Annotated in this window: 93 protein-coding genes, 2 pseudogenes and 1 riboswitch (2 of these 96 only partly in view); of the genes and pseudogenes, 43 read left to right on the top strand and 52 right to left on the bottom strand. The window is 64.1% G+C overall.

What is annotated here, in order from left to right:
- Together J2X57_RS13895 and J2X57_RS13890 are read right to left on the bottom strand one after the other, a co-directional pair.
- A protein-coding gene (locus J2X57_RS13895; RefSeq protein WP_309868024.1) for a hypothetical protein crosses the window boundary here: on the bottom strand, positions 1 to 255 show its beginning. It extends 363 nt beyond the left edge of the window; the window shows 255 of its 618 coding nt (coding positions 1-255); it begins with the start codon at positions 253 to 255; its stop codon lies beyond the left edge, outside the window.
- 59 nt (positions 256 to 314) lie between these two features.
- Complete coding sequence (locus tag J2X57_RS13890; protein WP_309868021.1) at positions 315 to 962, bottom strand: hypothetical protein; 648 nt, start codon at positions 960 to 962, stop codon at positions 315 to 317.
- Positions 963 to 1,443: 481 nt separating this feature from the next.
- Between J2X57_RS13890 and J2X57_RS13885 the strand changes: the two genes are divergently transcribed.
- The gene (locus tag J2X57_RS13885) at positions 1,444 to 3,153 is read left to right on the top strand and encodes a hypothetical protein (RefSeq protein ID WP_309868017.1); all 1,710 of its coding nucleotides are present in this window, start codon (positions 1,444 to 1,446) and stop codon (positions 3,151 to 3,153) included.
- On the opposite strand, the gene J2X57_RS13880 is transcribed toward J2X57_RS13885, so the two are convergent.
- Both J2X57_RS13880 and J2X57_RS13875 read right to left on the bottom strand, forming a co-directional pair.
- Entirely contained in the window at positions 3,101 to 5,362 is a 2,262-nt protein-coding gene (locus tag J2X57_RS13880) for an AAA family ATPase (RefSeq protein WP_309868014.1), read from the bottom strand. The genes J2X57_RS13885 and J2X57_RS13880 overlap by 53 nt on opposite strands.
- Before the next feature lie 89 nt (positions 5,363 to 5,451).
- Entirely contained in the window at positions 5,452 to 6,600 is a 1,149-nt protein-coding gene (locus tag J2X57_RS13875) for a PAS domain-containing protein (RefSeq protein WP_309868011.1), read from the bottom strand.
- A gap of 95 nt (positions 6,601 to 6,695) precedes the next feature.
- Between J2X57_RS13875 and J2X57_RS13870 the strand changes: the two genes are divergently transcribed.
- Positions 6,696 to 7,046, top strand: a complete 351-nt coding sequence (locus J2X57_RS13870) for a hypothetical protein (protein WP_309868008.1) — start codon at positions 6,696 to 6,698, stop codon at positions 7,044 to 7,046.
- A 19-nt stretch (positions 7,047 to 7,065) separates the two neighbouring features.
- Here J2X57_RS13870 and J2X57_RS13865 read toward each other — a convergent pair whose 3' ends face one another.
- The gene (locus J2X57_RS13865) at positions 7,066 to 7,293 is read right to left on the bottom strand and encodes a helix-turn-helix transcriptional regulator (protein ID WP_309868006.1); all 228 of its coding nucleotides are present in this window, start codon (positions 7,291 to 7,293) and stop codon (positions 7,066 to 7,068) included.
- A 221-nt stretch (positions 7,294 to 7,514) separates the two neighbouring features.
- Here J2X57_RS13865 and J2X57_RS13860 point away from each other — a divergent pair, with 221 nt between their 5' ends.
- The gene (locus J2X57_RS13860) at positions 7,515 to 8,480 is read left to right on the top strand and encodes a hypothetical protein (RefSeq protein WP_309868003.1); all 966 of its coding nucleotides are present in this window, start codon (positions 7,515 to 7,517) and stop codon (positions 8,478 to 8,480) included.
- Positions 8,481 to 8,607: 127 nt separating this feature from the next.
- On the opposite strand, the gene J2X57_RS13855 is transcribed toward J2X57_RS13860, so the two are convergent.
- From J2X57_RS13855 to J2X57_RS13835, 5 genes and pseudogenes are all read right to left on the bottom strand, one after another.
- Positions 8,608 to 10,332 carry a MobA/MobL family protein gene (locus J2X57_RS13855; protein WP_309868000.1) on the bottom strand — a complete coding sequence of 575 codons (1,725 nt, stop codon included), beginning with the start codon at positions 10,330 to 10,332 and terminating at the stop codon, positions 8,608 to 8,610.
- Positions 10,333 to 10,645: 313 nt separating this feature from the next.
- Positions 10,646 to 12,406, bottom strand: coding sequence for a reverse transcriptase family protein (locus J2X57_RS13850; protein ID WP_309867997.1), 1,761 nt, complete (start codon positions 12,404 to 12,406; stop codon positions 10,646 to 10,648).
- A gap of 1,047 nt (positions 12,407 to 13,453) precedes the next feature.
- Entirely contained in the window at positions 13,454 to 14,284 is an 831-nt protein-coding gene (locus J2X57_RS13845) for a hypothetical protein (protein ID WP_309867994.1), read from the bottom strand.
- Positions 14,285 to 14,729: 445 nt separating this feature from the next.
- Positions 14,730 to 15,425 carry a hypothetical protein gene (locus tag J2X57_RS13840; protein WP_309867993.1) on the bottom strand — a complete coding sequence of 232 codons (696 nt, stop codon included), beginning with the start codon at positions 15,423 to 15,425 and terminating at the stop codon, positions 14,730 to 14,732.
- Positions 15,426 to 15,636: 211 nt separating this feature from the next.
- A pseudogene (locus J2X57_RS13835) lies at positions 15,637 to 16,794 on the bottom strand (IS3 family transposase).
- Positions 16,795 to 16,886: 92 nt separating this feature from the next.
- Between J2X57_RS13835 and J2X57_RS13830 the strand changes: the two are divergent.
- Entirely contained in the window at positions 16,887 to 17,024 is a 138-nt protein-coding gene (locus tag J2X57_RS13830) for a hypothetical protein (protein ID WP_156128537.1), read from the top strand.
- Positions 17,025 to 17,342: 318 nt separating this feature from the next.
- Here the strand turns inward: J2X57_RS13830 and J2X57_RS13825 are convergent, their stop codons facing one another.
- From J2X57_RS13825 to J2X57_RS13805, 5 genes and pseudogenes are all read right to left on the bottom strand, one after another.
- Positions 17,343 to 17,933: a hypothetical protein gene (locus tag J2X57_RS13825; protein WP_156128538.1), complete on the bottom strand. Its 591-nt coding sequence runs from the start codon at positions 17,931 to 17,933 to the stop codon at positions 17,343 to 17,345.
- Positions 17,934 to 17,936: 3 nt separating this feature from the next.
- Positions 17,937 to 22,523 carry an RHS repeat-associated core domain-containing protein gene (locus tag J2X57_RS13820; RefSeq protein WP_309867989.1) on the bottom strand — a complete coding sequence of 1,529 codons (4,587 nt, stop codon included), beginning with the start codon at positions 22,521 to 22,523 and terminating at the stop codon, positions 17,937 to 17,939.
- Between the two features lie 1,086 nt (positions 22,524 to 23,609).
- Positions 23,610 to 23,959 (bottom strand): annotated as a pseudogene (locus tag J2X57_RS13815) (transposase); the annotation flags it as partial.
- An 86-nt stretch (positions 23,960 to 24,045) separates the two neighbouring features.
- Positions 24,046 to 24,504: a hypothetical protein gene (locus J2X57_RS13810; protein ID WP_309867986.1), complete on the bottom strand. Its 459-nt coding sequence runs from the start codon at positions 24,502 to 24,504 to the stop codon at positions 24,046 to 24,048.
- Between the two features lie 162 nt (positions 24,505 to 24,666).
- Complete coding sequence (locus J2X57_RS13805) at positions 24,667 to 25,503, bottom strand: alpha/beta hydrolase (protein WP_309867983.1); 837 nt, start codon at positions 25,501 to 25,503, stop codon at positions 24,667 to 24,669.
- Positions 25,504 to 25,682: 179 nt separating this feature from the next.
- Here J2X57_RS13805 and J2X57_RS13800 point away from each other — a divergent pair, with 179 nt between their 5' ends.
- The gene (locus J2X57_RS13800; protein ID WP_309867981.1) at positions 25,683 to 25,850 is read left to right on the top strand and encodes a DUF2256 domain-containing protein; all 168 of its coding nucleotides are present in this window, start codon (positions 25,683 to 25,685) and stop codon (positions 25,848 to 25,850) included.
- An 86-nt stretch (positions 25,851 to 25,936) separates the two neighbouring features.
- Positions 25,937 to 26,341 (top strand): response regulator, encoded by a 405-nt coding sequence (locus J2X57_RS13795; RefSeq protein WP_309867978.1) that lies wholly within the window; start codon positions 25,937 to 25,939, stop codon positions 26,339 to 26,341.
- 27 nt (positions 26,342 to 26,368) lie between these two features.
- Here the strand turns inward: J2X57_RS13795 and J2X57_RS13790 are convergent, their stop codons facing one another.
- The 8 genes from J2X57_RS13790 to J2X57_RS13755 form a co-directional block, all read right to left on the bottom strand.
- Positions 26,369 to 26,581: a hypothetical protein gene (locus J2X57_RS13790; protein ID WP_036112458.1), complete on the bottom strand. Its 213-nt coding sequence runs from the start codon at positions 26,579 to 26,581 to the stop codon at positions 26,369 to 26,371.
- Between the two features lie 417 nt (positions 26,582 to 26,998).
- Positions 26,999 to 28,657 carry a methyl-accepting chemotaxis protein gene (locus J2X57_RS13785; protein ID WP_309867973.1) on the bottom strand — a complete coding sequence of 553 codons (1,659 nt, stop codon included), beginning with the start codon at positions 28,655 to 28,657 and terminating at the stop codon, positions 26,999 to 27,001.
- Positions 28,658 to 28,931: 274 nt separating this feature from the next.
- Positions 28,932 to 29,405 carry an Hsp20 family protein gene (locus tag J2X57_RS13780; RefSeq protein WP_309867971.1) on the bottom strand — a complete coding sequence of 158 codons (474 nt, stop codon included), beginning with the start codon at positions 29,403 to 29,405 and terminating at the stop codon, positions 28,932 to 28,934.
- 164 nt (positions 29,406 to 29,569) lie between these two features.
- Positions 29,570 to 30,769, bottom strand: a complete 1,200-nt coding sequence (locus tag J2X57_RS13775; protein ID WP_309867969.1) for an MFS transporter — start codon at positions 30,767 to 30,769, stop codon at positions 29,570 to 29,572.
- Positions 30,770 to 30,808: 39 nt separating this feature from the next.
- Complete coding sequence (locus J2X57_RS13770; RefSeq protein WP_043694553.1) at positions 30,809 to 31,378, bottom strand: hypothetical protein; 570 nt, start codon at positions 31,376 to 31,378, stop codon at positions 30,809 to 30,811.
- 74 nt (positions 31,379 to 31,452) lie between these two features.
- The gene (locus J2X57_RS13765) at positions 31,453 to 32,214 is read right to left on the bottom strand and encodes a hypothetical protein (protein WP_156128541.1); all 762 of its coding nucleotides are present in this window, start codon (positions 32,212 to 32,214) and stop codon (positions 31,453 to 31,455) included.
- A gap of 151 nt (positions 32,215 to 32,365) precedes the next feature.
- Positions 32,366 to 33,706: a sigma-54 dependent transcriptional regulator gene (locus tag J2X57_RS13760; RefSeq protein WP_309867961.1), complete on the bottom strand. Its 1,341-nt coding sequence runs from the start codon at positions 33,704 to 33,706 to the stop codon at positions 32,366 to 32,368.
- On the bottom strand, positions 33,691 to 35,121 hold the full coding sequence (locus J2X57_RS13755; RefSeq protein ID WP_309867958.1) for a HAMP domain-containing sensor histidine kinase: 1,431 nt from the start codon (positions 35,119 to 35,121) through the stop codon (positions 33,691 to 33,693). The genes J2X57_RS13760 and J2X57_RS13755 overlap by 16 nt, the downstream gene beginning before the upstream one ends.
- A 145-nt stretch (positions 35,122 to 35,266) precedes the next feature.
- On the opposite strand from J2X57_RS13755, the gene kdsA reads away from it, so the two are divergent.
- A complete protein-coding gene (kdsA, locus tag J2X57_RS13750) occupies positions 35,267 to 36,112 on the top strand; it encodes a 3-deoxy-8-phosphooctulonate synthase (RefSeq protein WP_036112440.1) in 846 nt (281 codons plus the stop codon).
- 99 nt (positions 36,113 to 36,211) lie between these two features.
- Here the strand turns inward: kdsA and J2X57_RS13745 are convergent, their stop codons facing one another.
- On the bottom strand, positions 36,212 to 36,748 hold the full coding sequence (locus J2X57_RS13745; RefSeq protein WP_309867955.1) for a DNA-binding protein: 537 nt from the start codon (positions 36,746 to 36,748) through the stop codon (positions 36,212 to 36,214).
- Positions 36,749 to 37,433: 685 nt separating this feature from the next.
- Between J2X57_RS13745 and J2X57_RS13740 the strand changes: the two genes are divergently transcribed.
- Entirely contained in the window at positions 37,434 to 38,378 is a 945-nt protein-coding gene (locus tag J2X57_RS13740; protein ID WP_309867953.1) for an MASE1 domain-containing protein, read from the top strand.
- 8 nt (positions 38,379 to 38,386) lie between these two features.
- Here J2X57_RS13740 and J2X57_RS13735 read toward each other — a convergent pair whose 3' ends face one another.
- Positions 38,387 to 38,830: a hypothetical protein gene (locus J2X57_RS13735; protein WP_309867951.1), complete on the bottom strand. Its 444-nt coding sequence runs from the start codon at positions 38,828 to 38,830 to the stop codon at positions 38,387 to 38,389.
- Between the two features lie 266 nt (positions 38,831 to 39,096).
- Positions 39,097 to 41,058 (bottom strand): hypothetical protein, encoded by a 1,962-nt coding sequence (locus J2X57_RS13730; RefSeq protein ID WP_309867948.1) that lies wholly within the window; start codon positions 41,056 to 41,058, stop codon positions 39,097 to 39,099.
- Between the two features lie 244 nt (positions 41,059 to 41,302).
- Between J2X57_RS13730 and J2X57_RS13725 the strand changes: the two genes are divergently transcribed.
- Entirely contained in the window at positions 41,303 to 44,236 is a 2,934-nt protein-coding gene (locus J2X57_RS13725; protein ID WP_309867945.1) for a beta-galactosidase, read from the top strand.
- A gap of 298 nt (positions 44,237 to 44,534) precedes the next feature.
- Entirely contained in the window at positions 44,535 to 46,181 is a 1,647-nt protein-coding gene (locus J2X57_RS13720; protein WP_197056473.1) for a S53 family peptidase, read from the top strand.
- A 40-nt stretch (positions 46,182 to 46,221) separates the two neighbouring features.
- Here the strand turns inward: J2X57_RS13720 and J2X57_RS13715 are convergent, their stop codons facing one another.
- The 7 genes from J2X57_RS13715 to J2X57_RS13685 all read right to left on the bottom strand — a co-directional run bounded on the left by J2X57_RS13715 (position 46,222) and on the right by J2X57_RS13685 (position 53,629).
- Positions 46,222 to 47,508, bottom strand: a complete 1,287-nt coding sequence (locus tag J2X57_RS13715) for a voltage-gated chloride channel family protein (protein ID WP_308846741.1) — start codon at positions 47,506 to 47,508, stop codon at positions 46,222 to 46,224.
- Between the two features lie 75 nt (positions 47,509 to 47,583).
- Positions 47,584 to 47,648, bottom strand: a riboswitch (Fluoride riboswitch).
- Between the two features lie 36 nt (positions 47,649 to 47,684).
- Positions 47,685 to 49,634, bottom strand: coding sequence for a CocE/NonD family hydrolase (locus J2X57_RS13710; protein WP_309867940.1), 1,950 nt, complete (start codon positions 49,632 to 49,634; stop codon positions 47,685 to 47,687).
- Positions 49,635 to 49,658: 24 nt separating this feature from the next.
- On the bottom strand, positions 49,659 to 50,432 hold the full coding sequence (locus J2X57_RS13705) for a hypothetical protein (protein WP_156108707.1): 774 nt from the start codon (positions 50,430 to 50,432) through the stop codon (positions 49,659 to 49,661).
- Positions 50,429 to 51,154: a DUF3299 domain-containing protein gene (locus J2X57_RS13700; RefSeq protein ID WP_197056474.1), complete on the bottom strand. Its 726-nt coding sequence runs from the start codon at positions 51,152 to 51,154 to the stop codon at positions 50,429 to 50,431. Before J2X57_RS13700 ends, J2X57_RS13705 begins: the two co-directional genes overlap by 4 nt.
- Entirely contained in the window at positions 51,151 to 52,407 is a 1,257-nt protein-coding gene (locus tag J2X57_RS13695) for an ABC transporter permease (RefSeq protein WP_309867936.1), read from the bottom strand. The genes J2X57_RS13700 and J2X57_RS13695 overlap by 4 nt, the downstream gene beginning before the upstream one ends.
- Positions 52,407 to 53,111, bottom strand: coding sequence for an ABC transporter ATP-binding protein (locus J2X57_RS13690; RefSeq protein WP_043694574.1), 705 nt, complete (start codon positions 53,109 to 53,111; stop codon positions 52,407 to 52,409). Before J2X57_RS13690 ends, J2X57_RS13695 begins: the two co-directional genes overlap by 1 nt.
- Positions 53,108 to 53,629, bottom strand: a complete 522-nt coding sequence (locus J2X57_RS13685) for a DUF2796 domain-containing protein (RefSeq protein ID WP_308846738.1) — start codon at positions 53,627 to 53,629, stop codon at positions 53,108 to 53,110. The genes J2X57_RS13690 and J2X57_RS13685 overlap by 4 nt, the downstream gene beginning before the upstream one ends.
- 38 nt (positions 53,630 to 53,667) lie before the next feature.
- Here J2X57_RS13685 and J2X57_RS13680 point away from each other — a divergent pair, with 38 nt between their 5' ends.
- Entirely contained in the window at positions 53,668 to 54,117 is a 450-nt protein-coding gene (locus tag J2X57_RS13680) for a MerC domain-containing protein (protein WP_309867930.1), read from the top strand.
- Between the two features lie 30 nt (positions 54,118 to 54,147).
- Positions 54,148 to 55,119 (top strand): MASE1 domain-containing protein, encoded by a 972-nt coding sequence (locus tag J2X57_RS13675; RefSeq protein ID WP_309867927.1) that lies wholly within the window; start codon positions 54,148 to 54,150, stop codon positions 55,117 to 55,119.
- Here the strand turns inward: J2X57_RS13675 and J2X57_RS13670 are convergent.
- The gene (locus J2X57_RS13670) at positions 55,100 to 56,029 is read right to left on the bottom strand and encodes a LysR family transcriptional regulator (RefSeq protein WP_036112408.1); all 930 of its coding nucleotides are present in this window, start codon (positions 56,027 to 56,029) and stop codon (positions 55,100 to 55,102) included. The two genes, J2X57_RS13675 and J2X57_RS13670, sit on opposite strands and share 20 nt — an antisense overlap.
- A gap of 97 nt (positions 56,030 to 56,126) precedes the next feature.
- On the opposite strand from J2X57_RS13670, the gene J2X57_RS13665 reads away from it, so the two are divergent.
- A complete protein-coding gene (locus tag J2X57_RS13665; RefSeq protein WP_309867922.1) occupies positions 56,127 to 57,131 on the top strand; it encodes an NAD(P)-dependent alcohol dehydrogenase in 1,005 nt (334 codons plus the stop codon).
- A 20-nt stretch (positions 57,132 to 57,151) separates the two neighbouring features.
- Here J2X57_RS13665 and J2X57_RS13660 read toward each other — a convergent pair whose 3' ends face one another.
- From J2X57_RS13660 to J2X57_RS13650, 3 genes are all read right to left on the bottom strand, one after another.
- The gene (locus J2X57_RS13660) at positions 57,152 to 60,262 is read right to left on the bottom strand and encodes an efflux RND transporter permease subunit (RefSeq protein WP_309867920.1); all 3,111 of its coding nucleotides are present in this window, start codon (positions 60,260 to 60,262) and stop codon (positions 57,152 to 57,154) included.
- Positions 60,259 to 61,353 carry an efflux RND transporter periplasmic adaptor subunit gene (locus tag J2X57_RS13655; protein WP_309867917.1) on the bottom strand — a complete coding sequence of 365 codons (1,095 nt, stop codon included), beginning with the start codon at positions 61,351 to 61,353 and terminating at the stop codon, positions 60,259 to 60,261. The genes J2X57_RS13660 and J2X57_RS13655 overlap by 4 nt, the downstream gene beginning before the upstream one ends.
- Positions 61,354 to 61,465: 112 nt before the next feature.
- Complete coding sequence (locus tag J2X57_RS13650; protein WP_309867915.1) at positions 61,466 to 62,317, bottom strand: 2-dehydropantoate 2-reductase N-terminal domain-containing protein; 852 nt, start codon at positions 62,315 to 62,317, stop codon at positions 61,466 to 61,468.
- 65 nt (positions 62,318 to 62,382) lie between these two features.
- Between J2X57_RS13650 and J2X57_RS13645 the strand changes: the two genes are divergently transcribed.
- A complete protein-coding gene (locus tag J2X57_RS13645) occupies positions 62,383 to 63,249 on the top strand; it encodes a LysR family transcriptional regulator (RefSeq protein ID WP_036112393.1) in 867 nt (288 codons plus the stop codon).
- A 9-nt stretch (positions 63,250 to 63,258) separates the two neighbouring features.
- Here the strand turns inward: J2X57_RS13645 and J2X57_RS13640 are convergent, their stop codons facing one another.
- From J2X57_RS13640 to J2X57_RS13630, 3 genes are all read right to left on the bottom strand, one after another.
- Positions 63,259 to 63,879 (bottom strand): TetR/AcrR family transcriptional regulator, encoded by a 621-nt coding sequence (locus J2X57_RS13640; protein WP_052191318.1) that lies wholly within the window; start codon positions 63,877 to 63,879, stop codon positions 63,259 to 63,261.
- Positions 63,880 to 63,959: 80 nt separating this feature from the next.
- Positions 63,960 to 65,615, bottom strand: coding sequence for a glycoside hydrolase family 13 protein (locus J2X57_RS13635; RefSeq protein WP_309867910.1), 1,656 nt, complete (start codon positions 65,613 to 65,615; stop codon positions 63,960 to 63,962).
- Positions 65,616 to 65,676: 61 nt separating this feature from the next.
- On the bottom strand, positions 65,677 to 67,104 hold the full coding sequence (locus tag J2X57_RS13630) for a sugar porter family MFS transporter (RefSeq protein WP_309867907.1): 1,428 nt from the start codon (positions 67,102 to 67,104) through the stop codon (positions 65,677 to 65,679).
- A gap of 347 nt (positions 67,105 to 67,451) precedes the next feature.
- On the opposite strand from J2X57_RS13630, the gene J2X57_RS13625 reads away from it, so the two are divergent.
- The 7 genes from J2X57_RS13625 (at position 67,452) to J2X57_RS13595 (ending at position 73,903) form a co-directional block, all read left to right on the top strand.
- Positions 67,452 to 67,619 carry a hypothetical protein gene (locus J2X57_RS13625; protein ID WP_156108705.1) on the top strand — a complete coding sequence of 56 codons (168 nt, stop codon included), beginning with the start codon at positions 67,452 to 67,454 and terminating at the stop codon, positions 67,617 to 67,619.
- Positions 67,620 to 67,668: 49 nt separating this feature from the next.
- Positions 67,669 to 68,133, top strand: a complete 465-nt coding sequence (locus J2X57_RS13620) for a heme-degrading domain-containing protein (RefSeq protein ID WP_036112386.1) — start codon at positions 67,669 to 67,671, stop codon at positions 68,131 to 68,133.
- Between the two features lie 317 nt (positions 68,134 to 68,450).
- Positions 68,451 to 68,885, top strand: a complete 435-nt coding sequence (locus J2X57_RS13615; protein WP_036112383.1) for a hypothetical protein — start codon at positions 68,451 to 68,453, stop codon at positions 68,883 to 68,885.
- 125 nt (positions 68,886 to 69,010) lie between these two features.
- Positions 69,011 to 70,045: a LacI family DNA-binding transcriptional regulator gene (locus tag J2X57_RS13610; RefSeq protein WP_036112380.1), complete on the top strand. Its 1,035-nt coding sequence runs from the start codon at positions 69,011 to 69,013 to the stop codon at positions 70,043 to 70,045.
- 205 nt (positions 70,046 to 70,250) lie between these two features.
- Positions 70,251 to 70,829 (top strand): sugar dehydrogenase complex small subunit, encoded by a 579-nt coding sequence (locus tag J2X57_RS13605; RefSeq protein ID WP_051943487.1) that lies wholly within the window; start codon positions 70,251 to 70,253, stop codon positions 70,827 to 70,829.
- Between the two features lie 60 nt (positions 70,830 to 70,889).
- On the top strand, positions 70,890 to 72,476 hold the full coding sequence (locus tag J2X57_RS13600) for a GMC family oxidoreductase (RefSeq protein WP_036112378.1): 1,587 nt from the start codon (positions 70,890 to 70,892) through the stop codon (positions 72,474 to 72,476).
- Entirely contained in the window at positions 72,476 to 73,903 is a 1,428-nt protein-coding gene (locus tag J2X57_RS13595) for a c-type cytochrome (protein WP_309867897.1), read from the top strand. The genes J2X57_RS13600 and J2X57_RS13595 overlap by 1 nt, the downstream gene beginning before the upstream one ends.
- A gap of 132 nt (positions 73,904 to 74,035) precedes the next feature.
- Here J2X57_RS13595 and J2X57_RS13590 read toward each other — a convergent pair whose 3' ends face one another.
- Positions 74,036 to 75,631: a Na+/H+ antiporter gene (locus J2X57_RS13590; RefSeq protein WP_036112374.1), complete on the bottom strand. Its 1,596-nt coding sequence runs from the start codon at positions 75,629 to 75,631 to the stop codon at positions 74,036 to 74,038.
- Positions 75,598 to 76,389, bottom strand: a complete 792-nt coding sequence (locus J2X57_RS13585; RefSeq protein WP_309867894.1) for a hypothetical protein — start codon at positions 76,387 to 76,389, stop codon at positions 75,598 to 75,600. The genes J2X57_RS13590 and J2X57_RS13585 overlap by 34 nt, the downstream gene beginning before the upstream one ends.
- Positions 76,390 to 76,497: 108 nt before the next feature.
- Between J2X57_RS13585 and J2X57_RS13580 the strand changes: the two genes are divergently transcribed.
- Positions 76,498 to 76,716, top strand: a complete 219-nt coding sequence (locus tag J2X57_RS13580) for a hypothetical protein (RefSeq protein WP_090351312.1) — start codon at positions 76,498 to 76,500, stop codon at positions 76,714 to 76,716.
- 3 nt (positions 76,717 to 76,719) lie between these two features.
- On the opposite strand, the gene J2X57_RS13575 is transcribed toward J2X57_RS13580, so the two are convergent.
- Positions 76,720 to 77,598, bottom strand: a complete 879-nt coding sequence (locus J2X57_RS13575; protein ID WP_239709069.1) for a LysR family transcriptional regulator — start codon at positions 77,596 to 77,598, stop codon at positions 76,720 to 76,722.
- 144 nt (positions 77,599 to 77,742) lie between these two features.
- Here J2X57_RS13575 and J2X57_RS13570 point away from each other — a divergent pair, with 144 nt between their 5' ends.
- Together J2X57_RS13570 and J2X57_RS13565 are read left to right on the top strand one after the other, a co-directional pair.
- Entirely contained in the window at positions 77,743 to 78,525 is a 783-nt protein-coding gene (locus tag J2X57_RS13570) for a class III extradiol ring-cleavage dioxygenase (protein WP_309867891.1), read from the top strand.
- Positions 78,526 to 78,679: 154 nt separating this feature from the next.
- Entirely contained in the window at positions 78,680 to 80,665 is a 1,986-nt protein-coding gene (locus J2X57_RS13565; RefSeq protein WP_090351303.1) for a CocE/NonD family hydrolase, read from the top strand.
- Positions 80,666 to 80,689: 24 nt separating this feature from the next.
- On the opposite strand, the gene J2X57_RS13560 is transcribed toward J2X57_RS13565, so the two are convergent.
- From J2X57_RS13560 to J2X57_RS13550, 3 genes are read right to left on the bottom strand one after another with little or no spacing between them, the layout of a single operon-like run.
- On the bottom strand, positions 80,690 to 81,019 hold the full coding sequence (locus tag J2X57_RS13560) for a hypothetical protein (protein WP_051943485.1): 330 nt from the start codon (positions 81,017 to 81,019) through the stop codon (positions 80,690 to 80,692).
- A gap of 14 nt (positions 81,020 to 81,033) precedes the next feature.
- Positions 81,034 to 81,801: a LytTR family DNA-binding domain-containing protein gene (locus J2X57_RS13555; protein ID WP_043694614.1), complete on the bottom strand. Its 768-nt coding sequence runs from the start codon at positions 81,799 to 81,801 to the stop codon at positions 81,034 to 81,036.
- Positions 81,794 to 83,047 (bottom strand): histidine kinase, encoded by a 1,254-nt coding sequence (locus J2X57_RS13550; protein ID WP_036112359.1) that lies wholly within the window; start codon positions 83,045 to 83,047, stop codon positions 81,794 to 81,796. The genes J2X57_RS13555 and J2X57_RS13550 overlap by 8 nt, the downstream gene beginning before the upstream one ends.
- Positions 83,048 to 83,249: 202 nt before the next feature.
- Between J2X57_RS13550 and J2X57_RS13545 the strand changes: the two genes are divergently transcribed.
- Positions 83,250 to 83,591, top strand: coding sequence for a hypothetical protein (locus tag J2X57_RS13545; protein ID WP_036112357.1), 342 nt, complete (start codon positions 83,250 to 83,252; stop codon positions 83,589 to 83,591).
- On the opposite strand, the gene J2X57_RS13540 is transcribed toward J2X57_RS13545, so the two are convergent.
- The 3 genes from J2X57_RS13540 to J2X57_RS13530 all read right to left on the bottom strand — a co-directional run bounded on the left by J2X57_RS13540 (position 83,592) and on the right by J2X57_RS13530 (position 87,196).
- Complete coding sequence (locus J2X57_RS13540; RefSeq protein WP_239739776.1) at positions 83,592 to 84,563, bottom strand: LD-carboxypeptidase; 972 nt, start codon at positions 84,561 to 84,563, stop codon at positions 83,592 to 83,594.
- Between the two features lie 74 nt (positions 84,564 to 84,637).
- The gene (locus tag J2X57_RS13535) at positions 84,638 to 85,618 is read right to left on the bottom strand and encodes a helix-turn-helix domain-containing protein (protein WP_036112354.1); all 981 of its coding nucleotides are present in this window, start codon (positions 85,616 to 85,618) and stop codon (positions 84,638 to 84,640) included.
- Between the two features lie 201 nt (positions 85,619 to 85,819).
- On the bottom strand, positions 85,820 to 87,196 hold the full coding sequence (locus tag J2X57_RS13530; protein ID WP_309867882.1) for an Hsp70 family protein: 1,377 nt from the start codon (positions 87,194 to 87,196) through the stop codon (positions 85,820 to 85,822).
- A 115-nt stretch (positions 87,197 to 87,311) separates the two neighbouring features.
- On the opposite strand from J2X57_RS13530, the gene J2X57_RS13525 reads away from it, so the two are divergent.
- Positions 87,312 to 89,054: a M28 family metallopeptidase gene (locus tag J2X57_RS13525; RefSeq protein ID WP_309867879.1), complete on the top strand. Its 1,743-nt coding sequence runs from the start codon at positions 87,312 to 87,314 to the stop codon at positions 89,052 to 89,054.
- A gap of 39 nt (positions 89,055 to 89,093) precedes the next feature.
- Here J2X57_RS13525 and J2X57_RS13520 read toward each other — a convergent pair whose 3' ends face one another.
- Positions 89,094 to 90,485 carry a porin gene (locus tag J2X57_RS13520; RefSeq protein WP_309868083.1) on the bottom strand — a complete coding sequence of 464 codons (1,392 nt, stop codon included), beginning with the start codon at positions 90,483 to 90,485 and terminating at the stop codon, positions 89,094 to 89,096.
- Between the two features lie 347 nt (positions 90,486 to 90,832).
- Here J2X57_RS13520 and J2X57_RS13515 point away from each other — a divergent pair, with 347 nt between their 5' ends.
- The 7 genes from J2X57_RS13515 to J2X57_RS13485 all read left to right on the top strand — a co-directional run bounded on the left by J2X57_RS13515 (position 90,833) and on the right by J2X57_RS13485 (position 99,804).
- Entirely contained in the window at positions 90,833 to 93,100 is a 2,268-nt protein-coding gene (locus J2X57_RS13515) for a TonB-dependent receptor (protein WP_239709072.1), read from the top strand.
- 275 nt (positions 93,101 to 93,375) lie between these two features.
- Positions 93,376 to 93,558 (top strand): hypothetical protein, encoded by a 183-nt coding sequence (locus J2X57_RS13510; protein WP_036112346.1) that lies wholly within the window; start codon positions 93,376 to 93,378, stop codon positions 93,556 to 93,558.
- A gap of 49 nt (positions 93,559 to 93,607) precedes the next feature.
- Positions 93,608 to 93,943, top strand: coding sequence for a hypothetical protein (locus J2X57_RS13505; RefSeq protein ID WP_036112344.1), 336 nt, complete (start codon positions 93,608 to 93,610; stop codon positions 93,941 to 93,943).
- A gap of 5 nt (positions 93,944 to 93,948) precedes the next feature.
- Positions 93,949 to 94,323: a GntR family transcriptional regulator gene (locus J2X57_RS13500; protein ID WP_036112341.1), complete on the top strand. Its 375-nt coding sequence runs from the start codon at positions 93,949 to 93,951 to the stop codon at positions 94,321 to 94,323.
- Entirely contained in the window at positions 94,320 to 95,177 is an 858-nt protein-coding gene (locus J2X57_RS13495; protein WP_036112339.1) for an ABC transporter ATP-binding protein, read from the top strand. Before J2X57_RS13500 ends, J2X57_RS13495 begins: the two co-directional genes overlap by 4 nt.
- The gene (locus tag J2X57_RS13490) at positions 95,174 to 96,136 is read left to right on the top strand and encodes a hypothetical protein (RefSeq protein WP_036112336.1); all 963 of its coding nucleotides are present in this window, start codon (positions 95,174 to 95,176) and stop codon (positions 96,134 to 96,136) included. Before J2X57_RS13495 ends, J2X57_RS13490 begins: the two co-directional genes overlap by 4 nt.
- A 218-nt stretch (positions 96,137 to 96,354) precedes the next feature.
- Complete coding sequence (locus J2X57_RS13485) at positions 96,355 to 99,804, top strand: patatin-like phospholipase family protein (RefSeq protein WP_309867872.1); 3,450 nt, start codon at positions 96,355 to 96,357, stop codon at positions 99,802 to 99,804.
- 37 nt (positions 99,805 to 99,841) lie between these two features.
- Here J2X57_RS13485 and J2X57_RS13480 read toward each other — a convergent pair whose 3' ends face one another.
- Both J2X57_RS13480 and J2X57_RS13475 read right to left on the bottom strand, forming a co-directional pair.
- Positions 99,842 to 101,956, bottom strand: coding sequence for a TonB-dependent siderophore receptor (locus J2X57_RS13480; protein WP_309867870.1), 2,115 nt, complete (start codon positions 101,954 to 101,956; stop codon positions 99,842 to 99,844).
- A 404-nt stretch (positions 101,957 to 102,360) separates the two neighbouring features.
- A complete protein-coding gene (locus J2X57_RS13475) occupies positions 102,361 to 103,770 on the bottom strand; it encodes a class II fumarate hydratase (RefSeq protein WP_309867868.1) in 1,410 nt (469 codons plus the stop codon).
- 202 nt (positions 103,771 to 103,972) lie between these two features.
- On the opposite strand from J2X57_RS13475, the gene purB reads away from it, so the two are divergent.
- The 10 genes from purB to pilH all read left to right on the top strand — a co-directional run.
- Complete coding sequence (purB, locus tag J2X57_RS13470) at positions 103,973 to 105,340, top strand: adenylosuccinate lyase (RefSeq protein ID WP_309867865.1); 1,368 nt, start codon at positions 103,973 to 103,975, stop codon at positions 105,338 to 105,340.
- 91 nt (positions 105,341 to 105,431) lie between these two features.
- Complete coding sequence (locus tag J2X57_RS13465; protein WP_309867862.1) at positions 105,432 to 105,752, top strand: hypothetical protein; 321 nt, start codon at positions 105,432 to 105,434, stop codon at positions 105,750 to 105,752.
- A 39-nt stretch (positions 105,753 to 105,791) separates the two neighbouring features.
- Positions 105,792 to 106,994: a cupin domain-containing protein gene (locus tag J2X57_RS13460; protein ID WP_309867859.1), complete on the top strand. Its 1,203-nt coding sequence runs from the start codon at positions 105,792 to 105,794 to the stop codon at positions 106,992 to 106,994.
- The gene (locus tag J2X57_RS13455; RefSeq protein ID WP_051943483.1) at positions 106,991 to 107,485 is read left to right on the top strand and encodes a hypothetical protein; all 495 of its coding nucleotides are present in this window, start codon (positions 106,991 to 106,993) and stop codon (positions 107,483 to 107,485) included. Before J2X57_RS13460 ends, J2X57_RS13455 begins: the two co-directional genes overlap by 4 nt.
- A gap of 132 nt (positions 107,486 to 107,617) precedes the next feature.
- Entirely contained in the window at positions 107,618 to 110,470 is a 2,853-nt protein-coding gene (locus tag J2X57_RS13450; RefSeq protein ID WP_036112319.1) for a 2-oxoglutarate dehydrogenase E1 component, read from the top strand.
- Between the two features lie 7 nt (positions 110,471 to 110,477).
- Complete coding sequence (gene odhB / locus J2X57_RS13445) at positions 110,478 to 111,692, top strand: 2-oxoglutarate dehydrogenase complex dihydrolipoyllysine-residue succinyltransferase (RefSeq protein ID WP_309867853.1); 1,215 nt, start codon at positions 110,478 to 110,480, stop codon at positions 111,690 to 111,692.
- A 112-nt stretch (positions 111,693 to 111,804) separates the two neighbouring features.
- A complete protein-coding gene (lpdA, locus tag J2X57_RS13440) occupies positions 111,805 to 113,232 on the top strand; it encodes a dihydrolipoyl dehydrogenase (RefSeq protein ID WP_309867850.1) in 1,428 nt (475 codons plus the stop codon).
- A 159-nt stretch (positions 113,233 to 113,391) separates the two neighbouring features.
- Positions 113,392 to 113,982 carry a TIGR00730 family Rossman fold protein gene (locus tag J2X57_RS13435; RefSeq protein WP_043694642.1) on the top strand — a complete coding sequence of 197 codons (591 nt, stop codon included), beginning with the start codon at positions 113,392 to 113,394 and terminating at the stop codon, positions 113,980 to 113,982.
- A gap of 56 nt (positions 113,983 to 114,038) precedes the next feature.
- Entirely contained in the window at positions 114,039 to 115,031 is a 993-nt protein-coding gene (locus J2X57_RS13430; RefSeq protein WP_309867846.1) for an acryloyl-CoA reductase, read from the top strand.
- 183 nt (positions 115,032 to 115,214) lie between these two features.
- On the top strand, positions 115,215 to 115,343 hold the 5' end (the start) of the coding sequence (pilH, locus tag J2X57_RS13425; protein WP_036112304.1) for a twitching motility response regulator PilH. It continues 237 nt past the right edge of the window; only the first 129 of its 366 coding nucleotides appear in the window; the start codon lies at positions 115,215 to 115,217; its stop codon lies beyond the right edge, outside the window.

Genomic DNA, 115,343 nt, shown 5'->3' with positions numbered 1-115,343 from the left:
TGCGTAAAGTTGCTGCACGCGTTTCTCGGCCCATTCGATGAAGGCTTCAATGGACGGGGTGTATGAGGTGGGCGTCATCTCGGCCTGCGCGCTATGACCTCCATGGAGGTCTAAGAGGCACACTGAAATAGATCCCACCGTGAACCCATGAACCCTTCCCACAATGTAATGTCCAGCCTCGTGTCGGGCAACCTCAACTGCCAAGTGTCGGTTGTGAGAATCGATAGGCAATGCGATTTTTGGCATAGCGAACATATGGCAATTCCATTGAGTGACTATCCGGCATCGTTGCCCATCTTCGGCCCGCGTTCAAATCAGATTCGTCGCGTTGGATGTCGATGACGCAACCCGGTCTTCCGCATCTTCCGGTCGAACATCCTCCGGCGTTCCGTTTCGACGAGCGCACGGATGGCGGCGGTGTATCGGGTTGCAGACTGCCGGTCAAAATCCGCGACCTTCAGCGCCCGCTTGGCCCATCCGTTTCCATCGGACCTGCGCATGCAGCGGCTGATGACTGCCGGTGTCGGGGCGTCCGACCAGGGCCAGCCGGGGGTGCTCAACCTGTCCCGTCGGTCCAGGGAGGCCGTCGCCGAGGACCAGGGCCAACACTGGGTATCGACCTCGTCGAAGGCCGCATGCCGGGCAACGGCCCGGTAGTCGAGCCAGGCGTTGAAAGGCTGGTGGTGGTCAAGCTCGTGGCGGAGGTAGTAGCGGACCAGCCGGAGGGCTTGAGCGTGCTGGAGGTGCAGTGAGAGCTGGTGGGCCTTCCAGGCTGCCCAGAGGTCCCGGGTGGTGACGAAGATCTTGGTTTCCCCAAGCCAGTAGGGCTTGCCGGTCGTGAGGTGGGTCAGGGTCCAGCTTAGATGCTGGCGACCGGCCGAGTCGAAATGGGAGGTTGTGTTGAGGGTCAGGCGGATTTTCGAAAAATAGCGAGCGAGGGCTGGGGTGGTGGGAACGTTCAATGGAAATCCTTTTATTAGCTTTCTGGTTATATTCCGTGTAACCAGGGGACATTGGAGGGGGTTATAGAATCAGGGGTTATTGGACAAGGACCTTTTATTCATTACAATGTTTCTATTGCCCCTCGACCGGAAATGCGTCAAAAATCGAGATTTTCATGGGGGACAACTCCCTCTGGGACAATCTGGCCCCATCCTGCCAACAATCCAAGTCCTGTCAACCCCTCCCCTGGCCGGCAGCCCGCTTCAGCCGTCGCCCGTATCCCCCAGCGTACAGGCCAATTTCGTAATTTCTTTCTTCGCGCGCCCTGTCAAAAAACAGGCGATCAAAATAGCCGCCAATCATTTGGCGAAATGGCGGCGCTAAGCCGATTTCTCTGTCGATTTAATGTTAAGCGATCAAGGTTTTTTGTTATTTGACATGCGGATTTTAATGGGCCAAGTTACCCGCCCCATCCGATTTTTCATAATAAAAGGACCGCTCATGTTTCCCCCTTCCCTCCAATCCGTATTACAGGCGGCAAGTCGCGGCCGGCATTGGACGTTGCAAGTGGGCGATATGTGGCTCCAGTCAAATGGACCGTCCGACACGGATGACATGCTGAGAGCTTTCCCGGACCTTGCCGAACAAGTGCGCCACCGCGTCATGGCCCCGGGCAACGCCCGCCCGGCTCCGATGCCCCGTGCAGCCTCGCCGGCACCCCGGCCCGCTGCCACTCCGGCCACCCCCGTCACTGCTGCCCTCCCGGTCGTCCCGGAGAGGGGTGCGGACCCGGCGCCCCTGGAGCGCTCCGGTTTGGGGGCGGCCGCCCAAGCCACCGACCCGTCGCCCGTCGCCGAGGACGACTCCACACACATCCCTCCGGTCGCCGCCCTCAAGCCTCCAGTTGCCTTCGTCCCGGCGGGTGAGGTCCCGGAGAACGCACCCGAGGGCTCGGACCTCAAAACGCTCGCCGCCTGGCACATGGAGAAGTACGGCCGCCGCAAGACCGGCGCGGACACCAGGAGCGCCATCCGGCGCACCCTCGACCTGTTCCTTGCAGTCACCGGCAACAAGGAGTCCAAGGACGTCGATTACCGGGACCTCCAGCGCTTTGCCACCGCGCTGTCGAAGTGGCCCAAATTCGTCAACACCATCCAGGACTTCAAGGGCAAGTCCATCATGGAAATCCTCATTGAGAACCAGGACGAGAAATATCCGCCCCTCAAGCGCAACAGCCAGGAGACGCATCTCCAGCATCTGAGTGCTTTCTTCAACGAGGTCATCCGCTGGAAGCGGAACGGCGGCAACCCGAACCCGGTCCTGACCATCAACCGGGCAAAGGAATACGGGAGCAAAGACAGCCATCCAAAACATGCGCCGGATGAAGTCGACTGGGCGGCGCCAATGGCGAAAGAGGTCATGGACAATGTCGACGCCCCCCACAAGTTCTTCGGCACTCTCCTTGTGTCGTTTACAGGCTCGCGCACCAACGAGGTATGCCAGCTCAAACGCCGGGATGTCACCTACGTGACCGTCCGGGACCGAAAGAAGGTTCAGCACAAGGTGTTGTGCATGAAAATGACCACCGACGCAGATGGCCAGCATCTCAAAGGCGCCAATGCCTTCCGCTTTGTGCCCATTCCAACGCAAGTGCTCAACCTCGGTTTCGAGGATTACCTCAAAGACCTCGACCAACTCGGTGCAGATGAAATCTTCCCGGGCTTGCAGACGGGCTCAGACCGCCCAGGACAGTCTTTGAGCAGGTACTACAACGGGAAACTGAGGACCGACTGGGGTGTGACCGACAAGGCCGTGACCCTTCATTGCTGCCGTCACTTCATCAGCACGATGGCGGCGTATGACCAACACATCTCCCCTCTCCTGCTCAATGCCCTGTTTGGGCACAGCAATCGGCCTGTCGAGGGCGCCACCGGGGGTGAGGTGTTGAGAGGAAAGAGGTACGTCAACAAGGCGTCTCCCCTCGACGTGCGCAACATGCTCGACGAGTTGCCCTTCCCGGCACTCAACGTGACCCCTTACCAGCGGGGCCGGTTCGACCACTACCTGTGCCATGAGGTCGGACGCCTGAAGGCCGGAATGAAGAGGAAGGGGCGGGTGCCGAAGGCCAAGGCGACGGCCGTAAGCACCCCCTCGGCAATCATGCCTCCGCTGTCGTCGGCGCCGGCGCAACCTCAGCCGGCCGCTCCTTGAAATCCGTGCCCATCATCAACTTGTAGTGGCCGGAGTGGTTGAGGTTGTCGAAGATGCGACGGAACACGTCGAGGTAAAACACATCTTCGGTGTCGCTCGGTGCCATGTAGATGTCGTCGTGGACCGCATGGGACCCTTCATTTGCCCAGGACAGCAGTGAGTGTGCCGCCAGTTGTTCATCCCCGTCGAAACCCTTGGCGGCCTGAGCCACGTCAACACCTCCGAGGAGGCTCGAAAAACTCTCGAAGATTCGGCGCATGGTGTTGGGGAGGGTCGTTGAGTGGCCGTCCGGGTTTCGGATGTCGTGCCAGAGAAGCTGGTATGTGCTCTTGACCGGATTCTTTTCGGCATGGGGAACGAATTGGGTGAAACCTCCCTTCTTCCGGCATACCCAATAGGCTGTTGCGGCGAGGCTCCCGCCAGCCTTGGCAAACGTCACCTCCTTGTGGAAGTAAACGTTGTGGGTGAGAACGATGAGCTGCTTGATTGGACCGTTGCCGACCCGGGCCATGTCCGCCATCTGCCGAACCAGGGTCGACACCACGAAAAGCACGTCGCTATCGAGACTGGAAATCGGGTCGTCGAGGACGACGACCCGGTCTTCCTCAACACCTGTCGCAGAATCCCCCGCGTGGGCCAGATGGTAGAAATACAGGAAGGTAATGAAGGTCTTCTCACCCTCACTCAGGCTGTGGTGGGCCTCATCACCGTTGGCACGGACCAGGCGGTACGTGTGGGATTCTTCGCCGGGGACCAGCTCGAAATTGGTGAAGTTGAAGGACTTCAGCGTCTTGTTGATTTTCTCGACCGTGGGTACGGTGCTGGTTGACTGTTCTTCGAGCTCGTCGAGCTCTTTTTTCATGGCTGCCTGGGCTTCCCTGGACTTTCGGATTTGGGCTTCCAGGGATTCGATGGCTTTGCCAGCCGAGTTGTTTACCTTGTCGTAGTCGGCAGCATCGGTCTTGAGCTCAACGTCGATGAGGTACCGCCAGAAATCGGCGATGAGCTTTGCTTTTTCCCTGGCAAAATTGTCGACCCGTGCGTTGTGTCTGGCAACTTCTTCATTGACCGTTGCAAGGTAGGCGCCGATCTCGTCGACAGCGGAAGCGACTCCGGAAATGTCGACAACCGCACTTGGGGAATCGGTCTTTCGGAGCATCGTTGCCCGGGCCGAGGCCAGGCGGGCATCGACCACATCACTCAACCGGGCGATTTCCTGAGGGTCCTGATAGGTCACCGGTTCGTTGGCAAGTGCGTCAAGCGCCGTTTCCAAGGCGGAGGCCGCTTCCGTGTATTCGACTGTCTTGCGGTCGAGATACGCCTTGTCGGCGGTAAAGGATTCATCGAAGAAAGCAGCGAGTTCGCCTTCGAGGGTGTCCGGAATCTTCTGCTGGCAAAACGGACATTCCGGCCGGCTCATCTGCAGGAATTCCGCGCCCTTTGCCACCCAGTCCGAATTCTTCAGGTGGTTGATGAGCCCAGCAATGTTGACGTCTCCCTTGCCGACGATGGGCCTGCCGAAAATGGCATCGTCTTCGAGCAGCTTGATTTTGGAGCTGTCGGGAATTCTTAGTGGCGTAACCCTCACCGGTGCGCCTGAAAACAGCGATTTTGCCCGCGCCTGGAGGTCCTTGAAGTCACAAAGGATGGCCGTGTTGGTCCGGCGTTGCTCCAGGAAACGGTCCATGAAGACATTGCCGCTGCCGCGTGCGCCCGTCATCGCCGGTTCGAATTCACCTTCGTGCTTTCGGGTTTGTTTCAGACATGCCTTCTTCAACGCCTCGGCCGCCTTTGCAAGCTCAGCCCGCTTGCCGCCAGTACCGCTCTCACCGCCGAGTGTGTTGTTGAGGGTTTCCTCTTTCTTCTTCTCGTCGGCAATCTGGTCGGCCAGCTCGTCGATGCGTGCCTTGAGTGCGCCGTCATCACTGCCAAGGGTAAACACACCTTTGACGCGGCCACGGTCCCGGCTTCCGAAGGTGGCCTCCTGGAAATCCCGGTTGTAGACGGTCAGGCGAAGCGGGCGACCCGCATTCCACACCTTGGTGCACGAGAGAAACTCGTTGGCGTCTGTGGATGCCAGGTACCGTGAGAGCGTTGTCTTGCCCGACCCGTTTGGCCCGTAGACAAAGTTGCAGGCCGTCATGTCCTCCATCGAGGCACCGGCAGCAGGATACGTGGCGACGGACGCCACCTTGATTGATTTGAGCATCACTTTCCCCTTCCCTGTCCCTGTCCCTGTCCCTGTCCTTGACTATCGGCCTGACGCCATCCGGCCTCAACCGGTTTGGCGCCCGGTCGCTATGTGTTTCCGGCAACCGCCCCAACAAGGGCCCGGAGATTCGGATGCCCCGACTTCTCCAGCACTGCCCTGACCTGGCTCCGGACAGTGCTGATTTTCACTCCTCGCCCTTCGGCATGGTCGGCCGGGCTTGTGCCGGCGGCCACGGCTCGCAACAGAGCTTCCTCGGCCGGAGTAAGGCCCCACTGCCGAGCAAGGTCAGCCAATGACTCCCGGGAGGTGCCAACCGGCGCCGTTACCGTCAGCACCACGCTGGCACGGTGATGCAGACCCGCCCCGCCCCCGAGGCTGCCGACGAGCTTGCCGAGGCCGTGCGTGCCGCTCCTGGGCGCGCGGGGCAACGGGGACAGCGTGAGGGTGAGAGCCTGACCCCGACGGCGAATGGTCAGGCTATGGGGGCGGCGGCTTAGTGCGACGGCCCGGGCGTGCGCATTCACTACCGACCCGCCTAGGGGGCCGGAGAGGCCGAGGTTCACGCGGCCCATTTGGTCACCCAACAGGCGGATGGCAGACGGGTTGGCATGAAGCACCTGGCCTTGGTCGTCGAGGAAGACCACGCCCTGGGCGAGGGCATCGACGGCCGCTTGTGACCCGGCTGCGGCCTCGCGCAAACCGTCCGCGCGGACCATGAGCTTCATCCAACGGGCGAGGTGGGCCATGAAGCCACCGAGGGCCTCGCGCTTTTCCCCCTCGAACCTGTTTCTGCCGACGAGGTGGTTGAAAGCCACGTGCACGTTTTGACCCCGCTCGCGGAAAATGTTGCCGCCGGCCACATAGCGCGGCCCATGGGGAATCAGGAAGTCCTGATAGAACTCCGACCCCGAGACATAGCGGTCGTCGAGCTGGTCATGACAGGCAACGACAATCCCTGTTGGGGATTGCAGCCCCATCTCTCGCCTCGGGTCAATGAACTGGTAATGGGTGAGGTACGCGGTCTCCGCCCCCTGGATGTGATTGCCGGTGACAAGGCTCATCAACACCTCGTTCTTCGACTCATCCCAGCCGACCATGTGGACGCCATCGCAGTCGAGATAGCGGTTGATGCGTGCAATGACACCGGGCACATCGGCTGGGGAAAACACCGACTCGTACAAGTCCGCAATCAGCCCATCCCGCACCCCTGCCCGCTCCCGCCATCCCTGCTGCATACGACGTCCTTTGTCATCCACAAGATTGTGGATGAGGACCGTAATGCCGAGCCGTAGCCTTTGGCAAGAACAATCCAAAGCGTCAGGGAGCTTTCATGCGGCATATTGCGCGTCTCTTTTTTCCAGTCTTGTTGTTTTCGAGTGCACCTGTTCTCGCGGCCACGCCGACGCTGACGCTCATCAACGCTGGCGACAGCCGGATGACAGATGTTGCCTATGCACCGAGTGGCACCGACCGCTGGTTTGCCATGGCTGGGGACGACATCGAGAAAGGCGAAAAGGCATCGATTGCCCTGCCGGCGCCGGCTTGTGTGTATGACTTCCACTTCCGTTTCAAAGACCAAGTCATGGTCACGGTCAAGGCATGGAACGCTTGCAAGAACCCGGTGATGGAAATTGGATGGCAGGAGAGCCCGCCGGGACAGGCGTCACACCCGGACACCTGACCCGATGCGGGGTCTTCGCTCAGCCCTGACGCTTGCGCCGCTCGGCTTTTGCAGCACGGTCCATCCGCGTATAGAGCTCGGCGTGCCAGTCGAGGGGGTCCACTTTGAGCGCTTGGAGCCAGCGGTAGAGCTGTACCGGGTCGACCCGCACATCGCCGTTTTCCACATGGGAGATATACGGCTGGGAGAACCCCAGCGCCTTGGCAAGGGCAACTTGTGTGACGCCCTGGGCAAGCCTCGTTTCCACAAGCCACCCGCACAATGCCGAGTGTTCCGCACTGCTCGTGGACTTGGGCGTTGGGGCGCGTGGGGGCATGGGTTCACCTGTGGGTGAAGGGACCCTAAATGCCTGCCTCAGTTATTCCGACTTCGAATATTCTTACTTTTTATAGACTCCGCCAGAACCGCCCGGGTGAAGGCCGCCTGCCGTGCCGCCTGGCAGTTCAATCACAGGAACAGGGAAAGCTCATGTCTGTCTTTTGGCTTATCGTCGCCATCGCCCTCCTCGTCACGTCCCGCACCATCACCCACAAGATTCGCCCGGACGGTCTCGGCAACCTGGTCTTTGGCCTTTGCAACCTTGGCATGCTTGCGTGCCTCGGGCTGGCATTCTTCGCCTTGATGGAGCCGTCCCGGTCGACCTCCGGCTACCCGGGCCAGGGAGCGGACACGCTCATCTTCATTGGCAAGTGCCTCGGCGGGCTCTTGGTGGTCATTGGCATCGGCTGGGCCATGGTGACCGTGCAGCGGGGCCGTCGCCTGCAACAGGACACTTTTGACGGTCCCGACGTCTCCCTCTCCCTGGACCATTCGGCCGGGGTCGTCGTCATCAGCCAGAGGGGCAACCTCACCGCCCACCGTGTGCCCCTCGGCCATCTGGTGGTGGAGATGAAGCCCTACGACGACGGCGACCACAAGCGCGCCCGGCTGGTGTTCAAGATGTGGCCCAAGGGCAAGGAAGGCGCCCTGCTCTCCCCCGAAAAAGCCGCAGCGACCATGACGACCCTCGCCGAGGTCCACACCTGGCTCAACAATGCCAGGGACGCCCTGGCCTGGGTGCGCAGGCATCCCGGGGTCGAGCTCGATGCCGGGGCCATCCGCCAGTCGTGGGATGAGGCCAGCCAGGACTTGCTCCGGTACTGCCGGCAACAGCGGTCGGCCACCGGCAACCCGGCCGTTGAGCTCCATCAGTTCGGGGACGGCCCGGCCCTGTCGTATGTCGCCATTGAAAAGGACGGGCAGGTCCTGGCCGGCATGGGGGAGCATCCGTCGCTTGAACCCGTGACCCTGCCCCTCGTGCCCCATGGCAGCCGGCGGGTGTCGGTGACGATCGCGGGCACGGCCGTCTTCTTTGACCTCACCGACGACCAGGTCCGCATTCTCCAGCGCCTCCAGACCATGGGCCAGCTCCGGGTGGCCGAGACGAACCGCTGAACCAAGAAAGCTCCCTGCTGATGGACAGGGGGCTTGTTGCCGGGCGCTGGGGGGATGGAGTGGCGCCCGGCGGCCCACAAAATGAGACAGGCACTGTGGTATCTGGTGAATGCCCTGTCGCGCTGGTTCAGGGGGCGGCCACCCGTGGCTTGAGCCCCGGACCTGGCACCACGCCCAGGCCGCCTTGCACCATGGGTTCCCCCTCGCCCTCAGCAGCCACCAGGGCCGCCCTCATGGCCTCCCGCACCAGGTCCGCCGCCTCGTCCGGCAGAAAGCCCAGGACCTGGTGCAGGGCGGGGAGATTCTCGACGGCAAGGCCGGCAACCGCCTGTTGCAATGCCGTCTTTCGGAGGTCGAGTTCGGCCCGGGCCAATTTGACCGCCTCCCACGCCACCCCTTCGGCGGCTTTCAGAGAGCGATGGGCACGCTTGTCTTCCTGCACGTGCCTGTCGTGGAGGGCCACCGGCGCCATCTTGCCTTGCCGGGGGTCCTTGAGGCGGAGGCCTGCTTTCGACAGACGGATACAGACGGGGTGCAATGCCGTCAGGTCCCGCACATCCCGCCGGGCACGTTCTCGCCGCCGCCGACTGTCTTCAATGCGGTTCGACAGGTCGAGCGCATGCTGTTGCGCCCGCCGGGCCTGCTCGACCAGGTTGGCATGCTCTTTCATCTGGGCCGATGCCGTTTGCAGGAAGCCCTCCAGAATGCCCACAAGCTCCACGGAGCGTTCGAGGGCCATCTGTTCTGCATCGTTTGTGGGTTTCGGTCCCGCCGCAGCCACCTGCTGGGCAAGCGTGACCTTGATGCCAGGAGCTCCGGTCCGGACCATGCGCTGGGCGCGGGGGAGGACAGTTCGCGGGGTAATGACGATGGGGGCGGCCGTCGCCGTCGACCTGGACGGTTGCAGGGTCGCCGCTGCCCCCAAGACGTCATTGGACGAGTGGGCCATCGATGGAACCGGTTCGGCCGCCGTGTGTGGACGCTTCATTTGGACGGCCAAAGTTGTTGCCACCCTGACTTTCTTCTGGACCTCGGCCATTACGAGGGCTTCCCGCAACACGTCGCCCCGAGCCGTGGCCATCCCTTTCCGCTCCATCGCTGTGGCGGCCGTCCCCATCTTGGGCTGGGGCACGGCATCGACGCCCTGACGGACATAGCTGCGGTGGTCAAAAACCGGGGGCAGGTCAGCCGCCGCCAGGTACTCGTTGGAGAGCTCCGCCCATTTCTCGTTGAACGCTTCGACCCATTCGGCAGACTGCCGTTTGTTCGACAGCATGGCGAGCTTCGGCCCGAACCCGTGCCCGGTGTCCCCACCACCCTCCCCGGCCCCTGTCCCGGCCGCCAAGACAAGGGGGCGGGTGGGGAAATACAGATGGGCGTGGAAGCCCTGCTGATGGTCCGGTTTGACGTTGCCGAGGGCGTCGCGGTCGGCATCGCGGTGCAACCCCACCGAGACCGGGACACCGAGAGCGTCCCGGATGAACTCGGCGAGATCCACGGCAAGGTCTCCGGCCTGCTCGTCGGTCAGGCCAAGGGGGATGGGCACGCGGTAGTCGCGGGCGACCTGGGCATCCTTCCGGTTCTCGGAGGCTTCCACGCGGTTCCACAGGGCTTGAGGGTCACTCGCCCATCCAGGAGCTCCCGAGGGCGCTACCGTGACCGCGCGGACGATTTCTTCCCCAGCCTTCCGCTTTTTGAAATCGTGGGTCTCGCCCGTCCGCTCATCGGTGAGTTTCAACCCGAGGCGGTAGGCGGCACCCGCCACCGAGGAATGGCCCTGGGCCCGGTTGTGGGTGGTCAGGTGTGGGCGGGCATGTTTGGCGGGAGTGACAGGGGTGGGAGTGCTGGTCATGGCCTTCCTTGGCTGGTGGGCGCCCCTCCTCGGGCTGGACATTTTGTCGCGCGGCCTGGTGCCGGCTCGACCCCATCAAAGCAGAGAATCAGGTTTCGTCAAGCATTTGGACGTCCAAATGAATCGAGACCTCCAGCGCGGAGCGGCCTGCCCCGTGCCCAAAAGAAAAGGGCGCCGGTTTCACGGCGCCCCTGCTTCGAAGGCTTTTCTGCTCTTGGCGGGCCAAGGGAGCGGGACCCGACGGGTCTGCCGATGCCTTTAGTGTCGTGTTGGGCAAAGCCGAACGCTAAGACGCGCTCTAGGCAACAGGTTCCTAGGCAACAGGCCGAGATTTGGTCTGCTCCGGCTCTGGCGTCATCGAAAATGGCATCAGGGATGCTCTTCCACGCCAAACCCGCTTCCTAACACCGTCGAAAATGAGCTGGTAAGACATCGACAGTCGCTTGAATCGCACAAAGTGTCCGTCAGGTTGATTTCCCGAAAAAGCAAGGTACCGCCCCATAATGCCGAGCAAACTGTCGGCGTATGCGAGGAGGTCGGCCTCTTTCTTGGATTGCACAACGACGGACGGACTGGAAGGGGGGCGCCGCTTTCCAAAGTAGAACTGGTTTAGAAACACTTTCTCGACCATATCCCGCATTTCATCTTGTGTAATTCGGGGATTGTTCTCGACGTACACGGTTACGTCAGCGTCGTCGGCCGAGTGCATCTTCTGCTCGATAAGCCGAGAAAAAAGTTGTCTGTAGGTCTCTTTATAGTCCCCGTTGAGGGGGGCGAATGCAGCAAGACACCTGACCACCTGGCCTTCCATGACTTCGACGAAAGAAGACCTTTGGCTCTCATCAAGGTCCGCCCAGTGAACTCCAAACTCACGGATTTGCTTTGCCTTCGATGCAGACAAAAAGGCGTCCTCGCTCTGCGCACGGACAAAACCCGCCAGCGCCTGTTTAGACCGCGAGACGTCGAAGGGCTCAGCACACAGCACAGCCAGACATTTCTCTCCGTATGCCTCGAACTCTGCTTCATCGACAAGCCAGACGGCCTCCCGAAGGACGTCATATGGTCGGGGTTTGAAGCTTTTTCTGAGCGTCGATGCTTCACAAATTGACGTCCATCTCTTCCAAAGGTCCGGAGCCAGTTGCTTCTCGATGCTGGCGACATAGCTGATGGTCCCTTCAATTCGGTTCACCAAGTGCTGAATGGATGGCGCTCCCTTTAACCTAGAGCGGTGCCCCTCAATCCCAAACTTTTCGATGAAGTGCAGTTCCTGAAATAGCCGCTTTTTCATCTTCCGGGGAATGCGGGGCTGATTTCCGTCGGTCACTGCCAGACCAGTGACATAGTGTTTCTGCCCACGTTTTGAGGCCCGGAACTTGGACTGGTTTAGCTCAAAACCGTGCCGCTGGAGGACCTTTTCAATCTCCGCTCGGCTGGGAAGATTGTCAGCTCCGGAGAAAGTGAGGTCATCGGCATAACGGGTGTAAACCAGCGAACGCTCTGCGGCGAATTTTTCAAATTCAGCGTCCAGAGGCATTAGGACGAGATTGCACAGGATTGGGCTCGAATGGAATCCAGGCTTCATCGACCCACACGGCGCCAAGAACTTGGCGAGAATTCTGGAAGCCTCTTTAGATAGGCCGGCCTGCTTCAACGCGCCTTCCACCATTCCTGTGCTGACCGATGGAAAAAAATCTGCGATGTCGGCGCTGACAAGGCGCAATGCGCCCTTATGGGCATCCGCATTGGCTCGGGTACTTCTGCCTGCAACAAAGCCGTAGGCAGCCGGGTGAGGAAAGCCAGCCACCCTGCTGGTGAGATAAGCCCCAAGCCTCCGGGCGATAGCCTTGTGAACGAAGTTGATGACACCCCACTGGGGCTCCCAGACTTCTCGAACTTTCACTCGTCCCCTCTCCCCCTTCACCCGCTTCGGGATGAAATGAACCTTGTAGAGCGACTGGGGGTCAGGGACTTCAACCAGTTCTTTGAGAACTTCCCCGTTGAGAGCCAGAGCCTTCGCCAAGGTCTCCAGCGAAGTGGGCCGGGAGAGGTCAGGAATGAAATTCTGAAGACTCATGCGAGGACGGGGCCAACCAAGGGTGATGAGCTAGTGGTACTGCGATAGCTCGCGCAACGAGCGCGACAAACAACATGACAGGCCCCGTCCTCGCGAGAAAATGTACCTCACCGGCCAGGGGCCTTCAATCAAGAACCTCAGAATAACTCCCGGTATGGGATGAATGGCCTTCCAGTTTCCACCGCGCGTCGGTCCTTCCGGGCGATAACCTCGGCGAGGTTCTGGTTCCTCAGGGACATACAGGTCAAGCCCGTCCATGCACAGGATGGGCTGGACCCTGCCGAAGACTTCCACCTTGGTGAAGCCACCGGTGCTGATGAAGAGTCTCCGGGCCCAGGCGGCCTTGTCCTGCACCTTGCCGGTGAAGCTTTGCAGGTCGTTGGCCCCCGTCCTCTCGGCTATCCGCCGCACCGGAGTTTCTCGCTTTCCCTCTCCGTTAACCTTCCGGGCAGTCCAATGAACTCAGTGCGGCCGAATGCCCCCTTGACGTCTGCCCCGGATACCGTAGATCGGATGGATGAATGCCAATGCAGTCTTCCACTCACAGCACACGGCCCTTATGCCAGAGGTCTTCCCTCGGCGCGCCACTAGACCTATTCCCGCACCGTGCGTTCTCGCCAAAGCGGCCCTCGGCGCACAACTGTTGACCGACTTCGTCCACGGCGCCCCCTGGACCGGCATTTCCCGACGTCATCGACTACGGACGAGACAGGCAATGGGCCTAGCCCGGATGGCGCTTGCATACGGGCCACTCATGGTGAGGGGTCCAGTACCGTGGACCGTGCGACCGACAATGTCCTGGAATTTCACAGAGGCGGCGATCACGGGCGACGGGCTTTGCCTCGGCGTCCTGACCCTCTACCCCACTTCGTCCCAAACGGTTCTCGCGCCGGTGGGTTTTTCTGGTGATTCGCCGCTGGACCCAGCGCTGGTCGGCCAGCCATGGCACTCACATCGGCAAAGCATGGGCGATGAAGAGTCGATACGCATGCTCGAGACCATCCTGTGGTCCGGCCTGTATGCGGTCGGCTACTGGGAAACAGCCCCTCAATCCCCCTTGGCCACCGCGTCTGCCGCGCGCTCGAGCGTTTCGCTGACAAATTTGGAATAGTCCTCTAGCGTCTTGCTCGGGTAGCGCTCCTTTACCACGCCATTGACGTAGAGCTCCCCATTGAACAGGTAGTACGACACCCGGAGGGTGGTTGTCCCATTGCCATCGGCCGGCACCACATTGTTGTACTTCGACCAGTTATAACGGGCATCGCGCTTGGATGGTTTCTGCCGAGCGGTCGGAATAAAATAAAACACAATGAGGTGCGCGATGGATGAGAGCGCGAGCAACGCCAACAGTGTGGCAGGCTCAGGCGTATGAGTCCGGACGACCTCAACGATTAGGGCTGGGCCCGCAGGACGGACCGCAAACCGGCTCGCGTATCGTGCAGCAAGGTCCGGCTGGATGTAGCCGTTGTCAGCCACGCCAATACGCGCACTCGCCTCCTCGTACCACTGGTACCGATTCAATCCACTACCATCCAGAAGCACCGGCTGCGTGTTGGGCTGTCCGGCATCGTCAGTGGCGCTCTGTCCCGGGCTGAAGCAATAGGTGACCACCCTGAAGCCGCTTGGGCCTGACAGCGCTTCCTTGAGGTAGGCGCGACAATCATTATGGGAGTCAACATCCCTTGTTTCCCCGCCCCCGATGCGGGTACCTGGGTTGGAGTCCGCAACTCGCCGGAAATGCGGCGTCGTTGCATGGGCAACCGGAATGACGAACTGTCCGTCTCCGTCCACCAGCAGACGCGTGCGCAGATACGCCAACCGATTCGTCAGGTCGGTGTCCGAGTATTCCTGTCCGGTAATGACGTCCTTGACTATCACTGGTGATCCTTCATCGAGGGGTGGTTCATTGTGCACCATCGCAGGCACACCGGATGCCGCATGGCGCACGGAGCAGACCATCCACGCGCCGACTCGATGGCCGGCATCGACCTGCCGTGACGCAAACGTTGACCAACCGGAGAACCACGACCTTGACACACGGTGTTCTTGCGCCGCGTCCGGATACGATCAACCATAAGGGACCAGCCGAGGTATCACGGCGTGGGTGTTACGGACCGAATTGGCTCAGCGGAGCCCAGGGAAATCAGGCACTTGCCTGAATCCGCCGGATTTGTCCCGCCACCTCCACCAGTTCAGGCCGGTAAGTGATTGATTCGCTTACTGGACTTTTTATTTTAGTTCGTCTGGATTGGTCCCCAATGGGCTCCGTTTGGTCAACATTTGGTCACCATTTCGAGTCGGGTGCGCACATACTGGGCGCCCCTCACGTGCGCGTCAGAGACCGGCGGACCGGCCGACGGCACTCCCTTCCCTTCAATTCCATGTGCCACGCGTGATCCAAGACTCCGTCGTAATGAATCGGGAAGACGTATCGCTCCGAGGCGGCGCGCTGCGCTACCTCGTGGGCCCAGTCGAGTGTTTCGTGGCGCCTCTGTCCGTATAGGTAGGTCTGCAGAAGACTGAGCAACAGCACCAGGGCGATGAGAATCCCCTCGATCCGCTCGGCGCTGGCCAATCCGTAGATCAGGAGCCACGACAGCAAAAGGTAGGGGTAAAAGAAGTACCGCGGGCCATCGGTAAAGGCTGACACCCACTGCAGCGGGGCGCGGGCCATTGAAGCGGCGACTGCGGCAAAAAGAATATATCCGAGAACCAAAAGGCCGAAATCCGGTGAACGTCGAATACCGAATAAGGCGACGACGATAATCGCTGCGCCCAGCCACGCACCAATGGCCACCCCTTCGATTCCGGGGAAGAACATGTACCAGCCTACGAACTTTGCCAGCACGTCTGGGATGGAGATGGCAGCGAGCGCGGCCGCTGGGATCGGAACCGGAGTGGTCAGGTACACCAGCGCCACCTGCACGACCGCCCAGAGGACCGCGATGATGCAGATAAGGGTCTCGCGCCGGTCTCTGAGACGCAGCGCACGGACGATGAATATGGGTGCAAGAATCACGTCATCGGTGAAGACAAACCACCGACCACCGTAAAAAGTGCCCGCAACGGCACCTGATCAATCGCATCGTCGCGCCAAAGCGCTGATAGGAAAATGGGCAGCGACCCGAACCAAAACGCGTATTCCGATACTGCGTATACCTCGGAGTTTATCGGCAAGAGCAACAGGGCGCTTGATGGAACAGACTCTGACCGATTGATCGCCGAACATATCAAGGGCTCGAAGCACGGGTGGTACTGAGGGAGGGACCGACGCCCCCCCGCCTTGAGTAGCGGTGCGATCTTGAGTTCAGGATTAATGTAACTGTTTCGCGTAAGCGGCGGGAGTCAACCCGCCGAGTGCCTTCTTGGGTCGCTCTTCGTTGTATTCCCGTCGCCATTTTTCGATCTCGGTTCGGGCATGCAGCAGGCTGGGAAAGCAGTGTTCGTTGAGGCATTCATCGCGAAGCCTTCCGTTGAATGATTTGATGTAGGCGTTCTGATTCGGCTTGCCGGGCTCGAGCAGGCGCAGCTGTACGCCGCGTTCGTGCGCCCACGCGACCACGGCCTTGCCACAGAACTCCTTTCCGTTATCGCTGCGAATGATCTTCGGCAGGCCTCGTGTAACGGCCAGGCGGTCCATGACGCGCGTTACGCCGACGCTTGAGATCGCCCGCTCAATCTCGATGGCGACTGCCTCATGCGTGGCGTCATCGACGATCGTCAGGCACTTCAAGACACGCCCTTCGGCGGTGCGGTCGAAGACGAAATCGATGGACCAAAACTCGTTCGCGGCTGCCAGCGGAGCAGTGGCTGCCTGTCGGCCGGAGGCACCTTTTTCCGTTTGCGCCGGCGCACCTGCAGGTTCGCCTCCTGGTAAAGGCGCTCGACTCGCTTGTGATTGACCATCTGTCCGGCCTGGCGGAGTTTCAGGTAGATCATGCCGACGCCGTAGCGTTTATGGCGATTCGCCAGTGCGCAGATCATCTCGCGCAGCTCGACATTGGAGTCGGGTCGCGGTTCGTATCGGTAAGCGCTTGCGCTCATGCCAGCGATCGCCAGCGACCGGCGCTCACTCAGCTCCTGGCCGATCAGATAGCGCACCAGCTCTCGCCGGTCCGGTGCGCTCGCCATTTTTTTCGCAGCGCTTCCTTGATGGCCTCATTTTCCAGAAGCTGTTCGGCCAGCAGTTTTTTGAGGCGGCCGTTCTCCGACTCCAGGTCCTTCAGCCGCTTGGCCTCGGGCACGCTCATGAGGCCGAACTTGCTTCGCCACAGTTAGTACGAGGCTTCGCTGAAGCCGTGCTTACGGCATAAGTCCTTGACCGACTTGCCGGCCTCGGCCTCACGCAGGAAACCGATGATCTGTTCTTCGGAAAAACGCTTCTTCACGTCCAATCTCCTTCTCGTGGGGGATTGAACTCGAAACCGGGGCGCTACTCAAATCTGGGGGGACGTCGGCCGACTACGATCTCGCGAAAAATATGACGCGCTCCGAAGCCAAAACGCTGGTCGACCTCGCGGTGGACGCGTTTACCAGCCGGCAGCGCGTGCGCAATACGGCAGAGGGCAGGGTCTTTTTGACCATGCTGTATCTGTGGAAGCCGCTCCAGGGTCGCTAACCCAGCGCCGCCTCCACGCTGTTCGGGCATGGCCGAACTGATCAGCAGAGGCCTCTCCTGCACGACCGTTCTGATTTTCCCCTTGGCCTTAAACAGGGTGACCACCGTGATGAATCAAGACGGCGTTGGGTGAGCTGGAACGCCTATTCCAGAATGGTTCCGGTGTAGATATGACCGAAGGTCAGGCCGGACGGCAAGATTTTCTAACCGGGCGACCTGGAACGTCGTCGATGAGTCTTCCATGCTCCTTTGACGACTCCCCCCAAGAAGCTCGAGACCCTGCCAGGGACGCTCGCTTGGGCTCTTTGCAAGGAGTCATCAGCGGATGCCAAAGGCCTGACGATTTTTCTGGATTACCGTTTCCAAGAGCGCGGCCGCGGACTCACCACTTTGTCCAAGCCTCATCAGGAGGCTGGCTCCGTGTTCTGCATCACGCTTGCTCAGCCGGTTCGCCATCGTCGCGAACATCGATTCGAGCACAGCATTCGCACGCGCGTATTCCTGATCGAGTACCAATCCCGATGCAAAGACAAGGCGCGCATGCGGATTCAACATCGCTTCTGCCCCCTCCAGATACTCAAGAAAATCACATGTCCGAGCCGGTGGCCCGGGGCGCAACACGTCGACAAGCTCTGGATGATTCACGACGTGCTCGACGATGGCTTCGTCAGACAGCTTGCCCTTGGCGATGACCCCGCCCTCCTGCAAACGATTGCTGTAAAGCAAATTCTCGCCAAAGTCATCGAACAGCGGGAAGCGAAAGTGCCAAAGGTGGACCTCTTGAGGCCGATATTCCAAAAGCACCCCATCCAGCACCAACTCCACGTTCTGACGAAAGAAGTATCCGCCAAGCTGGCTGAGCCCCTCCACGCGCTGATGCATCAGGCGAGCAATCGCACGTTTATTCATGTGTCAACGACCTACGGGGTAAATGGGTGCAACGACGGTGCCCACCGGCAGATTAGCACCGTAAGCATTTGCCTGTGCCCTGCTGATGTAGCCCCATCCGGTCTTGAGGTCATAGACGGCAATGGGCGCCGCCTTGGGACCCAGGACCACATCCGCCCTCGACGAGTCGGGATACCCATATCGGACCTCGATGTGATCGTAGTAGCTGACCTCGGTGTGATACAGCGACTGCGGGCACTGCGCATCGACGAGCCGCTTGAACTCGCTGTGAATAAGCGTACCGCGAATCCATGGCAGGCGGCACAGACCCGTGCATGACTTGTCGACCGTGTTAGCGGCTTGCGTGGCCAGCTTCGTCAAGAGTTCCTCTGCCGCCAGCATTTGAGGCGTGGGAGCTACACGTTGATACTCGTATTTTTCGCCGGCGAGCCCGAGCGAGTCCACTGCGCCCAACGGATTGGAGTCAGTGTAAGCATAGGTGCTGATTCCGCCCATTAGCCCGATGGGGTCGCTCTGCAGATACCGGCCCGTCAACGCGTCGAAGTACCGATACCCGTTATAAACGTTGCCCGACTCGCGGTCGAAATACTGGCCCGCGAACCGCAGATTCAGCACATAACCGCTGGTCGAGGTCGGCCCCTGCTCACCAAACGGATTGCCCTGGTAGGCCCACGACCACACCAAGGCGCCGGTGGCGTTGGTGACCGCGCGGGGCGTGTTCAGGCCATCGGCATGCACGAAGGCCACGGTGGTGCCGTCGACCACCGCCACCGGAGTGTCATCCATCCACACATAGTCGCGCGAGGCCGCACCGTATTCGCCCAGCAACCCACTGGGACCATACGCAAAGCGGGTGGTGGCGGAACCGACCGTTTTGGCAACCCGATGCGCCGAGGCGTCGTAGGCATAGGTCGCCACCGTCGTGCCGCCCTGCTGCAAGACGGTCAACTGCCCGCGTCCGTTGTATCCATACCCCCAGGAGGTGCCGGCACTGGCGTTGCTGGTCGTAGAGCCGTTGGCATCATAGGTGCGCGAGCCGGTGCCGATGCTGGTCAACCAATGGGTGCCAGCCTGGTAGCCATAGGCACCCGTGGCCAAGCCCGGTGCGGTTTTGGTCAGGCGATCACCGGTCTTTGAGTAGGTGTAAGCCTCCACCACCGCACCGCTGGCGTTCTTGAAGCCCGTCAGGCGATACAGCGCATCGTAGCTGTAGGTCTCAACGGCCGGAGTCGCCCCCGGCGTGCCACCCAAGGCCACAATGTTACCCACCGCATCCCGTGCCACATGGAGATTGAGCGCGGGGCTGGTGATGTCAATGGAGCGATAATTGGCATCGTACGTGCGAGTGACGGTCTGGCCATTGCCCAGGGTGTAGCTGGCGATGGGTCCGAAGGGCAAATAGGTTGCCGCGCGGACCACGGTGCTTGCCGCACCCCTGGCCGGCGTGATGGTGACCGTGGTGATCTGCCCGGCCGCGTCGCGCGCGTATTCCGTCACCAAGCCGCTGGGTGACGCAGCCGCCGCCAGACGGCCGGCCTTGGTGTAGACATAGTCGGTGCTGTCAGTGACCGTGCCTTGCGTCTGGCGCTGCTCGGTGACGCGCCCTTGGTTGTCATAGCAGTACACGGTCGTCACAACGCTTTCCACCACGCGGGTCAACCGACCGGCTGGGAAGGAACTGGCGCACCCGGTGACGCTGTTGGCCTCGTCGTAATGGAACGCCGCATTGAGCTTGGTGTCGGTATAGCTGACGGCGGTGCGGCGGCCCAGCGCATCGAAGGCTTGTGTCGCGACTGTGGCCTTGGCGTCGGTCTGCGTCAGCGGATTGCCCGCCGCGTCGAAGGTGGACGCCTGCGTGCCCGTGTCGGGGCTGACCTGGCCGGTGGCATTGCTCAGGCCGTCGAGGCTGTAGCTCGTCACCAAGCCGTCGGGGTCGGTAACGGACTTCAGTTGATCCAGCGCGTCCAAGGTGAACACGCTGGTGGTGGCTTTGGTCGCCGCATTGGTGCCGTTGGCATCGGCGATGCTGGTGACCAGGCGGTCCAGGACATCGAAGGTATTGTTCTGCACCGTGCCGAGCGCATCCTTGGCTGACACCAAGTTGCCGTTCGCGTCGTAGCTGCCGCTCGCGGTGGCGTCGAAGACCACATGGCCGAGCCCATCGGTCACGCTGACCAGTTGGCCGCGCGTGTTGTATTTGCGAGATACGCTGCGCCGAGATACGCCTTTGGCGTCGAAGGTCTCTTCTTTGATGCGATTGCCCGAAGCGTCGAGCGTGTAATGAATGTGCTCGCCCAGTCCATTGGCCATATCGACCAAACGGTGCGCGTCGTCGTAGCTGTAGGTGACCGCCACCCCATCGGGGTCCGTTACCGACTTGAGCGCACCCACGGCGTCATAGGTCAGGGTGGTTGTGGCGTCCCCGGCTGCGGGCACCCCGGTTGCATTGGCGCGCACCGTGCGGCTGGCCAACCACCCACGGGTGGTGTAGGTCACATCGGTGATGACGCCATTGGCATCCTTTTGACGCACCGGCCACCCGTGGCGATCGTAGGCCAGCGTGGCGGTGACGTGCCCCGCTGCATCCGTGATCTGCGAAAGATCACCGGCGCGGTGGCAGGCGCCACCCACGGTGCCACAGCCGCTTTCATCGGTTGTGGGGAAATAGCCGTACTGGGTCAGATCGGTGACATCGGTGCGCGGGCCATCCACGCTGAGCAACAGACCGACCTGGGGGCACTGCGTGCCGTCCACCGCATCGCAGTAGCTATACCGGGTCTGGCGGATGCCCTTGGGCGCGTGCGCTTGGCTGCCGCACGCGTAGGTCACCGTCACGGCGGGGTCCACCGCGCATTCGGCAGTCACTTGTCCGCGGGCGTTGTAGGCCCATGTGCTTTTGGCAACCACAATGCCCTTGGCGTTGGCCGTCGCGCGGGTCAACGGCACGCGGTGCACCGCATCCCACGTGGAGCTGGTGGTCCGCTGCGCATCCGTGCCGGACGCCTCAACCTGGCGGGTCAGCAATCCATTCGCGTCATAGGTGGTGGTGGTAACGGTGCCCTTGTAATCCGTGGTCGTGGCCGGGTAGCCATTGGCGTCGTAAGTGATCGCCTTATCGGGCTGGTTGCACTGATTGCCGCAATAAGTGCTCGTGCCGCTGGATTTGAGCGTCTGGGCACCATCATCGGCAAATCCCAGCGTGACCACCAGGCCGAGCGGCGTGGTGAGGTCGGCCGGCGTGCCGCCGTTCTGATAGTAATTGGCGTAGCTCAGCGTGATTTTGTCGGCGCCGCCGGCAAACTGATTGCTGATGGCACGGTTGTACTCATTGAAAGTCGTCGTCTCGTAACGCACTCCCTTCTCGTCGATGATGCCGGTCAGCTCGCTGGGATAACTGGTCGGAGAGGCGGCGTAGGCGCCTTCGGCGTACAGATACTGACGACTGTTGCCGTCGGCGAAGGTCACCTTAGCGAGGTTGCCGCTGTCGGCGTAGGCATACACGACGGTCTGGCCAGCCGGGTCGATGACTTGATTCAGCCGGCTCTTGGCGTCGTAGCGCAGGTTGAGCACGCGCCCTTGCGGGTCGGTTACGGCAATCAACAGGCCCGCCGCCGGCGCAATCGCCGGTGCGGTGGTGGCATCGCTGTAGGTCATCCCGGTGACCCAGCCATTGTCATCGCTGATGGTCAGCAGGCGACCGGTCGCGTCATAACGCTCGGTCTCGTTGGTGGCCGCCAGGCGCAAGGTGTAACCGGTGCGCACGCCTGTCGTCGCATCCTTGATGTCGGTCAGTGTCTCGGCCGCGTCGGTGTCGGCCTTCCACAGGCCGTTGGTGCTGGCAAAGCGGACCATGGACCCGTCGGGGCGGCGGGCATACAGCTGGCCGCCATCCGGACCGCTGTTCGGCATCAGGTCAAGTCGACGGTCGAACGAGTGCCGCCACTTCGGGCCCATGGTGCTGGACGGGACGAAGCTGGACGAGTTGTAGAAACGGCGGAAGGTCAGCCAAGGCGACGAACTGACATCCGTGTCCTGGCGATATTCGTTGCCATTAGCCGCGCTGATGGGGTCACCAATCAGCGGCGTGCGGTGGTCGGTTCCCTCGTGCTTGACCGTGCCGTTGCCGAAGCTACCCCGCGGGCCCAGGGAGTCTTGTTTGCCACCGTTGCCTGCTGTGCACATCGTGCGGCACCCACCGGCATTCTTCGGCTGAAAGCCGCTGCCTGTGACATCTGCCGCCCAGATGTAGGCGAAAAACTCGCTGGTGCTCGTCCCGGTGCTGCTCACATGGCTGATGGTGATGGTCGCAGCCGTGCCGCTGCTGCTGCCGTTGTAGGCCACCGAAAACGTGTGGGGCGCACAGGTCAACGTGCCGTCGGTGCAGTCGGTCTCATAGTGGCCAATGAGCGAGTTGACCGCGCCGTCCACCGACAAAAACCCGTTCTCCGAGCCCCAGGGCGTGTTGTAGTTGTAGGGCGGCCCGTAGACATACGCGGCGTGGGCTGACCAACTGCCCAACGTCATCAGTGCCAATGCCCCAAGCCGTCGCCAGAGCGACCGACTGCCATTACGCCTTGCGGAGGATTCCATGACCGCACCCCTTTGAGAAAATTCGCAGAAGCTTACGTGGCACCGTTTGTAGGGGTGGGCTGATTTCCATGTAGGGGTATTCCTACATGGCCTGACCAGCGCCTTGTCACGCGAACGCTAATCGTCAACCCGCGGCCCGCACGAACGTGTTGCGCCCAAACCTACGGGTTCGCACGAGAGGGCTCTTCCATGCATATGTCAGCGACGTGACACGCTGCCTGTGATACACGTCACACTAGGCGATGGTGCTTTCCGCGCAGGTCGACGTTGCGCTACCGCGCGCTTCTGCGGTGGTGCAGCGGCGACCCGCCGAAGGCAAGGTGGTCGTAGTGCCGCGTCTGCCCTGGCTCCAGCTCACACGGCCGGTCCGGTTCTGCGTGACGGCTCCGGTATGAGCACCAACGCCGGCTTCGGCGTGCGGAGCGTGACGCTCACCTCGTCCTAAGAGGACAGTGTTTTCGGAACGGACATCCAGGCGGCCGCAAGCAGTGCCATTCTTGGCCGCCGCGTCAAGCGACTACAAACGGGAAGAGATCAGGCGAAGTGTCTCGACGCTCGCTGGAGATACGCAGGCCCGACGAAGGGGCACTTCTGGCGTGCCTGTATGGGTCCGGCACCACTTCCGCGAGAGGAAAGAATCAGTCTGTCATGCTGCCGCAGGCATGGCGCGGTTGAGGGGTCTATTTGAGGCGGCTCGTCCTGACTGCTCGTAACGGGTCGGTCATCTTCGCCGCCCGTGCGATGCCTTCCACCGACGATTCGTCTTGCGTCGATGCGCTAAGCGATCAATGATCGGTACGGACTGAGGTACGGTTATCGTCGCCCTACCCCATGGCGAACACGTTGCTGATCAGAGGTCTGTAGCGTTTCCCGACAGGGTCCCGCCACCTCCACCAACACCTGCGGCGAGACCGCGATAAATCGTTGTTTCGCCGTTTCTTTTTGCCGCAACGCCACGCCCGAAACGCCGTTCCCTCAGGTGTCGCTTTAGCTGCCGTTTGTGCCCAGACCCTTGTTTGTTCAACGTCCGTCCGGCCTCTACGTTCGCTTTCTCATGCCTGTCCACGCCGGACAGGTCTGGGGCTAACCGCTCCGGTGCACGCGAAGAGCCCGACACATGGCGACCAGCCGGAACTCACGGAGATGATCGCAAATGAACGCGTACCTGGCCCTTACCCGTTGGCAAAGCACGCGGCGGCTTTTTTGGCGATGTCACTCTCCTCTGCGACACGCTGCAGCTCAGGCTGTAGGCGTCGAACCTCGGCGCTCTGATCCAGCTCCGCACGCTTGCCGATCGTGGGCTTGGAGAAGGCCTTCTTCTAGCCATACAGGCTGTGGCTCGTAATGCCTAGCCGCTGGGCAACGTCGAGCACCGGCCGCCCGTGCTCTCGAACTGCCTTGATCTTGAACTGATCCGTATAACGCTTGCCACTCATAGAGACCTCCTCAACTGCCATAAATTATGGCTTCAAGTGGTCTACGAAAGTCTGGGCGGTCCAGCTCGCCGAAATCGGGGCTCGCTTTAGCGCGCAGCATTGTTCGTTAAAGCCACTCCTGACCTAGCCGTTTTAGCTACCAGCATGTCGGTTTTGAGTGGAATTTCACGAGAGTCGTCGAATGTTTTTGTGACTGTGATGGTCCCCGTCAACGCCGCCGGTTCGTTCACTGCGCCCGCAGCGTCGCGAAACAACCACGCCTGTTCGACGTCCGCTGGGGAAAGCGCCGCGGCACCGACGATGACCGCGCCCGAGAGGTCCATGTTGCCCGCTGGGTCGGTGTCAACTTTGAAGCTCCATCCGTTTGGCACGTGCACGACGCTGGCCAAGGTCAGATGTTTTCCATGCATCTCCAGGCCAACGATCCGTTCGCCCGGACGCACATCAACGCCTTTGAGTGACAGGACATATTCCCTGGCTGATGCCGCAGGCGACGCGCACACCAGCGCCATGACCAACACTACTGCGCTGACACGCTGTTTCATGACTTAAATCCTTCAGGAACGGTGACCGTACCATTGTGCAAACGGCCCTGTCACAGTTCACCTCCCGGCGGTTTGAACGCGGCCGGCGTCAATCGATGACGTCGATGGCATCCTACTGCAAAAATAGGCACGAAGGGACAATCGCCCCCGTGCCCGCATCCGTCAGATGCTGCCTTGCAAGAACGACACGAGGTCGCGATTGAAGTCGTCCTTGTGCGTGATGACGAGGGCGTGTGGCGCGCCATCATATTCTTTCAGCACCGAGCCTGGAATCTCCCTGGCCAGGCGGCGCGCGCTGGCGTCAATCGGGATGACCTTGTCATCATCGCCGTGGATGATGAGCGTCGGGACACGGATAGATGAGATGTCCTGACGGAAGTCGGTTTTGCTGAACGCATCCACACAGTCGAGCGTGCCTTTCTTCGATGCCTGCATGGCCACCACTAGACTCGAATCAAGCGTCGCCTGGCTTACCGGATGGGACAACATTCCCTGGCCAAAAAACTGCTTGCCAAATGTTTCAAGGAACGCGGGACGTTCATCGCGGAGTTTTTCTTTCATCTCCGTGAAGACATCGCCGTCGACGCCATCGCGATTGTTGTCGCCCTTGAGCAAGTACGGTGTCACTGCTGACGCAAACACGACGCTGGCAATCCGATCGGCACCATGGCGCGACATGAAGCGCGCCACTTCACCGCCGCCCATCGAAAATCCGACGAGGGTGACGTCTCTCAAGTCGAGTGTTTCCAGCACGGCGTTCAAGTCATCGGCAAACGTGTCGTAGTCGTAGCCGGCTGCCGGATGGTCGGACCGCCCGAATCCCCGACGGTCATACGCGATGGCACGAAAGCCGGCGTCGGCCACCGCACCCATCTGGTACTCCCACATAGCCGAGCTCAGCGGCCATCCGTGAATGAACACAACCGGGCGGCCTTCGCCCACCTCTTCATAAAAAAGCGTGGTCGGTTGAGCTGTGGATTTGACGGTCACGAATGGCATGGGCAACTCCTCTGGTTGGATGCCAACGTTGGCAAGCACCACATCAACAGCGAGAGAAAGACCTGCATGCGCTTGAACGACGTCCGTGAGTCACAATGCGACGTATCGATGTCTCATGTCATGGTAGCGTTTCGGTATCAGCGAACAGCACCCTGCCGCGGAACGCCAGCATGCCTCGCATGAAAAAGAAGGCCGACCTGCCTCACAAAACCTGCGCCGCCTGTGGGCTCCCCTTCAGCTGGCGCCGAAAGTGGGCGAAAGATTGGGAACAGGTCAGGTATTGCTCCGAGCGGTGCCGACGCTCGAAACCCGATATCAAACGGTCCGTCATTCCAAGCGTTCGGTAGTCACCCGACCTTGATCCGAAATCACCTGGCCGGTTGTGTTACATCCAAACACACAGGCAAACCGTTACGTTGACGGAAACACAGCGATGGTGCATCAACAGACATTGGATGCGCCCACTGTGCAAACCTCAGAAAAAACGACCTGCCTGCTCGTCGAAGACAACGCCTTCGTATCCGATGCGTATCAAATCGTGCTTGAAGGTGGCGGCTTTCGAGTCTGCCAGGTCGCCGCATCCGAACCCGACGCCATCGATGCCATCCTTACACGCAGGCCTGACGTCGCTCTGGTCGACATCGACATCGAAGGTGGTGATTCGCTCGGCGTCGCCACGGCGCTCATCGCCAAGGACGTTCCGGTGGCGTTCGTCACGGGACACCCGAGGTCCGTCTTGCCAGCGCCCTTCTCCACTTTGCCGTACCTGCAAAAACCGGTCTCGCGCGCCGCGTTGCTTGCGCTCGTCCAACGCCTGGAAGAGATGCGGGACAAATGAGCCGCCCGGGGCGGTCGGCCGGCGGCTTTATTCGCGAATGATTTGCCAGGTTCCGTCTGCACCTTCCTGACGGACCTGCACGTCGAAACCCATTTCCTCGAGCGCGCGGGCGCGATCGCACGCGGCATGCATGGCTACCAGCCCATCCTGGTACGACTCGCCGTCCCTCCCCTGCTCCGACACGTGCCAGTGGCCGCCGGGTTGCGAGGGATGCAGGATGAATATCCGAACGAGTGACATGAGCGCTTTTCCGGCAAAAAAACTTCCGGAAGAATACTGATTGCTCCGCGCCCTCTCAACGGCAAAATTCATTCAACCGCGCAGTGGAAAGACATTGCGGGTTACTCGGGCACGGAGCGCGTTGCGAATCCTCATCTCAGGCGCGAAACGGCCATCTGACCAAGGCTCCAGATGCTCGCCCAAGCCAGCTGAAGCGTGGCATGAGCACTCCCGTCGGCACCGTTTTCGACCACCACGCCACGGTGGTCGAACACTTGAAACGAGCCCCGAAACCCTTCGCCTTGTAAGGCATGAACGGAGTACCCGCATGTCAATTGGCAAGCCATCGTACAAATGTACAACATCCGCCTGAATTTGTCGTCACGTGCCCGGTGGATCGAATCCCCGCGCCCCCTGAGGAGGATGCATCCAGCACCCTCAGAAGTCTCGCCAAACCGACGCGGCCATGGCGACCGTGGCCGGTGAGGAGCTCGACTGCAGGACCGGTGGGGTCGGAGTGAGGCCGGCTGGCGCAGGACGTTCGGCGTAGGGAGCGGTGTCCTCCCCCGCAAAGCGGAAGACAGCGACCTGGAGCATCAGGCCTTCAGCTAGCTCGCTGGCTTGCTGACTGGCCGCACTGGCTTCTTCGACGAGGGCCGCATTTTGCTGGGTGACCGAATCGAGCTCGGTCACCGCCATGTTGACCTGGTCGATTCCGGCCGCCTGCTGGGCATTGGCCGTGGCAATGTCGGTGACGAAGCTTGCCACCTTGACCGCACCCGCTTGCATATCGGCCAGAGCGTCCGTGGTACGCGTCAGGAGCGCAGCGCCAGCTTCCACGCGCTCGCCGCTGGATGCGATCAGCACCTTCACGTCCTTGGCAGCCACAGCACTTTGCTGGGCGAGACGACGGACCTCTCCGGCCACGACCGCGAAGCCCCGCCCATGTTCTCCGGCCCGTGCGGCTTCGACGGCGGCATTCAAGGCCAGCAGGTTGGTCTGAAACGCGATCTCGTCCATCGTCGTGACAATGCCGCTGATTTCGCGACTGGCATCGCTGACCCTGATCATCGCATCCGACGTTTCCCCCGCGAGCCCGCGCGTCGTCGCGGCCTGGGACGTCAACAATTCAGCCAGCGCCCGGGCCGCCGCAGCGGAGTCGGCATTCTGACGGACCGAGGCGGTCATCTCTTCCATGGAGGCTGCCGTCTCTTCCAGACTCGATGCCTGCTCCTGGGTGCGCGAAGACAACTCATCGTTGCCGGCAGCGATGTCCCTGGCCGCGGCGTTCACCTGGCTGGCGTTGTCGCGCACTTTCCGGACGATGCCGGCCAGCGTCGTGTCCATCGCGACGAGCGATCGCAGGGTGTCGCTGACCTCGTCCTTTCCCTTGACGTCGATGGCGTGACCGAGTTCGCCGTCGCTGATCGAGGCAGCCAGTTCGCGCGCCTGAATCAGGGGTCGCATGATGGAACGCGCCAGGAAGACGCCGCACGCAACGAGGGCCGCCGCGCCCACCACGAGCCCGATGACGACCAGGACGAACGCGTGGCGCTCGATGTTCTCCGACTGGGCAAACGCCTGCGCGGCTTCGTTGACGTTTTCCTGCACGATGGCGTCGATCGCACTCGATTCGGCGGAAAAAGCGGGGCCCACAGCGGTAAGCATGTACTGCACCGCTTCGTCCCGTTTCCCGCTCGCCATCAGCGGATCGAGACGGGCGTTGAGCTCACGGGCGTGCGCCTGCGCCGCGATGAACCGGTCAGCTTCCGCTTTTTCCTCAGGCGAGGAGACCATGTTCGGGTAGTAGCTTGCCCAGAGGGCGTCTATTTTTTTCGCCGCCGCGGCGTTGTCCGCCTGCTCCGCTTTCGCCGCGTCCACCGTGCCCACCAACAACGCCCGGTTGAGCCCGGTGCGCGTGTCATTGAAAAGCGCACGAACCCCGGTGACTTCCACGATTGGCTCGAGTGACGTGCGGTAGATGGCTTCCGTCTGCGCGCCGGTCTGGCGAAGAGCCATCAGGCCCCCGACGCCGACCGAGAGGGCGATAACCACGGAAATGGCAATGAGAAGCGCGATGCGCTGGCGAACAGTCATGGAAACACTCCAGGCGGGGACATTCCGCTATCGGCGGGTGCCCACGCTGCTGAAGTAAATTTGACAAAATTGATGAAAATCGTTCATGCGCGATTAAATCGACCGAAAGGCTGGCGAAAGGAGGTCGTATTCAGTGCCGCGAGGCCCGGTTTTTTTGTTTCTGCCGCCGACCGCACCCGCTACGAGTACCTTGTCTGGCGACACGGAGTACCGTACCGACCCGTCGCCACGAGCTCCATAAAAAAGGCCCCGCTTCATGCGGGGCCCTGGTGCATCATGCGGCGGCGTTATCGAGAAGTTGCCGGACGCTGTGCTCGGCCTGGGAGCCCGATGCGATGTCGATACGTCGCGGCTTCATCGCTTCGGGAACCTCGCGCTTGAGGTCGATCGTGAGCAGTCCGTTGACCAGGCGGGCGCCGGTCACCTGCACATGCTCGGCCAGTTCGAAACGACGCTGGAAGGGACGCGTGGCGATGCCGCGGTGCAGGTACTCGCCTTCCGGTTCTTCCTTGCGTTCACCCGACACGGTCAGCCAGTTGGCCTGAGCGGTGACCTCGATATCCGCTTCGCCGAAACCGGCGACCGCCATGGCGATGCGGTACTGATCATCCGCAAGCTTGATCGAGTCGAAAGGCGGGTAATTGTCGGATGTCTGGCCCTTGGCCGCCGCGGCCTCGAGCAGATCGAACACGCGATCGAAGCCGACGCTGGAACGATGTAGCGGTGCAATATTCAGAAGAGTTCGCATGACCATATCCTCTTGAGCAACATGGGATGGGTTCTCTCTGCCACCCCCCTTGGGCGAGTGGCGAGGCCGGCCCCGAAGCGGTCGGCGGGCACTAATTTATGCAGCGCCTGAAAAATTTCAAGACCCGGAATTCAGCCTTTATTTAAGCGGTTTCTACGCCAATGCTAACCGCCTGTACGCACCTCATGGAGGCGCGCGCGGCCGCCCCACCACAGCCCAAGCGATCCCATCGAAACGGCGCCGAGACACAGGAACGCGCCGTGGAATCCGATCGTCTCGGCAAGCCATCCGCCCAGTGCGGGACTGAGTGCCGCGCCGACGCCCTGCATCGTCATCACCGCGCCCTGCGCGACGTTGACGCGCCCGGTGCCCTGCATCAGACGCGCTACCAGCGCAGGCACGGCCACGCTCTGCAAACCCGCGCCGATACCATCGAGCACCTGTACCGGAAAGACGCCCCAGCGGTTGATGAAGAACGCGGCAAGTGCTCCGCGCAGCGGCAACGCAAGGAAGGTCACGAGGATGACCTGCCAGTAGCCCCGCGTGCGGATCAACCGCATCGCCAGCAGTGAGGTTCCCACCATCACCAGTTGCGCCACGACGATGGTCAGCGCCGTGAACGAGCTGGGCTCGGCCTGGTGCGCGGCGACCACCGCCATACCGTAGAGCGGCAACATCGCCGCGTTGCCGAGGTGAAACAGCGCGAGCGCGGCGGCCAGGATCAGCAGCGGCCGGCAGGTCACCAGGATCGATACGCCCGAAGGCGCGTCGTCGTTATCCCCGTCGTCCGATTCGAGGCCACGCGCGGCACGGTGATCGATCGCATCGGCCGGAATCAGCAGCGTCGACACCACCGCCAGCACGCCGAATACGCCGGCAACCAGGAATACACCACCGAAACCGAAACGCCAGCCGATGAACCCGGAAACACCGGCACCGACGACGTTGCCAGCGTGGTTGGCCACCTGGTTGCGGCCGAACTGCCGGTCGAAGCCCCGCGCGCGGGCCATGCCGAGGGTGACGCCTGCGATCGCCGGCCCGAGCAGCGCGCCGGCGATCGCCGTGGCCACCTGCGAGAGCACCACCATCGGAAACGAATGCGCGTACCAGACGATGCACGACGCGATCACCGTGCAGATCGACGAGACGACGATCGCCAGCCGCTTGTACCGCGTCGCATCGACCACGGCACCCGCCGGCGCCGTGACCAACAGGCCCGCGACGCCACCGATCGTCATCACGGTGCCGATGGCTCCGGTCCGCCAGCCGGCGGACTGCAAAAAAACGCCCAGGAACGGACCGATGCCGGCCTGCACGTCGGCCACGAAGAAGTTGAGTGCTTCGAGCGGTCGTCGGCCGCGCATGGTTCGTTCCTGAGCGAGTGCCACGTGCGTCTCCCGGCGTCAGTGCTTCGGCTTCTTCGGCATCGGCTTCAGCGAGTCCGCACTCGTACCGATCGCTTCCGCATGAATGACCGCGCCATGGGCGGTATCGGTCCAGCGACCTTCCACCGCGATGGACTTGCCCGGCGCGAGCATCCGTCCGAGTTCGGTCGCCGCGTGCGGCGGAAAGCGCACGATCACCCCGTCATCGAGCAGCACGCCATGCGCATTGCCCTTGGGACCATGCAGCAGACGCGCGATCTCGCCCTCGTACGACCAGCGGGAACCATCGTCATGCGGTTTGGGCTTTTCTTCGCCGGGTTTCGGACCCTCATCGACAATGCGCTTGCCTTTCGCGGGATCGATCGCCACCGCGACGATCACGTCGGCGCCGCGCACGGCCACGCCGCGTACTTCGAGCCGGCTACGTGGTTTGAGAGCTCGCGCCAGCGCCCGTGACAGATGGGGCGGCGTGTGGATTTCGGTGCCGTCGGTCAACAGCAGTCCATCGATATCGCCGTTCGGGTTGAGCAGGAAGCGGTCGAGCGTGCCGCGGGTAACGGGAAGGTAATCGGGATCGAGCCAATGCATGTGCTACTCCAGGGATAAAAAAATCGGCAGGAAACGCCACCGCCCATGGACGGGCGGCGGCGCCTGGATCGGGGTCAGGGCGTGGGAACGGGCGGCGTGAGCGCCGGTGCTCCGCCCAATGCGACACCCGGCTGCGGCGGTACCGGCGTCCGGGGCGCCATCGGGCCAGGCTGCGGCGGTGCGGCGACCGGCTGTTCGTTACCGGGCGTCGTGCCGAGAGCGGTCACCTGGATGGAACGGCCGTAAGGCGTGTTCACGCCGAATCCTTTGACGGCGATTCGTGCATGCGGCTGCATCAGCGCGCCGGCACGCACCGCCGCCGGAGGCGGCACGCGCAGGATCGAGCCCTCATCCAGCAGCACACCGGCCACGTCACCGCGCGGGCCGTACAGCGGCTGCTGCACCAGGCCGTGCGCCTCCATCGGCTGCAGCGCCGGTGCCGCTGGCGGAGCCGGTGGTGCGGCCGGCGGCGTGTCGGTCAGCTCCATGCCGCCCGCCGTGATCGAGTCAGCCTGAAGCAACGGCAAATCACCCACGCGGAAGCCCCGGGCGGTGAGACGATCGCCCCGATGGAGCTTGCCCGCCAGCGCGGCACCCATCGTCGGCGGCATGCCGACCTGCGTGTGATCGTCGAGCAACACGCCGTCCACGTCGCCATTGGGATTGACGAGAAAACGGGCGACGGTGCCGGTCAACTGGGTGCGATGCGCATCGGCAAGCGGTGCCGGCGGCGCGGGCGGCGGCGGCGGGATCGCAGAGGGGGACGGTCGATCCTGGGCGACGGCGCTGCCGATGGCCAGGGCGAGCGCGCAACCGAGCAAGGGAAAACGATTCATGATGAACTCCTGCATCGCGGTGGGGAGGCCGCGATGAAAACCGTTGCATCGTTCGTGCCAGCCGCGAAAGCGCTGAAAAACAGGCCTGTCGACACATCCGCGTCGATGGAAGTGTCCCCTTCGGGGACACCCGGTGTCCTCGCCACGGACACTAGTCGAGACCATAGTCCAGCAGCTTGCGGTAAAGCAGCTGACGACGGATGCCAAGTCGACGTGCGGCCTCCGCGCGATTGCCCTGGGCAGCCGCCAGCGCCTGTACGATCATCGCGCGCTCCAGCCGCGCCAGCGCGACAGGCAGCGACTCGCCCTCGCCGCCCTCACCGCTCCCGCCTTCCGCCGCCGGCAGCGCGCCGTCGGCAAGCATGCCGTCGAGGTCGGCCGCGTCGACCACCGGTCCGGGCACCAGCACCCGGCAGCGCTCCATGACATTGCGCAACTCACGCACGTTGCCGGGCCAGCGATGTCGCTCCAGCCGCGCTACCGCGGCGGTCGACAGCCGCTTTGGCCGCGACTGGCCCGCATCGAGGAACGCCGTCGCCAGCACCGCGATGTCTTCGACGCGCTCGCGCAGCGGCAACAGTTCGATCGGCAGCACGTTGAGACGGTAGTAGAGGTCCATCCGGAACTCACCGGCCGTCACGCGTTCGTCGATGTGCCGGTGCGTCGCCGCGATCACGCGCACGTCGATCGGCACCGGCTGGCTGCTTCCCAACGGGGTGACCTCGTTTTCCTGAAGCACGCGCAGCAGCTTCGCCTGCATCGCCAGAGGCATGTCGCCGATTTCGTCCAGCAGCAGCGTGCCGCCATCGGCCTCGCGGAAGTACCCCTTGCGATCCGCCGTCGCACCCGAGAACGCCCCTTTGCGATGCCCGAACAATTCGCTCTCGAGCAGGTCCGGCGGTATAGCCGCGCAGTTGACGGCGACGAACGGCCGCTCGGCACGCGCGCCGGCGCGATGCAAGGCGCGCGCGACCATCTCCTTGCCGGTTCCGGTTTCGCCCGTGATCAGCACCGGAATATCGCTGGCGGCGGCGAGGCCGATGCGCTTGTGGACCTGATGCATCGCCTGGCTGCGGCCCAGCATGTCGCCGTCGTCCGCCACGGAGGCGCCCGCCGGTTCGACCGGGCCCGCCGCCATGGCGCGTGCCACGGCGTCGGCGAGATCCTGCCTGCCGATGGGTTTGACCAGATGGTCGAACGCGCCCAGCCGCATCGCCTCGATGGTGTTCTGAGCTGACGCGAACGCGGTGAGCATGATGATCGGGACGGGTGACGCGGGCGCGTCGGCGTGACGTGAGCGCAAAAGCGCGAGGCCATCCATCCCCGGCATCCGGTAGTCGACGAACGCCATATGGACATCCCCGGCGCGTAGCCTGGCCAGGCCTTCCTCCGCATTGCGCGCCATGGCGACGCCGTGGCCGAGCGACGTCAACGTCGCGGCCATGGTCGCGCGGAAATCGTCGTCGTCGTCGATGATCAGGATCTGCGCCATGGGATCTCCAGGCTGAAGGCGTGGACGCCGCCGTCGCGCTCGTAACGCGCGTGGCCACCATGACCTTCCGCGATCTCGCGCACCAGGGCCAGGCCCAGGCCGTTACCGTCGACCCGGCCGCTTGCGAACGGTTCGAACAGGCGCTCCTCGATCTCCGGATCGAGCGACGGACCCGCATTGGTTACCGTGATGCGCAAGGTATGGCCATCGTGGACGACCGCCATCCCGACGTCGGCCGCGTGCTGAAACGCGTTGCGTAAGAGGTTTTCCACGGCGCGGCTGAGCTGCTCGCGGTCGATCGCCCAGTGAAGGTCAGGAGCGTAGCGGCGCTCGACGGTGACCGGGCCGACCTCCTTCCAGGTCGCCCGCTCGATCGATGCGACCCATGCCTCGATCACGGTATCTTCCAGACGCAGGCGGATCGGCTGCACCATGCCGAGCAGGCTTTCGACCAGGTCGTCCAGTTTCCTTACCTGCGCCAACACCATGGTCAATGGAGCGCGTTGCTCGTCGGACACGACGGGTGCGGCCAGCGCGTTCTCCGCCGCCAGACGCATGGTCGCGATGGGGTTGCGAATCTCGTGAGCCACGGTGGCCGTCATTCGTCCGAGACCGACCAGGCGCTCGTGTCGGCGCAGCTCCGTCGACAAGGCCTCTGCCTCGCGATGGCTGGCGTCGAGCCGGGACGCATAGGCGACCACGGCATCCGCCAGACGATCCACCTCCGGCGAACCGGTCCGCGGCAACGCGGGCACACCGGAGGACCGCGTCAGCGCATCCTCCACGGCGTCCAGCTTGCGCCGCCAGCGTCGCATGATCGCCACCAGGCCGATGGCCGAGGCCAGCGCCAGGGCGAACGGGAGACCGATCCCGGCGGCCAGCAGGCTCGACGACCGCCCTGGCGCACGGGCCAGACGGGTCATCGTCCATACCGCACGCGTCGTGTCCAACGGGCACGCGGTGATGAGCACGGTCTCGCGCTCGCCCTGACGCACGTAGGACTGCTCCCGCCGCGAGCTCACGGCCGCGCTGGCGGTGGTCACGATGTTGCCGCTCTCGGCCTCGGGCACGTCGGTCTTGTCGCCCGAGCCTTCATACGTGGGATAGGCGTACGCGGTAAATCCCCGATCCGATTGCCATGCCCCGCCCTCGACGCCGCTGGCGTCCTGCAAGACCAGCTGCAGGACGACATCAAGCAGGCCGTTGGACGGCGACGAGGCACGCGCGGCGGGACTGGCGCCGCGGTAACGACTGACCACCGCTGCGCAGTCCGCGGACAACGCCTGCCGGGCATGCGCGACCTGCACCGATCCGGTCTGCCGCCAGGCCACCAGCAGCAGCACGCCCATGCCGACGCAGGCCAGCGCGACGAGGGCCCAGATGACGAAGAGCTGGCGGGAAAGCGCGTTGAACACCGGTGTCGGCCTGAACGGGGTGCGGCATCGTAGTCACGACATGAGCACGACGCCGTGAACGGAGCGGATGCCGCGGGTCCGTGCGAAACATGGGTGGGCTGACAGCGCTACCATAGGCGTCTTGTCCCTGCCGCTCGGAGTCCCCGTGAACGTATCCATTGCCCCCGGCGTCGAAGTCGGCAACTCGCTTCCCTTCGTGCTTTTCGGCGGCATCAACGTCCTCGAAGACCTCGATTCCACCCTGCATGCCGCCGGTCACTACGTCGACGTGACCCGCAAGCTCGGCATCCCCTACGTTTTCAAGGCCAGCTTCGACAAGGCGAACCGCTCGTCGATCCATTCGTATCGTGGCGTCGGACTGGAAGAAGGCCTGCGGATCTTCGAACGGGTAAAGAGCGAGTTCGGCGTACCGGTGATCACCGATGTGCACGAAGTGGCCCAGGCGTCCGTTGTCGCCGAAGTGGTCGATGTGTTGCAGATCCCCGCGTTCCTCGCCCGCCAGACCGATCTGGTCGTGGCCATCGCGAAGACCGGTCGGGCGGTGAACATCAAGAAGCCGCAGTTCATGAGCCCCACGCAGATGAAACACGTGACCGGCAAGATCGTGGAGGCGGGTAACGAACGCATCATCCTCTGCGAGCGCGGCGCGCAATTCGGTTACGACAACCTCGTGGTGGACATGCTCGGTTTCCGCGAGATGATCGAATCGACCGGAGGCTACCCGGCCATCTTCGACGTCACCCATAGTCTGCAGCGCCGTGACGCCGGCAGCGAAGCCAGTGGCGGACGTCGCCGTCAGGTGGTGGAGCTGGCCCGGGCGGGCATGGCCGTTGGCATCGGTGGCCTGTTCCTGGAAGCACACGCCGATCCGGACCATGCGCGTTGCGACGGTCCCAGCGCCCTGCCGCTCACGGCGCTGGAGCCCTTCCTGGCGCAGATCAAGGCGATCGACGATCTGGTGAAGGGTTTCGCACCACTCGATATCCGCTGAAGCGCGACTCTACGCGCTGACGTCCTCACGAAGCGCTCAAGACAACGGTGGCCGCCACGATCGTCTGGTGGCCACCGACAGCGACCTTTTGCATTCCGCCTAGCGCGCGATGGCTTCCAGCCACGAACCTTGAGCCAGAGCAGCCTGATGTGGCGACAGCGCTCCGATGTCGCGCGCGGTATTCAGCGTCTGGCTGGCGAGTGCGACGGCTCGGCTTTCTGTATCGACCCGCTTTCCCCTTTCATCCATCCATCGATAGACGTCTGCAAGATGGAAGAGCGCTGAAGTCCCTTCGTGCACAGCACGCGGGAACGCTTCGTCCGTCTGCAGAATGCGCCTCGCGTTCTGTCGCGTCTGGCCCAACAGCGCGGCGATCTCCGTCAGACCAACGAGATCCGGCGCCGCCTCTACCAGATGAATTCCCGGAATGGCGCGGCGTACATCTGCGACAGCGCTATAAAGCGCCTCCTCCGCCGTTTCCGCTTCTCGCCCGAAGTCGAGTGCGATGCGTCCGAGCTTACCAATGCCTACGACTGCGTCGTCGCAGCCACTTTCTTCCAGCACCTGCACGTAGTCCGCTGGGTCGGTGTCCGGATGATCGAAAGCGAATTTCAGTACGAAGTTGAACTCAGGCATGTCTGCTCTGTCCTCAATGCAGTCCATCGCTAGAAGGCGCCGCGCTCATGGCGAGCCGCTTGCGCCGCCAGGCAGCGATCTACGATACGTCGCAGCTTTCTTGCGTGCGTCTCGGGATTTTGGGGAGTACCCGCGATGCTCGTCATGCAGAATTCGCCACAGGCGCACAACCGATTGTTGGCTGGGCAGTACATCACCCCCAGTGAGATCGCTGACCCTCGACTCGCCAACCGTTGCTCTCGGCATATCGCAAGGCGTCTTCGACTTGCCGCTTGCTGTGCGTATTCCGTGGCACTCCGCGCTCCCATGTAAATTAGGCTCCCGATCCCTGATTGTCAACTGACAATAAGAGGTCGCCAAGGCGCACGCCGACGATTTTTGCCGCGTGGCGCACCTGGAAAATTTGCCTCAACACACTGCGGGCGTCTGTCAGATTCGCCTGCGCGATGGCAGTGACTAACCCTTACGCGAACGCTGCCGCGCGAGCGCACGTATGGACGTCTGCGCCGGTCACGTGACGTTGCGATGACCCGTTTACTTCTTAAGTAATTGCCACGAAACAGCAACACGCAATTTCGGCAAGAGTGGCCCATACGCCAATTCCGTCAAGCTTCCTGTCCCCTTCCCGCTTTTCGATCGTGTCATCCTCGCCGAAATTCTCATAACTCGGACAAGGAGCAGGGGCGTGAACGGAAGCACGGCACTAAGTCACAGGACCAGCGAGGTCTGGTACAGATGGGGTCAATACGTTGCGGTGGCCGCAGCGTACGAAGCGGTTTACGAGATCGCCTATTACCTTTCGTTTCAGCAGTTCCTGCTCACCACGGGGCTGCGGCTGGCCTGCATGCTGTTGTTACCTTCCCGCTTCTGGCCGGCGCTGGCCATAGGCGAGGCCGTTCCGCTCGTCGAGACCGCTGCATTCTGTGCAAATCAGTTCGGGATGCTGTGGGCGATCCTCGTTTCCGTTCCGACGGTTGTTCTGTGGTGGCCTCTACTCAAACCTCTCCGTAAGCGCTGGGCTCTGCACGATGCCAGTGGTCGCATAAGCATGCCGGTCATCATCGGCGCGACCGTCAGCGCGGCGCTGATCACGGCCACCATCACGACACTCGCACTGGTCGCCGCCCTGGCACATACGCCGGAAAAGTGGTCTGTCACGTCGCCCACGCCGTTCTTCTTCGGCTACCTTCTGGGCGCCTATCTGGGCGCGCTCACATTGACCCCCGTCATTCTTGCGCTGCAGGAACGCTACCGGGCACTCCGGCAACCCCTCCGGGTCAAGCTGATCTGGCGAAGCACCCTTGTTCGCGACATGCTCGCCTGGGTAGTTCCCGCTCTCGCGGCGCTGACCTGTCTTGCGATCGTGACCGACAATGAATGCATCCGGCAGATAAGCCGTCTCGCCCTGCTCTGGCCGATGGTCGGGCTGGCATCCCGACATGGATGGCATGGAACCGCTCTGGGAGGCATGGCGGCCAGCATGGCCCTGGCGCTTACGGCGACGGGACAGCTTGATGAGGGCGCACTCGTCATACAGGCGTTACTGGCGTCATCGCTGACCGCCATGTTGTTGTGGAAAGCCCGGACGCCCGCTTTGGAACAGCAAGGCGTCCGGGTAAAACGTTTCTGACGCGTGGCTCAGGGGCCGCGGATAGAGCACTTCGTCGGATCGTTGCACTCCGTGACGAGAAGCAATGAAGCGGCACCATCAGGCTGCGGAGCCACGACCACCCTCATCGCATCATCGCTGTACACGGACGTACTTTCAGCGGGGATCGCCGCCGTCTCGCTCACCCTCCTCCAGCGTGACGCATCCACACCGATGGGCAGATCGAGCGTTTCGCCGTCCACAACGGCAATCGCCCCGCGCACCGTGCCGGCCGCGTCGTTGACCTGGACATAACGAACCCCCGCACGGTCAAAGAGGTAAACGTGATAGTGCGAACTTGCACTGACGTCCGTCGTATTCGGCCAGGACTGACCGAGGCCGACCGCCGTGGAAGACGGCGTGCTCGCAGCGGCCGTACCGCAGCCGATGACCAGGGCGACAGACAGGAGGGTACGGTTGTATATCGAGCGCATATGAATTCCTTGTCGAGCGTTGATGGGAGTGCCAAGACTAGCCGAATATCGTGACCGGCCGCGTGTGCTGTAGTGCAAAAAAACCGATGCACACCCAGCCGTCAGCCATGACGGCGCCGCGCGCTCACTGCAACGCTGCAAGCCACTTCGACAGCGCATGCTACAGCTCTTCACGTCGGTCCGAATATGCATGATCGGTAGAAAAGTGAAGCGTGCTCACCTTCGTATCGCCGGCCTCATGCGTCGTGGTGACGCCCTTGCGGAGATCACTCGCGCGAGGGAGGTACCGCTTCCACCGGAAACGCCGCGGCCACGCGCGCGCACCACGCCGCATAAGCTTCGTCACCTGTGGGCTTGGCGGAAGCCAGCAGGTCGCCCAGCTCGGCGTTGTTCGGGTACACCGCGGCCAGCAGTGGAAGCAGCCGGATCGAGAAGCGCCCCGCCTGAACCAGCTCGCGCATACGTTGCACGGCCGGCTTTTCAAACTCGTCGACCAGCGGGGAGCCCATCCGGCGGCCCTTGCCCAGTGCGGTGAAATACATGAACTGCGCTGGCTCGCTGTCAGGCACTGAAACCGCCAGCGTTTGCAGCCAGCCGTAGATGTTGCGCTCGCCAAACAGCGTCTCGCGCGCTTTCGCCACACTGGCGAGGGTCAGTGCGAGGTACTGCGCCAGACCGCTGACGTATTCGTTGACGTCGGTACCGGGCAGCGCATACATCGGGACCCGGGGCTCGATGATCGCGCCTGTCGCTTCGGCCAGGGAGGCGAGCAACTCACCCGACAAGACGACCAGCGCGTTGCCCGCCTCGCGTTCATTGAACCGCCGTTCCACCCGTTTCAACGTGACGCGGTCGCTCAGACGACGCAGGCGGCAGACGACATGGAAACCGTCCTGCCCTGCGCTGACCTCACCCTCGACCGCAAGGTCGAAGTCCTGGCCGAGATAGTCGAGCTCATCGTCCGACAAAGGTTGCCCGAACAGGACGAAATTGTGCTGATCGGCCACCGGAAGATTCATGGCAACCCTCAGATCGCTGCAATAGACCAACTGCTCGAGCAGCAGGAGCGGCAGTGCGCGCGACAGCCGCCCCCGGTCGTCCTCGCGCCCGCTGCGAGCCACACCGCCTGCCGCATCGTCCACGGCCGCCAGGGGTAGCAAGACGATGCGCGGACCATCGCCGGAGCGCGGCGGCGCGGCCCACTCCATGCCGTGCATGTCGAGCAGCCAGGGCGGCTGCACCATCTGGAGGAGCGAAATCTCCGGGGTGTGATCGAGTGGCTTCGACGGTTCCACCGTCATCTCGTCGAATGCCTGCGCGAAGTGCTGGAGGTTCTGGGCATACGCCGGCTGACCCAGCGCGAAAAGCTTGCCGAGCAGGAGCTGACCCCGTTCCGCGTCGCCGAGTTCGACATAGGCTTGCAACAAGTTGAAACCCACCCGGACGTCATCGCGCTGTGGATCGAACAAGGGTGCCACGCGCGTCACGAGATCGTTGAGCAGACCGTGCTGGCCCAGCGTACCGGTGACGGCGAGCATCACGTCCGTCCCGTGCGGAGCCTTCGCCAGCGCCCGGTCGAACCATGCAAGCCCATCGTCGCGCAGGCCGGCCTGGATCGCTGTCTGACCCAGCAGCAACTGCGGCCGGAACGCATCGTCGCGCTCGGCCAGCGCCCACAGGAAAGCTTCCGCTGCCTCAGCGCCCGCGGCTTCGGTCCGCTCAGCGACGCGCCAGCCAAGGCCGTTGTCCTGATTGGGATCGAGCTGCAGCGAGCGATCGAGGATCGCCATGGCCTCGGTGTCCTTACCTTCCGCGCTGGCCACCTTCGCGAGGTTGGTCAGCAGCGTCGGCGTCTCGCCGACCTTGTCGATCGCCTTGCGCAGCGTACCTTTCGCATCCCGTGTGCGCCCCAGCTTCAACTGGACGATCGCCCGCGTAACGAAGCCGCGCTCGATCATTGGATCGATCTCGAGCAGATGCGCACTGGCTGCGTCGACGTCGGATGCGAGATCGTCGCCAAGAGCCGAGATGACGAGCGAGTAAAGAGCGTCCGGCTCGTCCCACTTGGACTGGAGGTTCGGCTGCAGTACCTCCCGACGCCACTGCTCGAACGGAATCTGATAGGAGCGGCCGTATGTGTCGACGAAGGAAACCATGCGCCCGTCATTGGCCGGCGCCGCAGCGGGCGCCTCAGCGGCCTTCTTGCGCTTCCTGAAAAATCCAAACATCCCTACTGCTTCCTGTCGAAATGAATTTATTGGCCGGGCGGCACGCGCCGGATGGTCTGCACGTAAATATGCAAGGTCGCGCTTCCGCCGTCGAGCGCCAGTTGGTCATGGCGGTGCACTCCCCTGCGCGCGCGATGCAGCGCCGATCGACTGGAGCCAAACCGCCCAAACTTGCATAACTACCCAGTTTGCCCCAGGCTCTGCCCGATGCCGCATCGGGCGCCGTGGTCGACTGGAGGTGGGGATGAGTACTGTCCGTGGCCGTTACGGCCGCCGTGTATCGCGGATGCTCAGCCTCGCGGCGCTTACCCTCGGCACGCTGAATCCGCTGCCCGGCCTCGGGGTCGACGCGCCGCCCGGGCACACGGTCACCTACGACCGCTACTCCCTCATCATCGACGGCAAGCCTACCTATCTATGGTCGGGCTCCTTTCACTACTGGCGCCTGCCCTCGCCCGATCTCTGGCTCGATGTCCTGCAGAAGATGAAGGCCGCGGGCTTCAACGCGGTCGAAATCTACTTCCACTGGGGCTACCACTCGCCTGAGCGTGGGGTTTATGACTTCAGCGGCATCCGCGACGTCGACCGCCTGCTCGACATGGCCCGCGACGTCGGTATCTACGTCATCGCGCGCCCGGGCCCGTACATCAACGCCGAAACCGACGCCGGTGGATTCCCCGCCTGGCTCGTGACCACCGCCGGCAAACCGCGCACCACATCGCCGGAATACACCGCGGCGTACCGCGAGTGGATGACGCAGATCGATCGCATCGTCGCGCGGCATCAGATGACCGACGGCCGCGGGACGGTGCTGCTCTACCAGGTCGAGAACGAGCTGTATGACGAGAACCCCGATACCCGCCGTTATATGCAAAACCTCGAAGACGAGGCGCGCGCCGATGGCATCACCGTGCCGCTCACCGGCAACCACAACGGCAATTTCGTCGAGGGTCTGGGCGCCACGGACATCCCCGGCCAGGATTCGTACCCGCTCGATTTCGACTGCACACGTCCCGACCGCTGGAACGGCATCTACGACTTCAGCGAGGAACGCCGTGAGCTGACGCATGCGCCGCTGTTCTTCCCCGAGTATCAGGGCGGCGCGTTCGATACCTGGGGCGGACCGGGCTACGAAGCCTGCCGGAAGTTCACTGGCCCCGCCTTCGAGCGCGTGTTCTACGAGTCGATGATGGCCGCCGGCTCGACGATGCAGAACTTCTACATGACCTATGGCGGGACCAACTGGGGCTGGTTGTCGTCACCGGGCGTGTATACGTCGTACGACTACGGCGCGGCGATCACGGCAAGTCGCCAGCTGACGAGTAAGTACGACCAGCAGAAGCTCCTTGGCTTCATGACGCGTGCCGTCGCACCGCTGGCACGGACCGATGCCACCGGCACCCATGTGCCGACCAATCCGCGACTGAAGGTCGTGGCGCGGATCAATCCCGACGACGGCACACGCTTTTATATCCTGCGACACGCCGAGCCGCAGGACACCACGAACGACGCCACTCACCTGACGATCGCCACCGATCCATCGGGCGCCCACGAGACAACGATTCCCCAGCAAGCGGGAACGGCCATCCATATCGATGGCCGGGATTCGAAGATCTTGCTGGCCAACTATCGGTTCGGTCGCCAGGATCTGGCCTACTCCACCTCCGAACTGATGACCGACCTGACCATCGGCGATCGTGACATCGCGCTGCTCTACGGTCGCTACGGTGAAGACGGCGAAACCGTCCTGCGCTACGGCTCGGAGCCGAACAGCGAGGTCATAGCGGGCAAGGTCGCCACGCACTGGGACCCTGCAACGCACACGCTCCGGCTCAACTATCGGCATGACGATCTTGCCCGCGTGCTCATACACGATGGCGACAGACCGCTGCTGCTCCTGATCGGCGACAACGATGCGGCGAAACGCTTCTGGCAGGCAGATACGAAGGATGGCCCCGTTCTCGTGCGTGGCTCCTATCTGGTTCGCCATGCCAGGGCCGAAGGCGACCGTGTTTACCTCAACGGTGATACGGAAGAGGCGGGCGACGTCGAATTGTTTGCGCCGGCGACCACTCGCGGCCTGTCGTGGAACGGCAAAACGGTTCCGGTAACCACGACACCATCGGGCAGCCTGCTCGGCCACCTCGATGGCCCGGTACCCGTGACGCTGCCGGCACTGACCACGTGGCATGTCTCGAACGGTTCGCCGGAGATCGATCCCGGGTTCGACGATGCCGACTGGCTCCCCACCGATCGCACCAGCTCGCCCAATCCTTACTGGGCGCACACGCTGCCGATCCTCGACAGCGACGCGTACGGTTTCCATCACGGCAACGTGTGGTACCGCGGCCGTTTCCGCGCGACCGGGAAGGAAACCGCCATCCGCTTGTCCGCCAGCATGGGTGTTCACCTGGGTAACCGCGGCATCTTCACCGCCTGGCTCAATGGGCATTTCCTTGGCAACAACCCCAGTGGCGCACAGCAGTTTGCCATCGATCCCGACTGGCTCAGGAAGGACGGAGACAACGTGCTTGCCGTGCTGGTCGACAACCAGGGGCATCTTCAGGAAGAACGCAGCGGCACGTTCCGCGAGCCGCGCGGCCTGATCTCGGCGACCTTCGCCGGGCCTGCGGACGACATCCACTGGAAGATTCAGGGCAACGTCGGTGGCGAAACCCTGCCCGACCCCGTGCGCGGTCCATTCAACGCGGGGGGCCTTTACGGCGAACGGATGGGCTGGCAGTTGCCCGGATTCCCGGATGGGCAATGGGCGAGGACGACACTGCCAGTGAGCACCGATAAGCCTGGCGTCGACTGGTACCGGACCTCGTTCCGGCTCGATCTCCCCGCCGATCAGGACGTACCGATCGCCCTGCGCATCCACGATATCGCGCCGCATCACTACCGTGCGGTCGTCTTCATCAACGGCTGGCAGATCGGGCGCTACATCAGCGACGTAGGTCCACAGACGGAATTCGAGCTGCCTTCCGGCCTGCTCAACCAGCGCGGCGAAAACACCATCGCCATCGCGTCATGGAGCACGGCGCACGATGGCGGCCTCGGCGAAGTGTCGCTCGTAATGCAGGGAAACTACCGTACATCGCTCGATTCGAAGACGGTCAAGGCGCCGGATTATCGGGACGTCATGCGGGCACAGAAGTCCGGCAAGGCGCGCTGACACCGGCGAGGTGTGATGCCGTCGGCTGAAGACGATCTACAAAAACGCAAGATCTTTCGAACAAAGTACCCCGAAAGTGGGACGTCGTACGCAATTCCGCTCGGACGACGCATGTGACGATCCGAAGACAGAGTTCATACACAGGAGGAAACGCCAGCGGACGATACTGCGGCGCGTCCGATGGCTACAGGGGGATTCAGCCGCCCAGTCATCCAGAGGGACCAACATGCAGAACCACGGGCAGCGTGCAAAGCATCATGGCGAGCGTCGTTTGCTTGCCACTTCACTGATACTGGCTTTGAGTGTTCCATTCGCGGCAAGCGCGACGGATTCGTCGACGCAGGCATGGGCATCCACCCGCACCGAGGCGTTCCACTCCGGTGCCGCACAGTTCCAGGGTTACGCCGAAGACGGCCAGACCGTATCGATCGCGGTGTCGCTCAAGGTGCGCGATCCCGACGCCTTGAACAACTACACGCGTGAACTGTTCCGACCCAACAGCCTCGTTTACCACCGCTTCCTGACGAAGGAGCAGAGTGAGGCCACCTTCTCCCCCACCGCCGAGCAGGCTGAAGCGGTCGCGGCGTACCTCAAAAAACAGGGTTTCACCAACGTCGAAATCGCACCGAACCGCCTGATCGTCACCGCCGATGGTGACGTGGGCAAGGCACGTTCCGCCTTCCGTACGACGATCGCTCGCTTCAACGTGCAAGGCGTGAACGGCATCGCCAACGACAGCGCCGTGCAGGTACCGGCGGAACTGAGCCAGATCGACCAGGTGGTCGGCCTCGACACCACCCGGAAGATGCAGACCTATTCCCTGCCGGCCGCGCAGCTGAAACCGGCGTACGTGACCACATCCAGTGGCGGCCATGGGTACTACCCGCAGGAATTCGCGACGGTCTATCACGCGGGCACCGTGGCCCGCGCCAGCAAAACCGCTGCCGCCGTCATCGGCTGGGGCAGCATGACCAACGCGCAGGCCGACCTCGCCCACTTCATCTCGGACAAGGGCCTTCCCGCCGTCCCCAGTTCCATCGTCGCCACCGCGTCGAGCAGCGACGATTCGGGCCAGGTGGAGTGGGCCATGGACGCTCAGGCGATCACCGGTGTTAGCGGCGGCGTCAAAAGCCTGACCTTCTACACGTCGGGCACCAACTCCAACTCGGCGATCCTCAAGGCGCTCAACCGCGCGGTCAGCGACAACACCGCCAAGGTGCTCAACATGTCGTGGGGTGCGGCGGAATGCGGCAGCACCACCAAGGGCTTCGCGGATTCCGTCTTCCAGCTCGGTGTCTCGCAGGGTCAGACGTTCGTCGCGTCGTCGGGCGATAACGGCTCGTATCCCTGCAACGCCAGCGAAAACGGTGCCTACGGCAGCAAGACCATCCTGAGCGTGTCTTACCCTGCGAGCTCACCGTACGTTGCCGCGATCGGTGGCACGACGCTCAACACCGACACCTCCGACAACTACGTGTCGGAAACCAGCTGGCCGTACAGCGGCGGCGGAACCAGCACCGCGGAAGCGACGCCATCCTGGCAGACGGGTGCGCACCGCCAGGTGCCTGACCTTGCGTTCGATGCGGACTGGGACAACTCGCCCATCATCTTCTACCTGACCAAGAGTTCGACCTCGGGTGTGGGCACGTCCGGCTATTACGCCAACGGTGGCACGAGTCTGGCCGCGCCGCTGTTCAGCGGATCGTGGGCACGCCTCGAAAGCGCGAACGCAAACGCCATCGGCTTTGCGCCGCCGGCGATCTACGCCTATGCCAGGTCGACCACCACCCCGCTGCCGTTGCACGACGTCGCCAGCGGCACCAACGGAGGCTATTCCGCCACCAAGGGCTACGACCTGGCGACCGGCTGGGGAAGCTTCGACATCCAGGCGGTGGCTAACTTCATCGCCGCCAATCCCGGCTTCATCAACGCGAGCAATCCCTAACGTGACGGGGCGGCCTCGGCCGCCCCGTTTCCGAGCGCGCTCAGCGGTTGCGTCGACGCCACTCGGCCACGTCACCCAGGCGCAGATCTTCCGGCAACCGGCGTGGGTGTTTGGAACGGCCCAGCCGCTGCGCATGATAAATCCCGGTATGGCCTGAAAACAGATACGCCGCCACGCACGCCAGCGCGGCGAACGGAGCGATCTGCGGACCGAAGAGCTCGATCGCCATGACGGTGGTCGCCAGCGGCGTATTGGCCGCGCCGGCGAATACGGCGACGAAACCCAGTCCCGCCAGCATGGCGAACGGGAGGTGCAGCAAAGGTGCCAGGCTGTTGCCAAGCGTGGCGCCGATGAAGAACAGCGGCGTGACCTCGCCACCCTTGAAGCCGGTGCCTAACGAGAACACGGTGTAGCCGAACTTGCTGACACTGTCCCACCAGGGCAGCGGGTGATCGAACGCGGCCACGATGGTCGGAATGCCGAGCCCTATGTAGGCCTCGGTGTGCAGCAGGTACACGGATACCGCAATGACGATGCCGCCAAAGAAAGGGCGCAAGGGCGGATACGCGATCAACGACTTCACCAGCGCACCGAAGCGATGTGTCGCGGTGGCGAACAGCATGCCAACGACGCCGAAGACGAGCCCCGCCACGAGGACGGAGAGCACGGTCCAGACGTTCAATGGCGCCACGGTGCCGACCACGTACGCCGTATGATGCACTCCCCACGCGACGCACACGCGATCGGCGACGATGCCCGCGATCATGCAGGGCAACAGCGCGTCATAGCGCAGCTTGCCGATCGCCAGAACCTCCAGGCCGAACAACGCACCCGCCAGCGGCGTACCGAAGACCGCCGCGAATCCCGCACTCATGCCGGCCATCAGCAAGACACGCCGATCCTCGTGCCGCAGGCGGAGCACGCCAGTCAACTGATCGGCGAGCGCACCGCCCATCTGCACCGCCGTGCCTTCACGCCCGACCGATGCACCGAACAGATGCGAGGCGATGGTGCCGGCAAAGACCAGAGGCACCATGCGCAAAGGCACGACCTTTCGCGGGTCGTGGATCTCGTCGATAAGCAGGTTATTGCCTGCTTCCACCGGCTTGCCCAGCCGAAAGTACACCCAGCCAATCACGAAGCCCGCGACCGGCAGCAATGCCGGCAGCCACGGCGTGATCTCACGCGTCCGCGTCGCCCACGCCAGCGCGATCAGGAACCAGGCGGACGCGGTTCCCGCGAGAGCCGCGACGAACGAAGCGATCAGCAACCATTTGCCGATGTAGGGAAGCAGTTCCCACTGCTCGAGGGACCGAAAACCGCGCATGCGCTCATCCAGACGAATGAAAATCACCTGGGACGCAAGGGCGTAAGGCACATGCCTACAGCCCCGGGCAACCCAGGACATGTAGGCATCATCAGCCCCGATGGGGCGGTTCGCGGAGGCATGCCATCTCCGTAAGGCATCGAGATTAGGGGCGTCCCTCCCCCGGGTCAACCGCCTCAGGAACCCGTGACAGGCAACTCGATATACGTGCCGTCCGCTCCACCCAGCGACACCTTCTGCGTCGCCGGCTGGAAGTCCGCCGGCTGCGCGAACAGAATGTTGGGTACGAAGGTCTGCGGATTGCGGTCGTACAGGGGGAACCAGCTGGACTGTACCTGGATCATGATCCGGTGGCCGGGCTCGAACACGTGGTTGGCGTTCGGCAGACGGAAGTCATACGCCAGCGGCACGTTGGGAGTGATCGGCTTGCCGACGGTGAAGCCTTCCCGATAACGGCCACGGAAGATATCCATCGCGATGCCGAGTTCGTAGCCGCCCATCTCCGGCTGCTCGGCGACCTGATCGGGATAGACATCGATCAGCTTCACCACCCAGTCGCTGTCCGTACCGCTGGTGCTGGCCACGAGGTGAACGTTCGGCTCGCCGCTGATGCGGACCGGCGCGGTGAGCACCGGGGTCGTGAAGGTGAGCACATCGGGGCGCGATGCCGCCTCGCGCTGGTCGCTGGTCAGCCAGTGCTGCCAGCCCGTACCCGACATCGGACCGACCGGACGCGGACGGTACGGCACCGGATGTGCCGGATCGGAAACGTACTGCGCCGTAGCGGACGGCTCTCCCGTCCCTGCGCCCAGCGCCAGGGTGCCATCCGGACCAGGCACGAGCCGCGTCGGCCGTGCACCGCCCGTCGCGTCCATCGGCCATGCCGGACCGGTCTCCCAACGGTTCTCGCCGGTGACATACGCGTTGACCGGCGCTGTCGTGGCCGGCGCGTCTTTCAGGTAGTGCGCGAGGAACGGACGGAGGATCTTCTGGCGGAAGTAGAGCCCGGTGTCCGTGCCGAAGCGGACTGCGCCAAGACTGCTGCCGTCGCGTACTTCCTGGCCGTGGAACCATGGGCCCGCCACGAGGAAGAGCTTGCGCGCGTCGTCGTGCGGTTTCATCGCCTTGTAAACGGCAAAGGCACCGTAGATGTCTTCCTGATCCCACAGGCTCGCCACCAGCATCGTCGGCACCTTGACGGGTTCGCGGGCCAGCGCCTTGTCCACCGCCTGATCGGACCAGAACGCATCGTAGGCCGGATGCTGCGCCACCTTGTTCCAGAAGCCCAGCTGTTCCATCCCGTAGCGCTTCGCGATCGCGCCGGCCGACACGCCTTCCAGGAAGAACTGGTAGTCGTCCGCGTAGTTGTTCCACCACTTGTGCGTGTTCTTGCGCGAGGCGGTCTGCTCATAGATGTATTCGAGGTTCTGCTGACGGAACGCGCCGTGATGGAACCAGTCGTCGCCCATCCAGCCATCGACCATCGGGTTCATCGGCACGGCCGCCTTCAGGGCGGGATGCGGATGCACGAGCGCCATCAGCGGTTCGAAGCCGTCGTATGAAATGCCGAGAATCGCCACACGGCCGTTGCTCTCCGGCACGTGTTTCACCAGCCAGTCGATGGTGTCGTAGGCATCGGTGGAATCGTCGACCGGAGTCGGGTTCTGCGGCCCGCGCAGCGGACGATTCATCACGTAATCGCCTTCCGAACCGTACTTGCCGCGAATGTCCTGCGCGACGCGGATGTAACCGTCCTGCACGAGCACATCGCTGGCGTCGTCGTCGTGACTGACCGCGACGCCGAGGTGACCGCTCTCGACCGCGCTGGTCATTTCGGACGCGTCGTAGGGCGTGCGTGTGAACAGGATACCCGCGTTCTTCGCGCCCTTGGGCACCAGGATCACCGTGTGCAACTTGACCCCGTCACGCATGGGGATCATCACGTCGCGCGTCTCGTAGTCGAAACCGTCGTACGTCGGCTTGAAGTCGGCCGGCGTTTCGCTGGGCAATGCCGGATACGTGCCCCTGGAGGGCGGCGGAGCATCGCCGGCGAAGGTCGAGGTGGCGATCACGGTGGACAAGGCGGTGACCAGCAGGGAGTAACGGAGCGTCGTGATGGCTTTCAAGGCGATTCCTGGTTGGGCATGGACTTACTGGCACGTGGGGGGCATGCGTCCGACAGCCTCCCGGATCTGTACGGCGGCGGTGTCGGCCTCGCCGATCTGCTGGCAAAGGGCCCTCACCCGCGTTCGTCCCTGGGCCCGAAGCCCCGCGCATTGCCATGCACGGGGCGCATCGAGCGGCAGCACCGCGTAAGCCACCTTGCCACATTCGTCGTGTGCGCGGTCAGCGAGAGACCGCCCCGCGAATTCTTGCGGCGTCGCGGTCATCGCGGGATCGAAGTAACTGTCCGGAAAAGCCGCCGCGTAGCGGACCACGTCGACCCGCTGCACAAAGTCACCGACGCTCATATCGAAGGGTCCTGAGCAGGGTGCGCGCTGTGCGACGTCGCGCACGGCGGCCAGCAGATAATCACGCATATCGGTCTGCTCGCCGATCGCCTCGGTCACTCCCGCCAGCATCGGCAGCCGGGCTTGCGCCGCCATGGCGGCGAGGTCATGCGCGTGGGCAGGATCGCAGCGGGCGCGCACGGAGGCGGCTACGAGGAAGACCGTGTCCTGAGCGAACGCCTCGTTCGCCCGCAGGAGTGGACCGAGCCGGTCCGTGCCGCTGCCCTGGGCACTTACAGCGACCACCCGTGCCGTCGCGTTCGTGGTCGCGGAGGCGGTCTTCCCAACCGCCTGCCGCCTTGCCGGCGGCATGTCGGGCGGTCCCGCGATCGAAAGCAACGCCACCAGCGCCGCCGTCACGATACCCGCGACAAGCATCCACACCCGCGGTCGTCCCGCCCATGGCACCTTCATTCGAACGCACGCCTCAGGCGCTCTTCGTCATCGTTGCGATACGGCTCGATGGTGGCGCCGTCCATCGCGTACGCGGAAGCGGCCATCGCGTTCTCGGTCACCTGGGTGTGCATCACGCCCTTCAGCGTCACCGGGTCGTACAGGCTCGGCGTATCGATGCCCTTCGCCAGGCGCACGTGCACCAGCATGTTCGGTGGCGGCGGAGGGACGTGGATACACGCGCCGTAAAACGGCACGAAGAAGAACTCGGTCATCCTGCCGTCGTCGTCCGTCTCCAGTGGCACGACATAGCCGGGCAAGCGGATCTTCCTGCCGTCGAGCGCGGCCACGGTATGCAAGGTACCGACCTGCTTCATGCGCTGATTGCCGACGTGCAGCACCGGAGGTGCGTCCTCCAGCGCCTTGAAATCCTCCGGCGGGACCATCCGGCTCCAGTCGAGATCGGCGAACCCGTTTTCGTCCGGCAGGCCGAGCAGGGGTGCGGCGGGTGCTGCGGCCACGGCCGCGTTGCCACGCGACGCCGCGAAAGCATTCGCCGCAGCGATACCGTCAGCACCCGCTCTGGCTCGTCGCGCGCGACCTTCATCGGCGGCCGCCTGCGCACGCGCGAGCTCGGATGTCGCCGCCGTCGCCGGGCCCTGCGCCGCGGTGTCGTCAGTACCGTCGCGAGCACACCCCGCAACGCACACGGCAAAGGCGAGACAGCACAGGCGCGCGATCACAGGCGCACCTGCAGGCCATCGGCCAGAGAACGTCGATACGCGATCCATCCCGGAATGCATCCCGACAACGAACCGAGCACCAGCACGCTCAGCAGCAACCACCCTTCCTGCGCCGAGGGCGTGGCATTGAGCACGATGCCCGCGTTCGCCAGCAGATAATCGTGCGCCAGCAGTGTCACCGCAAACAGCAGGACCCCGCCCGCGACCATGCCGATAAGAGTCAGCAAGGTGCTCTCCGCGACCAGCAACGCGAAGACCGTGCGTGTGGATGCCCCCACCGCGCGCAGTACCGCCATTTCACGACGTCGTTCGTTGAGCATCGCCAGCAACGCCGTCAACATGCCCGAGATGCCGACCAGCACCACCATCGCGCTGACGACGCGCAGGGCATTCTCAGCGGTACCCAGCAAGTGCCACAGCTCGCCCAGCGCGACGCCCGGCAGCACCGCGAGCAGCGCCTCGTCGGGATATTCGTTCAGCGCACGCTGCACGGCGAAGGCCGACAGGCGCGAACGCAGCCCGACCAGGCAGGCGGTGATCGCCTTGGGCGTCAGGTCTCTGTGTCGCGCCTGATCGGCGCTGGACGTCATTCCCGGCAGACGGACACCGGAGCGCCAGTCGACGTGAATAGCCTCGATCGCCTCCAGACTCACCGCGATCGTCGCATCGACCGGTGTGCCCGTCGGCGCCAGCACGCCCGAGATACGAAACGGCTTGTCCGAATGCAGCGCCGTTGCGGGCCCGCCCAGTCCGTGGGCGAGGACGATGGTGTCTCCAACGCCATAGTGCAGACGACGCGCGACCTCCGCGCCGATCACCGCGTCGTAAAGGTCGGAAAAGGCATGTCCGGCCGCGAATGCCAGCGGCTTGCGTGCCCCATAGCGGTAGTGCAGGAAAAAATCGGAGGTCGTGCCCGTGACCCGGAAACCGCGGTGCGAATCGCCCAGCGACAGCGGCACGGTCCAGGCCACTTCAGGCATCGCACGGATGTCCTGATAGGTCTTCCACGTGATGTTGTTCGTCGCCTCCCCCACATGAAATACCGCATAAAGCAGCAGATTCACGGGACCGGAGCGTGCGCCGACGAGCAGGTCGGTCCCGGAGACGGTACTGGCGAAACTCTGCCGCGCGTCGGTGCGGACGCGCTCGACGCCCAGCAGCAGAAAGACACTGAGGGCGATGGTGATCACGGTCAGCGCGACACCGGTGCGACGCTGGCGCAGGCTTTTCAACGTGATGCTGAGGACGTTCATCAGGCGACCAGCTGGTGGGAAGGAAGGTTGCCCAGCGCCAGGGCACGATCGAAATGGCGCGCCAGTGACATGTCATGGCTGACGAAGACCACGCCGGTGCCGTGCCGCGTGCACTCGCCCAGGAGGAGTTGCAAAAAGCTGTCCCGCGCGGCGGTGTCCAGCGCCGAGGTCGGCTCGTCGGCGACGATCAGTTCAGGGCCACCGATGAGGGCACGCGCGGCGGCCACGCGCTGTTGTTGTCCGACGCTGAGCTCGCTGGTTTTTCGTCGCGACAGGGTGCGCCGATCGAGGCCAAGGGCACCGAGCAGTCGCGACGCTTCGATACGCGCATCGCCTGCGCGTGCCGTACGCGCGGGCGACCACGCGCACCCGAGCAGTACGTTTTCGACCGGATCCAGAAAGGGCAGCAGGTTGAACTGCTGGAAGATGTAACCGAGGTGGTCCGCACGGAAGCGGTCCCGCGCCGAGGCGCTCAGCGACGACAACGGCGTACCCAGCACATTCACTTCACCGGCGGCTGGCGAGAGGACGCCTGCGATGAGCCCGAGCAAGGTACTTTTCCCACTGCCGCTGGGCCCGCACAGGAACAGCCGCTCGCCGGAGGCGACGTGGAAATCGTCCAGCATCAGCACCGTATCGGAAGACGGCCACGCGAAACGCAGGCCTCTGCACCGCAGCAGCACCTCATCGCCGTAAGGAATCATGGCTGCACGTCCACCCGTACGACGCCGGGGTCGAGCACCTGCTGGTGACTACCGTTCGCGGACAGCACGTTGACTACGACGGTCTGCAGCGAAGGAAACGTTTCGACCAGTCGCACATCGAGCGCGTTGAGCTTGTCCGGGTGCGCGCAAAGCAGCCGATAGTCGGCGTGCAGGTCGACGTGCGCGCCCGAGGTGTCCGTGGCATCGAAACCATGGGCGTCGACGTGTGCCTCGGCGACGTGGCAATCCGCGGCGCGTGCCGCTTCCAGCCAACGCCCCGACTGCAACACCGCCTTCGCACGAGCGAGTGCCGCCCGCTCCGGCGGTGTGCCCGGCGGATGCTCGAACCCGACGGCGTCGTGCCCGGCCAGATCGAGCTCGGCGGCGACCATGTTGTTCTCGATCGAGATATCGACCGTCGCCCGTCCGTGCACGTGCGCACCCACATGCCGGACTTCCGCGCCAGCGGCGCCAGTCACAAGCACGCTGCCCAGCAGCACCCACCAACGCACAGCCATGCCATCACCTCTTAGTGTTATGTTATAACATAAGTTACATGACAAGCATCGCGTCGCGCCAGCCCTCCTCGTCACTCGACCGTTTCGCCTCTTTCTGGGCGATCGGGTGCGCTATCCACTGCCTCGCCCTGCCCCTGGTCCTGTTCGCCGTACCGTCGCTCTACCTCGCCCTGTATTCGTTCGCATCGCCCCACCGCGAGCTCGCCATGGCACTGCTGCGGCTGATCAGTCTGGAGCCCTGGTTCATTGCGACCGGCGCGTTTATCAGCACGCTCGCCATGGTCAGGGCATGGCGGCGGCACCGGCGAGCCGGACCGCCCGCGCTGGCCGCAGCCGGCATCGCGACCTTGTTTGCCGCGTGGTACTTCGCCGCGTGGGCCGACGGGTGGATGCACACCGGCGGCGTCATGATGGGCGGCGCGCTGCTCGTCACCGCGCATACGTGGAACGTGAAGTGCGTCCGATCGGTAAGGCGTGACGTTTTTTGAAGCCGCCGCTCCGCTCGTTACACTACGTGGATGTCGAATGCGAGCCACACACGGACACACCCTGCCCTGAGCGCGGAACCCAGGTGGATCTCCGGCAGTGCGTTTCTTGCCGTCGCGGCGGCCTACGCCGCGGTATATGAGATAGCCCGTTACATATCGCCATCCAGCCAGTGGAATCTGATGGCCGGACTCCGCCTCGCCGCGATCCTGCTGGTTCCTCGTCGCTACTGGCCCGCCCTGATCGTGGGCGAGTGGACGCCGCTCATTCAGAAATGCGCGATCAACGCCGGACGGTTCGGCATGGAGTGGGCCATTCTCGGCGGGATTCCCCTGATGATCGTCTGTATGCCGCTGGTCATGCTGGCCAGGCGACGGGGCCCGTTTCCGTTCCGTGACGGGGAAATCCACCTTCCCAGCGTTCTCGTGGTGGCCGCGGCATGCGCACTGGGCAGCGCCGTGGTCGATACGGCCGGACTCAGCGCGGCGATCGACGCCTCCCGCGGCGCATCGCCGGCCATCTATCTGCGCGACTCCTTCTACGCCTATCTGCTGGGTGACTTCTGCGGAATGGTCCCCGTCGTGCCGGCGTTGTTCGCCTTGAAGGATGTGTTCAACGCGGGACGGTCCGGTGCCTGGCGACGCGTGCGAAACATCCCGCTCACCAGCGCGCTCGTCGCACTTTGCCTGGCCGGCTGGATCGGGATAGTGCTTATACAGGAACGTCTGCACCTGCACGGCGCGGAGCTGCAGGCACTTCGTCTGTGCGCGATGCTACCGGTGCTCGCCCTGACGCTGCGCTTCGGCTGGCAGGGCGGCGCGCTCGCCGGCGTCTTCGCCCTCGCGGCGGTGATGTCGACGGCAGGCGAGTCGACCGACGTGTCGATCATCGAGGCGCAGGTTGTCATGAGCATCGCCATGGCAGGCGCCTTGCTGATCGGCATGCCCATCGCGCGGCGTACGCGCGAACGCCACGCGGGCCGCGTCACGGCGAGGGCGGGCTGAGTGGATAGCCCCAGGGGGCCGGCGCCAACGCCTCCGCCAGCCACTCGACGAAGGCACGGGTCTTCGCCGGTGCGTGACGCGTCGACGCACGGATGACATAGATGCCTGTCTCGCCCTTCGCCCGCCACCCGTCGAGTACAGGGACGAGACGTCCATCCGCAAGCTCATGCGCCACGAGCCAGTCGGCGGCCATCAGCACGCCTGCCCCGGCGACGGCGGCACTGACGAGGGCGTGTATGTCGTCCGACTCGATACGTCCCGCCACTTTCACCGCCCGCTCCTCGCGGCCGCGCTGCAGATGCCATACGGGGTGCGTAAACATCGGCGTGAAACCGAGGCAGTCGTGCCGGGTCAGATCGTCGGGCGTCGTCAACGGCGGCCGTCGCTCCAGGTACGACGGCGCAGCGCAGATCATCCGCCCGGCGGGTGCGACGCGCTGGCTGATCAGTCGGCTGTCTTTCATCTCGCCGATGCGCACCGCCACGTCGAAGCCCTCCGCGACCATGTCGACATAGCGGTCGCTGAAGCTCGCCTCGATACGCACGGAGGGATGCAGCGCCAGAAACTCCGTGAGTCGCGGCGCGACCCACATGCGTCCGAAAGCCGGTGCCAGGGTGACTCGCAGCAACCCCGATGGCGCATCGGCGAAATCGCGCGCCTCGTCCTCGGCCGTCCGCACCAGGTCCATCGCCTGCCGCACGCGCTCGCGAAATTGCATGCCCGCTTCGGTCGCGCTTACCCGCCGGGTCGATCGCTCGAGCAGGCGAATGCCAAGACGTGCCTCGAGGGCAGCCACACGGCGCGATACGACGGAGGCATCCCGCTCCAGCCGGCGGGCGGCGGCCGTGAAGCTCCCCGTGTCGACCACGGCAAGGAAGGTGAGTAGCTGGTCGGCTTCGAGCGCGTCCATTATTGCATCCGGTGCAGGAATGTCTTGTTTCTACCACCGATTTCGCGCACCGGGAATCTCTCAGACTGATCGCATCCCCCAACCCGGAGACACCGCCGTGCGAGCCTTTCAGCTGACATCCGCTTCCATCGACTCCCTCACCGCGAGCGAGCTGCCGACTCCGCAGCCCGGCCCGGGCGACGTTCTCATCCGGCTACGCGCCGCGAGTCTCAACTTCCTGGACGTCGCGGTGGCCCGCGGCGACTTCGGCCCCGACCACTTTCCGCGGATTCCCGTGGCCGATGGCGCCGGCGAAATCGCCGGGCTGGGCGATGGTGTGGAAGGCTGGGCGGTGGGCGATCGTGTCGCGCCCGCGCTGATGGCCCGGTGGCTCGCCGGCCCGATTCAGCCTTCGTCGCACGACGCCGTTCGCGGCGTCACCGTCCCGGGTTCCCTCGCGCAATACACGGTCGCCCCGGCGTCGTCGCTTGTCCGTATCCCGGATGGACTGACGTGGGAAGAAGCCGCGACCTTGCCCGTCGCCGCGACCACGGCCTGGAACGGCCTCGTCAGAGGCCACGTGCGCCCGGGCTCGACCGTCGCCCTGCTTGGCACCGGTGGCGTGAGCCTGTTCGCGCTGCAGTTAGCGAAGGCCGCCGGGGCTCGCGTGATCATCACGTCGTCGTCCGACGACAAGCTGGAACGAGCCCGGACGCTCGGCGCCGACGAGGTCATCAACTACACGACCACGCCCGCGTGGGACGAACGCGTGCTCGAACTGACCCAAGGCAGGGGTGCGGACCTGGTGATCGAATCCGTCGGTGCGGCCACGTTCCCCCGGTCGATGAATGCCGTCGCCTTCGCAGGCACGATCTTCGTCATCGGTTTCGTCGGCGGCGCGGAACTGACGATCCCCGTGCTCCCCATCCAGCTGAAAACGATATCGATCCTCGGCAACAACACGGGATCGGTGAGCGACTTCGCCGCCGCGGTGCGGGCCATTGAGATGGCGGGGATCAAACCGGTCATCGACAAGGTATTCGCTTTCGACGACGCGAAGGCGGCCTTTCACTACCTTGCCGATGCGGGACACGTCGGCAAGGTGGTCATTCGGATCGACTAGGGAACAGGAACCCACCCTGCTTACAGAGGCTGCTCGCTCGGCTGGTGCTCAAGCGACGGCACAGCCCTCGGATCCACCCCGGCGTCAGGCTTGACCCGATACCAGAGTGCATAAAGTGCCGGCAAGAACACCAGCGTAAGCACCGTCCCGCCAATCGTCCCGCCGATCAGCGTGAACGCCAGCGAGCCCCAGAACACCGAGAACGTCAGAGGAATAAACGCGAACACCGCCGCCATCGCGGTAAGGATCACCGGTCTTGCCCGTTGTACCGTCGCCTCGACCACCGCGTGGTATGTGCCCAGCCCCTGATGCTCGTTGGCATGGATCTGCCCGATCAGAATGAGCGTATTGCGCATGATGATGCCCGCCAGTCCGATCAGGCCCAGGATCGCGTTGAAGCCGAACGGCTGGTGGAACAGGATCAGCGTCGGCACGACACCGACCAGTGCCAGCGGCGCCGTGGCCAGGATCATCAACATCCCCGAGATCGACCTCACTTCGAAAACGATCACGATCATCATCAGCAGGATCATCACCGGGAAGACCGCGCCCAGTGCCTTGTTCGCCTTACCGGCCTCCTCGAGCGCGCCTGCCGTATCGATGGCGTAGCCCGGCTGTAGCTTATCGACCAGCGGTTTGATCTCCGCGATCAGCTTCATCGAGACATCCGGCGGCTGGAATTCCTCACCGATATCCCCGCGTACCGTGATCGTGGTCATGCGGTCGCGCCGGCGCAGGATCGGATCTTCCATGCGTACTTCCTGAGTGCCGATCTGCGACAGCGGCACGCGCTGGCCTGAGGAACCGACCAGCGTGAATCCATCCAATCGCGCCGGGTCGAGCCGTGCATCGCCCGCGCTCCGCGCGACGACGTCAACGGAACGGATGTCTTCGCGTACCTGGGTCACCGTCACGCCCGTCAGCAGGAACTGCAGCTGCTGGGAGACGTCGTGCGAGCTCAGACAGATCGCGTGGAGACGATCCTGATCGAGCACGAAGTGCACTGTCGGCACGCGCTCGCCCCAGTCGCTATTGACGGTGCGCATGGCCGGGTTCTTCAGCATGGTCTGCTTGACCTGTTCCGCGAGGTCGCGGACCCTGGCCTCGTCCGGTCCGGAAACACGGAACGCCACCGGGAACGGCGAATACGGCCCGAACACGATCTGCGTCGCCCGGATGCGTGCCTCAGGTGCCAGCCCGTCCTGCACCGCATTGCGCACACGCAGCTTCAGCGCTTCGCGCGTCTTCTCGTTCTCGGTAAGCACCACGATCTTGGCGAAAGAGGGATCGGGTAGTTCAGGCGCGATGGCCAGGTAGAAGCGAGGTGCGCCCTGCCCGATGTAGCTGGTGACGATCTTTGCCTCGGGCTGTTTCTTCAGCCAGGCCTCGACCTCGCCGACCGCCTTGCTGGTCGCACCGATCGACGTGCCTTCGGGCATTTGTACCTCCACCAGCACTTCAGGGCGATCGGACGCCGGGAAGAACTGGTTGGTCACGAAGCCCATGCCGACGACCGCCACGGCGAACAGACTCACGACAGACACCGCAACGAGCAGCTTTCGCCGTACGGCCCATGCGATCAGCCCGCGCAACTGACGATAGCGCGGCGTGCCGTAGATCGCCGCATGACCACCGACGACCGGCCTGATGTCGGGCAGCAGCTTCACTCCGAGATACGGTGTGAACACCACGGCCACCACCCACGAAGTGAGCAGTGAGAACATCACCACCCAGAAGATGTTTCCGGCGTATTCACCCGCGGTGGACTTTGCAAAGCCTACCGGCATGAGGCCGATGGCGGTGACGAGCGTGCCGGCGAGCATCGGCGCCGCTGTATGACCCCACGCGTACGTTGCGGCCGCGACCCGGTCACGCCCCTCCTCCATCTTCACCACGATACTTTCGATAACGATGATGGCGTCGTCGACCAACAGGCCGAGCGAGAGGATCAACGCACCCAGCGTAATGCGATCGAAGTCGCGCCCCGTGGCAAGCATGATCACGAAGACACCGGCCAGCGTCAGTGGCACGGCGGCGGCAACGACGATGCCCACGCGGAATCCGAGGCTGACCAGACTCACGGCAATCACCACCGCCAGTGCGACAAAGAACTTCAGCATGAACTCGTCGTACGCTTCGGCGATGTTGACCGCCTGGTCCGTGATCTTGGTAAACGACAGGCCCACGGGCAGTTCGCTGGAAATCGCGGATGCCTCTTTCTCGAGGGCTTTGCCGAGGTCGAGTCCGTTGTAACGCTCCTTCATGACGATGCCCAGCACCAGGGCGGGCTCGTCCTGATTGCGGATGAGGAAAGTCGGCGGGTCTTCATACCCACGACGCACCTTGGCGACATCGCCCAGGCGTAAGGTGTGCCCATTGGACACCACCGGGGTTTCTTCGATGCGACGGAGATCATCGAAGGCGCCATCCAGGCGCACCACAACCTGAGGACCGTGGGTATCGATCGATCCCGCGGGGGTGAGCAGGTTCTGGTCGTTCAACGCACCGAACAGCGCCGTGGGCGTGAGCCCCAGCGTGGCGAGACGGTCGTGGGAGAACTCGACGAAAATCTTCTCCGGCCGCTCACCAATCAGGTTAACCTTTTTCACGCCCGGCACGTGCAGCAGCCGCTGCCTCAACGACTCGCCTTCGCGCACCAGTGCACGGTGCGGCTCGCCGGGCGCCTTCAACGCATACAAGGCGAAGGTAACGTCGGCGTATTCGTCGTTGATGAGCGGTCCCACCACGCCGGGTGGCAATTTTGCGGCCTCATCGCCGAGCTTCTTGCGGGCCTGGTAGAACTCCTCGGGCACGTCGCCGGGAGGTGTATCGTCACGAAGCGTCAGCGTGGTGAACGCGAGGCCAGGCCGCGTAAAAGTCTCGCTGCGGTCGTACCACTTCAGTTCCTGCAGTCGTTTCTCTAGCGGCTCGGCCACCTGATCCTGCATTTCCTGCGCGGTGGCGCCCGGCCATGCCGTCACGACCGTCAGCACCTTGACCGTGAAACTCGGATCCTCCGCGCGCCCCAGATGAAGGAACGCGAAGACGCCGGCAACCGATATGGCGACAATAAGGAACAGTGTCACCGAGCGTTCGCGCACGGCTAGCGCGGACAGGTTGAAGCCACTCATCGCACGGCACCGGCATCATCGCCGACGCGCACACGCTCGCCTTCATGAAGCTGGTGTGCGCCAAGCGCGACGAAGCGTTCGCCGGGCTTCAAGCCGGAGGTCACCGCGACGCTTTCTTCGCCAAGGTCGCCGAGCGTGACCGGATGCCAGGTCACGCTGGCCTGTTTGCCATGGACGATCCACACACCCGGGCCCTTGCCGGCGTCGAAGATCGCCGCGACCGGCACCTGCATACCGGCAGCACCGGCGCGGGGAAGATGGACGACCACGGTCGCGCCGAGTGGCGCGGCAGCGGCTGCGCCCTCCAGGACATAGCGTGCCTCGAAGGTTCGTGTCGCGAGGTCGGCTGCGTCCGACAGGAGGCGCAGATGTGCGGCGCCGCCCTGCCCTTCGTCCCCGAAAATCGTGGCGCGGGCAGCGGACCCGAGCGCGGGACGCACCGTCTCGGGAAGACTGACCAGTGCTTCGCGCGCCCCGGCATGGGCGAGGCGGATCACCACCTGCCCCGCCGTCACGACCTGGCCGGGCTCGGCAAGCGTATCGACCACGGTGCCGTCGGCGTCGGCCCGCAGTATCGAGTAGCTGGCGGCGTTGGAGGACACCCGCGCGTCGGCTTCCGCGGCACGAAGTCGCGCGGCGGCGGCTTCGGAAGCGGCCTTCGCCTGATCGTAGGCCGACTTCGACACTGCCCCGACGCCAACCAGTCCACGGAAGCGCTTTTCGTCCGCGTCGGTCTGCAGCGCCTGCGCGCGCGCCGCTTCGACGGCGCCCGAGGACGCGGTAATGGCCAGCGCGAGGTCCGTGCGGTCGATGCGCATGAGCGGCTGCCCTTTCGTTACGGTCTGGCCGGCGTCAACCAGCCGCTCGGTGACCTTGCCGGACACCCGGAAACCGAGGTCGCTCTGAACTCGTGCCGTCACCACGCCGGAGAACGCCCGCTCGCTGACCGACGACGGCGAGACGGCCTGGGTGCGAACCAGGGGCGGCTCAGTGCGCGGATCGGCTTGGGTGCGGGAACAGGCAGCCAGCGCCAGAGTCAGGAGGGCCACGGCTGAGGCCGCGGCGGTTCCGGAGAGGAGTGAACGGGACATGGCGAACATTCCGGCGTAGGGATGGCCGTCACTGTTGTGGCTAGTGACCGATATGTCAACTGGTCACTGGCACAGAAATGTAAGTCTCACGATCCATCGAGACCACGGGTGCTCAGGGGCGTAACGCAGAAAGCTGACGCGTATGCTCGGGTGCCACGGCGACCATGGCGTCAATCGGCCAACGCGTTTCGACAGGGCCAAACTCGCCGACGTCCTTGACCAGATGGCTACGGCTGAATGCCCAGAGCAGGAAGGTACGGGGCAGCCTGGGCAGACCAGCGAGCGTACCGACGGCACGCGGGCGCAAGGTATGCCCCATGCGAATCACCAGGTCGAACGCTTCCGTCCAGGCCCGGTCGAGTTGCCTCGCCTCGCGCCAGCTCAGCTCACTTTTGCGATCCCACGTCAGCAATCCCGACAGGAACAGCGGCACCGCGAGCGCGGCGTGGCTGCGAAGAAAGGCGTCCATATCTGCTTCCCACTCACTCGGCAACCCGGCGTCCCTGAAGAGCGTCGCCAACGTACTGGTCGACAACGTCGAGACCATGCCGACGCCATCGACGCGATAGCGAAGCCGCTGGTCGACAAGAGCCGACGTCATATTCGGAAAGCCGAACGCGAAGCGCTCCGCACCGATGACCGATCGATATCGCGCCGTGCCCTCGAACGTGTTGAACATGAGCAGGATCGTCTTCGCCTGGCTGGCCGCCAACGATGGCAGCAGGTCCCCGATCTGGTGCTCCGGCAGCGTGGCGATGGCCAGGTCGTAGGGTGTGGCCGGATCGAGTTCCGCAAGCATGCTGACCGGAGCACGCCGCCCCTCGACGGTGACGATGGCACCCTCGCGCCTCAAGGCGTCGAGGCGCTTGCCTCGTGCCACTACCGTGACGTCATGGCCGGCCCGGGCGAGGTGAAAGGCCAGCACGCTGCCGATGCGCCCTGCTCCGATAAGAATGATCTTCATGCGCCGATTCTAGGCACGCGGAGCATTCCCGAATACGCAACATGGCGGTAATCTGATGCCCATCTATGGAAACACTTTCGTGGGACGACCTGCGCATTCTTCTCGCCGTGCATCGTGCGGGGAGTCTGCTGGCGGCAGGGAAGGCGCTGGGCCTGTCGACATCCACGACGGCACGGCGCCTCGACGCGCTGGAGGCCTCGCTGGGGCACGCGCTCGTCTACAGGAGCCAGTCGGGCACCGAGCTGAAACCCGACGCCTTGCAGTTGATACGCTTGGCCGAGGGGCTTGAGCACGGCCTCGACGCGCTGCGCCGCGACCGTGCCATGCTGGCGGGAACGCTCCGGATCAGCGTGCCCGATGGGATGGCGCAGACCGTCGCCCGCTCATTGCTCGCCTTCCAGAGCAAGCACCCCCGCCTTGACCTCGAAGTGGTGGGAGAAAGCCGGATGAGCGACGTCGCCGCACGCGAGGCCGATATCGCGGTACGCCTGACCCGCTCAACCTCCAGCGTGCTGGTGGAAAAACATATGGGTAGCTACCGCTTCGGGCTCTATGCATCGGAAGATTATGTCCTGCGCCATCTACCCACCCGTCGCCTCGCCAAGGGAGAGGCGGCACGCCACGTCTTCGTCGGTCTGGACGAACGCTGGAAGGGCCTGCCCCACGAGCAATGGATGCGTAAACTGGGAGCGACACGCTTCGCGTTTCGCTCGAGTTCGATGGAAGCCATCATGGAAGCGGTTCGCCATGGCCTGGGGTTGGCCGCCTTCCTCGAGCAGGATCCGCGCTGCGCCGATCTCATTCGTATCGAAACGGACATAGACGGTCCATCGCAAGCGTTTTATCTCGTGTACCACCGCGATCTGCGCCAGCTACCGCACGTACGCGCCGCCGTCGCCGCTATCGCCGACTACATGAGCGCCCGCCGCTGAGGCGCACCGCTACGGCGCAAGGCTGCGCAAGGCGAGGTTCGTGACCTGATTCAACCCTTCAGTCGCGTTGTCGAGGTTGTACTGCAGCATCACGGGATGGATGAAGGGCGAGGCGGCAAGCCAGACACCGGTGACGACATCGTCGATCGGTGTCTTGCGCTCGAAATCGCCCGCCTCGCGGCCTTCGACGACGATCTCTCGCAGCATGGCCTCGAGCCGCTCGACGTACGCCCTCGAACTGGGCCACTGCTCCGTGCAGGAATGCATCACGATATCGTAGAGCTGCCGGTCGGCGAAGAACTGCTCACGACTCTGTTCCATCACGCTGCGGAACAGCGCGCGCAGCTTCTCGTGCGCGCCCCGGGCCTGCGAGACCGCCGCGTCCACTTCGGCAACCTGGACGCCGAGGCAACGGGCGCAGATGGCCTCGCCGATCGCGCGCTTGGAATCGAAGAACTTGTAGATGTACGCCTTCGAGAAACCGATGGCTCTGGCCAGATCGGACACCGTGGTTTTCGCGTAACCGTAGCGGCTGAAATGCTCGTCGGCCGCCTCCACGATGTGATCGCGGATAGTCTCCGCGGGGGCGCCGCGGAGGTTGATCTCGGTGCGGGGGGACGAGGCGATCATGGGGTGACGGTAACCGGGCTGGCTCTCGCGGACAACGAGTGACCCGTAGGTTATATGGTCACTCGCTGGAAAAACCACCCTCACCCCAACCAGACCGCCGAATTCGCCGGCAACATGTGCCCACTGTCCAGTGGCACACTGGACACCAGAACCTCGCCGCCGGGCAACGCGACCGGATGATCATTGGTGTTCACCACCACATGCACGCCGCCGTTGGCGAAAGCCACGACACCCGGCTCCGCATCGCGCCACAGCAACTCGCCGTTACCGAGATCCCGCTGACGACGCAGCCGCAAGGCCGAGCGATACAGCTCCAGCGTCGAGCCGGCATCGCCCTCCTGCCGATCCACCGCATAGCGCGCGAACGACACGGGCTGCGGCAGCCACGTCGCCGTGCCCGGACCGAAGCCGAACGCGGGAGCCGCGCTCTGCCACGGTAGCGGCACACGGCAGCCGTCGCGGCCGATCTCCTCGCCTGAGGTCCGGAAGAATGCCGGATCCTGGCGATGCTCCGCCTCGAGCGTCGTGTGCTCGGGGAGACCGAGCTCTTCGCCCTGATAGATGTACGCCGAGCCCGGCAATGCCAGCGTCAGCAACGCCGCCGCACGCGCACGGCGCAGGCCAAGCGCCTCGTTCGGCTGCTCGCCGGCCGCGTCGATGCCCTTCGGCCGCGCACCCGGGACACTCAGGCCATAACGCGACGTGTGCCGCACCGTGTCGTGGTTCGACATCACCCACGTCGTCGGTGCACCCACCTCGGCACTCACGGCCAGCGAGCGCGTGACCACGTCACGAAACGCCCGCGCATCCCAGTGGGTGAGCAGGTAGTCGAAGTTGAACGCCTGCTGCATTTCATCGGCGCGCACATAACGGGCGAGGCGCTGTGGCGGATGCACCCACGCCTCGGCCACCATCATGCGGTCGTTGTCGTACTCGTCCAGCACCTGACGCCAGCGGCGATACACGTCGTGCACGCCTTCCTGGTCCCACATCGGGCCGTTGTTGGAGTGCGCACCTTCCTCGCCTTCGACCATCGAGGTCTGCCCTGCCCAGTCGGGCAGGCCTTCGGCCTTGATCAGGCCGTGCGCCACGTCGACGCGAAAACCGTCGACGCCACGGTCCAGCCAGAAGCGCAACACGTCCTCGAAGTCGGAGCGCACTTCGGGGTGGTCCCAGTTGAGATCCGGCTGACTGCGATCGAACAGATGCAGATACCACTGGCTGTCGCCGGGTGCGCGCGACCATGCGTTGCCACCGAAGATGCTCTGCCAGTTGTTCGGCGGCAGCTCACCGTCCTTACCCTTGCCGTCGCGGAAGATGTAGCGCTGGCGTGCCGCACTGCCCGGCAACGTCGCGACCGCCTCCCTGAACCAAGCGTGCTCGGTCGACGTATGGTTGGGTACGAGGTCGACGATGATGCGCAGGCCCAGACGATGCGCCTCGGCCAGCATGCGGTCGAAGTCCGCCAGCGTGCCGAACAAGGGATCGACATCGCGATAATCCGATACGTCATAGCCCGCATCGTGCTGCGGCGAACGATAGAACGGCGACAGCCAGATCGCATCCACACCGAGCTTCGCCAGATACGGCAGTCGCGAGGCGATGCCGGGAAGGTCGCCGATGCCATCGCCATCGTTGTCGGCGAACGAACGGGGATACACCTGATAGATGACGGCGTGCCGCCACCACGTGGTCTCATCCTGCGGAGCGGATCGTGCAAGATTCGTCTGCGTCATGAAGTCTCCTCTCGTGGCTGGTCGCAGTGTTCGTGTAAGGACAACATCGCTCGCCAGCGGTTCATGCGGCGCGCGTTTCGCTCTTCAAAGGTAGAAAGGTGCCGTCATGCAGCGATTCTTCAACCTCTTCGAGGCTACGGCCCTTGGTTTCGGGCAGACAAACGAAGACGAAGAGAAAGCCGAGCGCATTCAGGCCCGCATAAACCCACATGGCGCCGCCCACGCCGAGCCAGTGCGTCATCGACAGCGCCGTGCCGGTCAGCAGCAGGTTCGAACCCCACAGCATCGCCGCGTGCGCGCCGGTGGCGCGATCGCGGATGCGCAGCGGATAGATTTCCGAACCCACCAGCCAGCCGATCACCTGGATGCCGCCGGAATTGAAGACCATGAAGGCGATGAGGCAGGCCACGACGAGCGCGCCGCGATGATTGCCACCGAGATTGAAATGAAACACCGCGCCCAGCAGCACCAGCGCGACGGCGGCGAACGGCATCATCCACAAGGTGAGCGTGCGGCGGCCGACATGATCGACCACCAGCTTGCCGAGTAGCGTCATCAACAGGTACGTGATGGCGACGCCCAGCGCCGCGAGCAGCGCCGATGAGTGGCCAAAACCTGCCTGCGTCAGAAACGTGGGGGTGTAATAGATCATCATTTCGATGCCGGAAAGCTGTGTGAACGCAGCGACACCCAGCCCGGCGATCACGGCCGGACGGAGCCACTTCGCACCGAGATCGCGCCAGCGCGAAGCGCCGCGCTCCTTCGAGCGATCGAGCACTTTCTCGATCTGCGTGACCTCGCGGCGCACCTGCGATTCGCTGTCGCGGATGCGCATCAGCGTGTCGTGCGCTTCATCGGCACGGCCTTGTTCCACCAGCCAGCGCGGGCTGAACGGTGCAAACAGCATGCCGACGAACAGCAGGAACGCGGGAATCGCCGCGACGCCGATCATCCAGCGCCAGGTCCAGTCGTTCTGCAGCACGACGCCGACGATGGCGGCAAGAAGAATGCCGACACCGATCGACACGTTGAAGAACGTCACCAGTCGTCCCCGACGATCGGCAGGCGCCAGCTCGGCGATATAGGTCGGCACCACCTGCGTGCAGGCGCCGACGGCGATGCCGAGGAAGACACGGGAAAGCGCGAGTTCCCACGCGCCTCGCGATACCGCGGAGGCGAGCACGCCGACGACATAGAGAATCGCCACGGCAATGATCGTGCGGCGACGGCCGATGCTCACCGAGAAACGCGAACTGGCGAGGGCACCGATCACCGCGCCGAGCAGGATGGCCGCGGCGACGATTTCCTGTGCCTGTGCGTCGAGCTGGAACTCGGTCGATATCTGCAGTAGCGCACCGGAAATGATGCCAGTGTCGTAACCGTAGAGACCGCCGGAAATCGCCGCGAGCATGGCCACGAGAGTCATGCGCCACGAAGCGGCCTTAGAATTTAGATCGATTGAAACTGAATTGACTTTACTGGTGTCCAAGAACTGCCCCCGTAGCGAGTGGAGTGTGGCGCGGCGAAAACACGCGCAGGAAGAATGTTCACGACCGCGGCGCGAAAGATAACGTCGAGCGCACGCGGGGAACCGATGAAACTGCAATCACCTTAGCTCAGCACGGTGGAAGGGTTCAAATTTCAGACGCGCTTTTCAGCGCTCAGGACGGGTTTAGACGTGTGGCGTTTGGTCGCGATTCGCCCCCGGAAGCGCCCACCAACTTACATGTAACTAACAAGTGAAGGCGCATGGTGGACGCACCTGTCCGGTGTGCCGGACAGCATCCCTTGCGCGTGCCTTCGCCAGGGCGGTCCCACGCCCCATCATGGAATGTCATGCCACCGCAGAAACCCGAAAATCGCTTTCCCAAGGGTGCTCCGGCCGACCGTTCGTCCGCCGCCTTCGTCTCTTACGTTTATTCGCATTCGCGTCGCGCGCCCCTGCCCGAAGTGCCCCGCGATCCGGCCAGGCCGGGCAAGGCCAAGTCGGGAGGCAACGCGTAGTCTCCCGTTAGAATCCCACCTCATCCGTACAACGCATGAGGTGGGATCCATGAGCGACCCGACGCTCGACGAACTCGCGACCGAAGAGGCGCGACTGCAGTTCGACACGCTGAGTCTCGAACAGGTATGGGACGTCGGTTGCGCGCTGCGCGAGCTGGCTGTGCAGCGATCCGCGAAAGTCGCGATCGAGATCGCGTTGCGCGACCGCGTGCTGTTCCACACCGCACTGCCCGGCACGGATATCGCCAACGCCAACTGGGTGCGACGCAAGCGCAATACCGTGCTCGCCCTCGGTACCAGTACCCTCGTCGTCGGCATGAAACTCGCCAAAGCCAGTCAGACGCTCGAGGAGCGCTACGGCCTGTCGCCCGCGGAGCACGCTTCCGACGGCGGCGGCTTTCCGCTGCGATTGCGCGGCCTCGGCGTCATCGGCGCGATAACGGTATCCGGCATGCCGTCGTTGCAGGACCACCGGCTGGTCACGGACGTTCTTGCGCGTTTTCTCAACCGTTAGGTGGACTCGCTCTCGCATAGTAGCGGACCCGATAGCCACGTCGTTCGAGGGCGGCCTCGAGATGGCCTGCGTCTTTGAAATGAACCTGACGCAGGGCAAGGGCCGTTGTCATACGTGAAAGGTTCCAAAAAAGGAGCTGTTTCAGTCTAACGCGTCGAAAAGCCAACGCCCGTCACATAACCCCGTGTGCTTTGTCCCGTCCTTCGCCGTATCCTTCCCGGACAGGGGTATTTTCGGCAACCGATGGACCAAACGACGCTTCCTCCGGCCCGACCGGGGGGCGGCCCCTGCCCGACCACTTTCCGGGAACACCAGGTATGGCGCAGACGTCGACGAAAAGCATCCTGCATGTACGGCCCGCACATTTCGTGTCCGCGGTCGCCACCGGGATAGCCGTCACAGGACCCACGGACGACGGCTTCGTCCACCTGCACTTCTTCCGGGAGACGCAGCGCATCACCAACGACGATGTGCCCAGCCGCAGCAGCGCACCGAACGAGGTGGAGCTGGCCTGGGGCCATGCGGAGCCCAATATCCATCTGGTCCGCGAGGAAGTGGCCGTGATCTCCATCCCCGTGGGACGGCTGCCGTTCGTCAGCACGGCGCTGAACAAGGCGGTGCGATTTGTGGCGCGGGTGATGGCACCCAACGTGGGACACATGGCGGAGAGCCGGAGGACAGGGGAGACGATCGCCGAGTCTTCCCACGGGGCGGTGGGAACGATGCCTGCGCGGCCGGGGGTGACGGCTTGACGGGAACGGCTCTCGCGTGAGCGTAGGCCACCCCGGGGCCCGCGACGACTGGTCGCGGGCCCCGGCGGCCGCGCCGGGACGGCGCTCCCGTATGATGGTGCACTGCATCATGCCATCCGATTGCCATGCCGAAACAGAAAACCCGCATCGTCGATCTGGCTGCCGCCGCACGTGTCAGTGCCGCGACGGTCGACCGGGTGCTCAACGGGCGCGGGGGCGTCAGCGAGCGCGCGCAGTCCCGCGTGCTCGAAGCCGCCAAGCGGCTGAAGATCAACCGCGTGATCGAGGTACCGCCGGGTCGATGGCTGCACGTGCCGATCCTGATGCAGTCGCCCACGATTCCCTTCTACGATGAGCTCGGCCGACGCTTCGAGCACCATCGTATGGCCATGCACGCGATGCGTGTGCGCAGCCAGGTGCATCACCTGTCGGAGATCGCGCCCGAAGCGGTCGCCGCCGAGATCGACCATCACGCCGAAGGCGCCGATGCGCTGATCGTGACGACCCACGACCACCCGCTGGTGCGCGATGCCGTGCGTCGCGCGGCGGATCGCTGCCCGGTCGTCACCCTCGCTTCGGACCTGCCCGATAGCGGTCGCCTCGCCTATGTCGGCACGGATACGCATGCCGCCGGTCGTCTCGCCGGCGAGCTGATGGGCCGGTTTCTCGGTCCCGCGGGCGGCTCGATCCTGCTGATCAAGGGTTACCACCACTTCCGCAGCCACGAGCAGCGCGAGCGCGGTTTCGTGGAGGCGCTGCGCGAGCACTTTCCGGACGTGCAGATCATCCACCGCGCGGACAGCCAGGAAGACCCGGAGAGCACCGGGCGCATCGTCACCGACGTGCTCAACGCGGTGCCCGGCCTGCGTGGCATCTACAACACATCGGTAGGCGACGACGGGGTCGCCAGGGTGCTGACCGAGCGCACGCGTCCACGCGAGGTGGTCTTTATCGGTCACGACCTGACGGAAAGTAATCGCCGTCTGCTAGAACTGGGCCTGATGGACGCCGTGCTCGACCAGAACCTGGCGGCGCAGGCTGCCCGTGCGCTGACCCACGTGCTCGCGCGTTTCGGTCGTGCGGCCGCGCCGCCGCCCCGTCCGCAGCCCACGGCCATCGTGATGCGCGAGAACCTTCCGGCGAGGCATCGGGACATTTGACGTAAAACCATCAACTTTTGAGGTTGAGGGTTTTACATCAAAACCGCTTTCTATAATTCGCGCCGTCGTGCCGCATGTGCCGCCGTGACGCAGCGCTTTTTGTTTCTGCTCCAGCTCCCCGTGATGGCCGATGCGTTCGGCTGACAATGCGCTCCGCATCTGTCGACGCTTCGCTTCTCCCGCCATCGCAAGAGGAAGCAGTCCGATGACCGATATCCACGGGTCCCCTTCCCGTGCCGTTCCGCCGATCGATGCCGGCCGCCGCCGGCTGCTGATCTCCGCGGGCATGATCGCCGCCGCAGGCGCCCTGCTCCCCTGGACCCGCATGGCCTATGGCCAGTCGCCCGCCCAGGCCAGCCCCGCCGAACTCGACGCGTTCCTGACCCTGGGTCGCCGCCTTACCGGCCATCCCGAGCTTCCCGCCGACGTCTCCGCACGGCTGTTCGCCGCGCTGGCCGCCGGTGACCGCAACTTCGGTCCGCAGGTGACCGCGCTCATCCGCGCCATGGATGCCGCCGGCATCGACGACATGCACAAGTTCAAGGGCTCCGCCGTCGACGCCGACCCCGCCCTCAAGGCGCTTGCCGTGTCCATCGTCAGCGGCTGGTACCTCGGTTACACCGGCGAGCCCAAGGGCACCGGCAAGGACGACGGTACGCAGTTCATCACGTACACGGGGGCCCTGATGTTCAAGCCCACGATCGACGTGACGGTGATCCCGACCTATGCCCGCGCCGGTACCGACTACTGGTCGGCCGCCCCGGCCAGCATCGCGACGGACTGACCGCGCGAACACGGCGCCACGTACGGGCGCTTGCGCCCCCACGCACACGCAGGACATACCATGAACACGCAATACGACGCCGACGTCGTCGTCATCGGCTCGGGCGCGCTCGGCAGCAACGCTGCCTATGAGCTGTCCAGACAGGGCCACTCGGTCATCATGTTGGAAGCCGGCTCGCGCATTCCGCGCTGGAAGATCCTCGAGAATTTCCGCAGTTCGTCGCGCAAGTCCAACTTCAACGATCCGTATCCGAACGAACCGTGGGCACACACCACGTTCGAGCCGGACTATATCGAGAACACCGGCTCGTTCGAATTCCGGCCGGGCATGCTGAAGCTGGTCGGCGGCACGACGTGGCACTGGGCGGCCGCCTGCTGGCGTTACCTGCCCAACGACATGAAGCTGAAGACGCTCTATGGCGTCGGTCGTGACTGGCCCATCGGCTATGAAGAGCTCGAGCCCTACTACCAGCGCGCTGAAGAAGCGCTGGGCGTGGCCGGCAACGGCGAGGAAGACCAGAGCGGCCAGGGCGGCAAGGCATGGCCGCCGCGTTCCAAGCCGTACCCGCTGCCGCCGGACGCGACGACCTACATGAATCAGGAGCTCAACAAGCGCCTGGGTCCCGCGGGTTACCACTACATCCATGAGCCCAATGGCCGCGTGACCAAGCCGTACGACGGCCGTCCCGCGTGCTGCGGCAACAACAACTGCATGCCGGTCTGCCCCATCGGCGCGATGTACAGCGGCGACATGCATGCCACGCACGCCGAGCGCGCGGGTACGAAGCTGCTCACCGAATCCACGGCGTACAAGCTCGAGAAAGGCGCGGGCGGCAAGATCGTCGCCGTGCATTACCGCAAGCCGGACGGCACCGACGCGCGTCTGACCGCGAAGTACTTCATCGTGGCCGCGCACGGTCTGGAAACGGCCAAGCTGCTGCTGATGTCCGACGTCGCCAACTCGTCCGACCAGGTCGGCCGCAACCTCATGGACCACACCGGCATCGGTCTGTTGATGATCGGCGACCAGCCCCTGTGGCCGGGACGTGGCGCCGTGCAGCAAGGTGGCATCTTCAACTGGCGCGATGGCGACTTCCGCAAGCGTCACTCGGCGGTCAAGCACTCGATGTCGAACGCCGTACCGAACCGCGTGGTCACCGAGCGGCTGCTGAAGAAGGGCGTGATCGGCCCCGAACTGGACGAGCGCATCCGTCACGACGCGTCGCGCTGGATCGACGTCGGTACCGTCTTCGAGATGCTGCCGAACCCGGCCAACCGTGTCACGCCGAGCGACAAGAAGGATGCCCTCGGCATCCCGATGCTGCGCGTGAATTACGACGTGGACGACTACGCGAAGGCCGGCAAGGTCATCGCCAAGGAGGACTATGCCCGGTTCGCCAAGCTGTTCAACGCCGAGATCGTCGAAGACGAGAGCGGCTGGCAGAACCGCGACCACATCATGGGTACGGTGATCATGGGTTCGGATGCGAAGGATTCCGTCGTCAACGGCGAATGCCGCACCTTCGACCACGACAACCTGTTCCTGGCCACCACCGGCGTGATTCCCGCCTCCGGTGTGATCAACCCGACGCTCACCGGCGTCGCGCTGTCGATCCGCATCGCCGACACGATTCACAAGGAAATCTGATGGCCACGAATTCCCTGTTTCGCGGCCTGCTGCGAGCTGCCGTCCTGGTCGGCGCCGTCGCCGTCTCCGCGCCGTCACTTGCCCAGGACGACAACGACGCGCTGATCGCCCGTGGCAAAGGCGTCGCCATCGCGGCCGACTGCGCCGCCTGCCATACCTCGTCGCCGGACAAGCCGTTCGCCGGCGGTCGCGGCATCGGTTCGCCGATGGGCAACATCTACGCATCCAACATCACGCCGTCGAAAGACGATGGTATCGGTGGCTACAGTGAGGCGCAGTTCGCCCGAGCGGTACGCGAGGGCGTCAACGCAAAAGGCGACCACCTCTACCCCGCCATGCCATATACGGCATATGCGGGCATCACCGATGCCGACATGCATGCGCTGTATGTGTACTTCATGCAGGGCGTGGCGCCGGTGGACAACAAGGTGAAGGAAACCCGCCTCGCCTTCCCGTACAGCATGCGCTGGACCATGGCCGGCTGGAACCTGATGTTCCTGCACAAGCCCGCGGCCATCGACGCCACGGGCACCGAACGCGGTCGTTATCTTGTCGACGTGCTGGGTCACTGCAGCTCGTGCCACTCGCCGCGCAACCTGCTCATGGCGGAACGCCAGGACGCGTACCTCGGCGGTGCCACGATCGACGGTTGGTTCGCCCCGAACATCACCTCCGATCCGGTCAGCGGCATCGGCGGCTGGTCGGAAGACGAACTGGCGTCGTATCTCAAGAACGGTCACGTGCACGGCAAGGGCCAGGCCGGGGGCGGCATGGCGGAAGCCGTGGAGCAGAGCCTGCGTTTCCTGTCAGACGACGACATCAAGTCGATGGCGACCTACCTGAAGACGGTCAGGCCGATCCGCGATCCGGCGGACACCAAAGCTTCGTATGCATACGAAGGTGGCAGCGCCCTGCCCCCGACGACGACGCTGGAGCCGCTGCGTGGGGATGCCGCCACCGGACCGGATGTGCGCGGCGTGCATGACACCGTGGACGGTGCCGCGCTCTACAGCGGCGCGTGCGCCAGCTGCCATCAGCCGAGCGGCAAGGGGACGGAGAATCAGTACTTCCCGTCGCTGAGCCACAACCGTGCGGTAGGTCTGTCGCGTCCGGACAACCTGATCATGGCGGTCCTTCATGGCCTCGACCGTCAGGGTGCCGACATGCATGTGTCGATGCCGGCGTTCGAGTACGACATGACGGACGCGCAGGTGGCTGCGGTCGTTAATTACGTGGAAGAGCACTTCGGTAATCCGGCGGTGCATGCGACGGCCGAGGATGTCGCGACGATCCGTGCGGGTGGGCCGAAGCCGTTGCTGCTTAAGCTGACGCCGTACCTGATGGTGGCGGGTGTGGTTGTCGCTGTCCTGGTGCTTTGGCTGGTTGTGTTTCTGGTCCGGCGTCGGAAGCGTAAGTCACGTCGCTGATTTTTTGGTGGTATGGTATCTGAGGGGTGCCGCAGTGATGCGGCGCCCTTTTTTTTGGCCTCGGGGCGAGGGAGCCGTCGGCTGCCATGCCAACATCTTCCGAAATGACCTGGTAGCACCTCGTCCGAGGATTCACACCGGACTCTGCCGATCATTCTCCGCAGCGATCTCCTGCAGATCCAGATCCCGCTCCAGATAATGCAGCAGATCGTCATGAATCCGCCCTGCGCGGTGCAGCTTGAGCAGTTCAACACGCCCCGCCGCGATCGCCGCCAGAATCACGTCGTAATGTGACTCCCGCCCGCCGGTAAAGTCCTGCGGCGCGGCAGCGAACCGCTCAGCGATCGTCGCGCGGTACGTGTACTGCTCCAGCAGACGCGGATGAATCAACGATCCATCCGCGCCATAGGCACGCGCCTTCACCGCCTCGAGCTGCGCGGCATCGATCAACGCACCTGCCTGCCCTTCGGTCAGATGCGCCATGTCGACATGCACCACACGGTCCAGGCCGAGCCAGCGAATCACCGGCCCCATCGTGCCGCCCTGCAACACCACGGTGACGAGAATCACCGCAAACGCAGCGGCCAGGGTCAGGTCGCGCCCGGGCATTTCCTCAGGCAACGACAGTGCGATGGCCAGCGTCACCACCCCACGCATCCCCGCCCAGCTCAGCAAAAACGATTCACGTGGCGACGGCGGCGCGGCTCCACGTCCGATCAGATGCGCGAGCGGCCGACGCAGATAGTCCGTGGCATACACCCAGACAAACCGGGAAAGAATCACGGCGGCCACCACCGCGAGGATGGGAAGGCCCAGCGCCTGCAGCGCATCGCCAAGGCCACCCAGCCGCTCGACGACACCGCGCAGCGAAAAGCCGATCAGGATGAAGACGAGTGCTTCGAGCAGGAAGATCATTACCGCCCAGAAGGTCGTGGCGCGCACGCGGATGTTCGCCGAGAACACCTCGTGCTGGTACCAGCCGAAAATGATGCCGGTCGTCACCACCGCCATCACGCCGGACACGTGCACGGCCTCACCGCCGATGTAAGCGGCCCATGGCGAGAGGCACGACGCGGTAATGGCGAGAAATACCTGATCCATCCGGCGCAGCACCAGGACGACGACCGCACCGATCAGCGCACCCACCGCGATGCCACCCAGCGCCAGGCCGGCGAAGCTCATCACCGCGCCCTGAGCGCTGAAGGCACCGGTCAGGGCGGCGGCCACCGCGAAGCGGAAAAGCACCAGCCCGGTCGCGTCGTTGAGGAGACTCTCGCCTTCCAGCAACACCATCGGCCGACGCGGCAGCTTCACCTTGCCCAGCACCGCTTTCGCGGCGACAGCATCCGGCGGCGAAACGACGGCGCCGAGTGCGAAACATGCCGCCCATGGCAGCGACGGCAACACGGCATGCACCGTGACACCGACGGCGAAGGTGGTGAACACGACCGCCCCCACCGCCAGCCAGAGGATGCCGCCGAGGTAGCGGCGGAAGTCCGACCAGACCGTATAGAACGCTCCGTCCATCAGCAGCGGCGGCAGGAAAACGATCAGCACCAGCTCGGGATCGAAGCTCACCGCCGGTATGCCAGGCAGGAAGGCGATGCCGATGCCACCGGCCAGCAACGCCGCCGCGGTAGGCAGGCGAAGACGTCGCGCGATGAGCTCGAGCGCGACGATCGCGACCAGAAGGATCAGGACGAATTTGAACGTTTCTGTCGATGACATGGTGAGGCCGACGCGGCGGGACGTACCGCTTGTGGCAAGGATAGTCGAGGTGACCGGCCATCGGTCTTGGCCATCCGCGCGGTCAGCAACCAGCCGTTGGCATCGGCGAAGTGGCCGGTTGGCATCGCGCCTTCCAGCGTGACATGCAGGCCCAGTGCGCCGGGCACGCGACGCAGGTCGGGGAACCAGCGGCGGTCACGGTCGACGAGGATCAACAGGCCCTCGTGATCGCCCAGAGGGGCGAACAGGTCGGACGACTCGCCGAACGGTGCGATGCCGAATCGCGTCACCATGGCCCGCACAAGCGCGGGCACATCGTCGGTGGGCAGGCCCACTTCGCTGACGCAGGCGATCTCCATGCCGTGGAACGGGCCATCGACACCGTCCTCATAGGCGTCGTCGAAGGTGTCCGCCAGCGCGTCCCGCGCGATCAGCTCGAGCACCGCGTCATGCGGCCCGGCGAAGTAGACCGAATCCGACCGCCAGGCACCGCCCAGCCGGAAACGCTCCTCGTCCATGGGATCCCGCAGCAGCAGGGCTCGCTCGCGCAGCCAGGAAAAGGCGGCTTCGAAGCGGCGAGGCGATACGTTGAACGCCAGATGGACCGAGCCCGTATCGGCCGCCGCAGGCACGATCTCGAGGGTCGTCCAGCCGACTCGCACGAGCCGTCCCTCGACAGGGAGCTGCATGACGTCGCGGTAAAAGGCCACACAGGCACCGACATCGACGGAAGGAAGGGTGATCCGGGTGATGCGCATGGGGGTCTCCTGCGATGTGCGAGACACCCATTGAACAACCTCAAGCGCGCTCGAGGTCAACCCCCTCCTTTACATGCGGCAGACACATCGTGGGGGTACGCTCCATCCATGACGAACCGCGATGAACTCCGCCAGATGCTCGAACGCCTCGACAGCGAGGTGACCACCGGCTTGCGCGACAACCCCGACCGCGACGCTTTCTGGCCCGAGTTCGCGATGCAGTCGAACGCCGTGCTCGAAGCCGCCGGCAACGAGCACTTCGACTGGGTCAGCGCGGAGATTGCCGACATGCTGCACCGGCACGGCATCCCGGTTCCGGAAGCCTGAGCTTCAGCCAGCGCTCCAGTCCACGTCCTTGAAGGACTCGGCGAGAAAGTCGACCAGTCGACGCACCTTCACCGGCAGGTGCTTGCGCGACGGATACACGGCGTGGATGCCGATGACGCCCGCGGCGTGCCCCGGCAACACCTCGTGCAAGCGCCCCGCGCGCACGTCGTGTCCCACGATGAAGTCCGGCTGCAACGTGATGCCCTGACCGGCCAATGCCGCAATACGGCAGGTATCGCCGTTATTGCTTCGAATCACCGGGCGCACCGTGACGCGCTCCACCGCCCCCTCGTGCACGAACTGCCAGTCATCCGGCCAGTAGCTGTAGCCGAGCACGGCGTGACGGGCCAGGTCGGCGACACGCCCGGGCGCGCCGTGGGCGGCGAGGTAAGCGGGAGACGCGCACAGGATCATCCGCGTGGTCCCCAGCGTGCGACTGACCAGGGTCGAGCTGGCCAGCGTGGAGATGCGAACGGCGAGATCGTAGCCTTCCTCCACCAGGTCGACCACCCGATCCGACAACGTGATGTCCAGCGACACCTTGGGATGCGCCTGCGCGAACCGCGCCCACAATGGCGCAAGATGCAGCACACCGAAAGTCAGCGGTGCCGTGATGCGAAGCAGGCCACTGGCCTCGCCATGCCGGGCGGTGAGCTCCGACTCCGCCTCGGCGATCCCGGCCAGCAGCTCGCGCGCCCTTGCGTAGAAAAGACGTCCCTCCTCGCTCAGCGACAGCCGCCGGGTGGTCCGGTGGAGCAACCGCACCTCCAGCCGTTTTTCGAGGTCGGCGACATGGCGCGAGATGGCGGCCTTGGTAAAGCCGGTGGCCTGAGCCGCGCCCACGAAGCTCCCGGCGTCGACGACCGCCACGAAGCTGCTCATTTCCTGGACCTTGTCCACGTCCTACCCCGTATGCCGTGACATCCGGAGTGTCTCATAAAGCGCAACACTGGGTCGTTCAAAACGCCGTTTATCCGCGCCGGAGGAACCAATATCGTGACGACATCCGCAGAGGAACCGCCTGCCATGTCCACCACTCCCGTTATCTTCATCTCCCACGGCGCGCCCACGTTCGCACTCGATCCCGGTCTGCTCGGGCCCGCACTGCAACGCTTTGGCGCCGGCCTGATCGATATCCGTGCGGTACTCGTCGTCTCGCCCCACTGGCAGGCCCAGGGCCTGACCGTGATGATCGGTGAGCGGCCGGCCACGTTGCACGACTTCCGCGGTTTCCCCGAGGCGCTGTATCGCCTGCAATACCCGGCTCCGGGCGCGCCCGACGTCGCGAGGGAGACGGCCCTGCTGCTGCAAGAGGCGGGCTATACGGTGCACGCCGATGCGACGCGCCCGCGGGATCACGGTGCCTGGTCGCCGCTGCGCTTCCTGTTGCCCGCCGCCACGCTGCCCGTCTTCCAGCTCGCCATGCCGTACGACCTCGACGCTGCCGGTGCGCTCGCGCTGGGTCGTGCGCTGCGTCCCCTGCGCGATCGCGGCGTGCTGATCGTCGGCTCGGGCAGCCTCACGCATAATCTCTACGACATCCGCATGACGGCAGATGTCGCGCCGTATGCTCAGGCCTTCGCGGACTGGACGAGCAAACGCCTCGTCGCGCGCGATGCGGGTGCACTCGAAGACTATCGGCGGATCGCTCCGTCCGCCGAGCGCGCGCATCCGACGGAAGAACATTATCTGCCCTTGCTCGTGGCTTTCGGCGCCAGCGACGAGGCCGACCGGTTCGAGGTGCTGCACGGCGGAATGACCTACGGCGTGCTGTCGATGGATTCGTATGCATGGAGCGCCGCGACGTAACCGGACTGGACACACTCGTCGATGTCGGTCGCTTCGTGCGATCGCCGGCAGCGGACGTCTGGATGGCAGACCGCCCCTGCCGGAAGTCATGCATTGTTCTGACCGGACCGTTTTGTCAGACTCGATGAACCGTCCCTGAAATAGGCTTCGCCCGATGCGAACCCCGCGCCCTGCCCTCCACTCTGTCAGGACCGCGCTGTCGGTCGGCCTGGCGTCCTGCTGTCTGGCTCTGATCGCGGCCCCTGTTGCCGCACAGCAGACGACGCTCACGCCGGAACAGAAGGCGACCATCGCCAAGCGCATCGAGACCGAGCAGCAGCTCGAGGACATCGCCGTCGTCGACCGCAAGGTGATGGTGAAGATGCGCGACGGCAAGCGCATGGCGGCGGACGTCTATCGTCCGAAGAACGCGACCGGTAAGGTGCCGACGATCTTCGTCCGCACTCCCTACAACTTCAATTTCTGGGACGTGAAGCTCGGCGCGCCGCGCGACATGACGCGTCAGCTCGCCGCCGTGAAGCGCGGCTACGCGTATGTCGACATGAACGAGCGTGGCCACTACTTCTCCGAAGGCAATTACGACATCCTCGGCGCGCCGCTCAGTGACGGCGTCGACGCCGTGCGCTGGATGACCTCGCAGCCGTGGTCCAACGGCAAGGTCGGCACCACGGGCTGCTCGTCCACCGCGGAATGGCAGATGGCCGTGGTGGCCGAGAACGAGCCAGGTCTGGCCACGTTCAACGTCCAGGGCTTCGGTGCGGGCGTCGGTCGCGTCGGCCCCTACTACGAGCAGGGCAACTGGTACCGCGGCGGTGCGGTGCAGATGCTGTTCCAGGCCTGGATCTACGGTGAGCAGAACCAGGTGCGCCCGATGTTTCCGGCGAACACCTCGCAGGCCGATCTGATCCGTGCATCGAAGGCCTTCGACCTCGACCCGCAGATGCCGCCGGTGGACTGGGACCAGGCGTTCTGGCACCTGCCGGAAAAAGACATCCTCAAGGCGGTCGACGGCCCGAAGGGCATCTTCGCCGATGTGATGGACGTGCCGACCGGCGGCAACATGATCGCGCGCACGCCCAACAGTCCCGCCTGGTACAAGGGCGGTCTGTGGCACGAGAACATGAAGATCAACAAGCCGGGCCTGTGGTTCATGAGCTGGTTCGACGTGTCCGTGTCGCCCAACCTGGCCGCGTACAACCACGTGCGTGCCACGGCGCCGAAGGAGATCGCGGACGAGCAGTACGCAGTGATCGCGCCGGTGCTGCATTGCGCATTCAGCCGCGCGACCGAGCACACCATGATCGGCGACCTCGACGTCGGCGATGCGCGCTTCGATTACGACAGCCTGGTCTACGGCTGGTTCGACAAGTTCCTCAAGGGCGTCGACAGCCCCGTCGTCGATAAGCAGCCCAAGGTCATGTACTACGTCATGGGCGAGAACAAGTGGCACAACGCGACCATGTGGCCACCGGCGAACGCGACCACGCGAGATCTGTTCTTTACCAGCGGCGGCAAGGCCAACACGCTTTACGGCGACGGCAAGCTGGTCACGGCGGCGGGAGGCACCGATCAGCCGGACCACTTCCTCTACGATCCGATGAACCCGGTGACGACACTGGGCGGTGGCGGTTGCTGCCAGGGCAATGCCGTGAAGTTCGGCTCGTTCGACCAGAACCCGCAGCTCACGCGTAACGACATCCTCGTCTACGACTCCGAGCCCTTCAAGGAAGGCACGGAAGTCAGCGGTCCGATCACGGTGACGCTGTATGTGTCATCCGATGCGAAAGATACCGACTTCACCTTCAAGGTGATGGACGTCGGCACCGACGGCAAGGCCTTCAACCTGACCGAAAACATCCAGCGCATGCGTTACCGCGAGGGCTACGACAAGCCGCCGGTGTGGATGAAGGATGGCGAGGTGTACAAGGTGACGTTCCAGCCGATCGACACCAGCAATTTCTTCTATCCGGGACACAAGCTGCGTGTGGCGATTTCGAGCAGCAACTTCCCGCGCTTCGACCGCAACCTCAATACGGGTGGGAACAACTTCGATGAGACCAGCGGCGTGATCGCGCATAACGCGGTGCACCACGACGCGGCACACCCGTCGAAGATCACGTTCACGGTCGTGCCGCGGTAACCAGCGTGCCGCGCTCCTACGATTTCAGATGGCCTTGCAGGTCGGCGACATCTTTGCTCCGTCGCGCGTCACGCACTGCGCAAATCCACCGGGCAAGCCATCCACCCGCCGCTCTTCGCGCACCGCGAGCACGAAGCTCCGCAGCGGCTTATCCCCGTCGAACACCGTGTAATGACACTGCCCCGAATCGCTCGCTTCGCAGGCGAAACGCGCGCGTCCCATGCGCACCTCCGTTCGGCTGTCCAGGTTCACGTGGCCGTTTTCCTTCGCGGTCACCACCATGACGCGGTTCTGCGAGTCCGTGCAACCGGCAAGATTCAGAAAGCAGTAAAAAATGGCGAGGAACCATCGCATGACGTTCTCCTTCGTCACATGGCCCGGAAGATGGCCATGAAGGGCTGACTGACGCTCAGCGTTTCGGGACGACCGCGCAGGCGAAGACAGCCTTTACCGCTGTCGTCTCGCTCGACCGATGCCACCTGGCGGAGATTGACGATCGTGGACCGGTGGATTTGCCGGAACGACCTGGCATCCAGCTGACGCAGCAGGTCGCGGATCGGCCTGGTAAGCAAGGCATCGCCCTCCGCGGTGGCCACCAGCGTGTATTTGTTGTCGGCGCGGAAATAGATCACGTCGTCGACGAGAATCAGACGCGTGGCCTTCCCCGCTCCCGCCGTGATCCAGGTCAGCGGTTCGTCGGTGGGCTCATCGAAACGGCCGATCAGATCCTTCGCCAGGTCGCCCGTACGGCGTGAATGACGCTCCGCTTCGGCGAGCCGGCTGCGCAGGCGTCTCACGGTCTGCACCAGTCGATCCGCCACCACCGGCTTCAACAGGTAATCGACCGCGCCACGTTCGAAGGCATCGACGGCATACTGGTCATACGCGGTCACGAACACGACGAGCGTCGTCGGGCTGGCATCCGCCGCCGCCGCGGCGACTTCCATACCGGTAAGACCCGGCATACGGATATCGAGAAAAGCGACGTCGGGACGGTGCGTCGCGATGGCATCCAGCGCTTCGCCGCCATCTTCGCAGACCGCCACGATGTCCAGATCCGGCCATGCCTGTGCCAGTTCACGCTGGAGCGCGGCGGCGAGCAGCTTCTCGTCTTCGGCCACGATGCATTTAGGCACGGTCGTTCACTCCCCGGGCCGGCAGCATGATGGTCGCCGCGACGCCGTGCGGAAAATTGTTGCCGATAGCGAACGTGGCCAGGGCACCGTAGGTCAGGCGCAGTCGTTCACGCAGATTCTTCAGGCCGATACCGGTGCCCGAGCCCTCGCTGCGGAAGCCGACGCCATCGTCGGCCACGGTGAGCGACAGCGAGGGACCATCCAGCGTCGCGCGGATCCAGATGCCGCCGCCACCAGGCTTCGGCTCGAGCCCGTGCTTGATCGCGTTTTCCACCAGCGTCTGCAGCATCATCGACGGCATCGGCGTATCCGCGATAGGTGCCGGGACATCGACATGCACGGTGAGGCGCTCGCCCATGCGCAGCTTCATGATCTCCAGCCACGCCGTGGAACGTTCGAGCTCCTGCGCCAGCGTCGAGAGCGAACCATCGGTGCGCGGAAGCGAGCGACGCAGGTAATCGATGAGATGGCCCAGCATGCGATCGGCGCGCGCCGGGTCGGTACGGACGAGTTCCTGGGCACTGGCCAACGTGTTGTAGAGGAAGTGCGGTTCGACCTGTGCCTGCAGCAATCCCAGCTGCGCCGCGGTCAGTTCCTTTTCCATCGTGGTCTGGCGCACGTCGGCGCGTTCCCGGTTACGACGTTCGGCCAGGCGCTGGGTCAAGGCGCGCACCAGGGTTTCCACGTACTCGAGCGAGGCGCCACGGTCGGGGTTGAACCAGTCGCTCCAGGCACCGGCATCCGGCTCACAGACGAACATGACGCTGCATGATCCGTCGGCGGGCGTGATGGTCGCCGAGATGCGCGTCTGGACGTCCATCGGCAGCCGGGGCATCTGGCGCCCACGAAGACGTGGCCGCTCGTGCTCCGGTCCGCGAATGACGGCGCGCACCTGCAGGCCGCCGCGGGCCGCCGCGACCTCGTGGACGTCAGGCAGATCGCGCATCACGCTCTCGACAAGGGCGTAGGCTTCGTCGGCGGGATGAGGTACCTCGACACGACGGCGCTGACGGTTCGACAACGTCTCCGCATCGATACGGCCGGCGATGGTCCGCACGCGGTAGAGATGCGTGACGCCCCTTCCCAGTGCGATCAGCAGACCGACGAACCACAGAAAGGTAAAGATCCACGGCAGCTCGCCATGGTTCCAGCCAAGCGCGTTCCAGACCACGAGCATGACGCACCATGCCGCGACCCACGCCACCGCGATACGCCCCAGAAATCTGACACTCCTGCCCCATGCCATCACAGCCACCCGCGTCCCGAAAGTGCGGCGAGCATACGACGGTCCCGGCGCCCGATGAGGGCCGATCCGACGAAACCGGCCATGGGCCGACGAAACCCCGTTCCCGCGCCGCAGCATGACCTTGGCTGCGCGATGGGCCATGCTCGGGAAACGGCCCGGCGGTGGGGATCGCCGGCCAAGACAATGACAAAGGGGTTAACGCATGGCTTTGTTGCTCGTCGTTTTCGCTGTCGCTGTTCTCGCCATTTTTCTCGGCATCAACATGCTGCCGAAGAATCACCCCGCCAACTGGCTGCTAGGCATTGTCGGAGGCGCCTGCCTCGTCCTTGCCTGGTACGCCATCTTCCGTCCGATGCTCATCGCATCCGGCGGTGGCGACCCCTCGCTCGTCGCGGTCGGACTCACCGCCGCGGGCATCGTTTCCTGCGTGCTTGGCCTGGTGTGTCTGGGCGTATGCGTGTGGCGCGACCCGGCACGCTTCTGGGTGCTGTCCATCGTTTTCATCGGTGTCATCGGCGCCACGCAGGTCACTGCGCTGGCGTGATCAGGATGGCATGCGCGATCCGCCCGCGCAGTGGTATCCGCGGGCGGAGAGCAACGCGTTGCCGTCGACGATGCGCAGTTCGGCAGGCGCGCCGAAGGGAAGCGTGACCTTGTCCGGCCCATGGCCGAAATGCAGACCGCGTACGAGCGGGGTCTCGGCAATGTCCGCGAAACGCTCGAGTGCGTGTTCCATGTCGTAGCCGTTGTCGTACTCGCTGACGCGTTGGCCGCCCAGGCCACCGATCAAGATGGCCGACTGCCGGTCGATGACGCCGCTCAGCTTCAGCTCGTAGAGCATCCGCTCGATACGAAAGGCCTGTTCGCCGCTCTCCTCGATATAGAGGATGCCGCCCTCGATGTCGGGCAGATAAGCCGTACCGGTGAGGCTGCACAGGGACGAGAGGTTACCGCCCCATAACGTGCCGCTGGCGCGCAGGTCGGTCTGGGTATCCGGGCACAGCCACTCGAAATCCGCACGCGGCGAGAGCACCGTGAGCCAGAACTGCCGCCAGGTGGTCTCGCGCAGGTAATCGGCGCCGAAGTCCGGCACGAGCATGGGCCCATGGAACGAGCTGATTCCGCTACAGGCCAGCAGAGCACACTGCAGCACGGTGAACTCGCCGTGGCCGACGAAGGCGCACTGCTCGTCGGCGAAGCGCTCCCGCAACCCGGTGTAGTCGAGGCGATCCAGCAGCGGCACGGCACCGTAGCCACCACAGGTGGCCATCACGATATCCGGGAGCGCCCGCCCCGCATCGGCAAGGCGATTGATTTCCGACGCGCGCTCGGCATCGCTCCCGGCGAAACGCAGCGAGACGCGGTCGAGCACATCGGTGCCCAGAATGGTATGGCCTGCGGCCTGGAGACGTTCGATCCCGCGCTGACCAGCAGCGCGGTCTTCCGCATAACCAGAGGGTGCGATGAGCCGTATATCGAGTCGTTTCGGCATATGAAGCAAAGTATGGACGCCCATACCAATACCCCTACGCCGACCGGAAGGCAACCCGGAGTTGGACGGACCGCCTCTGTCCGACGCTTACCCCTCCGTCACCAACCGTCGTACTCCTCGGCAACCGTGAGGTCTTCCGCCGGTGCGCTTCGGGTCAGTGTCTCGCGTGGCTGCTCGCCAAAGACGCTGCGGTATTTCTCAGCGAAGCGAGACAGGTCCCACATGCCGCAGCTCAATGCCACCGACTTGACCGAACGACGGCCGGCCTCCGCGGTAACCAGACTGCGATGGGCCGTACACAGCCGTAGCATCGCCAGGTAGCGGTTGGGCGGGATACCGAGCAGGTCGTCGAAGGCGTAGCGCAAGCCGCGTTCACTGGCCCCTGCCGCCTGACAGAGCTCCTGCGAGTAGATATCGCGGCGCAGGTTGGCCCGCATGAAACGTTCCGCCCGCCGCATGACCTGATAGTGCGCCCGCCGCCCGCGCGAGGCCACCGGGCGGTCTTCCGGGGACGAACCGAGTGCGACACGGATGTGCTCGTCGAGGAGATCCTCGACCGGACCGAAAGCCACGTCGTCGGATTCACGCAACCTGTCGGCGATTTGCCTGTAAGCCCGCTTGAGATGATCGGAGTTGACCGAAAACAGACGCAGTCGCTGGGCCGCCATGTCGACGTCGGCATGGTCGGAGGCGAGGAACCGGGAGCGGAACCGTGCGTACGGGGCCACGACCAGGGTAAAGCGCGTGCCTCGCTCGAACATGAAATCTGTCGGTGTTCCCCTGAGCAGGGTCACCGCCATTTCCGATTCCACGCTGATGCCCTGGCACCAGCTTCGTTCACCTGCCTCGTGCAGATATACGAGCATGCAGGCATCTTCAGGAACGGTCAGTGTCCCGCGCACGTCGAAGTCCAGGTGCGCGGTGACATAGGTGACACCGTCATGAGACTTCGAGGACAGCGCGGCGCGAGGTCGCGCCGGACTCAGAGTGAGAAGATCGACGTCGCATACACCCAGGGCGGCGCCCAGCGTCACCAGATCGTAATCCTCGAGCCCCTGTACATCGGAAGGACGATTCATGTGCGGTCCTCCCAGCGATTCATCGTAGCCATACGTCTACACCCCCACCGTCCCGGGGACAGGCACTCTGCCTGTCCGCAGCATCTCCCTAGCCAATCGCCCTCACACATTCGAGTGAGACGACGTCAGACCGTATAACTACTCATGTAAGGCAAGAAATGCTAGTGGTGTGTGAATTTGCCGAATAGGCCTAACGTTCACTCAAGCATTTGATGAAATTGGCAAAAGTGCCGCCTGGGCCAGTCCTGCGACAACGCCCAGCGAGGGGTCCCCATGCACCACCGCCACGCCGGGGAAGCTGGCGCCCACCCGCGCGCGCACCTGTGGCGAACGCGAGGTGCCGCCGGTCAGGAAAACGCTGCGAGGCGCCTCGTCCAGATCCGCACTTGCCTCGCTCAGCAAACGCGCCATGCGATCGAGGAAGTCCTCGGAAGCCGCGTCGAAATCCGCCGACACCGCATGGATCGCCAAGCCTAGCTCGATGAAGTCCAGCGAAGCCGTTGTGGAGTCGCTGGCCGACAACCCGATCTTTACCCGTTCCGCCGACTGGTTCAGGCGCGTCGTCGAGCCCGTGCCCTGCAGTGCCTGCAGGCGCGAGCGGAACGGCTCATCGACGAAGCGGTAGTCCTGTTTGCGGAACTCGCGCTGCTTGGGCAGGTTGTGCACGCTGGCCGCTTCGACGAAGTGGTGCACGGGAACGCCGGTGGTGTCCTTGCCGAACAGAGGCATGAAGCTGTGCAGGCTCACGCCGACATCCAGATCGGTACCCCCGCGCGGCAAGCCCCAACTGCGATGCATGACCGGCGTCTCGCCCGCGCCCAGCTCGGCATAAGCCACGTCGGTGGTACCGCCGCCGATGTCGACGATGATGGCCCTCTGCCGCTCCGGCAGGGACAGGTGGTAATGCATGGCCGCCGCCGCGGGCTCCTCGAGAAACGAGACCTCGTCGAAGCCGGCGATGCCCGCCGCCTCGCGCAGGATCGAGAGCGCCTGCTCGCCACCCGCCGCGCCCATCGAACTGCGGAATTCCACGGGGCGACCGATCACGGCCGCCCGTACCGGGGTGCCGAACTGGCGGGTCGCCACCAGGCGGACGTGCTCGAGAATGTGCGCCGCGATGCTGACGATCGTCTTGCGGACACGGGGATCCAGCTTGTAGCCGAACATCGACTTGGGCGATTCGATCAGGTTGCCTGTGCCTTCTTCGAGGTAGGCCTCGACCGCCTCCTCGCCGAACAGGGCGTCCTGGAAGCTGGCCACCGATGCCGAGGCCTCCCGGGTCCGCTCCTCCATCCACTGGCGGCGGACCACCCGGATCGCGTCGCGGCGCAGATCGCCTTCCGGGCGAGGGGTACGCCCTGACTGGCGTTCATCCGCACGCGAGGCGCGCACGAAAGCGTCCACCTGGGCCTCGAGGGCCGGCGTCAGCACGAAGTCGTCGATGTTAGGGACGACCTCGGGGAAGAACACGGCGGTGCGAAATTGCTGGGCGTCGCCGAAGCGGACCAGTTCGAGCTGGCCGTCGACGACCGCGGCGGCGGCCGAATAGCTGGTGCCGAAGTCGATGCCGATGCGCATGTAGGCGTTTCCGGACAGGAAAACCGTCCATTATGACCATGCTTGAGGCCGGGCGACAGGGCCGACGATGCGGCTACACTCGGGGACCATCTCATCCACAAGGGTATGCCCGCCGATGCGTCGACTCGCTCTCGCCTGCCTGACCGCCCTGACCCTGGCGGCCTGCCAGTCCCACGATGAAGACAAGACCGCCGCGGCACCCGCGCCGGGCCCGGCCAGGGTGTCCACCTCCCCGCCCCCGCCGTTGCCCGCCGTCGCTAACGAACACCACGATTTCAGCCCGGAGATCACGGCCGGCGACTTCGCGTCTCACCTGCGCACGATATCCTCGGACGAGTACGACGGCCGCAAGCCGGGCACGCTGGGCGAGCGCCTGACCACCAACTACATCGTCGAGCAGTTCAAGCGCATGGGCGTGGAGCCCGGCAACAAGGGCGACTGGCTGCAGACCGTGCCCGCGGTCTCCACGGCGTTGAACGACCAGGACACCCTGAAGCTCGATGTCGCCGAGGGCGGCGCCCAGGAGGACTTCGCCTTCGGCAAGGACATGGTCGTGGGCACGCTCCAGGCCAGGGCCGATGTGGAGCTGAAGGATTCGGACGTGGTTTTCGTCGGCTACGGCGTCAACGCGCCGGAGGCCCAGTGGAACGACTTCGACGGCGTCGACGTGAAGGGCAAGACCGTGGTCATCCTGGTCAACGACCCGGGCTGGAACGGCAACGACCCCAGGCTCTTCAAGGGTCGCGAGATGACCTACTACGGCCGCTGGACATACAAGTTCGAAGAGGCCGCACGTCAGGGTGCCGCCGCCGCGTTCATCGTCCACCAGACCGAGCCGGCCGCCTACGGCTGGAACGTGGTGCAGAGTGGCTGGACCATGCCGCGTCTGGATCTGCCCGAGAGCGAGGCGCCGGGCCCCCGACTGCCCGTGGCCGGCTGGCTCACGCATGAAGCGGCGCAACGACTGTTCGCGAAGGCCGGCAAGAATTTCGACGACCTGGCAAAACAGGCCGACATACGCGGTTTCAAGGCCGTGCCGCTGGACGCGAAGGCGAACATCCACCTCAACAGCACCATCTCGCATTCGCTCAGCAACAACGTGATCGGCATGATCAAGGGCAGCGAGAAGCCCGACGAAGCCGTTGTCTACACCGCGCACTGGGATCATCTGGGCCACGATCCATCGTTGAAGGGGCACCAGATCTACAACGGCGCCGTCGATAACGGCACCGGCATCGCCGCCATGCTCGAGATAGCCGGCAAGTTCGCGCAGGAGAAACCGAAGCGCACCGTCGTGTTCGCGGCGGTGACGATGGAGGAATCGGGTCTGCTGGGCTCGCAATTCTACGTCGCCCACCCGCCCTTCCCACTCGCTAAAACGGTCGCCGACATCAACATGGACGCGCTGCCGGTCACGGGAGCGACGAAGGACATGGAAGTGACCGGCCTGGGTCAGGGCACGCTGGAAGACATTTTCGCGGATGTGCTGAAAGCCGATGGCCGTGTCGTCAGTGGTGACGCCGCGCCCGAGAAGGGCCACTACTTCCGCTCGGATCACTTCAACTTCGCCAAGGCCGGCGTGCCCGCTCTGGCCGCCGGTGGTGGCATCGACATGGTCCAGGGCGGCAAGGCCGCGGGTGAAGCGGCCGCCGAGGATTACACGAAGAATCACTACCACCAGCCCACCGACGTGTACGACATGCGCTGGAACTTCGACGGCGTGATCCAGAACGTCAAGGCGTATTACGCGCTGGGCGAAAAGCTGGCCGACAGCGATGTATGGCCGGAGTGGAAGGAAGGCAGCGAGTTCAAGGCGATACGCGAAAAATCGCTGGCGGCGGGTAGCAAAAAGAAATAACCCGATCCAGGCGCGCCCCTACCCCGCGCGGTAGGAGCGTCAGTAGTTGACCTGCAGCTGCACCCTCAGCAGCTGCCCGTCGATCCGCCGGTACGGCGCCGCACTCACGTCGGTACGGCGCATGTTCGCCCACGCCACCGCCAGTTCCACGGCGCTCGACGGCTGCCACTCCACGCCCAGCTCCGTCTCGTCCACCGACATCTTCGGCGCGTTGTTATCGAACTTGGCCGCGCCGCGATACGTCTGCCATTTCGCGTAGGGAATCAGCGATCCATAGGCATCGCCATCGAACTTGTACATCACCTGCGCATAGCCGCCCCGCAAGGACTTCGTGCGGACGTTGCGGCTGGCCACATCGAGTTCCGGCCCCTTGCCCACCGTCCACTCCGCCTGAAAACCGAACGGCTGCGGGTAATACACGACGTGCGCGGCGACGCGACGATCCGTCGAGCCTGCTTCGGGCGCGTCGACCACCGGCGTGAACGTGCGGCCATCGATCGTCGCCGACGCGGTGCTCACCTTGTAGCGACCCGAATACGCATCCGCGCCCACTTCGAGGAACTGCCCGTTGGCGAACTTGAACGGATACGAGAAGTGGATGACCGAGTGCAGCTGGTCGTTGCGATCCGGTCGGTTGGCGCCCTGCCCGTTATAGACGCCGATACCGAAGACACCGTAATCGCCGGAGCCCTTGAGTCCTGACTTGACCAGGTACGCGTAGCGCTCCTTGATCTCCTTCGGCGTCCAGTAGAAGAACACGCCCAGGTCACGCTCGTCGCGCACGCCGGAGTTGAGCGCGTCCGCGCGATCCAGCGCCAGACGATTCTGGCTCGACTGCAGGTCTTCCCAGCCGTACGGAATCTTCGACTGGCCTGCGCGGATGCGGAAGGTCTTGTCCTTGTCCAGCCAGAGGTCCGCGTAGGCATCGCGCAACTGAGCGAAGTTGCCCGTGCTCGAGCCCGACGGCGTGCTGGCGAGGTCCGGCTGGATGTAGATCGACATCTTGTCGGTGACATCGCCGCTGATTACCACACGGGCCCGACGGATGCCGAAGCCCTGTTCGCGGCCGATGTAGCGATCGCCGGGCGACTTCAGGTCCTTCGCGTCATCGCCGAGCTCCTGGTTGTAGCGCATCTGCACGTAGCCGCGGATACCGATCTTGTCGTACCAGGCTTTCGACGACGAAGCCGGCTTTGCGGCACTCGCCACGCTTGCCGACGCCGACGCGGCTCCACGTGGAGCGGCGATCCCCGCGTCCGCGACAGCGGGCGCCGTGACGGCGGCAGGCGCCGGGTTGTCGCTGACCTGGGCGAACCTGCCCAGACGCGTGCGACCCGGGCCGGGTTCCGCAAAGATCTGGCGGGTCTCCGAGTCCACATACAACTCGATGGCTGCCTGAGGCACGCCCTCGGCGGCCGCGGTTCCGCACATGGTCCAGAAGGCGGCGGCAAGGGGAAGTCTCTTCATTCCAGCGTGCTCCGAAAGTATTGAGAAAAACCTCAAACGTCGTCGATCATGACGTTTAATGGTTAAAAACACCGACAAGGCGTCGGACGGGGCGCAAGGTATCGAGCCCTCGTTTCACTTCCGTGACAGCCCGCGATTTCGTGACGCGGCAGTAAGTTTTTGCAATGCAACGCTTTCGTCATGACAGCGTCACAGGGGATAATTTGCGGGTTCGGGCCCCGCCAGGGGATTTGGCACCGTACGAACGGTTCGTACGTTGGCGAGGCTCGTTTTCCCACCCAAGTACCCCCACCCAGGCGGAAACCAACACCATGTCCCATGCCAGCACGCGCCGCATGCCGCGTCGCCTCGCCATTGCCCTGAGTATCGCCACCGTCCTTGCGGCCGGTTCGAGCTTCGCCCAGGACGCCACGCCCACCAGCCAGGCCCCCGGCAAAACCAAGTCGGCCACACTCGAGACGATCAACGTCACCGCCGAAAAGCGCACCGAAGACCTGCAGAAGGTGCCCATCTCGATGACGGTGGTCACGGCCGAAAAACTCGAGTCGTTCGGCCAGGCCGGTGACGGCGTGCTGCAGCTCGCTTCGCGCGCGCCGAGCGTCTATGCCGAGACTTCTTACGGTCGCGAGTTCCCGCGCTTCTATATTCGCGGTCTGGGCAACAGCGACTTCGACCTCAACGCGTCGCAGCCGGTGTCGATGGTTTACGACGACATCGTCCAGGAAAACCCGATTCTCAAGGGTTTCCCGCTGTTCGATCTGGAGCAGGTCGAAGTACTGCGCGGCCCGCAGGGCACCCTGTTCGGCCGTAACTCGCCGGCTGGCGTGATCAAGTTCGAGTCGCGCAAGCCGACGCAGGAAACCGAAGGCTACGCCCGAGTGTCTTATGGCTCCTACGGCACGGCCAACGCCGAAGCCGCTCTCGGCGGCAAGCTCAGCTCCAGCTGGTCGGGCCGCGTCTCCGCACTCGCGCAGCACCGGGACGGCTGGATCGACAACGACTACAAGGGCAAGAAGGACGACCTCGGCGGTTACAACGATCGCGCGGTCCGCCTGCAGGCGCTTTACAAGGCAACGGAAGATTTCGACGCCCTGATCAACGTCCACGCCCGCTGGCTCGACGGCAGCGCGATGGTCAACCGCGCCAACGCGATCACCCCCGGCGGCGATCAGTTCGTGCCCGGCTTCGATCGCGACTCCGTCTCGCAGGACGGCAACAACAAGCAGCACCTGTTCACCTGGGGCAGCAACCTGCACCTGAACTGGCACTTCGGCGACCTGAACTTCGCGTCGATCACGGGCCTCGAGCGCGCGACTACGTACAGCCTCGGCGACGTCGACGGCGGCTACGACGCCTCCGAAACCCCGGCCCGGAGCAGCTTCACGAACCGCACCACGCCGTTCTTCTCGGAAACGGCCGACGCCCTGCCGAAGGACCGCCAGATCACTCAGGAATTCCGCCTGTCGAACGACGCGTCGGATCGCCTGAAGTGGCAGGTCGGCACGTACTACTTCGACGAAGACATCGCGATCAGCAACTTCTCGTACGACACGCTCAATAACCACGTGCTCAACGGCTGGGTGGATCAGAGCCAGCGCACGAAGGCCTGGGCGGTGTTCGGCTCGGCGGACTTCAACTTCACCGATACGTTCGACGTACGCGCCGGTGCGCGCTGGTCGCACGACAAGCGTGAGTTCAAGGCGGAGCGCTTCCTCGGCTTCACGGGCCCGGTGGGTCCGCTGACCTCCGATCCCACCGATGCGCGCTGGAGCGGCGACCTGACCGGAACGTGGCAGCTGTCGAAGAACGCCAACGTTTATGCTCGCGTGGCCAACGGTTTCCGTGCGCCCAGCGTGCAGGGCCGGATCAACTTCGCCAACAGCATCTCGACGGCCAAGCCGGAGACGATCACCTCGTACGAAGTGGGCTTCAAGTCGACCACGGACGACCAGAAGCTGCGCTTCAACGCGGACGTCTACAAGTACAACATGCACAACCAGCAGCTGACGGCCGTCGGCGGCGCGACCAACGTCACGCAGCTGATCAATGCGAAAAAAACCGAAGGCTACGGTGCCGAGTTCGATCTCGAGGCTTACCTGACCCCGCAGTTCTACATGACCGCCGGCGGCAGCTATAACCACACCGAACTGAAGGACCGAGATCTCGCCATCGCACCCTGCGGCGGCGGCTGCACCGTGCTCGACCCGCTCAACCTGTCGGGCAATGCGCTGATCAACGGCAACACGCTGCCCAATGCCCCGAAGTGGATCGGCACCTGGACCGCGCGCTATGGCATCCCGTACGGCGAGAGCGGCGAGTTCTTCGTCTACACCGACTGGAACTACCGCAGCGAAGTGAACTTCTTCCTGTACGACTCGGCGGAGTTCAAGAGCAAGCCGTTCCTGGAAGGCGGCATCCGTGTCGGTTACAACTGGGACTTCGGCAAGCGCGAAGTCGCGTTCTACGGCCGCAACATCACCAACAAGAAGGTGATCACCGGCGGCATCGACTTCAATAACCGTACGGCGTTTGTCAACGACCCGCGGATTATCGGTGTGGAGTTCCGCGCGGAGCTGTAAGACCTCGGGCGGCATCGTTCGGCTGACGGCCGGCTCTTTTGGAGCCGGCCGTTTTCGTATGGGAACCGCGGGCAGGGCTCCCGCTAAACCTTTTGGGAAAACCCCGCATCAGAAGGGGTGCCTGCCGACGCACCGCACCAGCACAGCGCGGCACGGCCATTCGGCCTAGGCCATAAGTCATATGGAAATTAGCGAAATTTCCGTTGACAACTGAAAATCTGGTGTTATAGTTCACTACAACACCGGTCACCCACAGCACCACAGGAGCATACGTCATGAAATCCCCGAACTACATCGCCCTCGCCGCTTCCGTCGCCATCGCCGTCGCCAGCCTGGCCGTTTTCAGCAGCACGTCGACGACCGCCGCGCCGCTGGCTGTGATCAACGGCACCAAGGTCACGAACATGGCCCCCGTCGTCGTTTACGCCGACACCGGCGCCACCGTCGCCGCCCTCTAACCTCAACACCTGCACGGCAAAGCCCGCAGCACGTCATCGGAGTCGTCCCATGAAAGCGCCGAATCTCATCGCACTGACCGCCTCTGTACTCATCGCCGGAACCAGCGTGTTCGCCCTGCGCTCCTTCGATGACCGTGCTGCCGCCATGATTGCCGCACCCCATTTCGTCAACGGCGTTCGCGTCGTCGACCTGCCCGCCCTGGAAGTCCGCCCCACCGCTGCCGATGTGCGCGAAGCGGCTCTGGGTAGCGATGCCAGCCTCGATTCGGCCGCCGCCGCGCTCAAGCGCAGCGCGGAGGATCGCGCCGCCGCCCTTATCGGCGCACAGCTGGCCATGCCCTACTATTCGTTTGGAAATGCACTGCGCCGCACGGCGAAGGATTGAACTACATGTCCATCACCTGGAACGACAGCGTCCCGATCTACCGCCAGCTGCGCGAACGCGTGGTGGCGATGATTCTGGACGGCGCCTTGAGTGAGGGCGACCCGCTGCCGTCGGTACGCCAGGTCGCGGGGGATTTTCAGATCAACCCGCTGACCGTTTCGAAGGCGTATCAGGAGCTGGTCGACGAACAACTGGTTGAGAAACGGAGGGGTCTTGGCATGTTCGTGATTGACGGAGCGCGCGACGCGCTGCTTAAAAGTGAAAGGGAGCGCTTCCTGCGCGAAGAGTGGCCGGCGCTGTTCGCCCGCCTCCAGCGCATGGGCCTCGACCTGAAAACCCTGATGCGTGAAGCCCATGGCTCCACAGAGGATCCGTCATGACCGCGGTCGTTACCGCCACCGGCCTGACCAAGCGCTTCAAGTCGTCCCTGGCGCTGGATGGCGCCTCCTTCCAGATCGGTTCGGGCCGCATCGTCGGCCTGATCGGCCCGAACGGCGCCGGCAAGACCACGGCTCTCAAGGCGATCCTTGGCCTGACCACCTTCGACGGCGAGCTCAACGTGCTCGGCCTCGACCCCCGCAAGGATCGCGGCAAGCTGATGGAACAGGTCTGCTTCATCGCTGACGTCGCGGTGCTGCCGCGCTGGCTCAAGGTGGGTGACGCGGTGGACTTCGTCGCCAATACGCACCCCCGGTTCGACCGCAAGAAGTGCGACGCCTTCCTGGCCCGCACCAAACTGCAGCCGGGGCAGAAGGTGAAGCAGCTGTCCAAGGGCATGATCGTCCAGCTGCACCTCGCACTGGTGATGTCGATCGACGCGAAGCTGCTGGTCCTGGACGAGCCGACACTGGGCCTGGACATCCTCTATCGCAAGCAGTTCTACCAGAGCCTTCTGGAAGACTACTTCGACGAAGAGAAAACCATCCTGGTGACTACCCACCAGGTCGAGGAAATCGAACACATCCTCACCGACCTGATGTTCATCCGCGACGGCAAGATCGTGCTCGATACGGACATGGACAGCCTGGGCGAGCGCTTCGCTGAAGTTCTGGTCGGCGCCGAACACGCTCCCGCCGCACGCGCCCTGCAACCCCTGGATGAACGCCAGGTGTTCGGCAAGAGCATCTTCCTCTTCGACAACGTCAACCGGCTGAAGCTGGAAGAGCTGGGCGAGGTACGACGTCCGTCGATCGGCGACCTCTTCGTCGCCACCATGAAGGGCACTTACGCATGAAAACCTTCTACTGGATGGTCAAGCGCGAATTCTGGGAGCACAAGGGCGGGTTTTTCTGGGCCCCGGTGATCACCGGCATCGTTTTCCTCGTGCTCAACACCATGGGCATCGCCGTGGGCGAAGTGTTCGGCCGCAGCAGCAAGTGGGGCGGCTTCAAGTTCGACCAGATGCACTTCCAGGGCGGCATGGACGCCGAGCAGCTACGCAATGCGGGTGCGGCCGTCGACATCATGTTGTACGCCGTGGCTGGCATCGTGCTCGCGGTCACCGCCATCGTGATTTTCTTCTACTGCCTTGGCGCGCTGTACGACGACCGACGCGACCGCAGCATCCTGTTCTGGAAGTCGCTGCCGCTGTCCGATACGTCCACCGTGCTGTCGAAGGTGGCGAGTGCCGCGCTGGTCGCCCCGGTCATTTCCATCGTGGTCGGCGTGGTCGTGGGTCTTTGCCTGGCGATGGTGCTGGCGGTGGTCGGGTCCCTGCATGGCCTGGGCATCTGGCGCCTGCTGATGGAGGCTCACCCGATTCAGGTCGTGCTGAAGCTGGTGCTGCTGATCCCGCTGTATGCGATCTGGGCGCTGCCCACCATCGGCTGGCTGCTGCTCTGCTCCGCCTGGGCTCGTGGCAAGCCGTTCCTCTGGGCGATCGCCCTGCCCCTCGGTGCCGGCGTGATCGTCAGCTGGTTCGGCCTGATGGGCCTGGCGGGTCTGGAAAGTGGCTGGTTCTGGAAGAATATCGTGGGCCGCCTGCTGGGCAGCCTGGCTCCCGGTGGATGGGTCGGCAATGCGTCCCCCATGATCGTCCCCGGTCACGACAATCCGGCCGACCTGCTCGAAAGCCTGGATCTGGCCTACCACTACAGCGCGCTGGCCAGCCCCTCGCTCTGGATCGGAGCCGCGGCGGGTGTGGCGATGATCGCCGGTGCCATCTGGTTCCGCCGATGGCGCGACGACAGCTGATCCATGCACCAGGCAGCGGCCCCTTCGGGGGCCGTTTGCTTTCACGCGCCGCTGCTGACCGCCGCCGATGTGCGAGGCGCTTTCCGATTCGTGCGCCAGCGCACGGGAATACGCTGGATGGCGGGTTGCGAGCCATCGGCACGGACGCTACAACAACGTAACGAAGCGCCCGGCGTGGGGACCGCCGCATCGTATCGACCCAGCCAAGGGATTCGGATATGACGGCAGTGGAAACTGAAAGCGAGGCGCTGGCCCGGCGGCGCTCCGAGGCCGGCGTGGCCAGCGGCGAGCCCGTCATCGGCCTCGCGTTGTCGGGCGGCGGCATTCGCAGCGCGACGTTCTGCCTGGGCCTGCTGCGCGCGCTGGCGCGGAACAAGGTGCTGCACCGGTTCGACTATCTGTCCACTGTCTCGGGCGGCGGCTACATCGGATCGGCACTGGGCCGATTGTTTCATGCCGGCGCCCATGGCGACGCCGCCTCGGTGGAAGCCGGCGTCGCCAATGACCGGTCGTTGTTCCTGTGGTGGCTACGCAACAACGGTCGCTTTCTCGCACCAGCCGGTGCTCGCGACCTGCTGCAGGCGTTTTCAAGCCAGCTTCGCGGCTTTCTCGCCACTCAGGCGGAGGTCCTGGTGCTGATGATGCTGGTCGCCTGCGCGGTCACCCTTCCTCACCTCGCCTATTCGTGGTTCGTCCCCCTCACACAAAACATACCCCTGGCCGTCAGCCTCTGGTGGTGGCTTTTACCCATTCCGCTGGCTGGTGTGCTTACGGCTTGCTACGGGTACTGGTTCCTCGGGAAGGAAACGGGTAGCGGTATAGCGACCGCTCTGATCGCCGCCGGCGTCGGCATGTACCTCGGACACTGGGCCTACACGGCTCAGGGCGGAGCCACTCCGGCCTCGTTCGACCAGATTCTGCTGGGCACCGCGGCCTTCCTCCTGCTACCCGCGCCACTCGCATGGCTCTGCGCACGGGTCAGTGGCCTGCGAAGAAAGGAAGAAGCCAACCGCGTGCGTTACACGACGGCGCTGGCGATGTGCCTGAGGGCGCTTGCCGCGGTCTTCGCCCTCGGCGCATTCGACATGCTCAGCTGGTACCTGAAGGTCTGGCTCGTCGCGGCACTGAGCGGGAACGCGACGGGTCACGTCGCCGCCGGCGTCGGAATCACCACGCTGCTGATGAGCCTCGCGCGCTACCTCATGCCCATGCTGCAAGACAGCGGTAAAGGCGGCATGGTGAAGATCTCGTGGGGTGTCGTGGCGAACGTGCTGGGTATCGCCCTGACGCTCGCCCTCACGCTGTTCTGGATGACGATTTTCCAGACGCTGATCTTTCCTGCGAAGGATGATCCACTCAGCATCCTCCTGCGCAATGCGTATGCGCGGTGGGCATGGGTGGCGATCGTCAGCGCCATCTACATCCTGCTCAACGGACGGGCCCTGCAACAACTCAATCGATCGTCGCTGCACTACTTCTACCGTTCGCGCATCGCACGGGCGTATGTTTCCGTCGGCAATGTCGCGAGCGACGGGGCGCCCAGCCCGCGATTCCCGGCCAGCCCGCTCGTGGACAACACGCGCGAACTCACCGAAGAAGTGACCAAGGTCACCCGGCTGCTGGATGGCGACGACCCTGGAATGACAAGCTACACGCCGCATCGCTTCGGCGGCCCCATTCATCTGGTCAACTGTTGCATCAATCAGACGGTGGACGACCGCACGGGTACCTATAACGCGGATCGCAAAGGCGTCAGCCTGACCGTGAGCGCGCTCGGTGTGGAAACGGGAACCCACGGGCCCGTGGCCGGATCGGAGGCGCTTCTCGAGCACACCACACTGGCCGAATGGATCGCGATTTCGGGCGCGGCCGTGGGCTCGGGGATGGGATCATTGACCCGGCCTGGCACGGCGGCGATGTCCTTTCTGAGCGGCCTCCGCCTCGGCTACTGGCAGGCCAACCTCACGGTCGGTTACGTACGCGGGCGAGTATGGTTCGCCAAATACCGCGCGATGCTGGCCGAGATGTTCGCGCGCTTTCCCGGCCTGCGCAGCCGTGACTGGTATCTGTCCGACGGTGGCCAGTTCGACAACACCGGCGTCTACGCGCTGCTCAAACGACGCCTCTCGCTCATCGTGCTGGCCGACTGTGGCGCCGATCCCGATTTCCGCTTTGCGGATGTCGAGAATCTGGTGCGCAAGGCGCGCATCGACTACGACGCAACGATCGCGTTCGTGGATCCCGACCAGCTGGCGCCGGCGGCCGGCCCGCTCGCGGCGTTGTTCGGCTCGCCGAACACCCTCGAAGCCGCACCGGGCGACGCCCACCTGATGCTGGCCCGCATCACCTATGTCGATGGCACGCGTGGAACGCTGCTGGTGGTCAAACCACGCCTCCCCACCGACCTGCCGCTGGACGTCGCCGGCTACGCCGGCAGCGACAGCAGCTTCCCCCAGCAAAGTACGACCAACCTGTTCTACAGCGAAGCCCAGTGGGAGAGTTATTGCGAACTCGGTGCGCTGCTTGGCGCGCCGGTCGATGCCGCCATGCTGCGCCACGCCGGCGACTGGGCATGGAGCACACCGGTCCTCGGCGCGAACTGCGCCACGCTCTCTCCGGCGGCGACGCCAATGACCCGTGGACAGCGACTGGCCACCACCGTCGGTACCGGCATCGGCGTGGGCGCCCTGCTGACCGCCCTGCTCGCCGGATGGCAGGCGTGGGACGCCCATTCGCAGCAACGCCTGTCCCTGCAAGCGGAAAGCGCGAATCTGGCTCGCCAGCTCAACAGCGATACCCGTCTGCTCATCGATTACCTGTCCACGCCCACCGTCAAGGGCGGCGAATTCGACAGCGAGATGGACGCGCAGGTAAACATGCTCACCGCGGTGATCGGTGGCCTGACCTTATCGGACGAGCAAAAGCGCGTTTTCCAGGATGTGAGCGACCTGCTGCAGCCTATATGCCTCCGCACATCGGATGCCGGACTCTCGACCCAGTGCAGCCGCCAGGCGTTCGCCCTGAGCGCCGACGGGATGGCGTCGAAAGGCGACTGGGACCGGGCCATGGACGACTATCAGGCCTGGCGTGACGCAGAGCGAGACGCGGTGTTGCAGGCCCGACGCGATGCCGACGTGCTCGCCCGCACGCCGCCGGCGACGCAAGCCTCGACGCCCGGGGCAGCCTCCGCACAACCGACGAGTGCCGTCACCGGCACGGTTGCGAGCGCGCCGCCACCGCCCGTGCCGTCGCCCCCTCCGCTGTCGGCCGCCCCGTCGGCGGTCGGACCCCGCGACACGGCGATCAAGGCCTGCGGCAGCGCACGCCAGCCTTTCATGCTCTATACGCAGATCTACGAGGAAAGCCAGCGCGTGATCGTGCTGCGCGAACTCGCAGCGGTGCGCCAGCTCGGCATCGTGGCGGCGGGCGTCGAGAACGTCACCGAGACGGCCAGGCGTGACGGTCGCCACAGCCCGTTCGAATGGAAGACGCCCACCCTCCTCTATGCACCCGATGGCAAGGACTGCGCCACTGCACTGGTGAACTGGGCGAACGCGACCATGCCTTCGCTCGCGCACAATCCCGCGCGGGCCGTGCCGCTACCGATCGGCACGGGTAGTGCGAATGTTCTCGAACTTTGGGTGCCGCGGCCGCTGGCCGCGCGGTGATCCGTGCGAAGCTGGCCGATCGTCGAAACGTCGTGCGTCAGAAGGACAGCTCCAGCCCGACAGTCACACTGCGACTCGGAGCCGGTTGGCGGCCCCACGGGCTGGTATCGATTCCCCTGTACCAGTACCGCTTGTCAAAAAGGTTGTTTAGCGCGAGCGATCCCGTCAGCACCGACGTGCCACGCGTCATCAGCACCTGCGTCCACTGCGCGTTCCATACGGCGTAGGAAGGAAGCTGACCGACCGAGGCGGTAGCGTTCTCCGCGCGCGTATTGGCCGCATCGGTGTACGCGCTGCTGAAGTAATAGCCGGACAACGCGACCGTTGTATGACCACGTGTATACGAAGCGCCGAGACTGACCTGGTTGCGCGAGGTGTATGGCACACGAAGGCCTTCGTACAGACCGGATTTCTGCTCGGCGTCGAGATAGGCATAGCCTGCGGTGAGCTTCAGGCCGTCCAGCACTTCAGGTGACCAGGCGACATCCGCCTCGAGGCCCTGATGCACGGTCTTGCCGATATTGCCGTAGGTACGCGTGGTGTTGTCGAGCTGGATCTGCTTATCGAAGTCGATCCGGTAGACGTCGGCGTGGATCGCCGTGCGCGCGGATGGGTTGAACCGCGCACCGAGCTCGTAATTCCATGCGAGTTCGGAATCGAGGTTATCGCCGAACACGATCTGGGTCACCTGCGGCGCGCGCAGGGAGCGCTGCGCATCCGCGTAGACGTACCAGCGCTCCGATGCCTTGAAGCCCAGGGTCAGGCCGGGCAGCCAGTTGCGGACGTTGTTGGTGAACGACACACCGTTGGCGCGATTGAGATAGGTCGCGTCGAGGTGCTCGTAACGCACACCGGGCGTAACGGTGAAACGATCGTCCGCGAAGCCGATGGCGTCGCTGAGGTAACCCGCCCAGGCGCGGTCGCGGAACTGCCAGTCGCGGACCAGCGTGTAGACGCCGTTGTCGAGACCCGTGTTGCCGACGAGGAAATCGATATTCTCGTGGACGGCACGGGCGCCCACGCTGATCTGCTGGGACACCGGTCCATCCACGTGCAGGCTGAACTGGGGTTGCGTGCCGTAGACCTTGAAGCCGCGTGGTGCACTCTGCAGCAACTGCGGCGGCAGATCGGGGCGCCAGGTCTCGGTGGCGAGACGACGCATGCCCACGATGAAGTTGCGCTCGCTGTCCGCGCTGAAGTTGGTCCAGCTGAACTTCGAGCTGTCGAAGGCCCACCAGGCACCCAGATCCTGCTCATACGTCAGCGAGGCACGCGTGGTGGTGCCATGGAAGCGATCGAGCGGACGTGTGGCCTGACGCGGGTCGTCAAGGTAATCGGCGACAGACAGTGCACCAGCCATATCCATGCGCGCCACGTAGCGCTGCACATCGGCCTTCAATACCTTGTCGTCCGCGATCCACCATTCGGTACGCAGACGTACGTTTTTCACGTCGGTGCCGCTGTGTCCGCGAAAGTATTCGCCCTTGAGGTAATCGGCGTCGAGCTGCATGCCGAAGTTCGGCGTGAGGTAGCCACCTGTCGATACCGACGTGTCGCGGAGCGTCTGGCCACGGCCGTAAGCGGTGATCTTCTCGCCGACGGTCGTCGTCCAGCGCTCCGGGATCGGCTTGCTGACGAAGTTGATCACGCCACCGACGTTGTTCGGGCCGTACTGCACCGCCGCGCCGCCGCGCACGATGTCGATGCGGTCGATCTGGTTCATGGTGACCGGGAACAGCGAGAGGCTGGTCTGTCCGTAGGGCGCAAGCGAGAGCGGAATGCCATCGAGCAGCGCCTGAACGCGACCGCTGCGGCTTTCATAGAGACCACGCAGCGCAATCTGGGGCAGTACGCCGGTACCGGTCTCGTCGAAGATCTTCACACCGGGCACGCGCTGCAAGGCATCGTCAAGAGACCGGTTCGCACCTGTCGACAGCGCTTCGTGGTCGATGACCTGGCGGCTGCCCGCATACGTCCTGACGTCTTCCACGCGCGACGCGCCAAGCACGCTGCCTGTCACCACGACCGGGTCGAGCTTGCGTGTCTTGTCCGTCGCCGTGTCCTGCGTGCTGTCCTGCGCCGCCGCGGCTTGCGCGGCGAGCGCGAGGGTCAGGGCGATAACGATCTGGCGCTGGCGGATGCGGTCCTTCATTTAGCGTTTCCGTCGGAGAAGAGAGAAGTCGGACGTCGCGCAGCCCGGCGACGCGGTTGTGTGAGGCGACCTCAAGCAACCCGCGGTTTTCGCCGCAGGAACCACGGACAATGCGGAGCCGGGAGCGAGTTCGGAATGCCGGTCTGACGCCTCATTGCGTCCTGTCGCATCGATGGTGAAGCGACTACGGCGAACGATAATGCGAATTATTATCGATAACAAGAGGTGGCGCTCGCACGTGCGAGGCGGGAATGAGCGATGCAGTCGCGTCGTCGGGAGAGGTGGCGATCTACCGTGCCAGACCCACGTGTAGGAGCGCGCCCTGCGCGCGATCCGGCGTCGTCCGACGTCTATCGCGCGCAGGGCGCGCTCCTACCTTAATTCCGTTGGGCTGACCTGGCGGGTCAACCGCCTCCGCCGCCACCGCCGCCACCGCCGCCGTGGATCCCGCCCTTGGTCAGCGCCGCCGGATCGAGTAGCTTGGCCAGCTCGGCTTTGCTGAGCCCCGTGGTCTCGAGCGCCACATCCATGATGGGACGCTTTTCCTTGTAAGCCTGCTTGGCGGTCGCGGCGCCCTTCTCGTAACCGATCACGGGATTGAGTGCGGTAACCAGAATCGGATTCTTGTCCAGGGCTTCGCGAATGTGCTCCTGGTTGACCTTGAAGCCGGCGATCGCCTTGTCGGCGAGCAGCGTCGTCACGTTGGCCAGGATCTCGATCGACTGCAGCAGGTTGTAGGCGATGACGGGCAGCATGACGTTGAGCTGGAAGTTGCCCGACTGACCCGCGATCGCGATGGTCGCGTCATTGCCGATAACCTGAGCGGCGACCATCGCGGCTGCCTCGGGGATCACCGGGTTGACCTTGCCCGGCATGATCGACGAACCCGGCTGCAACGCCGGCAGCTCGATTTCACCCAGCCCGGCCAACGGACCGGAATTCATCCAGCGCAGGTCGTTGGCGATCTTCATCACCGCGACGGCGAGCGTGCGCAGCTGGCCCGACAGTTCGACCGGTGCGTCCTGTGCCGCCATGCCGGCAAAGTAGTTTTCCGAGGACTCGAATTTCAGCCCCGTCAGCTTCGACAGCTCCGTCGCCACGGCCGGGCCGAACTTCGGATCGGCGTTGATGCCCGTGCCCACCGCGCTGCCGCCCTGCGGCAGACGACGCGTGCGCTTCAGCGTATCGGTAATGCGCTCGGCGGCATCGCCGATCTGCGCCGACCACCCCGAAAGCTCCTGACCGAAGGTGATCGGCATCGCATCCATCAGATGCGTGCGACCGGTCTTTACCACCTTCCTCAGTTCCTTCGCCCGGCCGTCGATGACCTTGCGCAGATGCTTCAGCGCGGGCAGCAGCTTCTCGCTGGTCGCCAGCGTCGCGCTGACCAGGATGGCCGTCGGAATGACATCGTTGGAGCTCTGCCCCGCGTTGACGTGATCGTTCGGGTGAACCGGGTCCCCTGCCGCCTCGGCCAGGTGTGCGATCACCTCGTTGGCATTCATGTTCGAGCTGGTGCCCGAGCCGGTCTGGAACACGTCGATCGGAAAGTGCTCGTCGACCTCACCGGCTGCCACGCGCTCGGCGGCGGCGCGGATGGCCTTGGCGGACGCTTTGTCGAGGTGGCCCAGTTTGACGTTGGCGTCGGCGGCCGCCGATTTGATCAGGCCCAGTGCGCGGATGAACTCGCGCGGCAGGGTGAGGCCGGAGACAGGGAAATTGTCCACCGCGCGCTGGGTCTGGGCCCCGTAGAGGGCTTTGGCGGGGACCTTCAACTCACCCATGCTGTCACGTTCGGTGCGGAACCTTGTCATGCGGGAAGCTCCTGTGGGGATTCCCTTACATTAAGCCTCGCAAGCACCCATCGCCAGCCGTCTGGCTCCCGTCGGGCCGCCGCTAAGCGGTAGAGGTCCGTTCTGGCGGGAGCCCGCCTCCTGGCCGTTCGCGGTAACCGGACCCCACCACCCCGCCGGGTTATAATCTCCGGCTGCTCCCGCCAAGCCTCAGGAACACCCCATGTCCCACGCCACGCTGACCGCCCTCTCGCCGCTGGACGGCCGCTACGCCTCCAAGGTCGAGCCGCTGCGCCCGATCTTCAGCGAATTCGGCCTCATGCATCGCCGCGTACATGTGGAAATCCACTGGCTGCTGGCCCTGGCCGCGCATCCGGGCATCATCGAGCTGCCGGCCTTTCCGGCCGACGCGGTGAAGACCCTGCTCGCCATCGCCGACAACTTCTCCATCGAGGACGGCGAGCGGATCAAGGCGATCGAGGCGACCACCAACCACGACGTCAAGGCGGTCGAGTACCTCATCAAGGAGAAGATCGGCAACGATCCCTCCCTCGCCCAGGCCAAGGAGTTCGTGCACTTCGCCTGCACCAGCGAAGACATCAACAACCTCGCCTACTCGCTGATGCTGCGCGACGCCCGTGAGTCGGTGCTGCTGCCGGCGCTGGATCAGGTCATCGCGAAACTCCGCGCACTGGCTCACGAACACGCCGGCCTGTCGCTGCTGTCGCGTACGCACGGCCAGACCGCCTCGCCCAGCACCATGGGCAAGGAAATCGCCAACGTCGTGGCGCGTCTCGAGCGCCAGCGCAAGCAGCTGGCCGCGATCGAGATCCCGGGCAAGATCAACGGCGCGGTCGGCAACTACAACGCGCACGTCATCGCGTACCCCGCGGTGGACTGGCCGGGTCTCGCCTCCCACTTCGTCGACGGTCTGGGCCTCACCTTCAATCCGTACACCACGCAGATCGAACCGCACGACGGCATCGCCGAGTTCGCCGACGTGCTGCGCCGGATCAACATCATCCTGATCGATCTCGCGCGTGACATCTGGGGTTACATCTCGCTGGGATACTTCCGCCAGGCACTGAAGGCGGGCGAAGTCGGCTCGTCCACGATGCCGCACAAGGTCAACCCCATCGACTTCGAGAACGCCGAAGGCAACTTCGGTCTCGCCAACGCCCTGCTCGGCCACTTCGCCGAGAAGCTCCCGATCAGCCGCTGGCAGCGCGACCTCACCGACTCCACCGTGCTTCGCGCGCTGGGCACCGCCTACGGTCACTCGCTGGTCGCCATCGAGTCGCTGCTCAAGGGCCTGGGCAACCTCAACGTCAACGCCGAACGCGTCGCCGCCGACCTCGACAACAGCTGGGAAGTGCTGGCGGAGGCCGTGCAGACGGTCATGCGCCGCTTCGGCCTGCCGGAGCCGTACGAGCAGCTCAAGGCACTGACCCGCGGCCAGGGGATTACGAAGGAGTCGATGCGCGCGTTTATCGCTGGCCTCGACCTGCCCGCCGACGCGAAGCAGGCGCTGGCTGAGCTGACGCCGGCGTCCTACATCGGTCTAGCCGACAAACTCGCGCGCGATATCTGAGTCGCAAGTACGGCACCAAGAAAAGAGCCCGGCACGTGATATGCCGGGCTCTTTCGTTTTTCAAGTGCGATTTTCAAACCGCCGATCAGTGATGATCGCGATCGTCATCGCAGCGATGGTCGCGATCATCGCAATGACGATCACGATCGTCATGGTAACCCGGACCACCGCGGTCTCCGTAGCCACCGTGGCGATGGTCGCGAATGATGCAGCCGCTCAGGGAGAAAGCGGAAAGCAGAACCAGTGCGATAAGCAGCGGACGTTTCATCAGAACCTCTGTCGATCGCGGCTTATTGCCTTGGACGTAACGTACGCGTGCGTCAATCAATGCGGGATGAAGCGCGGCAAGCGGTGTTCTGGCTTTTCGCGCGCAGGGCGCGCTCCTGCGACGCAGGCGCCGGCTGGGCGGTGACGCAGCGCGGAGGCGGGCTGCGCGGCTACAATGCCGGCCATGGCCATCCAGACCCCCACCCGTAAGCCCCTCCCGATCGAAGTGCGCGGCAGCGCCAGCCAGCCGCTTGGCATGAGTGCCGCGCAGTTTCTGCGCGATTACTGGCAGAAGCGTCCGCTGCTGATCCGTAACGCCTTCCCGGACTTCGAAGCGCCCATCGAGCCCAACGATCTCGCCGGCCTGGCCTGCGAAGAGGGGGTGCTCGCCCGCCTCATCATTCATGACGAAAAGCGTGACCGCTGGACGGTCAGGAGCGGCCCCTTCGAGGAAGCCGAATTCGGCAAGACGCCCAAGCGTGACTGGACCCTGCTGGTCCAGGATGTCGACAAGTGGGATGCCGACGTGGCGGGCCTGCTCGAGCACTTTGCGTTTCTGCCCAGCTGGCGCGTGGACGACGTCATGGTGTCCTATGCCGAGGACGGCGGCGGCGTCGGTGCGCACGTCGACCAGTACGACGTCTTCCTCATCCAGGGCATCGGTCAGCGCCACTGGGCGATCAGCGACGACCCGGACGCACCGCTCGACTTCCGCAACGACGTCGAGCTGAAGCAGCTGAAGGAATTCCTGCCGACCCACGAGTGGCTGCTCGAACCCGGCGACATGCTTTACCTTCCGCCAGGCGTGCCGCACGACGGCGTCGCCCTGGGCGACTGCATGACGTTGTCGGTCGGCATGCGCGCGCCCTCGCAGGCCGAGCTGACCGGCGACCTGGCCGACTTCCTCGCCGAACGCATGCCCGACGAGCTTCGTTACACCGATGCCGACCTGACCCCGGTCAAGCGCATCGGCGAGATCGACACGGCTGCGCTCAAACGCCTGCGTCAGGCCCTGCCCTTCGCCGCCGCGCTCGATCGTGACCTGCTGGCCGACTGGTTCGGGCGCTTCATCACCCGCTACCGCAATGCCCAGTCCCCGGCCGCGCCCCCGAAGGCGACCACCGTCGCCGCGCTGGACAAGGCACTGGCCGGTGGCTCGGGCCTGATCCGTCATCCCTACGCGCGGCTTGCGTGGGTGCGTGGCAAGAAGGACGCCACCCTCTATGTCAGCGGCAGTGCCTACGCCTGCCCGGCCGACCTGGCCGAGCGACTGGCCACCGAGCGGGACGTACGCCTGCAGCGCGCGCCCTCGGCTGCCGAACGGGAGGTTCTGCTGGCTCTGGTCAACGACGGGGCGCTGGTCGTTCGCAAGGGTCGCTCCCGGTGAGCGGCGCGGCGGACACCGCGCTGATCGTCGAGGACCGTGCCGGTCTCGAGATCGCGCATGTCCGCCTGCTGACCCAGGCCCGCTACCGGGCCGCGATCTACCTGCCACGCATGGACGTCGGCATGCTGGACCATGAGACGATCCTCACGGAGCTTCGCCGCCTGGCCACCAGCGGGCGTCAGGCGCAGGTCCGGATTCTCACCCATGATGCCGAGCAGGCGCACCGCGAGGGTCACCGGCTGATCGCCCTCGCCCAGCGCCTCCCCACGGCGGTTTCCATCCGTGTGCCGACCGATGAAATCCACCTGGGCTACGCATCGGCGTTCATCTGCGATACGACAAGTGGCTACCTGTTCCGCCCGGTGGCGAGCCGCTTCGAGGCACGCGGCGACCTCGACGCACCCGGTGAGACCTCTCGCCTGATGGCCTATTTCGAGGAAGTCTGGGAGCGGGCCGAGCCCGCGTGGCAAATAAGACCACTTGGGATCTAGCTGGCATGAGAAACGTCGATTCAAGTTGGCGTGATGCCGCAGCACGGAGCTATACTTAACGGATTCTTATGCCGCGGCACGCCCTCGTGCGGCCAGCGGCAGCCCGTCCTTTTCGTGTGTGCCGGTGGTGACGTGAGCGCAAACCTGATCCGCGAGTTTTCCGAATCCTCCCAACTCGCCGGCGGTAACGCCGACTACGTAGAGCAGATCTACGAATCCTGGCTGGCCGATCCCGGCTCCGTCACGGCCGAGTGGGATGGCTATTTCAAGACGCTGAAGGGCCGCGAGGCCGGCGACGTCGCCCACTCCGCCGTGATCGCCCGCATCGAGGCCGCGCAGAAACAGCGTCGCTCCGCGGTCGCCGCACCCGCCGTCGGTTCCGCCGACGATGCCTATGCGCAGAAACAGGCCGGCGTCCTCCGCCTGCTGACAGCCTATCGCTCGCGCGGCCACATTTCCGCGCAGGTCGACCCCCTCGGCCTGACCGTCTCGGACGTCGACACCCCGGACCTCGGTCTTGCCTTCCACGGCCTCTCCGACGCCGACCTCGGCACCGAATTCGACGCGGGCACCTTCGCCGGTGGCGGCCAGCGCATGACCCTGCGCGACCTGCTGGCGAAGCTCAAGCAGATCTACACCGGCACCATCGGCGCCGAGTTCATGTACATCTCCGACTACGACCAGCGGTCGTGGATCTATTCGCGTCTCGAGAAGGCCGCCGGTTCGCCGGGACTGCAGAACGCCGAGAAAGTCCGCATCCTCGAGGCGCTCACCGCCGCCGAGGGTCTGGAGCGTTACCTGCACACCAAGTACGTCGGCCAGAAGCGCTTCTCGCTCGAAGGTGGCGACAGCCTGATCCCGATGGTCGACGACGTCGTCCGTGCCGCCGGCGACAACGGCGTCAAGGAAGTCATCATCGGCATGGCCCACCGCGGCCGCCTCAACGTTCTGGTCAACATCCTCGGCAAGGCGCCCTCGCAGCTCTTCAACGAGTTCGAAGGCAAGTTCGAGCATGACGACAGCGCCATCCACACGGGTGACGTGAAGTACCACATGGGCTTCTCCACCGACGTCAAGACACCCAACGGCGGCGTCCACGTCGCGCTGGCGTTCAACCCGTCGCATCTGGAAATCGTCAACCCGGTGGTCGCCGGCTCGGTGCATGCGCGCCAGTCGCGTCGCCGCGATGTCGCGCGCGACAAATCGCTGGCCGTCCTGATCCACGGCGATGCCGCCTTCGCGGGCCAGGGCGTCAACATGGAGCTCCTGCAGATGTCGCAGGCGCGCGGTTTCGCCATCGGCGGCACCTTGCACATGGTGGTAAACAACCAGGTCGGCTTCACCACGTCCAAGCGCGAAGATTCGCGCTCCACGCTGTACTGCACCGATCTGGCCAAGATGGTCAACGCACCGGTGTTCCACGTGAACGGTGACGACCCGGAAGCGGTGATCCAGGTCACCCGCCTGGCTTACGAGTTCCGCAAGCAGTTCAAGAAGGACGTGGTCATCGACCTCGTCTGCTACCGCCGTCACGGCCATAACGAGGCCGACGAGCCGGCGGCGACCCAGCCGCTGATGTACCAGATCATCCGCAAGCGCCCGACCACGCGCGATCTCTACGCGCAGTCGCTGGTCAAGTCCTCGACCATCGGTGCCGACGACGGCCAGAAGATGCTCGACGATTACCGCGCCCGCCTGGAAAAAGGCGAGCCGCTGATCGCGATCGATCCGAACCCGACGCGCGACATCCCGGTGGACTGGAGCCGTTTCCAGAACAACAAGCTGTCGATGTCGGTCGACACCGGCGTGCCGCGCGAACAGCTCGGCAAGGTGCTGGATGCGCTGCTCGACATTCCGTCCGACGTCACCCTGCACCCGCGCGTCGCCAAGATCTACGAAGACCGCCGCAAGATGGCCGCCGGCGAGCTGCCGGGTGACTGGGGCTTCGCCGAGAACCTCGCTTACGGCACGCTGATCGCCGAGGGCAACGACCTCCGCGTGGTCGGCCAGGACGCCGGCCGCGGTACGTTCTTCCACCGTCATGCCGTGTTGCACGACCAGAAGAGCGACGACACCTACCTGCCGCTGTCCAAGGTGCGCGCCGACGCCCGCGTCGACGTCATCGACTCGCTGCTTTCCGAAGAAGCCGTGATGGCCTTCGAGTACGGCGAAGCCACCACCTCGCCCGATCAGCTCACCATCTGGGAAGGCCAGTTCGGCGACTTCGCCAACGGCGCCCAGGTCGTCATCGACCAGTTCATCAGCTCCGGCGAAGCCAAGTGGGATCGCCTCTGCGGCCTGTCGCTGTTCCTGCCGCACGGTTACGAGGGCCAGGGCCCGGAGCACTCCTCCGCGCGCCTCGAGCGCTTCCTCCAGCTGTGCGCGCTGGACAACATGCAGGTCTGCGTGCCGACCACCCCGGCTCAGGCGTTCCACATGATCCGTCGCCAGCAGGTGCGCCCGGTGCGCAAGCCGCTGATCGTCATGACGCCCAAGTCCCTGCTGCGCCACAAGCTGGCCGTCTCCTCGCTGGACGAACTCGCCCATGGCCAGTTCAAGCTGGTGATCGGTGAGCACCGCGAGCTGGTCGCCAGGAAGGTCCAGCGCGTCGTGCTGTGCTCTGGCAAGGTCTATTACGACCTGCTCGAAGACGCCGAGAAGCGTGGCCTGACCGATGTGGCCATCGTCCGCGTCGAGCAGCTCTACCCGTTCCCCCGTCCGGAAGTCTCGGCCGAACTGGAAAAGTATCCTTCCGCGAAGGAAGTGGTCTGGTGCCAGGAAGAACCGATGAATCAGGGCGCCTGGTTCCAGATCCGTCATCACCTGCAGGCCTGCATCGGGTCGAAGCAGAGCCTGTCCTATGCGGGACGCTCGCGCTCGCCCTCGCCGGCCGCCGGTCACCTCAATACCCATATCGCCGAACAGACGGCGCTCGTCGAGCAAGCGCTCGTCGCGCCCGTCGGCACCGATCACGCAGCGGAGTAAGACAAGCATGTCCATCGAAGTCAAAGTCCCGGTCCTGCCGGAATCGGTCTCCGACGCGCTCATCGCCACCTGGCACAAGAAGGCCGGTGATGCGGTCAAGCGCGACGAGAACCTGCTGGATCTCGAAACCGACAAGGTCGTGCTCGAAGTACCCTCGCCCGTCGACGGCGTGCTGAAGGAAATCAAGTTCGAGGAAGGCGCCACGGTCACCAGCAGCCAGGTCATCGCCGTGATCGAGGAAGGCGCCGCCGCTGCCGCACCCGCCCCGGCCGCCGCGCCGGCCGCCGCTGAGGCACCGAAGGCTGAGAAGACCGATGCCGCCGCCGCGCCCCAGGGCGTCGATGAGCTCTCGCCCGCCGGCCGTCGCGTCGCCGTGGAAGAAAACATCGACCCGTCCAAGGTCGCCGGCACCGGCCGCGATGGCCGCGTGACCAAGGAAGACCTGGTCAACGCCGGCAAGGGTGGCTCCGCCGCTCCGGCCGCCGCCGCCGCCGCTCCGGCCGCCAAGCCGACGCCGGGTTCGCGCCCGGAAGAGCGCGTCGCTATGACCCGCATCCGTACGCGCATCGCCGAGCGCCTGATGCAGTCGAAGAACTCTATCGCGATGCTCACCTCGTTCAACGAAGTGAACCTCGCCGAGGTGGTCAAGCTGCGTAAGTCGCTGGGTGAGCAGTTCGAGAAGGCCAACGGCGTCAAGCTGGGCTTCATGAGCTTCTTCGTGAAGGCCGCGACCGAAGCCCTGAAGCGCTACCCGGTGATCAACGCTTCGGTCGACGGGTCGGACATCATCTACCACGGCTACCAGGACATCTCCATCGCCGTCTCCACCGACAAGGGCCTCGTGACCCCGGTGCTGCGCGACGTGCAGGACATGTCGTTCGCCGACGTCGAGAAGGGCATCATCGGTTACGCCAAGAAGGCGCGTGACGGCAAGCTCGGCCTGGACGACCTCCAGGGCGGCACCTTCACGATCACCAATGGCGGCACCTTCGGTTCGCTGCTCTCCACGCCGATCGTCAACCCGCCGCAGAGCGCCATCCTGGGCATGCACACGATCAAGGAGCGCCCCATCGTCGAGAACGGCCAGGTCATCGCCGCCCCGATGATGTACATCGCCCTGTCGTACGACCACCGGATCATCGACGGCCGTGACGCCGTGCTGTTCCTGGTCGACATCAAGAACCAGCTGGAAAACCCGCAGCGGATGCTGCTCGGCCTGTAATGATCGGCTGAACGTCACACGTGAAGGCGGGAGTCGAAAGACTCCCGTTTTCGTGTTCCGACCCCATATTGGGCGGTAGCCAACTACCGCAGAAACATCCGGAGCAAGAGCTATGAGCGACAAGTTCGACGTCATCGTCATCGGTGCGGGTCCCGCGGGCTATGTGGCCGCGATCCGCGCCGCGCAGCTGGGCCTGAAGACCGCCGTGGTCGACGCGTTCGTCGGCAAGGACGGCAAGGCCGCCCTCGGCGGTACCTGCCTCAACGTCGGTTGCATCCCGTCCAAGGCGCTGCTGGATTCGTCCAAGCAGTTCCACAACCTGACGCACAACTTCAAGGATCACGGCATCACCGCCGAGAATCCGAAGATCGACATCGGCACGTTCATCGGCCGCAAGGACAAGATCGTCAAGCAGTTCACCGGCGGCGTGACCATGCTGTTCAAGGCGAACAAGGTCACCTCGTTCTTCGGCAAGGGCAAGCTGCTCAAGGGCAACGAAGTCGAAGTCACCGGTAACGACGGCACGGTCTCGACCATCTCGGCGACCAACGTCATCCTCGCCTCGGGCTCGGTGCCCATCGAGCTGCCGTTCGCCAAGTTCGACGGTAAGCACATCATCGACAACGCCGGTGCGCTCGACCTGACCGACGTGCCGAAGCGCCTCGGCGTGATCGGCGCCGGCGTCATCGGCCTGGAGCTGGGCAGCGTGTGGAAGCGCCTCGGCGCCGAGGTCACCGTGCTCGAAGCGCTGCCGAAGTTCCTCGCCGTGGCCGACCAGGATATCGCCAAGATGGCCGCCCGCGAGTTCGCCAAGCAGGGCCTCGACATCAAGGTCAATGCCAAGGTCACCTCCGCCGAGGTCAAGGGCGACGAAGTGCACCTGGGCTACACCGACAAGGACGGCGCCGCGCAGTCGCTGGTCGTCGACAAGCTGCTGGTGGCCGTGGGCCGTCGCGCCTACACCGCCGGCCTGCTGGCAGACGATACGGGCGTGAAGCTCGACGAGCGTGGCCGCATCGTCGTCGACGAGCACAACCACACCGGTGTCGACGGTGTCTGGGCCATCGGCGATGCCGTGCGCGGCCCGATGCTGGCACACAAGGGCTCCGAAGAAGGCGTCATGGTCGCCGAGCTGATCGCCGGCAAGCCGGGTCACATCAACCTCGACACCGTGCCCTGGGTCATCTACACCGAGCCGGAAATCGCCTGGGTCGGCAAGACCGAAGAGCAGCTGAAGGAAGAAGGCATCCCCTACAAGACGGGCGCATTTCCGTTCGCCGCCAACGGTCGCGCTGTCGCGATGAACGAGGGCATCGGCCAGGTCAAGATGATCGCCCACGCCGAAACCGATCGTATCCTCGGCGTGCACATGGTCGGCCCGGTCGTCTCCGAGCTGATCCATGAGTGCGTCGTGGCGATGGAGTTCAAGGGCTCGTCGGAAGACCTCGCCCGCATCGTCCACGCTCACCCGGCGCTGTCGGAAGTCGTGCACGAAGCCGCCCTGTCGGTCGACAAGCGCGCTATCCACAAGGGCAACTAAGCCCGCGTGAAACGAGCCCGCCCCTGCGAGTAGCATGGGCGGGCTTTTTCGTTCCGGAAGCGGCGCCTTTGTAGGAGCGCGCCCCGCGCGCGATGGATGTCATCGCAAGCCCCATCGCGCGCAGGGCGCGCTCCTACAAATACGTTGGAGGCTTTTTTTATGCGTGACATCAAATCGCTGTGCGTTTACTGCGGATCCAACAGCGGCTCGCACCCCGAATACACCGAGGCGGCCATCGCCTTCGGGACACGAATGGCGAAGGAAGGCATCGCCCTGGTTTACGGGGGCGGCAAGGTCGGCCTGATGGGTACTGTGGCCGATGCCGTGCTTGCCGCGGGTGGCCGCGTCATTGGCGTCATTCCGCGCCAGCTGGTCGAGAAAGAAGTCGCGCATACGGGCCTCTCGGAGCTGCAGGTGCTCGAGACCATGCACGAGCGCAAGACGCGTATGTACGAACTGTCCGATGCCTTTGTCGCCCTGCCCGGCGGCTTCGGCACGATGGACGAGATGTTCGAGATGCTGACCTGGGCGCAGCTCGGTCTGCACAGCTATCCCTGCGCCTTCCTCAATGTGCGTGGCTTCTACTCCCACGTGTCGGCGAGCATGGACCACATGGTGGCGGAAGGCTTCGTCAGGCAGAACCAGCGCGAGCAGGTCTGGTTCGGCGACAGCATCGACGCGCTGTTCGACTGGATGAAGCACTACGAGTCGACCTACACACCCAAGTGGATCACCAAAGACGCCGTGTAGGAGCGCGCCCCGCGCGCGAAAGCCCCAAGCAGCCACCGCCAGGAAAGACGCCGCCGATGCCCCTCATGAAAGCCTTCCGCATCCACAGCGATGACACCGGCTATCGCGCCGGCATCGAAACCATGGACACCGACGCCCTCTCACCCGGCGAGGTACTGGTCAAAGCCGAGTGGTCCTCGGTGAACTACAAGGACGCCCTCGCCGGCACCGGTAAGGGAAAAATCCTGCGCACGTTCCCATTGAACGGCGGCATCGATGTCGCCGGCACGGTCGTCGCATCCACCGACACCCGCTTCAGAGAGGGTGACAAGGTGCTTGCTACCGGCAGCGGCCTCTCCGAGACCCGCGACGGCGGCTACGGCGAATACGTCCGGCTTCCGGCCGATCTGACCATTCCCCTTCCCGCCACACTGACCACGCGCGAGGCGATGATCCTGGGCACCGCCGGCTTCACCGCCGCGCTGGCGCTGCTGCGCATGACCGACAACCGGCAGACGCCGGACCTCGGCCCGATCGCCGTCACCGGTGCCACGGGCGGCGTAGGCATGCTCGGTATCGATATCTTCAGCCGGGCCGGCTATCAGGTGCACGCGATCAGCGGTAAAACCGACCGCTTCGACTTCCTGCGGGGGCTCGGGGCGGTCGATTGCCTCGATCGCCACGCACTGAGCTTCAGCGGTAAGCCCATGGAATCGGCAAAATACGGCGGCCTGCTCGACAACGTCGGCGGCAAGACCCTGGCCGGCTTCCTTCCGATGATCGCGTCCTACGGCAACGCGGCGATCTGCGGCCTCGCTGGCAGCCCCGACCTCGCGACGACGGTCATGCCTTTCATCATCCGCGGGGTCAGCGTGCTGGGCGTGGCGTCCGCCGGTACGGGCCGGGCCATTCGCGATGAGGTATGGCAACGCCTGTCCAGTGACTGGAAACCACGCCATCTCGACACCATCTGCACGAGGGAGCTGGCACTTGAAGACGTGGCGAGCGTTTTCGACACCATGCTCGAGGGCGGCTCCTTCGGTCGAACCGTGGTCAGGATTGGCGGTTAAGTCGCTGTCCCGGAAGGTTTACGCCGCCGCACCATTGATACGGGCGCAGCGGTCGGTAGAATGGCGCATCGCCAGAGGCGCAACGCGCGACAGAATTACGTCGCCGTGGTTATCGAAGACGTTCGCCCGGATGGCGCACGTCACCAAGGAAAACGCATCGGGCATCGACCCGGGGGAAAGTGAATGGCTCGCATCCTGATCGTCGACGATTCGCCGTCGCAGTTGCTGGGAATCAAGCGCATCGTCGAGAAACTGGGCCACGAGGCCATCACCGCCGAAGACGGCGCCCAGGGCGTCGAAGTGGCCAAGCGT

This window comes from Luteibacter sp. 1214 (genome assembly GCF_031455395.1).
In the GTDB taxonomy this organism is placed as follows: Bacteria; Pseudomonadota; Gammaproteobacteria; order Xanthomonadales; family Rhodanobacteraceae; genus Luteibacter; species Luteibacter mycovicinus.
This window is presented reverse-complemented; position numbering and strand designations above follow the sequence as displayed.

What these genes read in the sequence shown, in the direction of transcription:
- J2X57_RS13885 (WP_309868017.1), top strand. Translation starts at nt 1,444, where the DNA reads ATGTTTCCCCCTTCCCTCCAATCCGTATTACAGGCGGCAAGTCGCGGC.
- J2X57_RS13880 (WP_309868014.1), bottom strand. Translation starts at nt 5,362, where the DNA reads ATGCTCAAATCAATCAAGGTGGCGTCCGTCGCCACGTATCCTGCTGCC.
- J2X57_RS13875 (WP_309868011.1), bottom strand. Translation starts at nt 6,600, where the DNA reads ATGCAGCAGGGATGGCGGGAGCGGGCAGGGGTGCGGGATGGGCTGATT.
- J2X57_RS13870 (WP_309868008.1), top strand. Translation starts at nt 6,696, where the DNA reads ATGCGGCATATTGCGCGTCTCTTTTTTCCAGTCTTGTTGTTTTCGAGT.
- J2X57_RS13860 (WP_309868003.1), top strand. Translation starts at nt 7,515, where the DNA reads ATGTCTGTCTTTTGGCTTATCGTCGCCATCGCCCTCCTCGTCACGTCC.
- J2X57_RS13855 (WP_309868000.1), bottom strand. Translation starts at nt 10,332, where the DNA reads ATGACCAGCACTCCCACCCCTGTCACTCCCGCCAAACATGCCCGCCCA.
- J2X57_RS13850 (WP_309867997.1), bottom strand. Translation starts at nt 12,406, where the DNA reads ATGAGTCTTCAGAATTTCATTCCTGACCTCTCCCGGCCCACTTCGCTG.
- J2X57_RS13830 (WP_156128537.1), top strand. Translation starts at nt 16,887, where the DNA reads ATGACGCGCTCCGAAGCCAAAACGCTGGTCGACCTCGCGGTGGACGCG.
- J2X57_RS13825 (WP_156128538.1), bottom strand. Translation starts at nt 17,933, where the DNA reads ATGAATAAACGTGCGATTGCTCGCCTGATGCATCAGCGCGTGGAGGGG.
- J2X57_RS13820 (WP_309867989.1), bottom strand. Translation starts at nt 22,523, where the DNA reads ATGGAATCCTCCGCAAGGCGTAATGGCAGTCGGTCGCTCTGGCGACGG.
- J2X57_RS13810 (WP_309867986.1), bottom strand. Translation starts at nt 24,504, where the DNA reads ATGAAACAGCGTGTCAGCGCAGTAGTGTTGGTCATGGCGCTGGTGTGC.
- J2X57_RS13805 (WP_309867983.1), bottom strand. Translation starts at nt 25,503, where the DNA reads ATGCCATTCGTGACCGTCAAATCCACAGCTCAACCGACCACGCTTTTT.
- J2X57_RS13800 (WP_309867981.1), top strand. Translation starts at nt 25,683, where the DNA reads ATGAAAAAGAAGGCCGACCTGCCTCACAAAACCTGCGCCGCCTGTGGG.
- J2X57_RS13795 (WP_309867978.1), top strand. Translation starts at nt 25,937, where the DNA reads ATGGTGCATCAACAGACATTGGATGCGCCCACTGTGCAAACCTCAGAA.
- J2X57_RS13790 (WP_036112458.1), bottom strand. Translation starts at nt 26,581, where the DNA reads ATGTCACTCGTTCGGATATTCATCCTGCATCCCTCGCAACCCGGCGGC.
- J2X57_RS13785 (WP_309867973.1), bottom strand. Translation starts at nt 28,657, where the DNA reads ATGACTGTTCGCCAGCGCATCGCGCTTCTCATTGCCATTTCCGTGGTT.
- J2X57_RS13780 (WP_309867971.1), bottom strand. Translation starts at nt 29,405, where the DNA reads ATGCGAACTCTTCTGAATATTGCACCGCTACATCGTTCCAGCGTCGGC.
- J2X57_RS13775 (WP_309867969.1), bottom strand. Translation starts at nt 30,769, where the DNA reads ATGCGCGGCCGACGACCGCTCGAAGCACTCAACTTCTTCGTGGCCGAC.
- J2X57_RS13770 (WP_043694553.1), bottom strand. Translation starts at nt 31,378, where the DNA reads ATGCATTGGCTCGATCCCGATTACCTTCCCGTTACCCGCGGCACGCTC.
- J2X57_RS13765 (WP_156128541.1), bottom strand. Translation starts at nt 32,214, where the DNA reads ATGAATCGTTTTCCCTTGCTCGGTTGCGCGCTCGCCCTGGCCATCGGC.
- J2X57_RS13760 (WP_309867961.1), bottom strand. Translation starts at nt 33,706, where the DNA reads ATGGCGCAGATCCTGATCATCGACGACGACGACGATTTCCGCGCGACC.
- J2X57_RS13745 (WP_309867955.1), bottom strand. Translation starts at nt 36,748, where the DNA reads ATGCCTGAGTTCAACTTCGTACTGAAATTCGCTTTCGATCATCCGGAC.
- J2X57_RS13735 (WP_309867951.1), bottom strand. Translation starts at nt 38,830, where the DNA reads ATGCGCTCGATATACAACCGTACCCTCCTGTCTGTCGCCCTGGTCATC.
- J2X57_RS13730 (WP_309867948.1), bottom strand. Translation starts at nt 41,058, where the DNA reads ATGTTTGGATTTTTCAGGAAGCGCAAGAAGGCCGCTGAGGCGCCCGCT.
- J2X57_RS13725 (WP_309867945.1), top strand. Translation starts at nt 41,303, where the DNA reads ATGAGTACTGTCCGTGGCCGTTACGGCCGCCGTGTATCGCGGATGCTC.
- J2X57_RS13715 (WP_308846741.1), bottom strand. Translation starts at nt 47,508, where the DNA reads ATGCGCGGTTTTCGGTCCCTCGAGCAGTGGGAACTGCTTCCCTACATC.
- J2X57_RS13705 (WP_156108707.1), bottom strand. Translation starts at nt 50,432, where the DNA reads ATGAAGGTGCCATGGGCGGGACGACCGCGGGTGTGGATGCTTGTCGCG.
- J2X57_RS13695 (WP_309867936.1), bottom strand. Translation starts at nt 52,407, where the DNA reads ATGAACGTCCTCAGCATCACGTTGAAAAGCCTGCGCCAGCGTCGCACC.
- J2X57_RS13690 (WP_043694574.1), bottom strand. Translation starts at nt 53,111, where the DNA reads ATGATTCCTTACGGCGATGAGGTGCTGCTGCGGTGCAGAGGCCTGCGT.
- J2X57_RS13685 (WP_308846738.1), bottom strand. Translation starts at nt 53,629, where the DNA reads ATGGCTGTGCGTTGGTGGGTGCTGCTGGGCAGCGTGCTTGTGACTGGC.
- J2X57_RS13680 (WP_309867930.1), top strand. Translation starts at nt 53,668, where the DNA reads ATGACAAGCATCGCGTCGCGCCAGCCCTCCTCGTCACTCGACCGTTTC.
- J2X57_RS13675 (WP_309867927.1), top strand. Translation starts at nt 54,148, where the DNA reads ATGTCGAATGCGAGCCACACACGGACACACCCTGCCCTGAGCGCGGAA.
- J2X57_RS13670 (WP_036112408.1), bottom strand. Translation starts at nt 56,029, where the DNA reads ATGGACGCGCTCGAAGCCGACCAGCTACTCACCTTCCTTGCCGTGGTC.
- J2X57_RS13660 (WP_309867920.1), bottom strand. Translation starts at nt 60,262, where the DNA reads ATGAGTGGCTTCAACCTGTCCGCGCTAGCCGTGCGCGAACGCTCGGTG.
- J2X57_RS13655 (WP_309867917.1), bottom strand. Translation starts at nt 61,353, where the DNA reads ATGTCCCGTTCACTCCTCTCCGGAACCGCCGCGGCCTCAGCCGTGGCC.
- J2X57_RS13650 (WP_309867915.1), bottom strand. Translation starts at nt 62,317, where the DNA reads ATGAAGATCATTCTTATCGGAGCAGGGCGCATCGGCAGCGTGCTGGCC.
- J2X57_RS13645 (WP_036112393.1), top strand. Translation starts at nt 62,383, where the DNA reads ATGGAAACACTTTCGTGGGACGACCTGCGCATTCTTCTCGCCGTGCAT.
- J2X57_RS13640 (WP_052191318.1), bottom strand. Translation starts at nt 63,879, where the DNA reads ATGATCGCCTCGTCCCCCCGCACCGAGATCAACCTCCGCGGCGCCCCC.
- J2X57_RS13635 (WP_309867910.1), bottom strand. Translation starts at nt 65,615, where the DNA reads ATGACGCAGACGAATCTTGCACGATCCGCTCCGCAGGATGAGACCACG.
- J2X57_RS13625 (WP_156108705.1), top strand. Translation starts at nt 67,452, where the DNA reads ATGCCACCGCAGAAACCCGAAAATCGCTTTCCCAAGGGTGCTCCGGCC.
- J2X57_RS13620 (WP_036112386.1), top strand. Translation starts at nt 67,669, where the DNA reads ATGAGCGACCCGACGCTCGACGAACTCGCGACCGAAGAGGCGCGACTG.
- J2X57_RS13615 (WP_036112383.1), top strand. Translation starts at nt 68,451, where the DNA reads ATGGCGCAGACGTCGACGAAAAGCATCCTGCATGTACGGCCCGCACAT.
- J2X57_RS13610 (WP_036112380.1), top strand. Translation starts at nt 69,011, where the DNA reads ATGCCGAAACAGAAAACCCGCATCGTCGATCTGGCTGCCGCCGCACGT.
- J2X57_RS13605 (WP_051943487.1), top strand. Translation starts at nt 70,251, where the DNA reads ATGACCGATATCCACGGGTCCCCTTCCCGTGCCGTTCCGCCGATCGAT.
- J2X57_RS13600 (WP_036112378.1), top strand. Translation starts at nt 70,890, where the DNA reads ATGAACACGCAATACGACGCCGACGTCGTCGTCATCGGCTCGGGCGCG.
- J2X57_RS13595 (WP_309867897.1), top strand. Translation starts at nt 72,476, where the DNA reads ATGGCCACGAATTCCCTGTTTCGCGGCCTGCTGCGAGCTGCCGTCCTG.
- J2X57_RS13590 (WP_036112374.1), bottom strand. Translation starts at nt 75,631, where the DNA reads ATGTCATCGACAGAAACGTTCAAATTCGTCCTGATCCTTCTGGTCGCG.
- J2X57_RS13585 (WP_309867894.1), bottom strand. Translation starts at nt 76,389, where the DNA reads ATGCGCATCACCCGGATCACCCTTCCTTCCGTCGATGTCGGTGCCTGT.
- J2X57_RS13580 (WP_090351312.1), top strand. Translation starts at nt 76,498, where the DNA reads ATGACGAACCGCGATGAACTCCGCCAGATGCTCGAACGCCTCGACAGC.
- J2X57_RS13575 (WP_239709069.1), bottom strand. Translation starts at nt 77,598, where the DNA reads ATGAGCAGCTTCGTGGCGGTCGTCGACGCCGGGAGCTTCGTGGGCGCG.
- J2X57_RS13570 (WP_309867891.1), top strand. Translation starts at nt 77,743, where the DNA reads ATGTCCACCACTCCCGTTATCTTCATCTCCCACGGCGCGCCCACGTTC.
- J2X57_RS13565 (WP_090351303.1), top strand. Translation starts at nt 78,680, where the DNA reads ATGCGAACCCCGCGCCCTGCCCTCCACTCTGTCAGGACCGCGCTGTCG.
- J2X57_RS13560 (WP_051943485.1), bottom strand. Translation starts at nt 81,019, where the DNA reads ATGCGATGGTTCCTCGCCATTTTTTACTGCTTTCTGAATCTTGCCGGT.
- J2X57_RS13550 (WP_036112359.1), bottom strand. Translation starts at nt 83,047, where the DNA reads ATGGCATGGGGCAGGAGTGTCAGATTTCTGGGGCGTATCGCGGTGGCG.
- J2X57_RS13545 (WP_036112357.1), top strand. Translation starts at nt 83,250, where the DNA reads ATGGCTTTGTTGCTCGTCGTTTTCGCTGTCGCTGTTCTCGCCATTTTT.
- J2X57_RS13540 (WP_239739776.1), bottom strand. Translation starts at nt 84,563, where the DNA reads ATGGGCGTCCATACTTTGCTTCATATGCCGAAACGACTCGATATACGG.
- J2X57_RS13535 (WP_036112354.1), bottom strand. Translation starts at nt 85,618, where the DNA reads ATGAATCGTCCTTCCGATGTACAGGGGCTCGAGGATTACGATCTGGTG.
- J2X57_RS13530 (WP_309867882.1), bottom strand. Translation starts at nt 87,196, where the DNA reads ATGCGCATCGGCATCGACTTCGGCACCAGCTATTCGGCCGCCGCCGCG.
- J2X57_RS13525 (WP_309867879.1), top strand. Translation starts at nt 87,312, where the DNA reads ATGCGTCGACTCGCTCTCGCCTGCCTGACCGCCCTGACCCTGGCGGCC.
- J2X57_RS13520 (WP_309868083.1), bottom strand. Translation starts at nt 90,485, where the DNA reads ATGTGCGGAACCGCGGCCGCCGAGGGCGTGCCTCAGGCAGCCATCGAG.
- J2X57_RS13515 (WP_239709072.1), top strand. Translation starts at nt 90,833, where the DNA reads ATGTCCCATGCCAGCACGCGCCGCATGCCGCGTCGCCTCGCCATTGCC.
- J2X57_RS13510 (WP_036112346.1), top strand. Translation starts at nt 93,376, where the DNA reads ATGAAATCCCCGAACTACATCGCCCTCGCCGCTTCCGTCGCCATCGCC.
- J2X57_RS13505 (WP_036112344.1), top strand. Translation starts at nt 93,608, where the DNA reads ATGAAAGCGCCGAATCTCATCGCACTGACCGCCTCTGTACTCATCGCC.
- J2X57_RS13500 (WP_036112341.1), top strand. Translation starts at nt 93,949, where the DNA reads ATGTCCATCACCTGGAACGACAGCGTCCCGATCTACCGCCAGCTGCGC.
- J2X57_RS13495 (WP_036112339.1), top strand. Translation starts at nt 94,320, where the DNA reads ATGACCGCGGTCGTTACCGCCACCGGCCTGACCAAGCGCTTCAAGTCG.
- J2X57_RS13490 (WP_036112336.1), top strand. Translation starts at nt 95,174, where the DNA reads ATGAAAACCTTCTACTGGATGGTCAAGCGCGAATTCTGGGAGCACAAG.
- J2X57_RS13485 (WP_309867872.1), top strand. Translation starts at nt 96,355, where the DNA reads ATGACGGCAGTGGAAACTGAAAGCGAGGCGCTGGCCCGGCGGCGCTCC.
- J2X57_RS13480 (WP_309867870.1), bottom strand. Translation starts at nt 101,956, where the DNA reads ATGAAGGACCGCATCCGCCAGCGCCAGATCGTTATCGCCCTGACCCTC.
- J2X57_RS13475 (WP_309867868.1), bottom strand. Translation starts at nt 103,770, where the DNA reads ATGACAAGGTTCCGCACCGAACGTGACAGCATGGGTGAGTTGAAGGTC.
- purB (WP_309867865.1), top strand. Translation starts at nt 103,973, where the DNA reads ATGTCCCACGCCACGCTGACCGCCCTCTCGCCGCTGGACGGCCGCTAC.
- J2X57_RS13465 (WP_309867862.1), top strand. Translation starts at nt 105,432, where the DNA reads ATGATCGCGATCGTCATCGCAGCGATGGTCGCGATCATCGCAATGACG.
- J2X57_RS13460 (WP_309867859.1), top strand. Translation starts at nt 105,792, where the DNA reads ATGGCCATCCAGACCCCCACCCGTAAGCCCCTCCCGATCGAAGTGCGC.
- odhB (WP_309867853.1), top strand. Translation starts at nt 110,478, where the DNA reads ATGTCCATCGAAGTCAAAGTCCCGGTCCTGCCGGAATCGGTCTCCGAC.
- lpdA (WP_309867850.1), top strand. Translation starts at nt 111,805, where the DNA reads ATGAGCGACAAGTTCGACGTCATCGTCATCGGTGCGGGTCCCGCGGGC.
- J2X57_RS13435 (WP_043694642.1), top strand. Translation starts at nt 113,392, where the DNA reads ATGCGTGACATCAAATCGCTGTGCGTTTACTGCGGATCCAACAGCGGC.
- J2X57_RS13430 (WP_309867846.1), top strand. Translation starts at nt 114,039, where the DNA reads ATGCCCCTCATGAAAGCCTTCCGCATCCACAGCGATGACACCGGCTAT.